The organism is Pedobacter sp. GR22-6 (assembly GCF_037402555.1).
Taxonomy (GTDB): Bacteria; Bacteroidota; Bacteroidia; order Sphingobacteriales; family Sphingobacteriaceae; genus Pedobacter.
Map to the genome: position 1 here is coordinate 57,672 of NZ_JBBEUC010000003.1, position 115,343 is coordinate 173,014.

Genomic DNA, 115,343 nt, shown 5'->3' on the forward strand with positions numbered 1-115,343 from the left:
ATTGAGGTTCCTGAGATTTTCGATGGACTGATCACGATTAAGAAAATTGTACGTGAACCGGGAGAAAGGGCTAAGGTGGCTGTAGAGTCTTATGACGACAGGATAGATCCGGTAGGCGCTTGCGTGGGTATGAAGGGTTCGAGGATCCACGGTATCGTGAGGGAATTGAAAAACGAAAATATCGACGTCATCAACTTTACCAATAACATTTCACTGTATATCACCAGGGCATTGAGCCCGGCGAAGATCACTTCCATTAAATTGGATGATGAGACCAAGCATGCTTCGGTATATCTTAAACCAGATCAGGTTTCTTTAGCAATCGGTAGAGGCGGACATAACATCAAACTGGCAGGTAAATTGACAGGTTATGAAATAGATGTGTACCGTGAGGCTGGAGAAGAAGATGAGGATGTGGATATTGAAGAATTCTCAGATGAAATCGATAGCTGGATCATCGATGAATTGAAATCGATCGGATGCGATACTGCGAAAAGCGTATTGTCCCTTTCTGTAGACGAATTGGTGAAACGTACCGACCTTGAGGAGGAAACCATCAAGGAAGTCATGAGTATTTTGAAATCAGAATTTGAATAATACAAAAACTGGCTTCTGCGCATGAAATAAACAAGAATAAACGTTACTTTTGTATAAGAATTAAGAAAAAAATAGGATATCAATGTCAGACGACAAACCAATAATTTTATTTAAAGCAGTTAAGGAACTTAACGTAGGGATCGCTACGGCCGTTGAGTTTCTGGAAAAGAAAGGCTTTTCTGTTGAGAATAAACCCACGACTAAACTCTCCCGCGACATGTACAATGCGCTGTTGAAAGAGTTTCAGGGCGATAAAATCGTAAAAGAAGAAGCCAATCAGATTGTTATTGGTAAAATTCGTCGTGATGAGCCTGAAGTAGCTGAGAAAGCTGTTGAGGCGCCTAGAAAAAATGTTGAGTTTGAGAACGAAGGCATTTTGATCAAAAATCTGAATACATATAGTCCTCCTGCTGAAAAAGCTAAGGAAGAAGTTCCTGCTAAACCGGCGGTGGAGCAAAAAGCGGAAGATAAAGCAGAAGAAGGTGCATTGCCTGGTGTGAAAATAGTTGGAAAAATAAATCTTGATGATTTAAATTCTAAAACACGCCCTGTGAAAAAAGAAGAAAGCCCTTTAGTGGAGCCTGTGGCTCCTGTAGTTCAGGAAGCGCCTAAAGAGGTTCAAAAGGAAGAAGCACCGGCTGAAAAGCCTGCTGCTGAACCTGTGAAGCCTGTTGCTGAAGAAAAACCAGTGGAAATATCAAAGCCAGCAGAAGAGCAGAAAGTGGCCGAGCCTGTTAAACCAGTCGAGGTTCCTGTAGCAAAGGCTCCTGAGCCTGTAGCGCCTAAAGAAACACCAGCTGCGACCAAACCTGAGGAAACTGAGGTGATCAAGGCGCGTTCGGTAAAACTTTCAGGTCCGAACATCATTGGTAAGATTACTTTGCCGGTGACACCAGAGCGCAAATCACAACCTATCGCCTCTTCAGGTGACAGCGCTGATGCCAAGCGTAAGCGCAAGCGTAAAAAAACTCCTGGGGGACATCCTGGACAATCAGGTACGCAGCCTCAAGCAGGTGGACAGCAGCAAGCTGGTCAGGCTGGAGGACAGCCAGGTCAGCAACGTACGCCTCCTACATTTGCGAACAGACCTGATTTTAGGAACAATACTAATAATACAGCCAACAGGCCGAACTTTAGGAACAATAAACCGGGAGCACCTGCTGGCGGACCTAAGGAAGAACCTACGGAAAAAGAAATACAAGACCAGATCAAAGCAACACTTGCCCGTTTGAGCGGTGCTGGTAAATCTGGTAAATTTGCCCAGCGTGCGAAGTTGCGTCGTCAAAAACGTGATGATGTGGCGATGTCTGCTGATGAAGCTGCAATGGAGCAGGAACTACAGTCTAAAGTGCTGAAAGTAACTGAGTTTGTTACAGCAAATGAACTTGCTGCCATGATGGATGAGCCGGTAACGAAGATCATCGCGACTTGTATGAGTCTGGGTATGTTCGTATCAATCAACCAGCGTCTGGATGCAGAAACATTGACTATTGTGGCCGATGAATTTGGTTATGAGATTCAATTTGTGAAACCTGATGATGAGAGTGATGTGCTGATCGAGGAAGAAGATTCTGAAGAGGATCTGCTGCCAAGAGCGCCTGTTGTAACGATCATGGGTCACGTCGATCACGGTAAGACTTCATTGCTGGATTATATCCGTAAGGCAAACGTAGTAGCCGGTGAGGCGGGTGGTATTACTCAGCACATTGGTGCATATATGGTAACTACACCGACGGGTAAAAAAGTAACCTTCCTGGATACACCGGGTCACGAGGCCTTTACGGCGATGCGTGCACGTGGTGCGAAAGTAGCAGATATTGCGATCATTGTCGTTGCTGCGGACGATGCGGTGATGCCTCAGACGAAAGAGGCAATCAACCATGCTCAGGCTGCAGGCGTACCATTGGTATTTGCCTTCACCAAGATCGATAAACCGGGTGCAAACTCAGATAAGATCCGTGAGCAATTGTCTATGATGAATATCCTGGTAGAGGATTGGGGTGGTAAATTCCAGTCTCAGGAGATTTCAGGTAAGAGTGGTCTGAATGTAGACTTGCTTTTGGAAAAAGTATTATTGGAAGCAGAGTTATTGGAACTGACTGCTAATCCTGATAAACGTGCTACTGGTAGCGTAATTGAAGCGACTCTGGATAAAGGACGTGGTATTGTAACTACGGTTCTTGTTCAGGCTGGTACGCTGAAAGTTGGAGATCCTATTCTGGCCGGTAGTTATAGTGGACGTGTTAAAGCATTGTTCAATGAGCGCGGTCAGAAAGTAGATAAAGCAGGCCCATCGGTACCGGTACAGGTATTGGGTATGCAAGGTGCACCGACTGCGGGTGACCGTTTCAATGCGCTTGAAAGTGAAGTGGAAGCTAGAGAGATTGCTAACAAGCGTTTGCAATTGATGCGTGAGCAAGGATTGCGTACACAGAAGCACATTACTTTGGATGAGATCGGTCGTCGTTTGGCTATCGGTAACTTTAAAGAACTTAACCTCATCATCAAAGGTGACGTGGATGGTTCGATCGAGGCATTGTCAGATTCATTGTTGAAACTGTCGACACCGGAGATCCAGATCAATGTGATCAGCAAAGCGGTTGGTCAGATTTCGGAATCCGATGTATTGCTGGCTTCGGCATCAGATGCGATCATTGTTGGTTTCCAGGTAAGGCCTTCGCCAGGTGCGCGTAAGCTGGCTGAAGCGGAGCAAATCGACATCCGTTTGTACTCTATCATTTACGACGCCATCAACGAGATCAAAGCAGCGATGGAAGGTATGTTGGCTCCAGAGTTTGAAGAGAAGATCACTGCCAATGTGGAGATCAGAGATACCTTTAAAATTACTAAAGTTGGTACGATCGCAGGATGTATGGTTCTTGATGGAACAATCACACGTAACAGTAAGATCCGTATCGTAAGAGATGGTGTGGTCATCTACACTGGTGAACTGGCTTCATTGAAACGTTATAAGGATGACGTGAAAGAAGTATCAAGAGGTTACGAGTGCGGATTGAACATCCATAACTTCAATAACATTGAGGTTGGGGATATCGTAGAGGCTTACGAACAAGTAGAAGTAAAACGTAAGTTGTAATAGCTTATATATAGAATTGCAAAGCGCCTTGAGAAAGGCGCTTTTTTTTTCATTTACGATATGATGATAAATTTTCTTTTAAGAGAGAAGAATTACATCTACTAAACAACAATTAGTAGCAATTTAATATCTTAGCGGGGATGATGAAGATGTATGGTTAAGTCTTTTATTTTGTTTTTTATATTAGTTTGGACAGGACTTCAGGGGTTTTCACAGCTGAACATGCCTGTCTGCGGACCTTATTCGAAGTTTTATAATAAAGATAGTGTGAATGTGGTCAGCTTCGGAGCGAGCACAGTAGAGGGGTTTGGGGAAGCGCGTAATTTTCAATCACCGCTGAAGGCATTTTTGGGAAATTGCTATATAGGTAGAACCATAACAGTCACTAATAATGGAGTAGCCGGTGAAACCACGAGTAAAGGGCTCTTGCGTTTTGATCAGGTAATAGCACAAAAAACAGGTTTTCTCTTGATATTGATGGGAGCTAATGATGCGATTCAAATAGCGGATGGAGCTGCACGCCTAAGTACTACATTGGCCAACATGCGACTAATGATAGAAAGGGCGAGGACAGCTAATTTAAACGTAATTTTGGGGACGCTCCAGTATTTTACTGAAATTCCAGGAAATTCTCCGGCAGCGAGGTTATATCAAAGAAGAAATCGTGCGATAGATCAAATTAATAATGGTTACCGTTCACTTGCGAAAGAACTTGGGATAAGGATTGCAGATATAAACAATGTCATTGGGAAAAACAGGCAACTTTATACAGATGACGTTCATCCGAATGCAAGAGGGTATAGGATCATTTCTTTGGTATGGTTTGATGCTTTGAATCAGGATATCATCGAGAACTACTTGTCTCCGGGTGTCGTTCAAAATTTTCCGAATCCTGCGAATTCATTTACAAACCTGGGCTTTAATTTACCTAGTGCTTCAAGGGTAAAAGTTAGCCTTTATAATTTGTTCGGGCAGAGGATAGCGGTTGTTTTTGACGACTATAGGAATGCGGGCTACCATCAGGAACCTATTTCGACGGAGTTGTACGCTGCCGGGATTTACATCCTTAGTTATGAGATGTTGGAGCTGCGTTTTTCCAGGAAGATAGTCATAGCTCACTGATAGGGTGACAGTGTTTGAAAGTCCTTTTTCATAGAAGATCGGGATTTATAAGAAAAGATATTGATGAATAACAGTAAGGAGCAACCAGGTAAGCAGAATTTTGATTTTGTAGATACAATCAGGTGTATCGCGATGATTGGTATCGTGTTTGAACATTCGACTACCTTGGGATGGTTTAAATACACCCTTTTTTCAGAACAATTGCTCCAGGCTTCCGTAATGGAGTTCTTTAAATTTGCAACGATTTCCTTTTTTCTCATTTCCGGCTTTCTGATTAATCATAAGTTTGCGGAATACACACCTTATCAGTACCTTAAAAATAGGTTTAAAAGCACAATAGGCCCATGGGCACTTTGGCTAAATATTTTTATCCTTATCAATATAGCAGGACTACTCGTAAAAGAATTCAAAGGGGCAGAGACACCCTTGTCAAACGGGAATTTTGGGGCTTATTTATCTGATCTTTATTTCACTGTAATTACTGCGACAAGCTTTTGGTTTATATTGAATTTTCTCATTTGCATTGCGATTTTGCTGTTGTTTAAGAAATACCTTTTTCATGTTTTTTTTGGGTGTATTCTGGCATTGAGTTCCGTCTTCTATAGTGTAAATATTTATTACGGTTGGGTAGCAGTAGGGCACACAACAGCACTATTTGGATTTGTATTCTACCTTTGGCTTGGTGCCTTTATGAATAAACACTATGCTGTTATCGATCAGTTCATTAAGAGGACTAAAATGATTTGGTTTGTCATTGCCGCGACATTAGCCTTTATGATCGCTAACCTGGAAATCATTCATTTGAAAAACATGGATATGGAGGGTGCGTACAATACCCTTACGATTTCCAACATCATCTATTCTTTGTGTTTCTTTGCCTTACTGCTGAAGATCGGTCCCATCGACTTCATAAATAAGAAATTTGAGCCACGAAAAACGACTTATGGAATCTATCTGATCCATCACATTGTGCTCACTTATCTCATCAGCGAATTGTTTAGACCTCTCCATATCCCTTTGGACAGCCTGACTGTTTATGAGGCGGTAGCTTATAGCATTCTTAGGTTTATGATAGCTTATCTGATCACGATGCTGATTGTTAAGGGCATATTGCGTACTTCCTTCAAATGGACGATAGGAAGTTGAGTTATTAACTATATTTGCGACATGGCTACTATAAAGGTTGGATTTCTAATTTCATATGATTACGAATTCATTAAAATTTCACTTCCCCGAGTTTACAGTGAAGTAGAGGAGATATATTTTGCTGTTGATGTAAATGGATTGACCTGGTCTGGTGAACCAATTGTAATTGCAGATGAATTTTGGGATTGGGTTAATGAATTTGATATAGAAAAAAAAATCAGGATCTATAGAGATCATTTTTATGTAGATGGATTAACTCCCATGGAATGTGATACAAGGGAAAGAAATCTCTTAGGAAAGCAAATGGGGGAAGCAGATTGGTATGTCCAAATTGATTCAGATGAGTATTTCGACGACTTTCCAGCATTCGCGCAGAAACTCAGGGAATTTAAGCCCTCTGGACCTGTTACAATAGGCTGTAAGATTATAACTCTGTTTAAGCATGTTGCCAAAGGTTATTTATTTGTTGCAGGTTCCAGAGAAGTACTTGATTTTGCTACAAATAATCCCATTTATGATATTGCCAGGAATAATACATCTGGTAATGAGCAGATTGAATGGGAGGACTTGGTCTTACATCAGAGTTGGGCGAGGACCCCGGAAGAAATTTACTTAAAGCTTCACAACTGGAGCCATAAAGATGATTTTAACGTAGAGAGCTTTTTCAAACTGTGGAATGCAATTGATGAACATAATTTTCACGTCGTTCAAAATTTTCATCCTTTGGCTCCGGGTATATGGCCTTCTCTTAAATATGTGGAAGGAGGTCTTGATGGATTGCTTAATTTTGAGGTTGAGGAGCCCGAGGTTTCGGTAAAACGAAAACCGCTGCTTTCTCGTTTATGGAAGGAGATTAAAGGAAGATGATTTCTATAGTAATCAGTTCAGGTGACCCTGAATTATTAAAGGATGTTTCAGAAAATATTTCTCAAACTATTGGTGTTCCTCATGAGGTACTGGGGATCAACAATACCAATGCCCAAATGGGAATTTGTGAAGCTTACAATGAAGGGATCAGGACAGCGAAATACGATCTGATATGCTTCATGCACGAAGACCTGATCATAAAGACTAATGATTGGGGTAAGTTGATCCATGGTTACTTTGATGCTGATCCAAAGCTTGGTCTGATCGGAATTGCGGGCAGTACTTATAAGGCGCTTTGTCCTTCATCATGGTTTACCTGGGTTGACAAGGGTAATATGCGTCAGCTGATTCAACGTTTCAAATACCATAGTGAGGAGCCAAGATTAATCTATGATAATCCTGAAAACTCAAAACTGTCAGAAGTCGTTGCCGTAGATGGTGTATGGTTTTGTACACGAAGAGATATCGCAAGGAAAATAGGTTTCGACAATCAAATGCTGATTGGCTTTCATGGATATGATGTGGATTTTTCTTTAGCTGTGGCACAGGACTGGAAAGTAGCCGTTTCTTTTGAGGTCTTGATAGAGCACTTTTCCGAAGGTGGCTATGATTCCAACTGGCTGAAAAGCACAATATTACTACATAAAAAATGGAGACATGTTCTTCCCAGACGAGCCGGTGCCGGCCTTGACAAGGCAGATGCCTTTCTTTGCGAAAAAAACGCCTTTTTATTTTTATTAGAAATCATGTCTGAGTGCGGTTATACCAAGAGAGAAATGTATCGGGTTCTTTGGGGAAGCCGACTTTATAAAGCGGTAGGTATAAAACAATTTTTTCGCTTTTATAAGTATATCCGCAGGCGATAGTATTTATTTTCGCCTATGCTTCCATAAAGTTCCGGCTAGTATTTTGTAATATGTTGATTTTGAAGTTAAGGGGTTCCTGAAGAGTTGTTCGATTTTAGATTTGAATTCAGACTCAAATGAGTTTCTAAGCGGATAATATTCTCTGTATTGCATTTTGAATGCTTTATAATAATCTTTATCTGAGATCATTTGTCTTTTAAAAAGCATGTTGATAATAGTTAGTGTTTCTATAAAGTTCAGACCGCTCTTCATTGCTTTGCCACTGACATCCTTTTCGTGTTTCCTAAAGTAGTTTAGTAATCGACCGCTGATGTGTACTTTTCCTAAGCGGGAAAGTTCTATCCAAAAAAGCCAATCGCCACATAATTTATAGTTTTTGTAATCATAGGAAATCTCTGAAAATTTCGATTTTTTCCATAAAACCATGCTCGCATTAAAGATGGGGTTATGTAATAACATCTGAGTTCGCATGAAATTTTCTCCTTCTGTGATTTCAGATAACTGCTTATGGCTTGAACTCCAATTGATTTTGTTGCTGTCTTGTATACAATAAGACTGACAATAGCTGATTACGCAATCCTGATCTTGTTCTATACCTTCTATAAGATGTTCTAAAAGAGTTGGTTCACACCAATCGTCACTTTCAGCGATCCAAATATACTCTCCCTTAGCTTGCTTGATTCCTTTTTCCCATTGGATAAATGTACTTCCGGAATTTTGCTCATTATAAATAATGGTCGATACTTTGGGATGTGTACGATATTTCTCTAAAATATCCCGGCTATTGTCAGTCGATTTATCGTCGAGCAGAATCACTTCGAAATCCTGAAATGTTTGATTGACAACGCTATTTATTCTCTGCTGAAGATAGTCAGCATGGTTATAATTTGGAATTATTACGGATATTTTAGGCATTTTTGCGATTTAATTTAGATTTCAACCACCGTTTGAAACGTCTTCTGACTAAGTTATGTTTTTCCCATTTTTCATCCAAACGATAGTCTCTTCTGAAAACTTCGTAGTCGGCTGCTTTCTCTGGCAGGACATATTTAGGATAAGTTAGTTCTCCTATATTTTCATGCGGTAAATTGGCATACGGACTTTGTAAATTAACAGTATGTGTGGCATCTGCTCGAAATCCGATATTAGTAATGAGGTTTACATTGGGATTTACAGACAAGCTGTTGTTGAAAAAATTAAGGATTGCAAGCTGGTAATCCCAGGTGTCTATTTTTCCTGCTTTGACTTCTTTAAAAATATTCGTCCAGGCTTCGATTACAAACCGGTCGCTGAAAATCTTGCGGAATTGATCCTCTACTTCACTTTCTTGATAATTTATCAGATCCTTATCGTAGTCCTTCCAGACCCTTCGCCAGCTGGCCCATCCCCAAACGTGGGTTTGATTGGCAAAATAGATACTGGCATCGCCCCATTTTCTACCCAGTTGATGATTTGCACCGGTTATGTGCCTGATTCTGGTATCGAAACGATATTTTTCCAGCAGAATATCACAATACCTGAAAAAAGAAGGGGCTGGCAGACAATCATCTTCGAGGATGATGCCTTCTTCTTCCTGTTCGAAAAACCAGGTGATGGCTGAAGATATCGCTTCCTTACAACCCAGATTCTGGTCACGAAAAAGGGTATGTACTTCACAATCCCAATCGATATGATCAAAAATCTCCCGGGTTTGCTTGCAAAGTCTAGTTTCGTCCGGGCGGTCCGTCCGTGGTCCGTCTGCTGCAATATAGAGTTTTTTTGGCTTTGCGTCCCGGATCGCCAGAAATACCTTTTGCGTGACATCCGGTCGGTTAAAGACCAAAAAGAGCAATGGGGACTGTGCAATGTATTGGCTCATGGCAAAATTAATGTTCGTGTGTATTTCTCAGTAATGTCTGGTAGGCGTCCAATGTCTGATTCAGGCAATTTTCAAAAGTAAACTTCTTTAGCTGAACATAGCCCAGATCGATATAGGTATTTCTCAGTTCTGAATCGCCGATCAGTTCCTTGACGGTACGCTGAATGGACTCAGAACTTTGGGGATTAAAATAAGCAACTGCGTTGCCACCCACTTCGGGTAAGCAAGACTGATCACTGCAAGCTACCGCACAACCATTTTTAAAGGCCTCCAATATGGGAAAGCCGAATCCTTCCTCCAGGGAGGGGTAAATGAAGACTAAAGCTTCCATATACAACTGTTTCACCAGGGGGTCAGGCGCATTGATCTGCATTAGCTGATCGTCAATGCCCAATTCCTTAAAAAGGTTGGCTTCAGCCTCTGTGAAAGTTCCTCCACCGGTGCAAATAAAACTTAACGCCTGATTCTGAACTAAAATCGGTGCGATGGCCGAAATCATCGTTTCGAAATTTTTATAACCTGCATTGCGGTCGCCTACATACATGAGAAACTGATCTGGAAGTTTTTCTGAAGCTGGCTTTAGCCCCGTTTCAGGTAATCCATGGTAAATCACACGCGTTTTCGTTTCGTACTGTGGATAATATCTAAGTAATTCCTGTTTAGTATATTCAGATATCGCAATAATCAGGTCAGCCGCATCAATCAACTGTTTCTTTTGAGCAATTACTTCTTCCGCATCATCGTAAAGATTTGAATAATTTTCGTGGATCATGTCGTGCACAGTGATCACGAGCGGTTTCCTTAGGTCCTTAAGAAAATAGGGATCATAATAGGTTGCATGAAGAAGGTCAAAATCAGACTTTCTAATCTGAATTGAAGAGAACAAACGATTAATTCCAATCTGTTTTCGCCTGCTTTTTAGCAATAGCCTGCCCAAGCGGTTATTGAAAAGTTGCGGAAAGTGCCTTACGTAATAGTTTTTTGATATGGCCAAAGGTAAACGGGCTGCTACTTTGTCCATTTTATTAAAACCGGTTACGAGATTCGCAAAATAACGCGTAATACCTCCATAATTTTGCAGATCAAACATTTGAGGTTCGTACAAGATGATGAGTTCCTTGGGCATATGGGGTGTGATCAGATAGGGTTATGCTGTCAAAGGTATCAATTTACTCATCAAATGTCTGCATGTCTACCAGCCTTCTATAAAGCCCATTGTTTTCCATCAATTGTGTATGCGATCCTTGTTCGACTACCATTGATCTGTCTAATACGATAATGAAATCGGCATTCTGGATGGTCGACAAGCGGTGAGCAATAATTAAAGAAGTCCGGTTTTCCATCAACTTATATAATGCATCCTGAACTAATTTTTCTGATTCAGTATCTAAGGCTGAAGTAGCTTCGTCCAGGAGCATCAATGGTGGGTTGCCGAGGATCGCTCTGGCGATACAAAGTCTCTGCCGCTGTCCACCTGAAAGGCGAATACCCCTATCTCCAATAGGAGTGTCATATCCCAGATCTGTATTCAGGATAAAGTCATGTGCATTGGCGATTTTTGCAGCAGCAATTACTTCATCGAACGTAGCATCCGGTTTAGCAAAAGCAATGTTATTGAAAATGGTATCATTGAAAAGTATGGATTCCTGATTTACAAAGCCCATCTGATCACGCAATGAAACTGTTTTGACATCACGGATATCCACCCCGTCGATCAGAATACTACCTTGCTTGGGTTCAATGAAGCGCGGTAATAAGTCCATCAGGGTAGATTTTCCTCCACCCGAAGGCCCAACTAATGCAACTGTTTTTCCTTTTGGAATCTCAATGTTAATGTCGTCGAGGATAACCCGATCGCCATAAGCGAAAGACACATTTTTAAACTTGATCCCTTCATGAAAAGGCTTTAGGTCCTGTGCATCAGGTTTGTCGACAACCTCAGGTTTTTCATCAATGAGGTCGAGTACACGTTTGCCCGCAGCAAGTCCAGTGTGAATGGCACTAAAAGCATCTGAAAGTGCTTTGGCAGGTCTGGTTACTTGTGAAAAAATGGCGATATAGGTGATAAACTCCGCAGGTCTGAGGGTAGATTCTCCTGCTAGAACCATAGATCCTCCAAAATAAACGATGCCTGCAACCATCAGTACACCTAGGAATTCAGATACTGGAGATGCCAGTTGCTGTCTCCGCACCATTTTTTGAGTGATCTTAGAGTAGACTACATTTTCGTTATGAAAACGGTCTTTTACATATTCTGTAGCATTAAATGCCTTCACGATTTTAATGCCGGATAGCGCTTCATCCAGATACCCCAACATATTGGCAAAGCTTTCATGCGCCGCTGTTGCCTGCTCACGCAGGCGCTTTACAATTTTAGCGATGATCAGTCCCGAGAGTGGTATGACCAGCAAAGAAAACAAGGTAAGCTTAACGGAGATGGCCAGAAGGAGAATGATATAAACAATTAGTGTTACCGGTTCTTTGAAAATAACCTGAAGCGTATTGGTCACTGTAAATTGTACTACCTGTACATCAGAAGATACTTTGGAAATGATATCGCCTTTACGTTGACTGTTAAAGTAACCCAGATGCAGATTCATTACATTGTTGAAAACCGTTCTCCTAAGGTTCAGCAATGTATGGACACGGAGATCTTCTATGGTACGGGCAGAAATGTATTTGAAGATATTTGACAAAAAGACTGAGGCCACGATGGTCATACACACATATTTAAGGGTAGTGGTGGGGCCATAAGTATCTCTCATGTAGTCGGTCATGGCGTTAAACTGAGCCATAATGTCCCATTTTGAAGGTTCTTCAACCGGTGCTGCAGACTGGATTGCTTTAGCACTGTCGATCAACTCATCTTTATGCTTAAAGAGCGTGTCGAGTAATGGAGCAAGTAAAGCTAAATTTAAGGTGTTGAAAAGGATATAAAGTAAAGTGGCAATTACATAAGGAATAGCAAACTTTTCAATCGGTTTGGCAAATGATAATAATCTGAAATAATCTTTCATTCTAAGTTATTAAAGAGGCAAAGGTAAGTATTTAAATTTGATCGGATTAGAAGAACCTGCTTCCTGGCCTCCGGGATTCTTTGAACTTTCTGAATCTGTATCTAAAATAGATGATATGTCCCAGGTATTTTCTTATGAAAAACGGCTTATCTCTTCTGAAATCAGGATCATTGGCAGTAGATGAGAAACCTTCCATGTTATAGTAGGCAATGTTGATGTTCAGGTACTTTTTAGTAAAGGCACTATCGCCCCAACATTGAATGTTCAGGAGGTAGTCAGCAAAGACAGGATACTTAAGGCTGAAGTTATATGCCTCAAAAACCTGCCTGGGGTAGAGTATGGCCTGGTGACATAGGTTCATTTTTGCCAGTTTATATGCTGAAAAGGTGCCGCCAAGAGCATGGTCTTCGTTGACACAGTTTCCATAATAAATGGTGCTGGCATCTTTAAGCTGGGGGAATATGGATGAAAATGAAGGTAATATCCTGTCATCTGCGCCTAAAAACAACACCCATTTTCCAGTCGCACATTTCAGCCCTTTATTCATCGCATCATATATACCTTTGTCCGGCTCTGAAATGACAAGCGGCGCTATACCTTTAAAATTGCGGATAATTTCAAGTGTGTCATCCTTACTTTGTCCATCAACGATAATCAGCTCATAAGGTTCAGCTACATTTTCGGCAATAGCGTGCAGGCAGTCATGGATATATCTGGAAGCATTGTATGTGGCAATGATGATAGTTAAAACCGGATTTTTGGTTTTTGCTTCTGGAGGGTATATCATATTCAAAGATAGAAAATAGGGGGATGATTTAAACTATGTATATTTGATCGCTATGTTTGAAGCCAATACGATTGATGTTGTGATCCCATCTTTTCGCCTGGAAGAGAGAATTTTGTTGAACATTTTTAATGTTGATATACCCGCGGGTTTTAAAATAAACTTTTATGTTGTTGCCGATAATCCCGAATTGAACATCCCCCTTTCAATTGGAGATTTAGCGCAGAAAGGCGTGATCAACCTCATTGTCAACGTAAGAAATTTGGGCTTCTCAAGGACAAGGAACAAGGGTATAGGTTTAGGAAATGGTAAATGGGTGCTTTTACTCGATGATGATATCGTTCCGGAAAAATCATTCCTGACGGCCTATGCCGATGCAATTTTCTCACAACCCAATGCTGTTGGCTTTGCGGGAGTTACTCGGTTTCCAAGGCCCTTTAATTCTGCTACCCAAGCGATGGAATTGCATGGAATGACGGGGCATTTTAAGGCTGCGGAAAAATATAGGGAGCTGATGTGGGTGCCAACTGCTAACGTGATGCTCAATAGAGAAAAAATGGACAAATCTCTCTTCAATGAAGATTTGCTAAAGGGTGGGGAGGATATAGAATTTTTAGTGCGGACTGCAAAGCGGTCTGGTGAAAAGTATGTAGGAGTGCCGGATGCGAGCGTAGAACACCCGTGGTGGAACAATGGGCGCATTCAGACTGAACGTACTTTTCGGTATGGAGCGGGAGCGGCACAAATAGCGAAATTACCGGCGATCAATGCCCATACCTACCATGATTTTACAAATACTTCAGAAACGCTGTTGCTGCTTGCACTTTCAGCACCTTTTATTTTATCCACTTATTCATGGGGCGTATTATCCAGTTTATTTGTAATTGTGCTTGGCGCTGAAATATTGACTAACGTGATCAAAAGTGTTTACCTGTCCGGAAGACTCTCTTTAAGCCTCGCTGCCTATTTGATTTGGTTAAAAGTCTGTTATGAGTTTGGGTATTTGTGGGAGAATATAAGGGCTGCCAGGCTTAATGGCTTCACTGAGCGTATAGACATGAGCTTTGGTAAAGAACATCCAAGTTGGTTCAGACTCAACAAATGGAAGATCATCAAAATGATTTTGATACTGATTGGACTCAGTCTGCTCAGATTTGTTTAATTCCATTTTTGCAAGTCGTGATTCCGCTTTCAACTACCCTCTGGTAGTTTTTGTAGTTGAGATCTTCATTGTTTCTTGCATTGATCTTGTGATACAGGTGGAAGCAAACCGCCTTCATTTTTAGTTGCCTTTGTTTGATGCCCAGATTGGTCAGCCTGGCCGCCAATTCGATATCTTCATGGCCCCAGCCTTCAAGGTCATTATTATAACCATTAACACGCATAAAGTCTTTTTTCCAAAATGAAAAATTGCAGCCACGAAGGTTGTTTGACCTAAGCTTGTCACCCCGAAATAAGAAAGATAGAAATGGAAAACGTGTTGCATTGATCTTGCTGCCCACACCTTCTGTCAGGGGGTGTATTTGTACATTTTTGGATTGGAGTATACTTCTCGTTCGGCTTTCTGAAAGCATAGAGCGGCTTCCCTTAATATAGAATCCTTTTTTTGCTTCATTCAAATGATCTTCTATGAATGAGGACTGAAGAATGATATCTCCATCTATTTGGATGATGTAATCTCCATTTGCGGATGCCAGAGCTTCATTCATGATGATCGTCTTTCTAAACCCGTGGTCCTCATGCCAAAAATGTTTCACAGGGATATCTGTACTTCTTCTAAAAGCGTCTATCAATGATCTCGTGCGATGGTCAGAGCCATCATCTGCGATTAGAATTTCATCGACAACCCTGGTCTGAGCCGCAATGCTCTTAAATACGAGCTCGAGAGCTTCCGCCCAGTTGTAGGTGGCGATTAGAAGAGATGTGGAATAGGTTGGCATGTTTTACAAATATTGATCAATCCCTTTTTCGCAAAAAACGATCTTTTTCTCTATGGTGTCTTTAAAAAGCTCGGTATTCTTTTGCAGTCGATTTCTGGAGTTCTCCTTGTGGAATAAATGAAAAGCGAGTGCGCCAAGTTTGATAAAACGTTTCTGAATTCCCAGATTCATCATTCTTGCGATAAGCTCTTTATCTTCCGGACCCCAGCCATTAAAAAGCTCGTTGTATCCATTTACTGCTATGAGGTCTTTTCTCCAGTAGGCCATATTACATCCGTGTATCTCGTAAACCTCCTCTCCTTTGTTTTTGTAATTCGTCTCAAACAAGGACCAGAGGAATGGAATTCTTAAGACACTTAATACATTTGTTATGCCTTTGCTAAACGCATGGATTTTATACCGTTTATGCTGAATAATGTCTTTAGTGGTTTTTTCATCGACATAGGCTCTGCTGGCCCTGACAAATGATCCTGGCTTTGAGAAACTAAGATGATCTTCTATAAATCGGTGGTGTATAATAATATCTCCGTCTATCTGGATGATGTATTCGCTTTTAGCTTTTGCAATCGCCATGTTCAATACGATCGTTTTTCGGAAGCCCTTATCTTCATGCCAAATGTGGATGAGCGGAATTGGGAACGCTGCCTGAAACTTGTTGATCAATTCTTTTGTAGCCGCTCCGGAGCCATCATCGGCAATGATCACTTCGGCAGGCAGGACGGATTGCGCCATGACGCTACGCAGGCTCAGCTCTAAGGCTTCAGGCCAGTTGTAGGTCGAGATAATTAACGAAGCTGCCGGTTTGCTGGACATATCAATCGCTACTTAATGATTTTGTAATTCTTGTATTCTCCAATTCTCCATCCGGTAATCTGCTCTATCCTATGAAGAAAAAGACGACGTGGGCTAAGTGCGATGTGTTTGGGATTGTGCTTAAATGTCCAGCTCTGTCCGGCAATAGTTTCATTCATGCTTGATGGATGGCTTTCGTTGAATGGCGCAAGGATGTCCGCGACGGTATTGAAGTCAAATTCTACAGGATCTTCATTGAATTCAACGCCAGATTGATAATAACTGGTGAACCGTTTCACTTTTCCGGTCAGTAAATATGGGTCACGGCAATAAGAATAATGAAAAATCCTGGCATTTAATAGTTTGACGTTCAGTTTTCTGCTATTGGTATTGTTTTCGTAATCTTGAATCGTGGGGTAACTTCTGAAGCCCTGTGAGTCTTTATAAGAGTAAAAGCTAGGGTCATTCCTAATGATCCTTATTTCTCTGCGGTGCCATTTCCTGGTAGTGCCGATATGTCGGTAATCGCCTATAAAATGCAGGAAGTTAAAAAGAAATCCCTCTACCTTTTTATTATTCAGATGATCTTTCATCGCCTGCTGAATTTCCGGCAGGTCGTCTTCATGGAATACCTCATCTGACTGAATGTGAAATGCCCAGTCGCCGGTAACCGCCTTTAATCCAATATTCGCCTGCTGTGCGAAGACCTTTCCTCCTTTAGTGAGCTGATCATCCCACTCTGTATCGATAATCCGGATTTTATCGGAACCAATCGCAGCAATGGCTTCTCTGGTGCCATCGTCAGATTTTCCAACGACAGCAATGAACTCATCGCATATCGGAAGAATAGATTTTATAGATTCAATGACCGGGTAGCCATATTTGAAGCTATTTCTCATGTAGGAAAATCCGCTTACTTTCATTTTGTGTAGATTAATTGTCGGCGCAAACGTTCGTCAGATCACTGTGCCAGCTGCAAATATAAAATTTAAAAAATCTTATTTATAAATTCTAATATTTGTAGAAAACAAGCTCAAAGATTTCATGCAGAACGCAGCAGCACTTGTCGAAGGAATGAAGAATGGAGATTTTATCTCCCTTGCCAGGGTATTGACCTTGGTGGAGAATGAAATAGAGCCTTATGCTGAGATTCTGCGTGAACTCGACATCAATTCTGCTGTTCCGGTAATTGGGATCACGGGGCCTCCGGGAGCAGGGAAGAGTACACTGGTAAATGCCATTACCAGTCAGTTGATTGATTTGGGGAAGAGAATTGCTATTCTAGCTGTAGATCCGACCTCACCCTTCAATTTCGGATCTTTATTGGGCGATCGCATCAGGATGTCCAGGCACTTTAATAATCCAAATGTTTTTATCCGTTCCCTTGCTACCAGGGGTGCTTTAGGAGGAATCTCAGGGAAGAGCATTGAAATGGTAGATGTGCTTAAGTCATCTGGGTTTGACCTGATTTTAGTAGAGACCGTGGGTGTAGGGCAATCGGAAGTAGAGATCGCGGGCCTCGCAGACCGGACCCTGGTGGTGCTCGTTCCAGAATCAGGTGATGAAATTCAGCATATTAAATCAGGACTGATGGAGATCGCACAGGCTTTTGTTGTGAACAAAGCAGATCGTGAAGGAGCCGATACATTTGCCAATAACCTAAAGCAGATGGTGCATCAGCAAGTGCAGGAGATACCGGTTTTTAAGACAGTTGCTGATAAAAACGAAGGTGTGACCGAACTCTGCCAGTGGCTGACAGGACCTCTTTTGGCAGGTCAGGAGCGCAAGGTCATGCTTCTGGCAGAAAAAGCATTTAAGATCATCCAGCACTATCGGATGAGGGATGTGGATAAAAAAAGGTTATCCACAGCGATAGCGCTGGCATTGAGTGAGGAAGAGTTCAATATCTATAGATTTATAGATCAGTGGAAGTGATTTTTGGTTTTTAGGAGGTGTCTTAAAAATAGGACTTGAATTGTACATTTGAATAGAAATATTGATTTTTAAAAGGCAATTCAACCGTTGAAATAAGTTTGGAACGGAGTTTGTACAATCGTTTTGAGAAATTAAAAATTTGTTTAATTTTGCTACACAAAAAAAACATACAATTAAAATTTGTTTAACCTTAAAAAAGAAAATTATGAATTATTCTACTTTAAAAAAGGGTCTAGCAGTTTCTTTTGTTGCGTTAATGGGAGCTACGTCTCTGGTTAATGCTCAGGAAACTGATGCGACTTCATCTTCTGCCAAGGTATTTGGTGGGAGAGGACAGTACAGAACTTGGTCTTTAGGTGTAAATGGTGGTGTTCTTTCTCCATTCGTTGCAGTTGGAGGATCAAACGACTTTACTAACTGGGAGCCAAACTTAGGTTACGGTATCTCTTTGAGAAAACAATTAGGTCATGCATTTGGCTTAGAAGGTAACATCTTCCGTGGAAAACTTTCTGGTACTAATAAAGACGCTGCTGGCGGTGTTGTTAATGGTGTTAGAGATTTCGAAACTGATCTTGCTTACTCAGCTGACATCAGAGGTGTTGTTAACGTAGCAACTGTTGACTTCTTACGTCGCGACAATTCAGTTAACTTCTTCGTTACTGCTGGTTACGGTGTGGTTGCTTACAATCCTAAAGTTAATGGTGTTGACAGAAAAGGTACTTTCGGTGATGACCAAGATAAAGATTACATCAAAGAAGCTTACATTCCTGTAGGTGCTGGTATCAAATTCAAAGTGTCTGACCGTGTTTCCTTCAACTTAGGTTACACTATGCACTTCTTAGACGGAGATAATCTGGATGGAGTTTATGCAAAAGCTACTTCTAAAGATAAATTCTCTTACGGATATGCTGGTTTAGAATTCTCATTAGGTTCTAAATCTAAACCAAACCTTGACTGGGTTAACCCACTTGCTTTGATGTATGATGAATTGAAAGATCCTTCATTGCGTCAAGAAGTTGAAGCTTTGAAAAACCGTGTATCTGCTGTTGAAAAATCTGTTGAAGATTTGAAAAAAGATAGCGATGGTGACGGTGTAGCTGATCAGTTCGACAAATGCCCAGGAACTCCTGCTGGTACTGCTGTTGACGGTTCAGGATGTCCACTTCCTGCTCCTGTAGCTGCTCCTACTACTAGCACTGCTACTGGTTTCGAAACTATCCAGTTTGAATTCAACTCATCAGTTTTGAAAACTGAAGCTTACCCTACTTTAGATAAATTATCTTCAGTATTGCGTGAAAACGGTGGTAAAGTAACCGTAAACGGTTACGCTTCTAGCGAAGGTACTGCTGCATACAACCTGAAATTGTCTAAAGACAGAGCAAATTCTGTTAAAACTTACTTAGTAAACTCTGGCGTTAATTCTAGCCAGGTAGCTACTAAAGGTTTAGGTGAAGCTAACCCAATTGCTTCTAACGATACTGAAGAAGGTCGTATCCAAAACCGTCGTGTTGAAACAGCTAGAAACTAATCGTTTCTAATTAAAATACGAAAAGAGGGTCTCAATTTTGAGACCCTCTTTTTTTTATGCTTATCTTTGGGCTATACCAATTTTCTATTCAGCGGATTTACTACAATGAACAAGATCATCAATACTACAAATGCTCCGGCGCCGATAGGCCCGTATAACCAGGCCGTAATTGCCGGCGGTTTTTTATTCATGTCAGGTCAGGTTGCCATCAATCCTGCAACAGGAGAAGTTATTCAATCGACATTAGCAGAAGAAACTCATCAGGTGATGAGGAATATCAAGGCAGTGCTGCTGGAGGCTGGATATGGCTTTGAAGATGTAGTGAAAACTACGATCTTCTTATCGGACATGAGTCTTTTTGCTGAAGTCAATGAATTGTACGGTTCTTATTTTGAAGGAAATTTCCCCGCTCGTGAAACAGTAGCTGTTAAAGGTTTACCTAAAGGCGTGAATGTAGAAATTTCCATGACCGCATACAAAGCTTAGATTTTGCCAAAGTCAACCTTAAGGTATTTCTTTGCCGGGATCTTATCTTTTGCAATCTGGGGCTTCTTTTCTATTCCCCTTAGAAATTTAAAAACATTTCCCTCGGAAGAGATTCTCTATTACCGGATATTTACCTCATTGGTATTTATCTGGATTGCTATTCTATTGTTTAGGAGAAAGCAGCTTAAAGCCGATTATGCTTACTTGGCTGCCTCTACTCCCAAAATAAGAAAAATGGTGGGCCTGCAGATATTGGCTTCTACCGTTTTTCTCACACTGAACTGGTATACTTACATCTATGCAGTAAATCATGTCAGTTTACAATCCGCAGCATTCGCTTATATGGTCTGTCCTTTGTTGACTGCCTTTGGAGGATTTGTGTTGCTGAAGGAGGAGTTGTCCCGGCTGAAGTTAATCTCTCTGGGAATTGCCCTGTTGAGCATTGTCCTGTTGGCTACGGGCTCAATGGTTGAAGTCGCCTGGTCTGGAGTGATTGCTTTGCTATATGCTTTCTATTTGATCATTCAAAGGAAGATGCAGCATCTCGACAAACTGAATGTGCTTGCTGTGCAAATTGGATTAGCGGTGGTACTGATGTTGCCATTTTACCTTTCCAGGCATGGTGCTGTTCCAGATAGTCTCTGGTTTTGGGGAAACATTAGTGTGGTCGCCCTGGTGTTTACCATCATCCCTCTTTTTCTGAGCCTATATGCCCTGATCGGAATCCCTTCATCTACCTTAGGGATCATCATTTACGTCAACCCAATTATCGCCTTTGCTGTGGCCATCCTTTATTTCAACGAACATATTGACTCCCATAAGCTGTCGGCTTATCTGCTCTTGCTGATTTCCGTTTTCGTGTTTAATTGGGGCATCATCAAAGATATCATTACCTTTAAGGGTAAAAAAGTTTAAAGCCTTGTTTGCTGTTACCTTAGATACCACGATAGAATTTCTCAAAGGCGTAGGGCCTAAACGTGCTGAGCTTTTCCAAAAAGAGCTGGGGGTTTTTACCTGCGAGCAGCTGTTGAACTACTATCCTTTCCGATATATCGACAGAACCCGATTTTACAAGATTAATGAGTTGAACCAGGATTTACCTTATGTGCAGATCCTGGGCAGGATCACCAGCAAAGAGGTGATTGGGGAAAAGCAAAAGAAGAGACTGGTTGCCCGTTTGACTGACGAAACAGGATCTATCGAACTGGTGTGGTTTCAGAGCTTAAAATGGGTAGAAGAAAATGTAAGTAAAGGAAAGGTGTATATCGTTTTTGGTAAGCCTGCATTATTCAATAATTCCTTTAGTATTTCACATCCGGATCTGGAAAATTATCCGAGGCCATCAACGATTACTGGTAACCTCAGGCTTCAGCCGGTTTACCATTCAACGGAGAAATTAAAGAAATTCTTCCTCGACAGTAAGGGGATACAGAAATTACAGACTCAGCTCATTGAGCAGAACATCAGAGAAGTAAGGGAGACCATTCCGCTGCAGGTGCTGGAGAAGTATCAGATGATCTCCCGGAGAGAGGCCTTATTGAACATCCATTTCCCTAAAGACCTTAAAGCTTTAAAAGCTGCAGAGCGCCGCTTGAAATTTGAAGAGCTATTCTTTATACAGCTCCAATTATTGCACAATAAGCAACAGCGGGAAATGCGTTTCAAGGGGCATTCATTTGCTGTAGTAGGCGAAAAAGTCAATACCTTTTATAATGAGATTTTGCCTTTTAAACTCACCAACGCACAAAAGCGGGTGATTAAGGAAATCCGGGTAGATACCCAGCGGGGAATTCAGATGAACAGGCTCGTGCAAGGCGATGTGGGAAGTGGTAAGACCGTTGTTGCTTTGATGAGCATGCTGTTGGCAAATGACAATGGATTTCAAGCCTGCATGATGGCCCCTACAGAAATTCTGGCGAGGCAGCACTATGCCTCTATCGCCTCCTTGGTCAATGATGATCTTGTGAAAGTGGCCATTCTGACAGGAAGCTCTAGTCGTAAAGAAAGGACAAAATTGCATAAAGAACTTGAAGCCGGAGAGATCCATATCCTGGTTGGTACTCATGCGCTGATAGAAGATAAGGTGATCTTTAAAAACCTCGGGCTGGTGGTGATTGATGAGCAGCACCGTTTCGGTGTGGAGCAGCGTGCGAAGCTCTGGAGGAAGAACACCATTCCCCCTCATATCCTGGTCATGACTGCCACGCCGATTCCGAGAACACTGGCCATGACGATGTATGGTGACCTTGATGTTTCTATTATCGACGAATTGCCTGCGGGAAGAAAGCCTATTGAAACCCGGCATTTGTATGAAGGACAGCGACTGCGGATGTTTGGTTTTATGAAGCAGGAAATTGCAAAGGGCAGACAGGTTTATATTGTATATCCGTTGATCAAGGAAAGCGAAAAATTGGACTTACTCCACCTTGAAGCCGGGATAGAGCAGATGAGGTATCAGTTTCCGCTGCCAGATTACCAGATCAGTATTGTACATGGGAAAATGAGCAATGCCGATAAGCAATATGAAATGCAGCGCTTCATAGATGGGCACAACCAGATTATGGTTGCTACCACAGTTATCGAAGTTGGTGTGAATGTCCCTAATGCTTCTGTAATGATCATCGAAAATGCAGAGCGTTTTGGTCTTTCGCAGTTGCACCAGTTGCGTGGACGTGTAGGGAGGGGTGCTGAACAGTCGTTTTGCATCCTGATGTCGGGAAACAAGCTGAGCAAAGACGGCAAGCTTAGGCTCGAAACAATGGTAAAGACCAATAATGGATTTGAGATCTCAGAGATCGACCTGCAGCTACGAGGTCCGGGAGATCTATCGGGGACACAGCAAAGCGGGGTATTGGATCTGAAGCTGGCAGATTTGGCCACAGATCAGCTGATCCTGCAAGAGGCCAGAAATACCATCATAGAAATTCTTAAGGAAGATCCCATGCTGGAAGATCCAAAAAATAGTCTGCTGAGGACTTACCTCATTAAAAGAAGCCGGGGCATTGCCTTCGATAAAATCTCTTAATCTTCGTCGCTTCCCGGAAGAGAACCTGAACCTGAGTAAGCCCCTTTGCGGATGATCGGCATTTTCAGGTACTTGAACAGCTCATCTAAATGTACAAGACTGCCATTCGTCAGGTTGCCCAAAAAGATGACTACAATGTCCTTATCCAGGTCGCGGATGTAGATGTGGCGGAAGCCGTGCCACCAGCCGGTATGGTAAACTACTTTGTCCATATCCTTACCATCGAACATACGCCATCCATAGCCATAGTTGAAATGGCCATTTACTGGTTTGTTGCGGCCTTTATAGGCTGAATCCAGGCTTTTCTGGGTAAGTAACCTGCCGTTTTTCAGGTATTTATCATACAATACTAAGTCATGCAGGGTACTGTAGATTCCCTTGTCGCCCACCGGGCCGTCCAGGAAATTCTGAGCTACAGAATAGCGCCAGGTTCGGTCGTGGCCCACCACATCGACAGGGATTTTCTCGTATTCAGTAGTGGAATATACATGTGTATTTTTCATTCCCGCCGGTTTAAATACGTGATCCATCATGTACTGAGAAAAGCGTTTTCCGGTAACTTTTTCTACGATTGCACCCAATACCATAAAGTTGGAATTGTTATAGTGAAATAATCGGTCAGGTTTGGTATATGGGTTAGGTTTCTTCTCGGCAATGATCTGCATGACCTCCTGATTAGATACCCCTTTTTTCATGTTTCTTTTTTCCTTGCGCCAGATGTCATCGATGAAATAAACATAGTTCATCATTCCACTTCGGTGAGAGAGGAGCAATTGTACCGTGATGCCGTCATAGGGGAAATTGGGATAGAATTTCTTTACATCATCCGTCAGTTTCAGTTTGCCTGCTTCTACCAATTGCATGATGGCAACACCGGTAAAGGTTTTGGTAATGGAGGCCAGCTCAAATTCAGAATTGATCTTAAGACTATCGCGGTGCAGGTAGTCGGCCCAGCCTATTGCCTTTTCATAAAGAATTTTTCCCTTTTTAGCGACCAGCATATTGCCATTGAAACCGTATTTTTTATGCAGATTGTATACAAAATCAGCAATCCATTTATCCCCCTTTGCCGGATCATAAGCCAATAAGAGGCTGTCGGATTTATCGTCTTCTTTGATTCTGACCTTCTTGTCGGCTTCTGCCTGTTTTGCTTTTTCCTCGGGATTGGAACAAGCTGAAATAGAGAAAATGGCGAGCGAAAGGGTTAAGGTCAATAGACGATACTTCATGGACTAGGTGATACGGGTTAAAAAGTCGAAAATTAAGGATTTTTAACACGTTAAACGCAAAAGAATTGAAGATTGTTTGTTTTTATCGGTTCAACAGCTTTTTTACCCGTTCACGGTTTGGCTTGGTACAGGAATTTTAAAGCCATCTGTCAGCAAGAGTGTCCCACCATCTTCTTTGAGCCAACTCTTAATGAAGGTCGGATTCACAAGGTGTGACTGGTGACTGCGAATGAAGCCATGTGGCAGGAGCATGTCTGAATATTCTTTTAGCGAACGCGAGACCATAATTCTTTCTTCGGAATGCAAGTAAAAATAGGTGTAGGTGTTGTCTGCTTCACAACGCACGATGTCACTCACTTGCACATACCTGATTTCCTGAAGCTGGGGTAGCGCTATTTTTGGCGGACTTTGTTCACCCCTTTTGATTAGACTCAAAAGAAAATCCAATTGTTTGTTGTGATTTTTTTCCTTGATTTTTTGATATGCTTTATCAACAGCCTTGACGAGTTCGTCAATATCTACTGGCTTCAACAGATAGTCGAGGGCTGCAAATTTTACAGCTTGAATTCCGTAGTGGTCATAGGCGGTGACAAATATGATCTCAAAGGATTTGTCGGTTAGCAAATTGAGAAGGTCGAAGCCCGACTGTCTGCCCATCTGGATGTCAAGGAAAAGCAATTCCGGGCGGTGTTTGCTGATGGCCAGAGCTGCTTCTGGTACTTCAGATTCCATCCCAAGAATTTGTACTTGGGGGCAGTATTTGCCCAACAAGGACTGGAGGTTTTCCAGGTTTGCAGGCTCATCATCGATCAAAATTGCCTTTATCATCAGAGCCAGTTTGTTAACATTATGGTAATCAGCGTTCCCTGATTACCGCTTTGGATGTTCATCATCATCTTTGTTTGTTTACTGATGGAATTGTAAAGATTGATTCGGTTTTTCATGAGCTGAATGCCATGTCCCTCACTTTTTAGGTTGCTGCTGAAGCCAGGTCCATTATCCGCAATGCTCAGGATGAGGTCATTTCCCCTGCTGGTGAAGTTGATGTTGACGCTTCCATTATCTTTTAGTTCATTTATACCATGTTTAACTGCATTTTCGGCAAAAGGTTGAAGTAACATAGAGGGTATTTCCAGATTTTCGATGTCCAAATGGTCTTCGGTATTTATTTGGTAATGGAACTTAAATCTAAGTTGCTCCATTTGCAAGTAATCATTCAGGAGGCCAATCTCCTCAGAGATGCTGATCTGTTCTTTGGCTTCCAGGACGTTACGAGTTAGTCTTGCAAATTTTCCCAGATACCTATTTGCATTTTCGATGTCGTTTTTGTTCATCAGGTTTTGAATTCCAGCAAGAGCATTGAACATAAAATGTGGGTTTAGCTGTGATCTTACTGCATCGAGTTTCATTTTCGCAACTTCTTTTTGCTGACCCTCATTTTTCGCGAATACATTTTTCCTGATCAGAGATTTAATGAGGAGCACTACGGCGATGAACAATCCGATAAATAGGAATGTAACTATTAAAATGGCGATTTCTGGGCCTCCAAGCATGGATGCAATAATGTGTTTTGGTATCATTTTTTAAATTATTTAGTATTCAAAAGTAGATCATAACCAATATTGAAAAAATGCACAAACAGTGAAATCCGGAAACCAGACAGAATTGGGCATTATCGAGATGGTATTTCGACTACTGAACATTAAATCACCGGCCAAAATAAACAGAATTTATCCAATGTGTATTGAACATCTGACAATAAACACATCGTTTAAAAACTATAAAAATCTTAAGTTTGTGCAGATATAAACTTTAGAACAAATGAATTTTAGAATCGAACACGACACGATGGGAGAAGTTCAGGTACCTGCAGACAAATACTGGGGTGCTCAAACTGAACGTTCAAGAAATAACTTTAAAATCGGACCTGAGGCCTCCATGCCAAAAGAGATCATTCATGCTTTCGGTTACCTGAAAAAGGCGGCGGCACTGGCCAATGCAGAACTGGGCGTGTTGTCGCAGGATAAGGCAGATCTGATTGCTAAAGCATGTGATGAAGTGATCAATGGAAGCCTGGATGATCAGTTTCCATTGGTGATCTGGCAGACCGGCTCAGGTACGCAGAGCAATATGAATGGCAATGAAGTAATTGCCAATCGTGCCCATGTAATCAATGGCGGACAGCTCAGCGATGATAAAAAAATCCTGCACCCAAATGACGATGTGAATAAATCTCAGTCTTCGAATGATACTTATCCTACGGCAATGCACATTGCGGCCTATAAACAAGCCGTAGAAGTGACCCTTCCAGGTCTGGATAAACTGCGCAATACACTGCATGCAAAGGCAGTTGAATTTGCTGATATTGTGAAAACTGGCCGTACGCATTTTATGGATGCTACACCACTGACTTTGGGTCAGGAGTTTTCCGGTTATGTGCAGCAGATCGACAATAGTGTCCGTGCGATCAAAAATGCGCTGGTTATGATCAGCGAACTGGCTTTGGGTGGTACAGCCGTAGGAACGGGTTTAAATACGCCCAAAGGATATGACGTGCTTGTAGCGCAAAAAATTGCTGAACTGACCGGACTTCCTTTCGTAACTGCACCAAATAAATTTGAAGCATTGGCAGCGCACGATGCCATGGTGGAACTTTCAGGCGCTTATAAACGTACTGCAGTTTCCCTGATGAAAATTGCCAACGACGTCAGGATGCTGAGCTCTGGTCCACGCTGCGGAATCGGCGAGATCATCATCCCTGATAATGAACCCGGATCTTCTATCATGCCTGGTAAGGTAAACCCAACGCAACCGGAAGCAATGACGATGGTCTGCGCACAGGTAATGGGCAATGATGTTACGGTGAGTATTGGTGGCAGCAACGGTCATTTCGAACTGAATGTCTTTAAACCGGTGATGGCAGCAAATGTATTGCAGTCGGGCCGACTGATCGGTGATGCCTGTGTTTCATTCAATGACAAATGTGCCGAAGGCATTTTGCCAAACCTGCCTGAGATCCAGAAGCACCTGCAAAACTCGCTCATGCTGGTTACTGCACTCAATCCACACGTTGGCTATGAAAATGCAGCGAAGATTGCCAAGAAAGCACATAAAGAAAACAAGACCCTGAAGGAAGCCGCAGTAGAACTGGGACTGCTTACAGCAGAACAGTTTGACGAGTGGGTTCGTCCTGAAGACATGGTCGGTAGCTTAAAATAGATTTAGCCTATATGTTCAGATTGTTCTTTGCCCTTTTTTTTGTTTCTATTTTAGCCATTTCCTGCCGGAGATTGCCGAATGTACAAGGGGAGGGCTCAGCATCTTTACAAGGTATCTGGAATCAGGATAGTGTGCCGGGATCGGATAAACTGCTGAGTTATACCAAGCACCGGTTTAAGTTTACCTGCGACTCTTTTTATGTGGATCTCGTGACGTATTCCAAGGCCAATTACTATGCTGATTCCTGTTTCAACAATGGCATCTGGAAAGAATATGCCAAAGGTGTTTACGAGCTGAGAGCCGATACCTTGTTTCTGCTCGGCACCTGGACGAAAGCCAATTACAAACAGAAGGTTTCAGGGTGTTACCGTATCGGACAGTACATCAGAAGTTTTAAAATGAAGACAGCAGAACCTGGCTTTTTAAATTTTGAGAGCATCGATGACCAAAGGGACATCAGCCTGGTGCTCAAACAGCCAATAAAATGCATACCACAGGAATTATAAATCATACCTTTTTATCATGAAAAAATCTGCTCATCAGAGATTTAAAATCGCAGTTGTCGCTGCACTTATTTATCTGCCCATACAGGCCAGCGCCTGGGGCATGCTTGGTCACCGGATTGTCGGTCAGGTTGCAGAAAATTACCTGACTAGTAAAGCCCGTAAAGGAGTGCTTGCTGTACTCGGAAATGAAAGCCTGGCTATGGCAGCCAACTGGGGTGATTTCATTAAGTCTGATCCTGCTTATAACTATTTGTACAACTGGCATTTTGTAAACTTGCCGGCCGGACTGGATCAACAAGGGGTCTTCCAGTTCCTGGAGAAAGATACTGCAGCCAACGTATACAATAAAACGCTGGAAATGGCCGAGGTTCTGAAGAGTAAAAGCAGTACTGCAGAGCAAAAGAAGTTGGCGATGCGACTCCTGGTCCATATGATAGGCGACCTGAACCAACCGATGCACACCGCACGTAAAGAAGATCTGGGCGGAAACAAGGTGTATGTCACCTGGTTTGGTGAAAAATCAAACTTGCACCGCGTCTGGGATGAGTCCCTAATCGAATACCAGCAACTGAGTTATACGGAATATGCTAAGGCCATCAATTACCCAACTAAAGCGCAATTGAACCTATGGAAGGGAAATGCACTCAAAGACTTCGTTTATGGATCTTACCAGGCCTGCAACCGGATTTATGCTTACAGCAAGCCGGAAGATAAACTGAGTTACAAATACAATTTTGACTTTGTAGACCTGCTCAACGAGCAATTGCTCAAAGGCGGGGTATGCCTGGCCAATGTCCTCAACGAAATCTATCAATAATGAAGATACTGATGGTTTGCCTGGGAAATATCTGCCGGTCCCCGCTGGCAGAGGGCATCATGCGGCATCTCACAGAGGAGCAGGGACTCAACTGGCATATTGCCTCTGCAGGAACGGGCAATTGGCATGTCAATCAACCGGCCGATAGGAGAAGTATCGCCGCGGCGAGGGATTTCGGTTATGACATATCAAAGCAGCGGGCCAGACATTTCAATGAAAGTATGTTTGAAGAGTATGATGTCATTCTAGTCATGGACCGGAATAACCTCAGAGACGTCCTGAAGCAGACCGATCAACATCAGCACCGCAGTAAGGTGAGGTTGTTTCTAACGGATGAAAAGGAAGTCACAGATCCTTACTTTGACGACCGGCTTTTCGAACCGGTATTACTTGAAATAGAGGAACGCTGTAAACAGCTGATTGAAGAATTAAAGCCATTGTCCCGATAGACAATGGCTTTAATATTTTAAGGAAAGTTATACCCCGAACTCTTTGTCGAGATATTCAGATACTTTACCAATTGCATTGTCAATGGTATCACTCAGAATGGTGATGAATGAGCCCGATTTGGCGGTTGCCATAATGTATTTCAGGCAGTCATCACCGTTGTTATTGATGATGATCTCCATATCCGGTTTTACTTCCTGGATACCTTTGATCAGGAGGTCAATCAGCTCTTGTTGCTGACGACCGCGCAGGTATTTTTCCTGGCAGATGATGATCTTATCGAACATTTGGGCGGCAATGCGTGCCGTTTCCATGATGTCGCCATCCCTTCTGTCGCCCGTAGCCGAGATCACGCCCACATGTTCGGTTGCTTCTATGCTTTGTAAATAGTTCTTAATGCCATTGAAGCCTGCAGGATTGTGTGCAAAATCGACCAGTACCTTGAATTCTTTGAACTTAAAGGTGTTCATTCTGCCTGGCGTTTGTGCTGCGGAAGGGATGAAAGTCTCCAGTGAGCTGCGGATGTCTTCAATTTTATAGCCCCAAAGGAAGGTAGCCAAAGTGGCTGCCAGCACATTCTGGATCATGAAATCTACACTGCCGCCAAAGGTTAGCGGTATATGCGTCACTTTCTCCACCCTGATCTTCCAATCGCCCTTCTTGATGGTGATGTATCCATTTTCATAGATTGCCGCAATGCCACCTTTTTTGCAATGCTCCACGATCACTGGATTCTTCTCGTCCATACTGAAATAGGCTACATTACAATCTGCATTGTTGGCTATCTTAATGCAATATTTATTATCTGCATTCAGTACGCCCCAACCTGTACGTTTTACGGCGCCAATGATCACCGCTTTCACTTTGGTGAGGTCGTCAAGTGTATTGATATCGGAGATACCCAAATGGTCTTCCTGGATATTGGTGACCACACCAATATCGCATTTATTGAAGCCCAGTCCGGCACGGAGAATTCCGCCCCTGGCGGTTTCCAGGACTGCAAATTCTACAGTTGGGTCACGCAGGATAAACTCAGCACTGACCGGGCCCGTGGTATCCCCTTTCATCAGTTTGGTATTCTGTACATAGATTCCATCTGAAGTGGTGAATCCCACACGTGTGCCATTGCTTTTTACGATATGGGCAATGAGCCTGGTGGTAGTCGTTTTTCCATTCGTTCCGGTCACGGAGATGATGGGAATCCTGGCATCCTTACCGAGGGGATACAGCATGTCAATTACCGGAGCAGCCACGTTTCTTGGCAGGCCTTCACTAGGCGCCAGGTGCATCCTGAATCCAGGCGCAGCATTTACTTCCAGCACTACACCTCCATTCTCTGTGAGGGGTTGGGTCAGGTTCTCTGCCATGATGTCGATGCCGCAGATGTCCAGTCCGATCACTCTTGAAATCCTTTCGCAGATGAATACATTTTGAGGGTGCACAAGGTCAGTTACATCTATGGATGTACCACCTGTACTCAGGTTAGCGGTCGACTTCAGGTATACGATTTCACCTCCTGCGGGAATGCTCTCCAACGTATAGTTCTTCTTTTCGAGCAAATCTAAGGTGTCACGGTCCACAGTGATCTCAGTCAATACATTCTCGTGTCCGTAACCCCTGCGTGGATCTTCATTCTCCTTGTCGATCAGTTGTTGTATCGTGAGCTGGCCATTTCCGGTCACATGAGCCGGTACCCGCAATGCTGCGGCAACCATTTGGTGGTCAATCACCAATACCCTGAAATCGTAGCCGGTGATGAACTTCTCGATGATCACCTTGCGGGAATAGTTTTTTGCATATTCAAAAGCAGCGGTTGCGGCTTCATCCGTTTTTACATTGATGGAAGCACCCCGGCCATGGTTTCCGTCCAGTGGCTTGAACACCAGCGGATAGCCCACACGTCTGATCGCGTCAGGAAGATCAGCAATATCTGAAATGGTTACACCCTTAGCCACAGGAATAGCGGCATCCTGAAGCAGGCGTTTGGTTTCATCCTTGTTGCCAGCAATATCTACGGCAATGGAATTGGTTTTCTCCGTCATGGTTGCGCGGAAGCGAACCTGATTTTTTCCGTAACCCAATTGGACCAGGGAGCTTTTGTTGAGCCTGATCCAGGGGATGTCCCTGGCAATGGCCTCATCTACAATAGAACCTGTGCTCGGTCCAAGGCGTTCCATTTCACGGAGTTCGCGCATTTTCTGAATGTCACTGTCCAGGTCATACTCCTGATTGTCTATCAGGGCCTGGGCGATCTTCACTGAAGCCTCTGCGGCATACACACCTGCCTTTTCCTCCAGGTAGCTGAATACTACATTATATATACCTTCGGTTTTGGTCTGACGCGTGCGGCCAAAACCAGTATCCATTCCAGCGATGGTCTGGATTTCCAGTGCGATGTGTTCAATAACATGCCCCATCCAGGTACCTTCTTCTACCCTAGCCAGGAAACCTCCCGGTGCACCTTTAGAGCAGCGGTGGGTATGGAGGGAAGGGATCAGTTTTTCAATCCTTTCCCTGAAACCATCAATTACGTTTGTCGGTCGTTGCTCCAGTTCTTCAAGATCCAGCCTCATTTGGATCAGTTTTTTCCTGTTGATCGACCAAATGTTCGGTCCACGCAGCACCTGTATGCCTAAAATCTTCATATTTTTTTATGTAATGTTTGTTCGTTGTTAATTTTTTCCGGTCGCCGACAAAGCCGTCATGATACTCATGCCCACGATGTTGTGAGTTTGCTTAACTCCAATGACCATCGATTTGTTTTTAATATGTTACGCTCGGATAAAATGTTGGGTTGGGGATATTAAAGTATAAAAAATAATTGAGATGCGGTGAATATATTTCAGCAAGGTGATTTAATGTTAAATTTTGCATGATGAAATTGTTAAGGCCCGGATGGGACATGAAGTTTTTTCAAAAATGTTCAGGATTGCTAGTCAATTTCTCCTAAGTTTGAAATTATTGGAAATGTAAAGACTTAAAATGGCTCCGAAGGGTAAATTAATTATTATAGGGGGCGCAATCAATACCGGTAGTTTTACGGAAACACAATTTGGATTGCCCCAGAATATGAACTTTTTTGAAAGGGGTATTTTAAAGAAAATCACGGTAGAATCTGCGAAGGACACGAAGTCCCGTTTTGAAATCATCACGACGGCTTCACTGATCCCGGAAAAGGTGGGAGAGGAATACATCAAGGCCTTTGCGCAATTGGATGTACATGATGTTGGTGTGCTGAGCATCAGCAACAGGGAACAGGCCAATGCGGAAGAAAACTGTGCCCGCCTGCGCTCTGCCGATGTGCTCATCTTTACCGGAGGTGATCAGTTGAGGTTATCCTCTATCTTTGGTGGCACGGCCTTTCACCAGATCCTTCTGGAAAAATATGAAAATGAAGAGATCGTCATAGCCGGTACTTCTGCAGGTGCTGCGGCCAGTTCAAAAAATATGATCTATCAGGGCAGCAGTAAGGATGCCTTGCTGAAAGGCGAGGTGAAGATCACAGGCGGTCTAGGTTTTATAGATGGGGTAATCGTAGATACGCATTTTGTACAAAGAGGTCGGATCGGGCGCTTGCTGTATGCCGTAGCGAGTAACCCGGGTATCCTGGGTATCGGCTTGGGCGAAGATACCGGATTGTATATTTCCAATGGCAACGTGATGGAAGCGATCGGGAGTGGGATGGTAATCCTGGTAGATGGCAGGCATATGGCCGATACCAACCTGACAGATGTAGAGATGGGACAACCTGTATCCATCAAAAATATGGTGGTGCATGTGATGTGCGACGGCGATACCTATGACCTTACTCAGCATACACTCAACATCCACCATCCAAAAGTAGCCTCATTCGATTAATTATGAAGTTGATCATTCACGGTGGTTTCTTTAGCGAATCCGCAACCAATCAGGAAACCAAAAAAGCCAAGCAAGATGCTTTGGCGCACATAGCCGGCGAAGCCTATACCTACCTGCAGACACACAGCGCTGTAGAAACCGTAGTTTATGCAGTAAGCCTGCTGGAAGACCATGAACTCTTCAATGCCGGGCTTGGCTCACAAATCCAAAGTGATGGGAAAGTGCGCTTGAGTGCTTCCCTGATGGACGGCAGGACCCAACGTTTTAGTGGGGTGATCAACATAGAAAATGTACAGCATCCCATACAGGTGGCAGAACTCTTGCTCAGTTATGATGATCGTGTACTGAGTGGCGAAGGAGCATCCGATTTTGCCCTCAAACAAGGCTTTCATTATTTCAATCCAATTACAGCACAGCGCCAGGCAGAATATGAAGCCAAGCTGAACCAGCAGGAGCGAAAAGGAACTGTAGGCTGCGTGGCACTTGATGCAGAAGGACATCTTGCTGCGGCCACCTCAACCGGAGGGAAAGGCTTTGAAATCCCCTGCCGCGTAAGTGACTCCGCAACCGTGGCGGGCAACTTTGCCAATGGCTCTGCGGGGATTTCCTGTACCGGTGTAGGGGAGGACATTGTGAATGTTGCCCTGGCAGCGAAGATCGTGACGCGTGTGACAGACGGCTTCACGCTAAAAGAGGCCTGCGATAAATCTTTCTCAGAGTTGAAGTCTTTCGACGGTTTTGCCGGAGTGATTGGGATTTCTGCACAAGGTGAACTTTACCATACCGACTCTCACCCTTATATGGTTTGGGCGTCGTACGATGGTTCAGTTAGCGTGTTTGAGTAAAGCTTATTGAATCTTTGACAGACAGCCCACTCATTCCCTCGGCAACGTAACGAACAGTATACTTTCCAATTTTATCGAGCTTATAGATTTTACTGATATCTACGTTCACGCTCAGGCTGTCACCGGCTTTAAGGCTAATGTAACTATCTGCGGGAGGCGGCATGATGCGTTTCGCCATTGCTCCGCTATAAAGCACTTCGGAGCCTTGCTCATGGGTGATGTCCAGATATTTGCTTAGTGGTGGTTCAAACGGCGTATGCCATTTGCAAAACTGAAGACTTTTATTTGACCTGTTGTAAACTGTAAAGCGCATTTCTACAGGGCTTCCGGTTTTTACTTCCGGTTGGATGTACATTTTAGCGACCAACTCTCCGGATTTCACATTTTGTGGAGTGGTATTTTCTTTAAGCGTTCCGCAAGCTGCTAAAAGCAAGGCGCCCATAGTCAGAGCGGTAAGTGTGTTTTTCATGGTCTCTTTTTTACTATAAACGTTTGCTGAAAGGAATACGCTACAAACTTGTCGTAAAAAAAGACCAAAGTTCGGCCTCCGACGCAGATGCTTCGCACCTCCATATTACCCGGGCCATAAAACAGGTACCTTTTACGAGCAAGCTACGACCGAGGTATTGAGGAGCTGATAAAGAGCTGGGTCTGTAATTTGTTTGAGATAGTTATTGTTTTGTTAATTTATCATATCTTTATCACATGAATAAGAGTTGGTTAGCCTTAGTTTTATTGCTGGTGTCGAATCGTATGATTGCACAGACCAGTCATATGCTGAGCTTGCAGGAGCCACCCCTGGGTGGGGCCATCACCATTTCCAGTTCCAGCCTTGAAGAAAATGAGGGCAACACTTATTTTGCTGAGGCTGAGAAGAACGAGAAAAAAGGCGATTATGACGAAGCTGTCACCTTGTTTGGCAAGGCTGCATTTGAATACAACAGTGCCAAGCAATTTAGTCGTTATGGAACTGCCCTGATGAGGCTGAGCAATGTCCACTACCTGCAATCGCATTATACCGAAGCAGAGCAGGTGGTGCTGAATGTAGCCTTAAAGACTTATTCTAAAATAGGGAGTAAGACAGGGCAGATGGAGTCTTACAGTCAGCTGGGCAAGATTTACCTGGCTTCCAATAAATTGACACAATCCATGTGGTTTTATACACAACAGGGCATTTTGGCCAAGCAAATCGGAAATAACAATGCGTTTATTGAATCGGTAATCGGGCTTGCAAGTGTGAAGATTAAAAAGAAAGAATATATAATGGCCTCCCGGGACATCAACAGGGCAGAACTGCTGGCCAGAGCTGCGAATACCAATCAGTTTAATGGTAAAATCAAGGAAGTGAGGTCTTTGATCCCTACAAAGACTGCGGCTAAAAAGAAAGCATAAAGAATTTGAAAACAAATCTAATGTTTCATTAAGTTTACAGAAAAGAGACAGTAATAATCCTGTCTCTTTTCTGTTTATTTGTGAAATTGGTATCATATTAGTGTGGATTATAAAAATGGATTTTAAAATAGTAAAAGAGATGTTGAAGAGAATATTACTGGTAACCTTTACCGCCGCTGTACTGGCCTGTCATGCCGCTCCAAAACCGATGCAACTGGTTCCTGGCGTGAGCAACATCCTGCCTGATGAGAAGCAATCGCTTGTAGTGAAAGAAATCGTGAAGCTGATTGAAAGTTATAACTACAAAAAACTCCAGGTAAATGATTCCATTTCATCTGCTGTGCTGGACAAATACATCAAGGATCTGGATCCTTACCGCTACTATTTTCAGGCAGCGGATATTAAAGAATTTGAGAAATTCAGGTATTCCCTGGATGATGATTTCAGAGCCGGTAACCTGAATGCACCCTTTTACATTTTCAATGTATACCTGAAAAGATATAATGAATACATCAGCTACGCATTGGGACACGTTAAAACGAAGTTTGATTTCAACGGAAATGAGACTTATACTTTTGACAGGGAAAAAATGCCATGGGCAGAATCCACTACTGCACTGAATGACATCTGGAAAAAAAGGGTAAAATATGAACTGGTGAATTTGAAAATCTCCGGAACAGCCGAAACCAAGAATGTAGAAGGACTGACCAAGCGTTACGAAGGTCTGAAATCACAGTCTGCGAAAATCAATAACCAGGATGTTTTCCAGACCATTATGGATGCATTTACTGAAACTATAGATCCACATACCAACTATTTTAATCCAACTAACGCTCAGGCATTCAATGAAGATATGGCCCGTTCATTTGAAGGAATTGGCGCGAGACTGCAATTGGAAAATGAAGTCTTGAAGATCAGTGAAGTGATTCCTGGCGGACCTGCATTTAAAAGCAAATTGCTAAGCGCCGGTGACAGGATCATTGGCGTAGCTCAGGGGAGTGGCGAGTTTGAAGACATCACCGGATGGAGAATAGAAAACTCAGTAGCTAAGATTAAAGGACCTAAAGGGACTAAGGTGAGGTTGAAGATCATTCCGGTAGGAAAAGAGCTTTCTGCTAAACCGGTGATTGTAGAACTGCTGCGTGAGCGCATCGTTATGGAAGACCAGAGTGCCAAGAAAAAGGTCAAAACCATACAGTCCAATGGTAAGCCTTATAAGATCGGGATCATTACTGTACCTGGTTTCTATGCCGACTTTAAAGCCGCAAGAGCTGGAGACCCTAATTATAAGAGCACTACCCGGGATGTCAGGTACCTGATCGACACTTTGAAAAACAAAGATAAAGTGGATGCGATCGTAATGGACCTGCGTGCCAATGGCGGTGGTTCACTGGTAGAAGCAATAGACCTGACCGGATTATTTATTGATAAAGGCCCGGTAGTACAGGTGAAAGACTTAAGAGGAGATGTTGACGTGCAAGAAGATAAAACTGGAGGCGCTGCATGGACTGGTCCGTTTGGCGTAATGGTAGACCGTTTGAGCGCTTCGGCCTCAGAGATCTTTGCCGGTGCCATTCAGGATTATGGTCGCGGTATTATCATGGGTACGCAGACTTATGGAAAAGGAACAGTGCAGTCTTCAATCAATATGAATGAATTGGTAAGCCCTTCTATCATGCAAAAACTGGCTTCGCTGGTGATGAAGGATGCTAAGCTAATGAATTCAGGTAAAGACCAGGCTCCTCAACTGGGTCAGATCAACCTGACGATGGCGAAATTCTACCGCGTAAACGGAAGCAGTACCCAGCATAAAGGGGTAATGCCCGATATTCAGTTCCCTTCACTATATCCATTGGACAAAATTGGTGAAGACACAGAGAAATCTGCCCTGCCATGGGATGAGATCACCAGATCTAATTATCAGACTGTAGCAGACCTGAACCCGATCAAACCATCTTTAGTGAAATTGCACAACGAAAGAATGGCAAAATCATTGGATTATAAAATGCTGCAGGAAGATCTTGCGGAGCTGAAAAAACGTGATGGCGAGGTTTCTGTTACCTTAAATGAAACAAAACTGAAAGCAGAGCGGGACAGCCTTGAGGCCAAATCTCTGGCACGAACCAACCAACTAAGAGCCTCAAGGGGTTTGAAGCCGGTTAAGAAAGGGGATAAGATAACTAAGGAAGAGAGCTTCGATTTTGTAGAAGATGAGAGTCTGAAGGTGATGGCCGATTTCATGCAAATGATGAATCCCAATAGTAAAGCAGTAGTTAAAACTGCACAGAGCTTGAATTAAGATTACACTATAAAAAAAAAGGCTTCCAATCGGAAGCCTTTTTTATGCCTTATTATTTGCCCGATTTTTCGGCTGCATCTTTTTGGATTTGCATGGCCATCATCTCCTTCATGGTCCTGTTCATCCCCTCAGTGGAACCGTCCAGGAAGATCACATTACCTTCGCTGTTTTCCGCAAATTGCTTGATAGATTCTGTCCACATGGTGAAGAGGATGACAGAAATGTCCAGATTTGCCTGTTCCATTTCCTGTGCTGCTTTCGTCATACCATGTGCTACTTCGGCGCGGAACAAAGCAATACCTTGTCCCCGCAGTTGTGCGGCTTCCCGCTCTGCCGCTGCTGCGATTTTGATGGCATTGCCATCTGCTTCGGCACCTTTTGTCTTAGTAATGAGTAAGGCCTGCCCTTCGTTTTCGGCGGCTGCTTTCAGGTTGTTGGAAGCCACCACCCGGCTCATGGAACGCATGATCTCTTCGTCGAATGTGATGTCATTCAACTGCAAATCCTGAAGGTGATAACCCCAGCTTTCCAGCACCTGGTCAATCTGGTGTTTTACATGCTCTACGATCTCGTTGCGCTGTGCCAATACATTGGCTTGCTTTTGCGTAGCCACATAAGCCCGGATAGAACCTTCGATGGTGCGGATCAGTGCCTGCATCAGGTTGGTGGAATCCACGAATTTAAAAGCTACATTTTTAATGGTTTCTTCATCGTGATTGATGACGGAGTACAAGAGCATGGCTTTAAAATATACATTGGCCTGGTCTTGTGTCACGGCCTGAAAGGAAAGTTCCACTGAGCGGTTTTGAATGGAAATCCTGGAATGGATGTTTTCGATCAATGGGATTTTTAAGCTGAGACCTGGTCTGAGTAACCTGCGGTATTTTCCAAAAATGGTGATGACTGCAATTGTGCCCTGTTTTACAGTCACGAATGAACTGAAAAGCACAACGACAGCAAGGAATAAAAAGATGTAAAGTGTGTAACCCATAGCGTTGTTTTTATAGTTTGATGAACGAATTATGCTTAAGTTACAAAGAATCCTGCGGTTTGACAGGATTTATCTGGGATATGGGGCACAGATATTGCGTAACCCGCATACATCTATTAGGAAAACAACATGAACGTTAAACGAACTTTTGGAACGGTGCTGACTATTTTAGGAATCATCGGATTGATCTATGCCGGTTACGGCTTTACAAAACAAACTGTGCAATTTAGAGAACTGGCGGTTATCGGAGTGATCAGCATTATTTTCTTTGTATCGGGGATAGGATTGGTCAAAAATACCAAAGACGAAGCTTAGTTATTTTTCAGGCTGATCCGGCCCTTCACGCTGAAGTCGAGCTGATGCCCCGGGAAGTCTGTATTGCTCAGGGACCTGATTTTGTAGAAGGCGGTGTGGTTTGTGTCTAAAGTCAGCCGCCTCACTTTGTCCTGCTTTACAGAAACCACATCTGCGGAAAGGAAATCGCCCTTACCATTGATCTTTAACTGTAGCAGTGGCGCAGATCCATTTGGCCCTTTCAGGCTGAACATGCCATAAGTATTGAAATTGCCCAGACTGTAGGCAATGAATTTGTTTTTGTATACTTCTACGGCCCGGGTCACATGGGGCCCATGTCCCAATACTACATCTGCGCCGGCATCAATGACGCCATGTGCAAAAGCGTAGACATTTCCCCTGTTTTCCTGGTAGAAGATTTCATTTTTACGTGGTACATGTTCAAACCTGGCCCCTTCCGCTCCACCATGAAAGGAAACAATGACAATGTCAGCCTGAGCTTTCAATGCTGCGACAAGGGCTTTAGCACTATCCAGTTTATTGATAGAGACGGTATTTTCATTCGGTGCAAAGGCACAAAATGCATAGCGTACACTGTCTTTACTAAAGAGACTGAAAGGATGGGACTGTAAGCCCGCATAGTGAATGTTCAATGAATCCAGGATCTGTACTGTTTTTTCACGGCCCTTCAATCCAAAATCTCCAACATGGTTATTGGCGATGCTCATTAAATTGAAACCTGCATTTTTTATAATCCCCGCATAACGTTCAGGCATACGGAAAGCAAAACAACTGTTGCCGCTGGTGTCTTTGCATTTCGTCGATTTGCCGCTGTTCAAAAAACAGCCCTCAAGGTTGCCGAAGACAATGTCGCCCTTTAAAAAAGTATCGACTTCCTTAAAACTATTGATGCCGTCGTCTTTGGGCAGGTTGGATTTGCTGGGATAGGCAGAGCCGATCATGATGTCGCCTACTGCTGTTATGGAAATGGTATCTCTCTTAAAAAGGGGGGTGTCGGGTAAGGTTGCCTGAGGCAGGCTTGCTGTATTTCCCGCTGTAGTGCAGCTGAGGATAGCCAGGCCAAATGCAAGGCTGAACAGACTAAGGTATAGGGATTTCAATGGTTTATTCTTCGATCAGGTCTTCTTTAATGCCTTCCAGGATTCTTCCGCCTTTGTAAAAATAGCGGGAGTAATAAGGTTCATTGAGGTTGCTGATGACGACTCCACGGGTAGAAGATGCATGCGCAAACCTGCTATCGCCCAGATAGATTCCGATATGGGTGATGCTACGGCTTTTGATCTTGAAAAAAACAAGGTCTCCCTCTTTCAATTCATCTTTCGGCAAGGGGTTTACCATACTGAAAATATCCCTTGAGTTTCTTAAGATGGTGGTGTTGAAAACTTTATCGTAAATGGCCTTGGTAAAGGCCGAACAATCGATTCCTTTTTTTGTATTTCCTCCGAAGCGGTAAGGTGTTCCGATCCATTCGTAAATGAATTTATATAACTTAACATTGGAGGTTGCATCTACTGCGACACCCATTACCTGGGAAAAATATTGGGAGGCTAAATTATCCGGATCTTCTACTTTGCTTGATTCTTTTGTTTTTGTTTGTGCAATTAAAGCCGGGAGGCTGCACAATACAATCAGTGAGGACAACAAAAACTTTTTTATCATGTTATACTGTTAAGTTTGGGTAAAAGGCACTTACACTTAAACGTACACCACCAGGGGCTTATTGTTTGGAAGGCAAACATATGTATTTTACCAATGTTATCCAAATGTCATGAAGTTTCACTGAAAAGTTATCCACATTTTGAAGAAAAATGATTTATTTTTTCAGCTGTATAACTTTCTGTAAGGTATCCATTGGGTGCAACATTAGAAGGCCGTATGAAGGTTTTGTTTGCCTTTAATTTGTCGATATTCCGATCTCTGCCAATTTGGTTTTGAGTACTTTTTTGAAGCGTGCCAAATTTTATACAAGCTTAGTGTGCATTTTACAATCATTTTTCGATATGTTGCAATAAAAAAGTAGATTTGCTCTCGTAAATAAAAATCAACACCCAACAATGAGTGCAATAGAAATAAATAAAGATACCTATCTGAAGTGGTTTGAGTCGATGTTGCTGATGCGCAAATTCGAAGAGAAAACCGGACAGTTGTACGGACAACAAAAAATCCGTGGATTCTGTCATTTATATATTGGCCAGGAGGCTGTTGTAGCAGGAGCAATTTCTGCAATGCAACAGGGAGACTCGATGATCACTACTTACCGTGATCACGCTCATGCACTGGCTTTGGGTGTAAGTGCAGACAGCATTATGGCCGAAATGTATGGTAAAGCTACTGGCTGTTCCAAAGGAAAAGGTGGTTCAATGCACTTATTCAGCAAAGAACATCATTTTTATGGCGGTCACGGTATCGTTGGTGGACAAATTCCGCTGGGTGCTGGTATTGCATTTGCTGAAAAATACAAAGGCACTAATAACGTGAACATTTGCTACATGGGTGATGGTGCAGTTCGTCAGGGTGCTTTAAATGAGGCATTTAACATGGCGATGCTCTGGAAATTACCTGTGATCTTTGTTTGTGAGAACAATTTTTACGCAATGGGAACTTCTGTGGAGCGTACGACCAACATGACTGATATTTACAAGATAGGTTTAGGCTTTGACATGCCATGTGCTCCGGTAGATGGAATGGATCCTGTTGCGGTTCACAATGCAATGGACGAAGCCATTCAGCGTGCGAGAGCCGGTGAAGGGCCAACTTTCTTAGAGATGAGAACTTACCGTTACCGTGGTCACTCCATGTCTGACCCTGCAAAATACAGGACTAAAGACGAATTGGAAGAGTACAAAGCTAAAGATCCGATCGAGCAGGTAAGAGAGGTGATCCTAAATGAAAAATATGCAGATCAGACCTGGATTGAGGAGATTGAAGCAAAAGTAAAACAGATCGTTGACGATTCTGTGAAATTTGCTGAAGAGTCACCTTGGCCTGAGGCTTCTGAGCTGTACACGGATATTTATGTACAACAGGATTATCCTTACGTAAAAGATTAATTTAGAACGCATTTCAATAGATATATAGAATGGCTGAAATAGTTAGAATGCCCAAGATGAGCGATACCATGACCGAAGGGGTGATGGCTAAGTGGCATAAAAAAGTTGGTGATAAAATAAAAAGCGGCGATGTTATGGCCGAAGTGGAAACCGATAAGGCGACCATGGATTTAGAATCATACTGGGATGGTACCATTTTGTACATTGGTGTAGAAGAAGGTAAAGCTGTTCCTGTTGATGCAGTGATCGCTGTGGTCGGTAAAGAAGGCGAGGACTATAAAGCAGCTCTTGAGGCTGAAAGTGGTGCTGCTGCTCCAGCTCCGGCAGCTGAAGAGAAACCGGCTGAAAAGAAAGAGGAAGCACCTGCTGCAGCTGCGTCTGGACTTTCTGAGGCAGAATTAGAGAAAAAAGGGGTAACGGTAATCCGGATGCCGCTATTGAGTGATACCATGACTGAAGGCGTAATTGCTGAATGGCATAAAAAAGTAGGCGATAAGGTAAAAGATGATGATATCCTTGCTGACGTGGAAACCGATAAGGCGACCATGGAAGTGATGGGTTATGCAACCGGAACCTTACTGCATATCGGTGTTGAAAAAGGTGCTGCTGCAAAAGTGAATGGCATCATTGCTATTGTAGGTCCCGAGGGAACTGACATTAGTGGTATCCTTGCCGCTGGCGATGCACCTGCAAAACCTGCTGCAGATGCAAAAACTTCTGATGCACCTGTAGCTGAAAAAGCTGCGGAGGCTAAAGAAGAAGAGGCTCCTGCTGCAACTGGTACAGGCGATCGCGTAAAAGCATCTCCATTGGCCAAACGTATCGCAAAAGATAAAGGAATTGACCTGGCACAAGTTGCAGGTAGTGCTGATGGCGGACGAATCATTAAAAAAGATATTGAAAACTTCAAGCCTGCTGCTGCACCTGCTCAATCAGAAACTTCTTCAGCTCCTGCTGCTGAGAAAGCCGCACCGGTAATCCCTCAGTATGTTGGTGAAGAGAAGTTTACAGAGAAGCCAGTATCGCAAATGCGTAAGGTGATCGCTAAACGCTTAGGCGAAAGCTTGTTCACGGCTCCGCATTTCTACCTGACCATTAGCATTGACATGGATAATGCCATGACTGCACGTACTGCAATCAACGCAGTAGCTCCGGTGAAGGTTTCATTCAATGATATAGTGATCAAAGCAGTTGCCGTGGCCTTGAAAAAACACCCTGCGGTTAACTCTTCATGGGGTGGTGATAAGATCCGCTTCAATGAGCATACCAATATCGGTGTAGCTATGGCTGTAGAAGATGGCTTGTTGGTTCCTGTTGTTCGTTTTGCAGATGGCAAGTCATTGTCTCACATCTCTGCAGAAGTGAAAGAATACGGTCAAAAAGCAAAAGCTAAAAAATTACAGCCAGCTGATTGGGAAGGTTCTACCTTCACCGTTTCTAACCTGGGTATGTTTGGTATCGATGAGTTTACTTCGATCATCAACTCTCCTGACGGTGCAATTTTATCGGTAGGTGCCATTCAGGCAGTTCCGGTAGTGAAAAATGGTGCAGTAGTACCAGGTAACGTGATGAAACTCACCTTAGGTTGTGATCACCGTGTGGTGGATGGCGCTACAGGTGCAGCCTTCCTGCAAACCTTAAAAGGATTACTGGAAGAGCCAATCAGGTTATTGGCTTAATCAGATTAATAAATAATTATAAAGGTTGTCTGCCCATAAAGCAGACAACCTTTTTTTATGCCTGTTAGTTTTTGTACTTTTGCGGCATGTCGACTATCAAACCCTCTTTAGCTAAAGGAACAAGAGATTTTTCTCCTCTGGAAATGGTGAAACGTAATTATATTTTTGATACCGTTAAAAAGGTGTTCAGGAAGTATGGCTACGCAGAGATACAAACCCCTTCAATGGAAAACCTTTCTACCCTGACCGGCAAATACGGGGATGAGGGAGACAAGTTGATCTTCAAGATCCTGAACAGTGGGGATTTTCTGTCCAAAGTAAAACCGGAGCTGTTGACGCAGGCACAGTCGAACGCCATTACCTCTTCCATCAGTGAGAAGGCATTGCGCTATGACCTGACAGTGCCATTCGCCCGTTACGTAGTCATGCACCAGAACGAAATCACTTTGCCGTTTAAGCGTTTTCAGGTACAGCCGGTATGGCGGGCAGACCGGCCGCAGAAAGGTCGGTATAGGGAATTTTACCAGTGTGACGTGGACGTAGTGGGTTCCGATAGCCTGTTGAATGAGGCCGAGTTCATCCTGATCTATCAGGAGGCTCTGAGCAATCTGGGTTTGAAGGATTTTACCATTAAGATCAACAACCGCAAAATCCTTTCGGGTATAGCGGAAGTTATTGGCAAGCCGGAGCTGATTATAGACATGACAGTCGCGATCGACAAGCTGGACAAAATTGGACTGGATGGTGTGATCAAAGAACTGATGGAGCGAGGATTCACAGAGGGGGACATTGAACAGCTGAGGCCGGTCATTTTATTGCAAGGGGACAACCTGGAGAAACTGGAAAGTTTGAAGCAGGTTCTGGCCAGCTCCTCAACGGGAATTGCTGGTATAGCAGAAATAGAAAAGGTATTTGCGTATGTAGCTGCGCTGCTCAAGGCTGATCCAGCTTTGGTGCCAAATGTAGAGTTAGACATAACGCTGGCTCGCGGACTGAATTACTATACTGGCTGTATATTCGAAGTAAAAACGAATGAGGTTGCTATGGGAAGTATCGGTGGTGGGGGTAGGTACGACGACCTTACCGGCATGTTCGGACTGAAAGGTCTGACTGGTGTAGGTGTTTCATTCGGTGCAGACCGGATCTATGATGTATTACAGGAACTGAACCTTTTCCCGGAGTCGGCTGCAGCGGGCACTACTGTATTGATCAGTAATTTTGATCAGGAAGCTGAAAGCTATGCCCTACCTTTGTTGCAGCAGTTTCGCAGGTCTGGTATTGCTGCGGAACTTTATCCTTCGGCAGCGAAGCTTAAAAAGCAAATGAGCTATGCTGATGACAAACGAATCCCTTATGTGATCCTGATCGGAAGCGAAGAGATGCAAAGTGGAAGTCTGACGCTAAAGGAGATGCAAAGTGGAGACCAGCAGAAACTATCCGCTGAAGAAATCATTGCGCTATTGAATAAATAATTTTATTTGCCGGCTTGCATATATTTATCGAGATTTTGTTGAGCGCGGGCGCTGATCTTATGTCTTAAGAAACTTGTCCAGCCCAAGACCAGGCCAGTAAATCCCATGGCCTGTCTGGCCCATTTGTAGAAACTGAATACGTCAGTGTGCTGTACAATCTTGCCATTTTCGATGATGAAGTTTGCCTTGATCTTGTTGACTACTTTGTTGCCGGTAACTGAAAAAGTATAATAGGCATCCCATTCTGCAGTTGCACCCAGGGCATTTGCTTTGATGTTTTTAAATTCAATGCGCATATCTTTTCCGCTTTTGATGAGCATAGCCCACATCGCCCGGACCTGTTCTGCATTCAAACCTTTAAAAACAGGGTCGCTAAATTTCGCATCTTCAGCGTAACATTCCTGCATTGCCTTTACGTCTTTTTGCTGAAAGCTGGTATAGAAATGTCTGATGAGTTCCTCGTTTGTTTTCATGTGATTTCTTTCTAACTAAGTTAGTCAAAAACAAAGGATAAACTCTCTTGTTGTAGTTTAAATACCCACAGATATGAGAGCGATTTGGAAAGGATCTATAGGCTTCGGATTGGTAAATATCCCCGTCAGGCTTTTTTCGGCGGTTCAAAACAGCAACCTGGATTTTGACATGCTGGACGAGAAGGACCACTCAAAGATCCGGTTTAAGCGGATCAACGAAAACACAAAAAAAGAAGTATCGTATGACCACATTGTGAAAGGATACATGCTGAAGGACAAGTATGTGATCCTTGAAGATGCCGACTTTCAGGATGCCAGTCCGGAAAAAACCAAGATGATTGAACTGGAAAATTTCGTGGAACTGAAAGAGATCAATCCGATTTATTACGAAACCTCTTACTATGTGGAACCCGAAGCACAGGGAAGGAAAGCTTATGCATTGTTGCTAAAGGCATTACTGAAGTCTAAAAAGGCTGGTCTGGCACGCTTCGTATTGCGGAGTACAGAAAACCTTTGCGTGATTCATCCGATGGAGAATGTATTGGTGGTTACTAAAATCCGCTTTCCTGAGGAGGTAAGGTCGGCAGCAGATATTGATAGCCCTTCTCTGACCTCCATTGGGAAAAAAGAACTCGACGTTGGACTTGCCCTGATCAAGCAATATAGTTCAGCATTTGATATTGAAGGCTTTCATGATGAATACAGCAAGGAGTTACTGAAGATTATCAAGGCAAAAGCTAAAGGTAAACGTGCAACGATCAAAAAATTGAAGCCTCGCGAGGAACTGAGCGATGATCTGTACGGACAGCTCATGCGGAGTTTAGGTGGAAAGAAAGGTGCCTAGTAAGTTTTGCCGGCCAGAATTCCTTCAATCCTGTCCAACAGATCATCGATATCAAAAGGCTTGGCCAGAAATCCATTGGGCTTATATTCTCCGTGCTCTACATTTTCCTCCGTATAGCGGGCAGATATCAGCAATACAGGAATGTGCGCTGTCGTTTCGTCACTGCGCAATTGTTTTAACAACTCCCTGCCATCTGCATCGGGTAACATGATGTCCAGAATGACCAGATCGGGTTCCGATTCGCGAATGTTGGCCAGCATGTCCGCACTCTTGTTGAGACCGGTTACTTTGTATGCTTCGCTTTGTAAAATCAGCGTGATGACGTCAAGTATTGCATGGTTATCTTCGATAACCAGGATGTTTTTATAAACTGTTGTGCCTTTTGCCAAACCCAGAATTCTTTAATTGTATGCAAATATATTCAAGTAGATTGATTTGTTCATTGTTTATTTCTAATTTATAAACAAGTTGTTACAAATAATCTTAAAATACGCATTTAATCCCGATTTGGCGCGATTTTAAAATAATTGATTTTTCGATGAAACCTTTTACACTTTCCGCAGTCCAATGTGTAGTTTTTAGTTTTAGGTTAGGTAAAGACATAGTTGTGGCGACTGTGTCTTTCCTATTTTAAGTGAGGCTGGTAGGTTGTCGTATCAACTACCGCTTTGAGTTCCTGAAGGATGCTGTACAGGCCGAAATTAGTCCTGTTGACATAAATGAAATGCTTTACTCCCCTTGCCTGTTTAAATTCAGGCATTTTGGCAATCTTATCTCCATAACTGTATAATTCTTTGAAGAAGTCCGGATTGTCGAAGTCGAAAGTCCGGCTAGTATATGGCCGGGCGAAAAGGCTGATCATTTCCAGGTAGATCTTATAGTAAAAGGCCACTTGTTTTTCATTGTCGCCAGGCAAGATCATTTCCAACTTGCGGAAAGCCTCGATGGTCTTTGCTTTATCTTTAATGACATCCGTGGAAATCAGGGAAAAGAAGGGTTCATAAAAATCATCCGGCATTTCTTTAATGCAGCCAAAATCAATTACCCCTAGTTTTTCCTCTGGTGTGATTAGGAAATTACCGGGATGGGGGTCGGCGTGTACGGCCTTTAGCTCATGCTGCTGAAAGTTGTAGAAGTCCCAGAGTGCCTGCCCGATTTTGTTGCGCAGTTCCTGGGATGGATTCGTTTTCAGGAATTCTTTGAGGTGTAAACCATCGATCCAGTCCATCGATATGATCCGCTTTCCGGAGAGCTCAGGATAATACTTGGGGAATACTACGTTCCTGAGGTTTTTACAAGCTTCTGAAAATTCAATCGAACGCCTGACCTCAAGCTCGTAATCTGTTTCTTCCAAAAGGCGCTCCTCTACTTCTTTGATATAGATATTGAGCTCTTTCTCGCTCATGTTCAACAAGCGGAAAGCAAAAGGCTTGACCAGTTTAAGATCGGAGGAAATACTGTCGCCCACACCCGGATATTGGATCTTTACAGCCAGTTTTTGACCATTCAGTTCGGCACTGTGTACTTGTCCGATGGAGGCCGCATTGGTAGACTTCAGGTTGAACTGATCATAGATCTTTTCCGGAGGTTTGCCGAAGTTCTTCGTGAAAGTTCTCACGATCAGCGGTCCTGAAAGGGGAGGTGCATTGTATTGGGATTGCGTGAATTTGTCGACATAGGACTGCGGCAGAATATTTTTATCCATGCTGAGCATCTGTGCAATCTTTAGCGCACTTCCTTTTAGCTCGCTCAGGGATTTATAGATGTCAGTCGCATTGTCTTCATTCAGCTGATCCCTGTTGAGGTCAGGATTGAAGAGCTTTTTCGAATAGTGTTTAATGTAATTGCCACCGATTTGAATGCCTGTCTTGACAAATTTAGCCGAACGTTCGGTTTTACTTACTGGAATGCTTTTTTGTTCTTTCATGAATTCTTATAGCCCCATCTTTTCTCTGAACTTGCCATTCCTGGAAAGAAACTTACCGTAATCCAGTAAGTTGTCGATCGGGGAAGGTTGGAACAGGTCGAAAGTAACATTAATACCTTTCTCTATGGCTTCGTCAGTTTTTTCAAAACCAGCACTGTCGTCATTGATCCAGAATTTAAGGATAAAGGCAAACTGGATCCAGAGGGCATCTTTATATCTTCTGCTGAAAAACTTCCGGTCCGCAAGCTCAGTGCTTTCTATACCTTCGTTGATGATTTCCTCAGCGAAATGCTCAAAAATAGGCTTCACACCAGACAATACCTGAGGTGTATTGAATCCACGGTTTTGCTTGCTCAGGCTATAAATCACGAAGCTCCTTTGCTTTTTGAGCACTTCTACATAGCTGTAAAAAAAGGCGAGGACCTTATCTCTTGAGGAATAAGCGTTCCAGACCTCCTGCTGCTGCAGTGTATCTATGGTTTCTACGGTAAACTCTACCCAGATGTTCTTTTCGATACTGTCGAATGATGCATAAAATTCGTAGAAATCCGATTCGGAGATCTTCAGTTTTTTAACGAAGCTGTAGACTGATTTAGGTTGTTCATCATGTGTCAGCACATAATCGATATACCCGTTTTTGATTTGAAGAGCAGTGGCCATATTGTTTTTATTGATATAACGTGAATGCCGGAACTATAGTTTTTCAAGCACTTAAAGTTAGGGCTTTATTCTATCATTATTTTGTAATAAAAGCTGCTCCGGCTGATTTGCCGGTTTCAATTTCAGTGCTTACTCATTTAATTGAATGGAATTGATTAGTTTTGAACCCGAATTGAAAAAGCGTCTTTTACATATTCACCGTGCAATTGCGGTTTTGTTGCTCATGGTTTTTGCCATGGCGCTCACGCCCTTTGCGGCATTTCACGATCACCATCACGAGGCACCTGTCTGCGTCAAAAATCACCAGGATTGCGGGCACAAGTTTCACATTCATGAGAGGGGCGACAACTGCCTGATCTGTAAAGCACACTTTGAAAAAAACTACGCCGTACAACAGGTTCAATGCCATTATTTTTCTATCACACGTACTTTCATGCCGGCTATGCCCCCGGTAAAAGGAAGCTATACTGAACTGATCAGCCTGTCCTTAAGGGGACCTCCTTTGGCTTAATTCAGCACGAGCGGATTTCCGCAATTCAATTGATCCATTTACCAGAATTATCCAAACCATGGCCCGGGTGATGCTTTGCGTTGCCTGCTGACCATTTGGTTCATTTACGATTTTACAACACATGAAGAAAATACAATTATTATTGGCGATGCTGATGGCTATTGCCACCTATAGCTTTGCCAATGAACGCGCCGAATTTAAGGGCAAGGTCATTGATGCATCAACACAGGAGCCACTTGCCGGTGCGACAATTTACATCACCGATCTCAAGGCCATTACCACAACCAATCAGACAGGTGAATTTACACTTAAAAATATCCCTGCAAAAGGCCGTTTCTTGCTTGAAGTACGTTATATTGGCTATAAAACGCATGCTGAAACCATAGACCTCGCTAGTGCGGGCACACTCAGCGTCGCATTGGAACCTTCCATTGTCGAAAGCGCCGAAGTGGTGATTACAGGTTCCCCTTTTAGTTCAAACAACAAAACAAATAGTCTTTCGGTAGTTACCGTAGGAAAAGATAAGCTGATCCAGGCAGCAGGTACCAATCTGATTGATGCGGTAGCAAAAATACCGGGAGTAGCCCAGGTGAGCACCGGAGGGGCCATTTCGAAACCGGTCATCCGGGGACTCGGCTATAACAGGGTGCTGACTATGGTTGACGGAGCAAGGGAAGAAGCCCAGCAATGGGGAGATGAGCATGGCATTCAGGTAGACCAGTTTTCGGCTGCCCGCGTTGAGATCCTCAAAGGGCCGGCAAGTTTGCTGTATGGCTCTGATGCCTTAGGCGGCGTGATCAACATCATTGACGACCTGGTTCCTGCGCCTGGCATACACAAGGGCGAATTCACCACGACTTACGCTACCAATAATGGCTTAAGCGCTTCCTCAGTAATGATGCAGGGCAACGACAATGGATTTGTCTATCGCGGCCGTGTCTCCTATAAAAATGCCTATGGTTTTGGTTATAAAGATGCAGTAGTGCCCAATTCAGGATTCAACGAATTTAACCTGAACGGAATGATCGGACTGAACAAAAGCTGGGGTTATTCACACCTGACTTTTTCCCGTTTCAACACCAATGTGGGACTGGTGGAAGAAGGACCGGACGACAATGGCAATTACCTGGATGAAGAGGGGGCGGTTATCAGTCCTGCAGATGGACGCAAAAGAGGCCTGGGCTTACCCTTTCAAAACATCAACCATTATCGCGCAGCACTGAACAGCAATTTCATTTTGGGTAAAGGTCAGCTGAAAACAACCTTTGCCTTTCAGCGCAACCTCCGTAAAGAATTTGAAGAAAGTATGGATGAGCCAGGCTTGGATATCAATCTGAATTCTTATACCTATGACCTGAAGTATTATTTTCCGAATGCCGGGAAATGGGAACCTGCAATTGGCGTGCAGGGCATGTACCAGAAGAATGTAAATGAAGGAGATGAATTTCTGATCCCGGATTACAACAGCAATAACATTGGGGCTTTTGCTTATCTGAAGCGTAATTTTTCTAATGGGGCCATCAACATAGGGGCACGCTATGATTACAAAGAAGTGAAGGGGCAGGACCTGATGTTTGAAGGTGAGCAGGTATTCAATGGCTTTAACAACAAATTCTCTAATGTTTCAGGCTCCTTAGGCTTTGCATTTGAAGTGGCAAAGGACCTGGTGATTAAGGGAAATGCAGGTTCAGGGTTCAGGGCGCCAAACATCGCCGAACTGGGAGCGAATGGCCGCCATGAAGGAACCTTCAGATACGAAATTGGAAATAGCAGCCTGAAACAGGAAACCAGCCTGCAGTTTGATCTTGGTCTGGAGTATACTGCGCATCATATCACCTTTGGCTTGAACGGCTTCGCCAACCGTATCTTTAATTACATTTATCCAGGCAATTTCAGCAATGAGACGATCGATCTGGAAAATGAAGCTGGAGAAGTAGAAACACTACCCGTTTATCGTTTTGTCCAGACTAAAGCTGATCTGCTCGGCGCGGAAGCCTCTGTGGATTTCCACCTAATCAAATCGCTGCATTTCGAAAACTCTTTTGCCTATGTAAAAGGGATCAATAAGGCAGATGATAGTCCATTGCCCTTCATTCCTGCGGCCAGCCTCAACAATGAACTGAGATTTGAGCCCAGCATGAAAGGTCTGGACGGTGCTTACATTAAGGTTGGCCTTACCAACGTGTTTAAGCAAGGCAGGTTTGACAGCTTTGAAACCCAGACCAATGGTTACACCTTGCTGGATGCAGGAGTAGGTACAAGCATCAACACCGCTAAAGGGAAGTTTAACCTATGGATCACTGGTCAGAACTTGTTGAACAAGGAATATTATAATCACTTGAGCAGGTATAAACTGGCAAATATTTACAATCCCGGAAGGAATGTGACTTTTGGCATTAGTGTGCCATTCTTGTAAGGGTGAATGAAAAGGGATGCCGCAGCGCATCCCTTTTTTAATACAACAATTTTACATTGCTTTACTGTCATTTCGGAAGCCCTGTTTCAGGATAGCAGGAAATAATGCTTATGTTTAGAACTTTCAGTTCCTATTTTTTATTGTTTTTCCGTAAATCTATACCTAATGATCAACAAAAACATAATTCTTGCCTTATTTCTCAGCCTTACTTGTTTGACACTCCAGGCGCAAAAAGCCGATACCTTATCCGTTACCCTGGAGAATGTGAAATATGCCTATCCGGTAAAATTTCTGCCCCTGAATGTAGAAGGACAGGATGTAAGGATGGCCTATATGGATGTGGCCCCTGCAAAAATGCCAAATGGGCGTACTGTGCTTTTGTTTCATGGTAAGAATTTCGGTGGTTATTATTGGACGAATGTGATCCAGGCCCTGAGTAACCGTGGATTTAGGGTAATTGTTCCCGATCAGATCGGCTTTGGAAAATCATCCAAACCTTTCATTCATTATAGCTTCCATCAAATGGCGAGTTGGAATAAGGCTTTACTGGATCATTTGGGAATTCCGAAAGCGAGTGTTTTGGGCCATTCAATGGGTGGTATGCTCGCTACGCGATTTGCGCTGATGTATCCGGAGCAAACAGAAAAACTCCTGCTGGAAAATCCGATCGGACTTGAAGATTACCGCCGTTTTGTTCCTTATGTAACCACTGAGCAGCAATACCAGACCGAACTGAAGTCTACCGCTGAAAGTGTCCGAAAATATTACCAGAGCTCTTATTTTACCGTATGGAAACCGGAATATGAAGAACTGGTACGTATTGCTGGCGGTGTTACAAATAGTGCCGATTTCCCGCGCTGGGCTAAGGTGGCTGCATTGACCTTTACCATGATCTACGAACAGCCAGTAGTTTACGAATTTTATAATATCAAGGTGCCAACGGTACTCTTTATCGGCAAAGAAGATAAGACAATCGTGGGTAAAGGTTTATTGAGTCCGGATCAGCAGGCCATCTATGGTCAGTACAAGCTGTTGGGAAAACAAACTGCAGCAAAAATTCCGGGTGCAAAGATCGTAGAGTTTGAAGCTTGCGGACACATTCCGCACATTGAAATCCCAACGGAATTCAATGTCGCACTACTGGGTGCTTTATAGTTAAATCTCCCGGGAGGCCGGGTCCTGTAGGAATATGGCAGATAATGCTTCATACAACTCCGGATGCTTATGGCTGAACTGATCTGGCTTTTCAAAGAAATATTCAGCTGCTACCGCAAAGAATTCGGCTTCATTGGTGATGGCGTAGGGGTTGATGTCTGATTTTCCTTTTTCGATCCGTTGCATCTCCTCATGGATCATCTTCAGCCAGGGGATGGTATACTCGTGTTTCATCAGGTTTTCCGGTACGCCGTCTGTAGCGCCATCTGATTTGTCGAGCAGGTGTACAAACTCATGGATTGCTGTGTTCTCCTTGTCTGATTTATTGGAAAAACCGTGGAGCAATGCCGAGCGGGATAAAATCATCTGCCCGTTCATATAACCCGAGCCCACCATGCCCAAGATGCTCCTGTCTCCGCCTTCGTATTGAAAATCGGTATTGAAGGTATCTGGGTACAACAATACATTGCTTAGATTTTTATATTTCCAGTCCGGAAAGCCAAAGACAGGAATAATGGCGCTGGACGCCACTAATAATTTATCCAGAGGTTCTACAGTTGTACCTACACCTTCAATGCGGACGTAACTCAGAAAGGACGAAACTTTCTCTTCAAACCTGATCCTTTCCTCCACATCAAGGTGTTGGTAGTAATGTACATGCTGGAACAACAGCTCCTTGTCGGTTTCGCCCAATTGTACATAATTTTTTCGGCTATCTTTTCTAAAAATGAAATAGCAAACCAATAAGAGGATCGGGATCAGGATAAAGAAGCTTTCCATCAATTAGGCTTCAAGGATTTCTAACTGTGTCAGTACTTGCTCCCTTGTTACGTAATATGCTGCGTCATTGACGATGCTTTCATAGACCGCATCAAATAACGACAGGTAGTTTCCTTCCAATGAAGGTACAGCAGTAACGGTTTTGTTTCCGGATGCGTCTATCAATGTAAGTTTTCCTTCAGCACCTTCGGCTTCTATACCATAGCCCGGCTCATCCAGCTTCATACCTTTTAGCAATTGTTCTTCCTGACTATCTGACCGCTGTTTATGGAAAGATCCATTGGCTCCATGCAATACAAAGGCAGGAAGGGGATCCAGTAGCAGGAGGTTGGAGTGAACAAATACATTCACACTGTTTGGATAGGCCAGGTGAATAGAGAAGTAGTCATCTACCTTAGTATCCGGCCTGTTTCTGCCGATGATCTTATGGAATGATTCAGGCTTACCAAAAATGCTGATGGCCTGATCCAATAAATGTGGTCCCAGATCATACATCAGTCCACTCGCAGCAATTGGCTCTTCTTTAAAAGTTTTGGCACCTATAGCGACACGGTAGCGGTCGTAACGGAAATGTACTTCATTGAGCTTGCCCAATTGTCCGCTTTCGATGACATTGCGTACCGAAGTAAAATCGCTGTCCCAACGGCGGTTCTGGTAAAAGAAAATCTTGCGGCCCAACTCGTCAGCCAATGCAAACAGTTCTTTGGCTTCCACTGAAGTCGCGGTGAAAGGTTTTTCTACCAGAATATCTTTACCCGCCCTGAGCGAACGGCTGGCATAATCATAATGCGTGTAATTGGGTGTGTTGATGATGATCAGTTCAATAGCCGGATCATCGATAATTTCATCTATCGTGTTGTAGCTTAGTATACCAGGGTAGTCTTTTTCTGCTTCTTTTTTAGAACGTTCCGTAATCGCATACAGTTTAAAACCGGGATGTGCATTTATGAAAGGTGCATGGAATACTTTTCCAGACATACCGTAGGACATAATGCCCGTTACAATTTCTTTCTTCATAGGCTAAAAATAGCAAATTATCTTTATGAAGCTGCGATGAGTTTTATCAATGTTACGAATTGTATCTTTGCCACATGAAGCCTGCGGAAATACATGCAAAATGGAAAGATTTGCAACACAAAATAGCTGAGGAATTTGATTCTGATATCCCAGATCTCAAAGTGATCCTCTTTTTAATTGGTGTTCAGGAATTAGGGAAAGGTCCGGGGAAATATAGTAAGCGCCAAAAAGAGGAGCTGATGCACATTGCTACCTGTCGCCTGTTGAGTGAAATGGGTTTCTACGAACTGGAGGGACTGGATCAGGATGGCTGGCCACATTGGAATCTGGTGAAACCCGTGCCTTCGTATGCCATGATGGAGCAGGAACTGCTGCTGAAATCTCTGGCCATCCAGTATTTCGCCGACATCTACGAAGCCTAAAAGTACCTGAGCATAAAGCAAAAAAAATCCGAAGTACATTAGTACGACGGATTTTTATGTTTTACATAGGTAGATGTAAAATGTTTTTATTTGCCTTGTTGCTGTGCTTCTTTTTTCAAGCTTTCGTTGGCTACGATCACTACTTCAACCCTACGGTTAGCAGCTCTTCCATCCTCAGTTGCGTTATCAGCAATAGGTTCAGAAAATCCTTTACCCAATGTGATTAAACGTGACGATGGTACGCCTTGTGACACTGCATAAGCTTTAACAGCTGCAGCTCTTCTTTCAGAAAGGCCCATGTTATAAGTTTCTGTACCTTTATTGTCAGTATGACCAATGATCTTAATGTCTGTTCCAGGATACTGGTTCAATGAACCTGCCAATGATTTCACATTTGATTTGGCCTGTGCTGTCAGATCTGATTTGTCAAATCCAAACAGGATGCCGCTATCAAATTTCACAATGATACCTTCACCTTCACGAATTACCTCAGCATTAGGAATCGCATTTTGAATCTCTGCAGCTTGTTTATCCATCCTTTTTCCGATAAAACCACCGGCAGTACCACCTACTGCAGCGCCGATGATGGCTCCCACAGCTGTATTACCCGCTTTTTTACCGATAATAGCGCCAATCACACCACCAGTTGCTGCACCGATACCTGCTCCTTTTTGTGTTTTAGTTAAACTATCGCAACCTTGAAATGCCATGGCACCAAGAGATAAGGCGATACTAAATGTTGCTATTTTAAATTTTGAAGTAATCATAACGTAATTATTTTATTTGTGTTCAGCTTAAATCAAACCTAATGCCAGTTTTGGTGTTTACGACCGGATAGGGTTGATTTTGCTGCTTACGAAGCTTATTGCACTGAAAATCATCAGGCTAATTTTGGTAACAAAAGCGTTGCTGACTATAATTTAGTACAAGTTTAGTCAGAGAAATAGGCCTCTAATTCCATTAATGTATTTTCGTCAGTGTGGAAGTCTTTTATAATCAGGCCTTTTTCTACCAGGATGATCCTGTCACAAACGTCAGTGACATGATTGAGGTCGTGACTGGAAATCAGGGTAGTCATTTTTGTTTCGGCCTTCAGAGATTTCAATAAAGTTTTGAGCCTGATCTGTGTCGTAGGATCCAGATTTGCGAAAGGTTCATCAAGGATCAGGAGTTCCGGGTTTTGCATCAGTGCTGCGGCAATACCAATTTTATTTTGATTTCCTTTGGAAAAATCCCGGATGTACTTCTTCTTGCGCAGGATTTCATCGTTAAAAAACTCCTGGTAGCTGTTCAGGTAGTCCAGTACATGCGCTTCACTGAAATTATGGAGACTTCCTATGAAGAAGAAATATTCTTCCGCTGTGAGGTAGTCAATGAGGTAACCTTCGTCGAGGTAGGAGGCGGTGTAGTTTTTCCACTGACCCGAATGGGCTACGTTTTCTGCCTTCGAAAGTACTGCGCCTTCATCGGGCCTGATGAGGTCGAGCAACATCCGGAATAGCGTGGTTTTACCTGCACCATTATTGCCCACTACGCCAATGGTCTCCCCGGCATTGATCTGTAATTCGGGAATGTCGACTACCGTACGCTGCCCGTATTTCTTTTTTAGTTGTGAGATTTCTAAAATCATGATTTTTGTCTGAAGCCTTCGGCGATGGTATATTTTCTTTTATTGAATGCTCTCAGGATAAACGACACCCAGTAGCTCCTGCTGATCAGCGCTGTAAATCCGGCAAAAGCAAGGAAGGCCAGTCCCCAATACGGTTTTCCTGAAATGGAGAAAGGCAGGTAAAAGAGATAAGGAAGGAGGAAGTAAGGGATCATGAGCACAAACTGGCTGGCACTCAGTCCCTGGTAGTTGAATGTAGAGCCCTTACTCATGTCTATGGACTTGTAGTTTCTGGTTGCGAAATAGAGCACGACTACTGTTCCGATTCCAACATTGTAGAGATAGGCTGCAAATTGTACAGCCAGGATCTTCCAGCTGATGAAGCCATAAAAGCTAATCAGTATGGTAGTTAGCGTCGACATCAATGTGAAGAGCAGAAACTTCGCTTTGATGAAATTGCGCAAATTGGTTTTGTTGACCAGCAGACCATCAAAATGCGCGCCCTGCCAGCCGAACATAAACTGTCCGTAAATTGTGACCGCGCTTCCTGTCATAAAGACAGCAGCAAATAACACCATGCCCAATTGATCCTTTGCCAGTACTTCTTTTTTGTAAAAAAGGAATCCGTAGAAAATAAAAAATGCGCTCATGGAAAGCGCAGTCCTGGTGCGCTTATGTCTCAACATCAGTTTCAGTTCCAGGGCAGCCAATGTGCCCACTTCTCCGAATCTGCTAAAGAAGGGATAGTTCGTGCTTGCTTTTTTCTCTTCTGCAGCACCAAGTTCTTCTGCATATAAATTACTTCGCAAGTATTTGGCATTCCATAAAAACATCAATGCTGCTGCGGCACTGAAGCCCAATGCCAATAATGGTTGCTCGGTGATGGATTCAAATATTCGATTGGAGATTGCCGATATAGAAAAGATCCGGTAGTGTTCCAATGCAGCAATCAGGGCGATGACCAGCAGTGTAATCAGGGTATACCTGCTGCTGTTGACACTAAGTCTCTTGATGTACAATGCGGTATAATTATTGAAAATGACCAGGGAGAGGATCGACACCACATACATAAGGGAAACAAAAGAACCATGAATGTCTGAGATGTAAGTATAGGAAAAAGGCAGCAGGAGGATCAGTGACAGGATATTGAAGGCGCTAAACAAAGACCGGGCATTCAGGAAGCGTACAATCTTTCTTTTGGGAATCCTAAGGTGCAGGTAGGGAACAATGCTGAGGGTGGGCAGTTCCTGCAGTTGTATGCGCATTAAAAAATCCAGTGCAAAGTAATAGATGATGTAGCTGTTGAATACCGTTTCTACATCTTTACCTGGAAAAAATTTACCTGCCCAATATTCCAGCATAAAGCCCAGAACAAAAGCAACCAATAGCAGATAAAGGATCATTAGCCCCATCAGGATGTTGGCAGCTATAGTGCCTCCCTTACTTTTCGATCGCCAGAAGGCTTTCCATTGATGACTTAAAAATGTGCTGAGCATCTAGTAATTGTATTTATTTTTCCAGTTCTGCCTTAACTTTTCTCTCAATTTCTCTTCTGCCGGATTTTTCCCCGGATCATAGAGTTTAGTGCCGCTCAGCTCATCAGGGAAATATTCCTGTGCAGAGAAGTTTCCTTCATAACCATGGGAATATTGGTAGTCTTTACCATAACCAATGTTTTTCATCAATTTTGTCGGCGCATTGCGGATATGTAATGGGACTGGCAAATTGCCAGTTTGTTTCACCAGGGACTGTGCTTTATTTATGGCTTCATAAGAAGCATTGCTTTTTGCTGAGGATGCCAGATAGGTCACGGCTTGCGAAAGGATGATTCTGGATTCGGGAAAGCCAATCACATTGACTGCCTGAAAACAATTGTTGGCCAGTAGCAAGGCATTTGGGTTGGCATTGCCGATGTCTTCGGAAGCCAGGATGAGCAACCTGCGGGCAATGAATAAGGGGTCTTCTCCGCCCTCAATCATCCGTGCCAGCCAGTAGACCGCAGCATTAGGATCGCTGCCCCTGATGGATTTGATAAATGCAGAAATGATATCATAATGTTGTTCCCCTGCCTTGTCATACAGCGCCAGGTTTTGCTGGGCATGCTGGAGCACATTCTCATTGGTCAATACAATCTTATTTCCGCCGATGCCATTAACCGCAATCTCCAAAACGTTGAGCAATTTCCTGGCGTCACCTCCCGACAAGCGGATCAGTGCTTCGTGTTCTTTGATGGTGATGTTCTTTTCTTTGAGAATGACATCTTCCTTAATGGCTGTTTGCAGGAGCCCGGCGAGTTCATTTTCATCAAGTGCTTTCAGGATATAGACCTGACTTCTCGACAGCAGTGCGGAGATGACTTCAAAAGAAGGGTTCTCTGTGGTCGCGCCGATGAGGGTAACCAGTCCGCGTTCGACTGCACCCAGCAAGCTGTCCTGCTGAGATTTGCTGAAACGGTGAATCTCATCGATAAACAGGATCGGCAGTCCAAGCAGGCTATCCTTCAAAGCTGCCGCCTTATCAATCACTTCCCGGATGTCCTTCACACCCGAATTGATGGCGCTGAGATTGAAAAAAGGTCTGTCGAGTGTATTTGAAATGATGGAGGCAAGCGTAGTTTTACCCACACCTGGAGGCCCCCAAAAGATCATAGAAGGCAGTTGCCCGCTTTGTATGGCTTTTCTGAGCACAGCGTCCGGGCCTACAATATGTTTTTGACCAACATATTCGTCCAGGCTTTGCGGCCGCATGCGTTCAGCTAAGGGAGGTAGGTTTTGCATACTAGTAAAGATACAAAACCCACGGTATTATGCCTTCTTTTTGAAGAATTTGCGTTTAGGTTTTCCTGATGATGCTCCTGCTGGTCTATTACCTGATGAACGGCCATGTGCTGGTTTCGTTTCGGTAGAAACCGGGATGTTAGCCAAATGCTCTGGAACGGAAATCCTTGGGATCTCCTTCTCTATCAGTTTCTCAATGCTGGCCAGCTTGCGTTTATCTCTGGCATTTACCAAAGTAATCGCTGTACCCTTTGTTGCTGCCCTTGCGGTCCGTCCGATCCGGTGTACATAGTCTTCTGCATCATGAGGTACATCGAAGTTGATCACCAGGTCTATACCTTCCACATCAATACCCCGGCTCAGTACGTCTGTGCCAATGATGATCGGAAGCTGCCTGTTCTTGAACTTCAATAAAATCTCTTCTCTTTCCTTTTGTCCAAGGTCGGAGTGGAAAGCTTCTGCTTTCAGTCCAAGCCCCCTGAATACCTTACCCAGGTTTTTCACCTTCTCCTTTGTAGAAGCAAATACAATGATGCTTTTATAATCTCCGGATTTGAGTATCTCGGTCAGCAGAGGGACTTTTTGCTCATCGTAAGCCATATAGACTTGTTGAGAGATGCCCTCCGCAGGTTTGGAAATGGCCAGACTGATCTGTTCCGGATGTTCCAGCAGGTTGCCTGCCAATTTCCTGATCTTAGGTGGCATGGTTGCCGAAAACATGACCGTCTGTCTTTTCTTGGGCAGGTAACTCACAATGCGCATGATGTCATCGTAAAAGCCCATATCCAGCATCCGGTCGGCTTCATCCAGTACCAGGTGTTCCAGTTTGTCGAGTTTCAGTACACCTGAAGACAAATGTGAAATCAAGCGGCCCGGAGTGGCAATGATGATGTCTACGCCTTCACGCATCGATCGTTTCTGTTGCTCATAGGCAATCCCATCGCCACCACCATATACCGTTAGTGAACTGATATTGGTGAAATAGGACAGGGCCTCTACCTGAAGGTCAATCTGCTGTGCCAGTTCTCTGGTTGGAGCCAGGATCAGGGTATTGTTATGCCGTTCTTCCGTCCCGGCGATCATGTTCATGATCGGGAGCAGGTAAGCACCTGTTTTTCCTGTTCCTGTCTGTGCGCAGGCGATCAAATCCTTTTTGCTTAATATGAGCGGGATAGCTTCTTGCTGAACCGGCGTGGCATTGCGAAAACCCATCGCCGATAAACCCTCGTATAAATCAGGGTTGAAGTTAAAATCTTTAAAATCCAATCTACTTTTGTATTATTAGTATTTACCGTATAAAAGTAACCTTTTTATTTGGTTTTATTCTTATCGGCATAACCAAACACCTTTTGCAGCAATGCAGTAGACCTCGATCCGATGTTTTCCCGGATCTTTAATTCCTCCTGGGCTACCTGGACGAACATTCCGTCTATCGCTTTCTGGGCCACGTAAGTGGAAAGATCTGTATTTACCGGTTTTACCAAAGGGATTTTATTGTATTGACTGGCTGCGTCACCCCAGTATTTAGTCGCGCCAACCTTGCTTAGACTTGCCGTAATAACAGGCCTGAATTTTTCCATCAATTGCGCAGTGGTTACTCTTTTAAAATACGAGGTGGCTGCATCTTTATTACCCAGCAGGATATTGGTGGCATCTGCTATCGTCATCTGCTTGATGGCGGAGATGAAGATCGGCTTCGCTTCCTTAGCTGCATCTTCAGCAGCACGGTTCAGACTGGTGATCACATTGTCTGCCAGAGAATTCAGTCCGATACTGCGCAAAGTCTTTTCTACCTTTTGGGCTTCTGGTGGGAAAAGGATCTTTACCGCCATATTTCCCAGAAAGCCGTCCTTTGCAGAAAGCAGGTCTGCACCTCTCGTGGTCCCAATTTCCAGCGCCTGTTTCAGGCCCAGGCCAATTTCTGTGCTGGTCGGGTTTCCTCCCGTAGGGATTTGTTTGATGATGTTGCCAAGCTGCGACTGGCTTTGCACGTCGCAGCTATTGAATAGAAGCCCGCTCAGAAAAGCGAGGGAAAGAAGTTTCAGGTATTTCATCGTCTTTATTTATCAGACGAAGATAACAATTCCCCTGCCACGTTTGAATCCAGTCCGGTATATTTCCTGATCAGCCTGTTCATTAGGGCATTCAGCTGCTCTACCTGAAAGCTGCCGGTTGTCGGTTTAAGGTGTGAGTTTCCGATCCCGCTGTCGTCTGTGAGGAATACATAGGTGCCGTTGGTACTCATCGCCATGAATCGCATCAGGAATTCTGTGTTTTTGTCGATACCACTCGCAACGACCGGGATCAGGGTAATGCCCTTGGCTGCGGCTTCTTTTACACTGCGTTGCAGGCTGCCGATTCGTTTTTGGTCGTGATGCGGGGGGGCGTCCAGGATCATGAACATCAGTTTTGCTGATGGACGCTCAGTTGTCCATTGCTGTTGATAGATTGCGCTTTCCATGGCTTCTTCTACAGCTTCCTCAAAATCGCCGCCACCAGAGGCATATTGTTTGGACAGGTTGGCTTTTACTGCCATCAGGTTACCATCAAAACCAAAATCCCTCACCACATATTCATCCCCCTGATCCCGGTAAAATACAAGACCTGTGCGGGTATTCAACTGATTTCCCCTGTTCAGTCGGCCAATGATGTCTTCGAGTTCTGATTTCAGATAAGCGATTTCATCCCCCATCGAACCGGTAGCATCTACCATGAATAGGACATCGAGATTTTTAATTTTTTCTGCTGTACGATTCAGGGTAATCTCCACATTCACGACATCGGCAGCAAAGTCTTTGTTGTACAGTAACGTTCCATCTGCCGAATTAACTGTGAGGGTAAAGCGTTCTCTATCATTGCTGTATACAGCCGGCCATAATTCGGCTTTCCCTTCAAAATTGCTCTGGGCTTTCCAGACTGCTGTACCTTTCTTCAGGACAGTCACCGTATAGCCGGTCAGCGCTTGTTGTTGTTTATTTTTAAGGCGGACTCCAACACGGTTGGCGGTGTAGAACTGCCAGTACGATTGTTTGTCAGACCATTCCTGATTGCGCATCAGATCTTTCCAAAAGTCCCAATGGCTTACGTCATTCCATTCCCCTGCTGTGAGGAGGTTAGACTGTGGTCTGGGTTCTGTTCTTCCCGGTCTGATTTCTTCGTCCAGCATCGGTCTGGGTGCTTTTTTAAATGGCTTTTCCTTACTCATTGCAATGCCGGCCACTCTTCCTGCAAGCGACTCGCTTACAGGCGCTACACCGCGAATTTTAACTTTTTCTGAGGAACTGAGGACTGTCCTCGAAGAACTTGTGCTCAGGGCCTTGGGTTCCGCGAAACTCAGAACAACGTCTTCTCTCAGTGATTCTTCCGCTGCTAGTGATACGTTGATCACCTTATGCTCCCTTACTTCTATAGTTGCTTTTACAAAGCCAATATAACTGAACACTAATGCACTTTCTTTATCATCAATATTGATGGCGTATTTGCCATCGTCATTGGTTTTGGCTTTGGACTTACCGCTGAGTCCTGATACCATTACATTTGGAAGTGGTTTCCCGCTGTTTTTTTCTTTGACAATTCCTGTTATGGTTCTTATCCGGCTCGGTCCTGATTTGAAGGCTGCAAATAACAAGACAATTAGCATAGGCAATAATATCTTCTTCATGGCTTTTGTTTTTTTAATGATGTGGACTTTAAAGAAATTCCATAGCTTCTCGAAAAATATTTTTATACTTGAGAAATTTATGCCCTAGTCAGCCTTGAAATTCATTAAAAACAATAACCGGATCCGGGAGCAGGATGATGCTGCTCTGATTGCCAGCTACAAAGCGACGGGCGATCTGGAGGTATTGGGTGTATTGTACAATAAGTACATGCACCTGGTTTTCGGGGTTTGCCTCAATTATTTGAAGGATGAAGAACAGAGTAAGGATGCGGTGATGCAGATCTTCGAGGAGTTGGTTTTGAAATTGAAGCTCCATGAAGTGCAGAATTTCAAAAGCTGGCTGCATGTGCTCACCCGAAACCATTGTCTGATGGCACTCCGTAAAAATTCTAAGCAGACAACCGTTTCATTAGAAGATACTTTTGTGGAAAATACAGAAATTGTGCATCTTGATATCGATGATACAAAGGAGCGTCAGTTGACCGTTATGGAAAAGTGCATGGAGACATTACCTGAAGAGCAGCGTGTGAGTGTGGATTTGTTTTATTTGCAAGAGAAATGCTATAAAGAAGTGGCAGATATTACCGGCTTTGAGATGACTAAAGTGAAGAGCTACATTCAGAATGGTAAGCGTAACCTGAAAATTTGTATAGAAAGGAACAGTAGTGAATAAGGATTGGATAGATATAGCGGTTTTAGAGGATTACCTGGAGGGTAAGCTTGATGCGAAAGCCATGAACAGGGTAGAGCGGGAAGCTCTGGAAGACCCCTTTGTTGCTGAAGCATTGGCTGGTCTTAGTGAGTCGCCCCGACGTTCCCTTGATGCAATGTCGCTACTTCAAAAGCAATTGAGGGAGCGAGTGTCTGAACAGCAGGTTTACAAAAAACGCAGCCTGATCACCTGGCAACGACTGAGCATTGCAGCTACAGCAGCAGTGATGTTTATCTCCGTGAGTGTGATCTTTTGGATGAGGGAAGATAACAGGCGTAAGGAGCTGGCAGCATTGCCTAAGAAAGTAGATGTCAACCTCGCACCGAGAAAAGAAAATAATGCACCAGTTGTCGCTTCTGCAGTACCTGCTGTTGAAAATAAAGATTCATTGGCTGCCGACCGTACAGCTGTCGTAATCGACCGGGCAATCCAAGCCAGTAAAAAGGAGACCTACGCCAGTTTGAAAAAGAAACCTAATGTGCCGTCTCCTTCAGCCCCTCAGGATGTGAGTTTGAATGAAGTCGCTATAGTAGGTTATAAAGCAGAAGGAAAGCGCGCTGTAGCGTATTCTTCATCACGATTGGTCATGCCGGATAGTAGTAAGCACCTGAACGAAGTTGCGGTGACAAGCTTTGGTCGAAGTCCGGATACCAACATTTCCAAGGCGCTTGCGGGAAAAGTCGCGGGTGTGCAGACCGAAAAGAAAAATATCATGATCAGGGGAATGGCTTCAGCTTCATCAGTTTCAGGAGCTTTTAGTCCAGTCGGGGGCTGGGATAAATTCCGGGAATACCTGAAAAAGAAAAACCGGTTCAGCAATGAAGCCAAAACCGGTAAATCTGTTGTTCTTTCCTTTAATCTGGATAAGAAAGGCAAGCCTGAAAACATCAAAGTGTTGATGGGCATTGCCGAAAAATATGATCTGGAGGCTGTACGTTTACTGCAAAAAGGTCCAAAATGGAACGCTTCTGAAGCGCAGGACAAACAACTCTTTGTTAATATAGACTTCTAAAAGAACAAGTGAACAATGCTGTAAACAATTGCGGCTAAAGTAGCGGATACGGGTATCGTCAGTACCCATGCCCATAATAAGCTTACGGTAACGCCCCAACGTACCGCAGATACCCTTTTCAACAAACCAACACCGACAATAGATCCTGTGATGGTATGCGTAGTGGAAACAGGAATACCGAAGTGTTCTGTAATACCCAGGGTTACAGCACCTGCAGTTTCTGCAGCTACACCTTCAAAGGCATTCACTTTAGTGATCTTTGAACCCATTGTTTTCACAATTTTCCAGCCACCACTCATTGTACCCAGTGCGATCGCAGCATAACAGGAGATAGGAATCCATTCCGGCATGGCATCCCCAGTTTTAAGGACGTTGGAAGCTACCATGGCGACATAGATGATACCCATTACTTTCTGTGCATCGTTACCACCATGGGTGAAGCTGAGTGCAGCGGAGGAGATCAACTGTAGCCTTTTAAACCATTTTTCCGCGACAGAAGGCCTGGCATTTTTAGAAATATGAAGGATGATGATCGAAATGATCACGGAGATGACCATACCGATTACCGGTGCCAGTACTATAAAGGCAACTACTTTTAAAATAGGTGCAAGGTTGATGGCCGACATGGCATTGGCGCCAAGCGTGACAGCCTTGGCCATACCAGCACCTGCAAATCCACCGATCAGGGTATGCGAAGAACTGGAGGGGATACCGAACCACCAGGTAAATAAGTTCCAGGTGATCGCGGCAAGCAAGCCCGCAAGAATCACTTCCAGTGTAATGAAATTTTCTACTACCGTTTTTGCGATAGTGTTGGCCACTTTGTGGTCCGTGAAATAAAAATAAGCGGCAAAGTTGAACAATGCTGCCCACAATACAGCCTGAAAAGGCGAAAGCACTTTCGTAGATACGATTGTTGCAATCGAGTTGGCCGCATCATGAAAGCCGTTTATATAGTCAAAGGCAATAGCCAGTACAATTACAACGACCAATAAGGTAGTTACCATTTTTTGAAGGTTTAAGCGTTCTTTACCAAAATAGATTCCAACACGTTTGCTGCATCTTCACATTTATCTGTAGCCATTTCTAATGTCTGCAGTACTTCTTTCTGTTTGATCAGTTCGATTGCGTTAGTCTCAAATTCGAATAAACGGGCAATGGCCAGGTTACATACGTAATCTGCCTGGTTTTCACCGCTGTTGATCCTTACGCAGGCATCAGCAATTACACGGATGTTTTTAAAGCTTCTCAATTCTTTGATCGCTTTTTCCAGATCCGTACACATTTCCACCAGTAATTCAGCCAGTTTGATCATGGCATCACCGATGTTTTTCACATTATATAATTCGATGTTGCTTGCCGAGGCATGAATGTAATCTGCGATATCATCTACAGCGCTGGCCAGTGCATGGATATCTTCCCTGTCAAAAGGCGTGATGAAGTTTTTACTAAGTTCAAGGAAAATGGAGTGAGTAATGTCATCTCCTACGTGTTCCAGACGTTCTACCTCTTTGATGTATTCCTTGCGCTTTTCTACATCTGTTGCGCTTAGAGCAAGAAGCAAAGCCTCAGAAATCTTCAATACATTGCTTCCTGCCTGTTCGAACAGGGGCTGAAATTTTTTGTCTTTTGGGGTAAAAAACTTAAAAATACTATTCATCTTGTCTATAAAATATGATACAAAAGTATGAGTGTAATGTTAAGTTAGTGTTAACTGTTAAGTTTTTTTAACACGCTTAACGCTGCTAACCAATTTTTTCCAGTGTAAATGCAAAAGTAGTCCCGATCTGCAAAGTGCTCCTGACGGAAATGATCTGTTCATGCGCTTCCAGAATGTGTTTTACGATCGCAAGTCCCAGTCCGGTTCCTCCTTCTTCTCTTGAACGGTGTGTGTCTATACGATAGAATCGCTCAAAAAGACGGGGCAAATGTTTTTCATCAATGCCGATGCCATCGTCCGTAACCTCTATAAGGTATTGATCGTGGAGTTCAAAGATCTTGATCGCCGTAGAACCTTCCTTCTTTCCATACTTGATGGAATTTTCGATCAGGTTGACCATCACCTGTCTCAGTTTTTCCCGGTCGGCCCTCACAAAGGCAGGATGCGTATATTTTTCCTTGAAAGAGAGGGTGATTCCCTTGCCTTTTGCTTTGTCTTCCAACAGCTCCATTACTTCCCGGGCCAGGTGAACAAAATCAAACTTCTCATAATTGATCGGGATCTCTCCTGTTTCCAGTTTAGAGATGGAATCCAGATCATTGATCAGGTAGCTTAAACGCTCTACATTATTTTCTGCCTTTTTCAGGAATTTAACCGCCATGTCCGGATCATCTACGATACAATCCTGTAAGGTTTCGATATAGCCCTGTATGGCAAAAAGAGGTGTTTTAAATTCATGGGAAACGTTAGATAGAAATTCCTTCCTGAACTGCTCCTGTTTTTTCAGTAGTTCAATTTCCCTTTTTTTCTGACCTGCCCATTCTTTTACTTCCTGTTCTACATCATTGATTGGATCTGAACTCACATATTCGCCCAGGGCATCTTTCAGATCTTTGCCCAATTTCAGGTTATGGATCAATTTGTAGATCAGGACAATTTTAGAATAAATGTATTTCTCCAGGAGGTAATAAAAAACGACAAAACAGGTAATAAAAGAGACGCCGAAAGAAATCAGCATGAAATACCAGCTGTGCTGGAAGTAATAATTGACCAAGCCTATAGAAAGCGCTACGGCAAATGCGGTGATAAAGACCAATAAGCTTAATTTCATCCCAATAATGTATTACCTGTAAGAATAAGCGCCTACATTGCCAGCAATTTACAAGTAAAATCTTTATTTGTCCTGCTTTTCCGTAAGATATTTCCAATATCTTTTGGGTACATGCTGCACATGGAGTTTGGTATTCTTTCTTGCCACAATATTCGTACTTTTAAAATAATCTTTCCAAAGCGTGGCATACAGTGCTTCCTTTTCTGAAAGCAGGTCTTTTGCAGGTTTACTCAATGTCTTTTGGGCCGCAGCATCCATTCGGATCTCTTCTACTTTTTCCAGGTCGTAAAAAAGTCCATAATGCCGCTTCAGGTCATAAATGATCCATTGCTGGTCGGCATACCGGTTTTTAAAATGCTGCATAATCAGCGGAAGTACATTATAATCGGGGTCTATACCGCAATAGAACATACCGTCTGCAGTGTGCTGGAAACGGATAAAAGCTTCCATCCGGTGTTTTTCCCGCTCTACCTTTCTTGCCGTTTGAGCCACATGGAGCACATGCGGATTGCCATAGTTATCCTCCGCACCTTCCGGATTCAAAAAAAGATAACAGGCAAATTCAAAGAGGCTGGAATACGCTTCAGGACTTTCTGAAAGAAAGGTACAATAAAACTTACGCATCCAGCCTTTGTCGAGCTTAGCCTGCAGCCCCTTCCATACCCGGTCGGCCTTCTTTTCATCGGGCTGTACCGCGAAAACAGTTGTAAATGCATCAGGCTGATGGTGTTGCTCCAATTGCAGGAGGACTTTGCCTGGCGTTCGCTCAAACCATTCGAATACTGCACAGAGTAAACTTTCCAGGCTGCCATCTATCAGGTAGATCGTCATCTTTTTGCGTTAAAACAGAATCATCTGCTGACTGCCGGCTTTTTGGTACTTGCTTTGGCTTTCTGCCAGGATGAAAGCCTTGATCTGTGTACCCTGGTAATCCTTCAACTGAAATGGCGTATCTGCACAGGTGATGAAATGTTTTGCGCGATTATACGCCACACCAATCTTTTTCAACTGGTCTGAGCGCAGACGGCCGAACTTTCTGGCCTGCACAATCTTTTGCGCAGAGCTCACACCAATTCCTGGTATCCGCAGGATCATTTTGTAGGCGGCCACATTGATGTCGACAGGAAAAAACTGCAGGTTACGCAAGGCCCAACTCAATTTGGGGTCAATGTCGACATCCAGATGCGGATTGCTGTCGTTCAGCAATTCATTGACATGAAAGCCATAGAACCGCATCAGCCAATCGGTTTGGTACAGCCGGTTTTCCCGGATCAATGGTGGCTGGGAACCCAGAACAGGCATTCTGCTGTCATTGCTGATCGGGATATAACCCGAATAATAGACTCTTTTCAGAGAGAAATCCTTGTAGAAGGCAGCAGCCGTATGCATGATGTCTTTGTCGGTTTCCGGTGTGGCGCCAATGACCATCTGGGTACTTTGTCCGGCCGGAACGAACTTAGGAACACTTTTGATCAGTTTCTTTTCGTCTTTCAGTTGTATGATCTGACTTTGCACAAAACCCAGCGGCTTTCTCACATCTTCATGACTTTTCTCAGGTGCCAAAAGCTTCAATCCGCTTTCCGTAGGCATCTCCAGGTTAATGCTCATCCTGTCGGCATACAGGCCGGCTTCCCGTATCAGTTCTTCGCTGGCCCCCGGGATGGTTTTCAGGTGTATGTAGCCATTGAAACGTTCTTCCAGGCGTAATTTTTTAACCACCTTTAACAGACGTTCCATGGTAAAATCAGCATTCTTAAAAATACCTGAACTGAGGAAAAGTCCCTCAATATAATTGCGGCGATAAAAATTGATGGTCAGGGATACCACTTCTTCCACGGTAAAGGCGGCACGCTCGATGTCATTGCTCTTGCGCGAGACACAAAATGCACAATCGTAAATGCAATGATTGGTCAGCAATATTTTAAGGAGGGAAACACAGCGCCCATCTTCTGTATAAGTATGGCAAATGCCTGAACTGTGACTGTCGCCCAGGCCCTTATTGTCATTTTTTCTCGTTCCCCCACTGGATGAACAGGAAACATCATACTTCGCCGCATCGGCCAATATATTCAGCTTTTCTCTAATCCGTTCAGACATATTGCTATATTTTACTAACAAATATAGCAACAAAAACTAATTTAATTAGTTTTTGTTCTTTTCCTTATATCAAACTTCGGAATAGAATTGTTCAAGATAGCTCAGCATGAACTCATGCCTTTGCTCCGCGATCCGTTTTCCTTCCTCTGTTTTCATCAAATCTTTCAACAACAGTAACTTCTCATAAAAATGATTGATCGTAGGTGCTGTAGAATTTTTGTATTCCTCCTTGCTCATGTTCAGATTGGGCTTGATCTCCGGATCATAAAGCACCCTGTTTTTATAGCCACCATATGTGAAGGCGCGTGCAATCCCAATAGCGCCAATTGCATCCAGACGGTCGGCATCCTGCACAATATCCAATTCGCTTGATTGGAAGTTCACTACACCCAGGCTTGCTTTATAGCTGAGGTTGCGGATGATCTGCTGCACGTGTACGATGAGTTGCTCATCCAGGGCCAGGCTGCTCAGAAAATCTCCCGCCATACGCGGGCCGATTTCTTCATCACCATTATTGAACTTCGGATCTGCAATGTCATGGAGTAACGCTGCCAGGGCCACAACTAAGGCGTCGCCCTTTTCAATGGCATTGATCTTTTGCGCATTGTGGAATACCCTTTCTATATGGAACCAGTCGTGCCCGGCTTCAGCATCGGCCAATGTGGCTTTTACAAATGAAATGGTTTTGTCGATGATCTCTTGCATTAGTCATTTGCTTTTACAGGTCTTTCCTCTTCCGGTCTTCTGCTGCCATCATACAGTTCATATTCCAGCATACGACAATCCAGTTTTCCATTATAAAACTCAATCTTACGTGCGGCTTTCAAGCCGATTTTTTTAGCCAGATCCGGATTTCCTGTGAAAATATAACCGAAATATCCTTTGCAATGCTGTTTCATGAAATCGCCCATGCGTTTGTAAGTCAGTTCCAGTTTGGAGTGTACACCCAGACGTTCACCGTATTCAGGATTAAACATCACAACGCCTGTCCCTGTATCAGGAACCTGTGTTTCAGCAAAGTCGCAAACTTCAAAAGTAATCAGGGTATCTACTCCCGCGGTTTTTGCATTCTTCCGGCTCACATCTACCGCATCTTCAGAGATATCTGTAGCGATGATCTGCAGGTCGACGTTCTTGATCACCTGGTCCTTCAGGATCCGGCGTTCAGCAAAGAACTCCTGTTCGTCATAGCCCATAATGTGCATAAATCCATAATTCATGCGGAATAAGCCGGGTCTGCGGTTGGTAGCCAGCAAAGCCGCCTCAATGGCCAGCGTGCCGGAACCACACATCGGATTCACAAAGGGCGATTTTCTGTCCCATTTGCTGCTCATGACTACGCTTGCGGCAAGGGCTTCCAGCATTGGGGCTTTTCCCGGGATTTTGCGGTAGCTATGCTTGGCCAGGGTTTCGCCGGAGGTATCTATAAATATGTCGGCTTCACTGTCTTTCCAGTACAAATGTACTACCGCTTTGTTGGCATCTGAGCCCGAATTCGGACGGATGCCTTTTTTATCTTTGATCCGGTCTACGATGGCATCCTTTACCTTTAGATTCGCAAACAAGGGAGTGGTGATCGTCGGGTTATCCACATTGGAAGTTACAGAAAAGTAACCTGAAAAATCAATCAGCTCTTCCCATGCGATATCTACGAGTTCCCGGTAGAGTTCTTCCGGATTGTTGGCTTTAAAGCTACTCAGGCAGTATAAAATCTGACTGGCACACCTGAGGTTCAGGTTGAGTTTGATACATTCCGTAAGCGTAATGTTCAGCTCTACGCCCGTAGGGAAATCCCTGACGATGTCGTGGCCCAGTTCTTTCACTTCTTCAACCAGATAGGGCGAAAGGCGTTTGTTGCAGGTGATGATCACCTTACTTTTTGTGTGGAAAACTTGCATAATTAATTCTACGAAGTTATCAATAAAAATATAGAGATTTGAACTTCGGATAAGAATAAAAAAGTATTTGATATGGAAATTAAAGGAAAAGTGCACGAAATTGGTGCATTACAGCAGGTGAGTGAAACTTTTAAGAAACGTGACCTGATTATAGAATATGCAGAGAACCCGACTTATCCTGAATACATCAGGTTTGAGGCATTACAAGATAAAACAGCTTTGTTTGATACTTTGAAACAAGGCGATGATGTTGAAGTATCCTTTAATCTACGCGGTCGTCCATGGACAGACAAAGCCGGAAAAACTTCTTATTTCAACAGCTTAGTAGTATGGCGTATCAATGCATTGTCTGCTACCGCAGCCGCTGCAGCTCCTACTCCAGCTTACGCACCTCCTGCAGACCTAAACAGTTCAGCAGCAGAGGATGATGATCTTCCTTTCTAAAAAGACCTTTTTTAAATAAACAAATTGACCATCGTGCCGCCCTTCAACAGGGGCGGCATTTTTTTTGGTTTTAATTAAGCAATGATGGATTCCAGTTTGCCCCGGATGTCGGCCGGTGAGTAATTCACCGATTTCAGCGTTTTGTGGTCGTTGGACCGGTAGATCAGGAACAATTCCTGTTCTTCTTTGTGATAAGCATCACACTGATGGTTTTTGCGGTAATGCTGAATGGTCTGCTCGGCTTCTTCCAGCGATTTGCAGGCCTTGCTCATATTGGAGCGGTGCACTTCATCGAACAGTTCCTTGAAGCGGTGGCCAAGGCCGAACTCCAGGATCGCTCCGCTCAGTACATATTGCAGGTCGCACAAAGCATCAGCCACTTCAATAAAGTCATTTTTCTCTATGGCCTGTTTGAGCTCCTGTAGTTCTTCTGCCAGTAACGATACCCGAAGGTTTGCCCTGTCGCGGTGAGGGATGCCTGGTGTCTCCTTAATGGGGTGTTTAAAGGTGTTATGAAATTCTGCTACCTGGTTGAGTGGGTTCGGTTCCTGCATGGTTTTCTGGTTTTTAATAAAGTTTAAAAATACGTTTATTTTTTATTTTTCAGAGTTCTGTATCTTGCAGGCAGATTCTGTACCTCTTCAAAAACAAAAGCACATGTTCCATTTGCCCGAAGTGCCCATCATCTTTCTTTTCCTCCTGCTGGTGCTGCTGATGGCCTTTTGCTTTAAAATGAGGAAGCTGACTTTGGCCGCGACTTTCGCTGCCGGACTAATCGGTGTGCTGGTTTACCTGGCAGACCGCGAGCGGGGGGTACTGATGCTGTTGTCCTTCTTTCTCTTGAGTGTAATGGCTACAGCACATCAAAAAAAGTTTAAAGCCAGCTTGAGTCCGGAAGGGCATCATCCCCAGGCGAGGAATGCCGGGCAGGTTTTTGCAAACGGAGGTGCTGCGGGAATGCTGGCTTTACTGACTATAATTGATCCTCCGCATGCTGAAGTGTACCGGACCATGATTGCTGCAAGTCTGGCATCGGCACTGTCCGATACCCTGTCTTCGGAACTGGGGACAGTCTACGGAAACCGCTTCTTCAACATCCTCAGCTTTCGCAAAGACCAGCGGGGACTTGATGGTGTGATCAGCCTGGAAGGAAGTCTGATCGGTGCTCTCGGTGCTGCTTTTGCGGGTTTACTGTTCGCAGGAGCAAGTCATTTGGCAATAATTGTTGCCATTTCCGGTATCGCGGGCAACCTGGCTGATTCTCTATTGGGTGCCTTGGTGGAGCGAAAGGGCTGGATCGGAAATGATTCCGTCAACTTTCTCAATACAGCCATCGCTGCCTTGCTGAGCTTTTTGCTCATTTACTTTCTTTAATTCCTTTATTTTTCTCCATAATCTGCTGTTCCTGGTATTTCTGATGGCCAGTTCGTCGATGATGAAAAATATTACATCCCGTTGGTCGAATAATTTCAGGCGTTGGTCGTGGCGCTCCCGAAGCTGGTATAAAGGCGCGAAATCCGTTGAAACGTTTGCCCTTTAAGGTCGTCTTAATAACAAACAATAAGAAAAACCTTAAATAAAAATATTATGAAATCTTTAATCAAAACCACATTCGCCACTTTATTAACCGCAGTAGTTATGACATCATCAGCATTTAGCAATGCAGTGGCTAAGCCGGTAAATTCCGTAAAAATGTTGAGTATCAATAAGAGCTTCAACAAGATTTGGGTAGGAGGTAATGTAAAGATCATCCTTACACAAAGTGAAAATGAAGGTGTATTTGTAGATGAGAACTTCAATGCAGATCAAACTTCAGTAACCAGTGCTGGCAGTACACTATACATCAATTCTATGGAATCAGGACAAGTAACTATCAAAGTGTCGGTAAAAGACCTGCAAAGGATAGAAGCTGCCGGAAGTGCAGTAGTGGTAACCAGCAATAATTTTGACGTTAAATATCTTCAGTTGTTCCTGAGTCAAAATGCAAAGGCTAAAGTAAGCGCAATCACAGGAAGTTTATATACCGTGATTAAAGATGATGCAACTTTAAAGATGAGCGGTATGGCGCATGAGCATACGCTGGTAGCCAGCAACATGAAGAATGTAAAGTTGACAGATTTTGTATGCAAGAGAAATAACAATAACGTTCCGGTGGCAGAGGCAGCCAGACTGGCTGGATTAGCAAAATAGATAGATAAGCGGGTTAGGGTAAAGCGGCAGGTGCAAACCGGTCGCTTTTTTTGTTTTAAAAAGCTGCTAAAAAGAAAAACGGGAATAACCACGAATGGTTACTCCCGTTCTAAATTAACGCTCTCGGGTACAAATATACGACCATCTCCCACTTTGGCAAATAATTTCTGTTATTTTTTCTAGGTCTAATTAAGGTCGGCCTTATTGCGGATGATAATGGCGTTAGGTCGCATTTTGGATATAGATGAAATATAAACGGTTATCTTAAAGAATGAAATGCGAATTATTGTATAGTTACTGTATCCTTGCTCTATGGTTACTTTATCTAAAAGATATAGCGAGGATACAGCAAGGATAGAGCAAGGATACAGCAACCATAGACCAATCCTGTCTAATAATCGATTGATTATGCATTTTATAGTATTTGTAACAGAAGGGTGTTATATAGACAAACCACTAGAATCTGATCCCCATTCGCCAATTTTAAATTGAGCCGTTTTCTATTAATAGTCAATTTGTTATCTTGAATTTTTAAAATTGCGGAGAGAGGTCAATCAAATTGGTTTATCCAGGACCGGCATCTTTTCAGGCTTTAACTTAAATGCGGTGTTAAAATTTGTTAAATGAAAATGATTGTAGCTTTCCTTCATTAATTTTGTATATTATAGCTAATGAAGAAAAGGAGCCTTTGGATAATCACCGCGTTAATGACCCTGGCTTTGCTGGGTGTTTTTGTAATGCAGTTGTATTACATCAGGCAGGCCTATAGCTTAAATTCCCAGCTTTTTGAACAAAATGTAAACCAGGCCCTCAATGGGGTGGTCAACAAAATCCAGAAACGAACGGCCGCACTGCATATCAATAAAAAGGACCGCCAGCTCGAGCGGGAGAGGGAAGTTGAGATCAGAAATCAGGCGCAGCAGCTTGTTGATTACAAAGAACGTTACAAAACGGAAGAAGAGCAACGCTTGCTTAAACAGGAAAAACAGGTGGTTGCTGACCTCAACAAAACGGTACGTGACATCGCAAGGGCCTACGTCAATCCGGTACGCATTACGGAAAATGAATTTCTTGCCGCTTCAGATATGAGCAATCCGATGAACTCTCCCGTTCATGTAGATGTAAATGTGGGGCTGGATGAATTTGGGAATGTAGTGGGCGGACAGATCAAATCGACATTTGTACCACAGCGTTTGAAATCCTTCAATATTGTATCTAATGAAATGCCGGATAGCATCCGCTATCACGCCATAGACCCTGTAACGGGTAAACTCGTTCTCATCAGCGTCAAAACCATAGATCCGGAACTGGAACGTAAATTTAAACTGGAGAATGACCTTGCGAAAAGGAAGTACGAAGAGGGCTTAAAGCGGATCATGCTGGATACGCTACCTTTGGGGCCTGATGCCAATTTGGTGCTTCAGGATGTAGCCAAGGAGATGCGCGAAGCCAATATCCCACTGAGCAAAATGGTATCAAAAGGCCTGCTGGATACTTTACTGAAGAAAGAACTTGTCAACAGGAACATCAGCTTGAAATATGATTTTTGGGTGAGCCTGGCCCAAAAGGATTCTCTCGTGTACATGAAGGCATCCAATGGGCATGAAGATATCGTTCCTAAAAATACGTACAAGGTGACGCTGACCAATATGGTGACGCGCGATCCGGGAATGCTGTATGTACATTTTCCAAATAAGAACTCCATGATTTTTGCCAGCCTGGGCGTTACTTTGGCTTCGTCTGCAGGACTTCTGCTGGTGCTGGTGTTTATTTTTGCCTATACGCTCTTTGCAATTTTGAGACAAAAGAAAATCTCCGAGATGAAAACAGATTTCATCAATAACATGACCCACGAATTTAAGACTCCGGTGGCGACCATTATGATCGCCAGTGAAGCACTTAAGGATCCGGATATGGAGGTGGATAAGAGCCGGATCAACCGGTTGGCAGGTATCATCTACGATGAGAATGTACGTTTGGGCAACCATATAGAGCGGGTGCTTAGCATTGCGCGCCTGGAAAAAAAGGAACTGAAACTGGAACAGGCAGAGGTGAATATCCATGACCTTGTTGCTGCAGTGGTAGACAGTATGGGTTTGCAGCTCCAAAAGAAAAATGCCAGTTTGAATATGGCGCTTGATGCGGAATTCCCTTTGGTCTATGGAGATGAACTGCATCTTTCGAATGTGATCTATAACCTGATCGACAATGCGAACAAATACAGCCGGGACGAGCCCGAGATCAGCATCAGGACCAGAAATATAGGTAAAAAGCTGGTCGTGGAGATTTCCGATAAGGGAATAGGTATGACCAAAGAACAGACCAAACGTATCTTTGACCAGTTCTACCGTGTGCCTACGGGCAATCTGCACGATGTAAAGGGATTTGGGCTTGGTCTGAACTATGTACAGGATATCATTGTACAGATGGGTGGTACCATCAAAGTACACAGCGAGAAGGAGAAGGGAACAACATTTGAAATCTATTTACCGGTAAACCAAAATTAACGACACATGAAGAAGATCTTATTAGTAGAAGATGACCCTAACCTGGGATTGCTGTTGCAGGAACACCTGCAACTGAAAGGGAAATTTGATGTGACGCTATGTGTGGATGGAGAGGAAGGTTTACGCGCCTTCACCAGGCAGACTTTCGATTTGTGCATCCTGGATGTGATGATGCCGAAAAAGGATGGTTTTACATTAGGCAAAGAGATTAGAAAAATCAATCAGGACATTCCCATCATCTTCGCGACCGCTAAGGCAATGATGGAAGATAAGGCCTTAGGTTACGATCTGGGGGGCGACGACTACATTACCAAACCCTTCCGAATTGAAGAACTGCTGCTCCGGATCAATGCGCTGCTGAAGCGCGTGGCCGTGCGGGAGCCCCAGGAAAGCGGAGCACCGCAGACCAGCTTCCAGATCGGTGAATATACTTTTGATTATACCACGCAGTTGATCCATCACAACGGACAGCAGCAAAAATTGTCTACCAAGGAAGCGGAACTCCTTCAGTTACTTTGCCTGAAAAAGAACAGTGTGCTGACCAGGGAAGAAGCGTTGCTGAGCATTTGGCACGACGATAATTACTTCAATGGTCGGAGTATGGATGTGTTCCTGAGCAAGTTGAGAAAGTACCTGCGGGAAGATCCAAAAGTAGAAATATTGAATGTTCACGGAAAGGGTTATAAATTGCTCGTCAACAATTAAAGCAACAGCATTTTTAATGCTGAACCTGCAAACTCGCCCCATTGTTTCAGTACCTTATTGATGGTGTCTGCAAAGCCCTTGTTGTCCATAGGCTTTCCTTTGGCCGGCGCTTTGAAATCTGCCGCAAGGATGCTTTTGTCGGATACCGACTTGGCAAACCAGGTGATGTGCTCATGGGGGAGTGCGACGCCCAGGATCATTCCGGGCAGACCCTGAAAGGACTCCGGCCCGGCAGAAACGGGAATCTGATCGGTATAAAAAGCAACGACATAAATGGAATCTAAAATAATCGCATTTGCACGCCGGCATTCGTAGCCTGCAATCTCGCGCAGCTCACTGGTGATTTTCCAATTGATCTTTCGTACACTGTCCTTCACCAGAAAAGTTTCATTAAATGCGACTTTCTGGGTAATGAATCTGCCCGTTGCCAGTTCGGTATAAACCGTATTGGACTGATCAGCACTGGAGAACTCAAAGAACCCGGATTCTGCATTTGCTTCCACTTTATCGGGTGTAAATAAAGTTTGTTTTTCAGAAAATAGTAGGGTGCTCTGACTGACACGGAACTGTGGATTGCTTTTCTTGTATTCGTCAAGCATGTTGCCCATATAAGCCGAGTTTTTTCCATTGCTCATATTGCGGATTAAAGCATACATGTTGACTGATTTTTCGAAACGAATGGCCCCGCTCATAGGAAAACGTTTGTACTGTGCTTTTCCACTGAAGGTAAAGGCAAAAAATAGTATAGCGAGTGTGATTTGAATTTTCATCTTATTGTGTTTTTGTGGCTGCACCCATTTTGTTGAAATCCCAGATGATGCTGCCCAGGAAATACCGGTTGATGTTGCTGAACCTGTTTTGTACGATCATGTTGCCATTGATACTTTGGTTGAAGCCCTTGTTCTGATTGAGAAGGTCGTTGCCCCGCAGGCTAAGCCTCAGGTTTTCCGCTTTCAGGAATTTCTTGCTGATGCTGGCATTCCAGTTGAATCGGTTGAGGTTGCGGTCGAAGGCTTCTGTCTTGGTCTTGTAGGCATACACTGCATCCGAGCCAATTTCGATTTTTCCGGGCAGGTTTACAGAGAAGTTTCCGGAGGCATCTACGCCCCAGTTTTGACTTCTCGTACCTTGCAGGGAATTCGACAATACGGTACAGGCCGGTCCTGCGCCAAAGCGGAAGGAATAGGCGCCGCTTTTGTATTTTGCCAGAGATAGGTTTCCATAGATATCGAGGAATTTACTCTCGTTGAGTGTATTGTTGATCATTCCATAACTGTTGGAACTCATGAATGTAAATTCGATTCCCCCGTGTGCATCCAGGCTTTTGATTTTCCTGCTAAGCATGGCTTGTACCGTTAATCCATCTGGATTTTTGTTGGAGATGTTGACGGCCTGATTGCTGCTTTTGCCTGTTGTCGGATCCGTTACCGTGTTGTTGGTGATCTGATTGAAAGTGTTGTTATAGCTTGCCTGCACATAGAAATATTGTTCGCTCAGCATCTTAAATGAGGAATAGCTTAGGTTGAGGTTATTGGAAAAAGAGGGGCGCAGGTCCGGGTTTCCGAGAATAACGTTTAGTGGATCAGTATTTTCCCGGATGGGTTGAATTTGTTCCAGGCTAGGTTGGGAAGTGCTGCCGTTATAGCCCAGTGACAAGCCTTGCTGCTGGGAAATCTTGAGTCGGTAATTGGCCTGAGGGAACCAATTGATGAAATTGCGTCTGTAGGATTTATTGGCATTAACGTCGACCTGGTTGAATCTGACCGCCTGGATCTGGGTGCCTGCCGTCAGGCCAGTTTTTCCTTTATTGAAATTGATGGATGCCCCGGCCTGGTTGCTGATCTCATCCAGTTTGAAATGATTGCTGAAGTTCTCATCCAGATCATCGTATTTTCCTGTAGGCGATTGGTTAAATGACCTTCGGTTCGAATTGCTGTTGTTTAGGTTCAGCCCATAGTTAGCAGTGAGTGCCAGCGTTTTGGAAAGCGGTTCTGTATAGGTAGCATTACTGCTGAATGAATTGCGGATGGTGCTATTGACCTTATACTGATCTACCAGGTCTTGATTTTCCTTTTGACTGCTGACGTCGTAGAATTCATTGAGTGCATACAGGTAGCCATCTGATCGACTGTCGCCCAGGCTTTGCCTGACATTGATAGAGATTGTTCTGCCTTTCTTCTTCAGCTTTTTGGCCCAAAATGCACTGGCATTTAATGTTTTTTCATCTCCCTCATTATTGATGTTGCGTATCCCGGTATTCATCAGGCTATTGTCGCCCCGCGTGTTCGTCGACTTAAAGTCACTGCGTGTTTTAGAATTTGCCAGTCCGCCAGAAACCGTAAGGGTAATGGTTGAAGTAGAATCAAACTCGTGCTTATACCGTGCATCTACATTCTTTTGCAACATGATGTTGTCAAAATCCTCGTCAGATTCACTATTGATCACTCCGGTTGGCAGGGTGTTTCTGCTTAGGGTATTATTGTTGCCCTTTACGCCGGAGGAACCTAGTTTAAGGTTGGTGTTGATGGCTCTTTTATTGGCATTCCAGGCATCTTCAAAATGGAAGCCCCCGGTATGGCTGCTGGGAATTCCCCGGCCATTGTATCCGCCATTGAAATTTTCCAGCCCTTCCCCCGAAGCCATGTCATCGCCACCGATCTGTATGCGCTGTCCGGAACCAAAGCCAGATTGGCCGGTATTGCCCGAGCCCCCGACGAAGGCCATTTTTTGCTTATTCTTGAAAATATTGGCGGTTGCCCTTGCTTCATAAAACTTGTCGGTTCCGGCGCCAGCTGCCAGTGTGCCAAAATAGCCTTGTTTCTTGTCCTCCTTCAGTTTGAGGTTGATCGTTTTCTCCTTCTGTCCATCATCGATCCCGGTAAAGGTGGCCTGATCGCTTTTCTTATCATACAACTGTACTTTATCGATCATATCAGACCTTAGGTTTCTGGTCACGAGCGTTGGGTCGTCCCCAAAAAACTCTTCTCCGTCGACGAGTACTTTATTGATGGTCTGGCCCTGGGCAGTAATTTTTCCATTTTTGTCTACCTGTATTCCCGGGAGCTGTTTGAGGAGGTCTTCTACCTTATCGTTGGGGCGTATGTCGTAACTCCCGGCATTGTACTCTGTGGTGTCGCCTTTGATCCTGATGGCAACAGCCTTGCCTTTGATGATGACATCATTGAGTAATGCTGCTTTTAGAAAGAGGTTAATGTTGCCGAAATCCTTAGCAGGATGAAGACTGTCGAGCTCAAAATTCTCCGCATAGTCTGCATAGCCAGGATAAGTGACCAGTAGAATAAACTTGCCTGCTCTGAGTTTGGTTATAGAAAAGTTGCTTTCTGCATCTGCGCGGGTATGACCAACTAATGTAGAGTCTTTTTCATTGAGCAGGGCGATGGTTGTGTTCAGCATCTGATGTGTCCCGGCGGTATCGGTGATCTTACCTTTTATGGTGTAGCCATTTTGTGCAAATGCGCCTGAGATGATGCCACAAAGTGAAAGCGTTAACAGTAAATACTTCATGATTTTAGTTTACGCTCGCAAGTTAGGTTAAACAATTTAGCGCTTCAATGATTAAAATGTTAATGTTTGTTAATATTGAAATCTTAATGATTACATTCATGGAATCGATCTGCTATGAAAATTAAATTGCCATCTCTCCAGTCCCTATGGTCCAGCTTTGCTGCTGTACTGAAGCGTTTTCCTTTACAAGTCCTTTTAGCACTACTGGCTACGGCCGCGTGGTGGTATGCAGTAGATCCGCCTGGGGAAGATGACAATATAGGTCCTGCTATTCGTTTCATCTGTGTTTCCAATCTGGCGCTGACGCTCCTGCTTTCAGTGGATCTTTATGCGGAAGTGAATAAATTGGGTAAGAGAAGGCAATGGTTTTTGCGGCTGCTTGCTGTGCTCGTCTGCGCAGGACTTTATTTCCTTTTGCACCCTGAACTGTACAAGGCCGATATTTATCGGATCGCCCTGCTGGCTTTTTCTTTTCACTTGCTGGTGGCTTTCGCACCATTTATCGGTAAAAGCAGTTTAAATGGCTTTTGGCAATATAACAAAACCTTATTTCTGAGGTTCCTGATCTCAGCATTGTATGCCGGGGTATTGTTTGCCGGACTGGCCATTGCCCTTTCAGCGATCAATGCGCTTTTCAACGCAGACATCAGTTCGAATGTCTACGTGAGGTTGTTTGCTTTGGTAACTGCGGGATTTGCTACAGTATTCTTCCTGGCAGGTTTGCCTCTGGATCTCAAAGCCCTGGAAGAGGATCATTCTTATCCTAGGGGACTGCAGGTGTTCACGCAATATGTTTTAATCCCATTGATGAGCATTTACCTGCTGATCTTACTCGTTTATGAAGTAAAGATTGCCCTGGAATGGCAGTTGCCCAAAGGGATGGTGTCATTGCTGATCCTCGGATATTCCGTATTTGGGATCCTGTCACTTTTGCTCATCTACCCGATCAAAGACAAAGAAGGTTATGGTTGGATCAGGCTGTTCTCTAAATTCTTTTATGTGATGATGATCCCATTGGTGGCGTTGCTTTTGCTGGCCGTATGGAAAAGGGTGGGGATATATGGGATTACTGAATCCAGATACATCCTGACTGTGCTTGCGGTTTGGCTGACCTTACTTACTGCCTACTTTTTGCTGAGCAGAAAGCAGAACATCATGATGATCCCGATAAGTTTGTCCTTGTTGTCTTTACTGGCCGTATACGGCCCTCAGAGTGCATTTTCTGTCTCGCGTTACTCGCAGCGTCTGCGTCTAAAAAAGATCATCCATTCGAAAGCACCAAAAGATGTAGCGGAGCAGCGTGAAGTGATCTACTATCTGGTGCGCAATCACGGATTGAAGTCCCTTCAGGACTTTACGAAAAGAGATCTGGAGGCGCTGGAAGATAAAATGGAGACGAAAATGATCAAATCGTCCAGGTATGGTATAGAAAACGACAAAATAGACTCCGCTTATGCGATTCTGAAAATAGCGAAAGAAAAGAATTCTTACTCTGATAATGTGGAGCTGATACTTGCAGGAGGGGCAATGGTAAATGTCCAGGGTTTTGATCTGGCAATTCCGATAGAAGGATATGCTCCGGAGACGGAAGTGAAAGTCAATGGCCTGCCTTTAAAGTTACAGAAAGTGGGAGAAGGGGGCCGCGTGAAATTGACTGCCGGTGTAGAGCCTGCGCAGGAAATTGATGTCTTAAAGATTGCAAGAAAAGCCTCTTTGCTCATTAAAGCCGGGCAGCTGAAAGTCAAGCCCAAAAGTTACCGTACCTATGAGTTGAGTCAGGCTCAGCTGAGCTCGGATGCAGCCGTATTTAGCGGTTTTACTGCAGTTATGGTTTTTTCGAGCATAGACACGAAAATCGATGAGGTCGATGACCAGGTGATGGCCCGCTGGTTAAATTACAAGGGAATGCTGCTGATTAGGTTTAAGTAGTCAATTCTTGCTAACTTTGCAGAATGTCGAATTCAGAAACAGCTAATCCGGCCGGACTAGCGGCCAGATTTGTTAATTATACTTCCAGACACATCTTCCTGACAGGAAAGGCCGGTACCGGTAAGACCACTTTTTTGAGGAACTTAATCGAGCTTACCCATAAGAAAGCTGTGATTGCTGCGCCGACAGGTATTGCTGCGATCAATGCTTCGGGGGTAACGATTCATTCCCTGTTTCAATTGCCTTTTGGTACTTATCTGCCTAAAGCACCGGCTGCGGATGGCGACCATTACGACCAGCAGTACAATACACCGAGGTCTGTGATCCGGAATATGAGCATGACTGCCGCCAAGCGGAAGGTGCTCATGGACATGGAGCTGCTGATCGTAGATGAAGTGAGTATGCTCCGCGCAGACCTGCTGGATGCGATCGATATGGTACTGCGCTATGTTCGGAAAAACAATGCCGGTTTTGGTGGAGTACAAGTGTTGTTTATTGGCGATCTGCACCAGTTGCCACCCGTAGTAAAATCCAATGAATGGAATCTGCTAGGTCAGTATTATAAAAGCATCTATTTCTTTGATGCCCTGGCCTTGCAAAATGATCCTCCGGTGTACATCGAACTGGAGAAGATCTACAGGCAGGCGGACGGTGTATTTATTGATCTGCTGAATAACCTGCGGAACAATCAGGTAACTGCGGCAGACATGGAATTGCTCCGCAAATATTATAAGGCAGATTTTAAGCCTTCTCTGGAAGATAAATACATCACCTTAACGACCCATAACAGTAAGGCGGACACGATCAATAAAGAAAGACTGGAAGCCTTAAAAGCAGGTTCGCAGAACTACAGGGCTAAAATAGAGGATGAGTTCAGTGAATTTTCGTATCCGGCTGAATACCAATTGGAGTTGAAGGTCGGTGCGCAGGTGATGTTCATTAAGAATGATGCTACAGGAGAGCAGCGCTACTTTAATGGAAAGATCGCAACGGTGACCGAGTTAAAACCCGATGCGATTGAAGTATTGACTGAAGGAAACAATGAAAAAATCACGGTAGAGAAATACAAGTGGGAGAATATCCGCTACAGCACGGATAAAGTGACAGGTGAGATCAAAGAAGAACTGATCGGAACTTTTACCCAATATCCGCTGAAACTGGCCTGGGCCATTACGGTACACAAAAGTCAGGGGCTTACCTTTGATAAGGCAATTATCGATATTGGCAATGCCTTTGCGCCCGGACAAATCTATGTTGCTTTATCGAGGCTCCGCTCCCTCGACGGTCTGATCCTCACTTCGCAGATTTCGGGGACAGGCATCAGGCAGGACCAGAATGTATCCTTCTTTTCTAAGAATAAACAGGAGGTCGCGGAACTGGAAGCCAGGATCCAGGCAGAGAGTGAAACGTTTTTAAGGAGTTATCTCCTACAATGTTTTGATCTTACGCCATTGGACAATTATGTGTATGAGCATGTACATTCCTATACCAAAGACATCAACAAATCGGCGAAGCAGAAACACGTAAAATGGGCAGGGCAATTATTGAAAGATTTGTCGGAATTAAAAGCACATGCCAGTAAATTTCTGGGGCAGATCCAGCGTTTGTACCAGGACCGTAGTGCCGAGGGGCAGAAGGTCTTATTGGATCGTGCTACGGCTGCCGAACAGTACTTTAAGCCACTGCTCCATGGTTTCTCCAAAAGCATTTTTGAACGGATGGAATTGGTAAAACAGGATAAGCAGGTGCTGGCTTACCTAACGGAACTCCTGGAGATGGAGGCGCTTTTTTACGAGCAGGTGAAGAAGATCAGCAAGGCAACGGCATTGCTGAGGGCGATCATTAATGGTGAAGAATTTACGAAGAAAGATGTCAGTGGCCTGCTCAATCAGGCACAGCGCGCGGCACAGATGGAGCAAGTATATGCGATGTCTGGTAAACTGGATTTCACGGACAAGAAAGGAAAAGGAAGCAAAGCGAAGGCACCAAAAGATAAAGATGCGAAACCTGATACCAAGGAACTGTCGCTAGAATTGTTTCAGGATGGAAAGTCCATATCGGAAATTGCTGCTGAACGTAAGATGGCGGTAGGTACGATCGAGGGGCACCTGGCGCATTATGTTGCTTTGCAGGAGATTGATGCCGCCGATATACTCGGGGCGAAAAAACTGGAGAAAATTTTACAGGCCATAAAGGTTTTGCAGACGATGAATATGACACCGATCCGGTCTCACCTGGGAAATAAGTTCAGCTTTGGTGAAATCAAAATTGGTGTGGCAGCCCACCTGGCGGACAGAGAATAAGCGATTTAGAAATTTATCTCGCCCTCGAATACCTGCTCGGCTGGTCCGCAAAGGAATACGTTAGTAAATCTTTGTCCGTCGTAATCGAAAATGATTTTGAGATCGCCGCCAAGTACTTTAACGGGTGTCTGAATGTGTCCGGTTTGGTTATGGTGTTTGGCCATAGACAACGCAACCGCAGTAACTCCAGTTCCGCAGGCATAGGTTTCATCTTCCACACCCCGTTCAAAAGTGCGTACAAAAAGATGATCAGCTTGCTCTTCCACAAAATTGACATTGATGCCTTTCTCCTGATACGTGCTGTTGTTCCTTATGGCTTTGCCCTCCTGGTAGACGTCGAAATCTTTCAGGTCAGCTTGCTGAGCTACGTAATGAGGTGAGCCTGTATTCAGCACATAAGCCTCGCCGTCCCTGCTGATGCTATCAATGTCGATCATTTGGAGCTCTACCCAATTGCCTTCTGCTGAAATTTTGGCATAGTGCGGTCCGTCGACTGCCAGAAAGTTAGTTTCTTTGTCGATGATACCGAGGTGTTTGGCAAAAGCTACGATACAGCGACCACCGTTGCCGCACATGCTACCTGGTCGACCGTCTGCATTGAAGTACAGCATTTCAAAATCGTAATCCGCATGGCTGGTTAAAAACATCAATCCATCCGCACCGATGCCAAAACGCCTGTCACAAAGCTGTTTTACCCTATCGTAATCAATATTTGCGATTGGGCTCCTTCTGTGATCAATCAGGATAAAGTCGTTTCCTGCACCCTGGTATTTATAGAAATGTGTACGTAACTGGCTCATTTAACATTTTTTAACAGTATTCATGACTTAATACAGATGCAAATATCGTTGATATGGTATTAAATTTGACTAAGTCATTGAAAAGAAAATAACTGTAGTTGTAAAAATGAGACTCGCATGAGTTTCTAAATGTTAACGAATTAAAACAATATATAAATGAAAAGAATAGGATTAATGGTGGCGGCAGCATTTATAGGGGGTGCAGCTGCAATTGGTGGCTACAAATTATTAGAGCCAAAAAATGACAGTTTATCGTTCCAGGAGCAACAAAACGTATTGTTTGCAAGCAATCCGAAAATTGCCTCTACAGGAGCAGTTGATTTTGTAGAGGCTGCGGCGGCTGTTTCGCCTGCGGTAGTTCACATTAAAACTTCGTATACCGGAGGCGGTGGCTCAGCAGATAAAAGTGGTTCTCCTTTCGATATGTTCGAGGATTTCTTTGGTGGCGGTGGCAGAAGGATGCAGCGTGCTCCGAGGGCAGCTTCAGGTTCAGGAGTAATCCTGACACCGGATGGATACATTGTAACCAATAATCACGTGGTGGACAATGCGGATAAAATTGAAGTCGTTTTATCAGACAGGCGTAAAGTGAGCGCTAAGGTGATCGGTAAAGATCCAAATACGGATCTGGCCCTGATCAAAGTAGAAGCCACTAACCTTCCGATCGTGAAAATGGGTAACTCTGATAATGTGCAGATTGGTGAGTGGGTACTGGCAGTCGGTTTCCCTTTAGATTTGCAGACTACTGTAACGGCTGGTATCGTGAGTGCTAAGGCCCGTAACATCGGAATCCTGGCAAGGAATTCACAGCCTACTGAAGAGGAGTATGAAGAATACCAGAGAACAGGGAAAATGCCGACTAACAATAGTATCGAGTCTTATATCCAGACTGATGCGGCCATCAATCCTGGAAACAGTGGCGGTGCATTGGTAAATGCCAATGGTGAATTGGTGGGCATCAATGCTGCAATTGCTTCACAGACCGGTACCAATGTAGGTTATGGTTTTGCGATCCCGGTGAACCTGGCTAAAAAAATCCTGGATGATTTCAGGAAATACGGAGCGGTGAAACGTGGATATATTGGTGTTACTTTCGCGGCCTTAGATGCTGATCAGGCAGAGAAACTAAATGTTAAAGACATCACCGGTCTGTATGTGACCGATGTGATCCCTGGAAGTGGAGCTGCTGCTGCTGGTCTGCAAAAAGGCGACATCATCAAAAAAGTAGAAGGAGCAACCATTTATGATTCACCTGATCTTCAGGAGAAAATCGGACGTTTGAGTCCTGGCGACAGGGTGCAGTTGACTTACCTGAGAGATGGTCAGTTGAAAAACACCAGTGTAACCTTGAAAGGTGAAAACAGTGTTTCAGGCAATAAACCAGAACTTGCCAGTGCCGGCGGTACCAAAGTAGAAAAACTAGGCGCTTCATTTGCACCAGCACCAGCAGCTTTGAAAAGCAGATATGGTGTGAGCGGAGGGGTAATTGTAACCAATGTGGAGCCTGGTAAAGCTTTTGAGTCCTTCCCGAATGCTAAAGGTTTGCTGATTACCTCAGTAAACGGCAAAGCGGTGAACAGTGCTAAAGATGTAGAGGCAGCACTTGCCAATTCAAGAGCTGGGATCAGTACGATTACTGGCGTGACCTCCAGAGGTAAGTTTACTTATAGCATCGACTAAATTAAGAGAGATTCTAATTCTTGCAGGGCAGTGATGATTTTATCACTGCCCTGTCTGTTTATGGAGTTCGGCTATCCCATTGGAGAAGTGTCTTAGAACGTTTCTAAATAGCTTATTTGTTGGTTTTTTATGCAAAGGGTTCAGGAATTAATTCTTTTATTAAATACTTTTGCATGACAAAACTAAAATAGATATAAATGGCTAGTTTCGGAAACGCGTTTTCCTCTTCAATAGGAAAAAAATTGATCATGGGCATTACAGGCCTTTTTTTGATTTCATTTTTGGTAGTACACTGCTTTCTCAACTCGTTGATCTTTGTAAATGATGGCGGTTTGACTTTTAATATGGGCGCGCATTTTATGGCGACCAACTGGATCATCAGGGCAATGGAGGTTGTTTTGTTTGCAGGACTTTTGCTACACATCGTTCAGGGCTTCAGGTTGGTGTTTCAAAACCAGGCAGCGAGACCGGTTAAATATGCGGTGACTGCAGGATCGGCAAACAGCAAATGGTATTCCCGTTCCATGGGCTTACTGGGAACTTTGCTGCTGATCTTCCTGATCGTACACATTTCTAAATTCTGGGTAATCTCCAGGTTTACAGGAATCCCTACGCTGGATGCAAATGGTCACGACGATATGTTCATCATCATGGTGGAAACTTTTAAGAACCCATTGATTGTTGTACTGTATGTACTGGCAATGGTATCCCTGGCTTATCACTTGCTTCACGGATTTGCTTCTGCTTTTCAGACATTAGGCTGGAACCATAAGAAATATACACCGATCATCAAAGCCGTGGGCGTATGGTATTCCATTCTCATTTCTTTGATCTTTGCTGCAATGCCTGTAGCCATGTACCTGGGTCTAATTCAATAATTTTAGCACAAAAGATATGTCAGATTTTAATTCAAATATACCAGAAGGCGAATTAACCGGTAAATGGACGAAGTTTAAGTCTTCTGTGCCTTTGGTGAACCCATCTAACAAAAGAACCATAGAGGTGATCATTGTAGGCTCTGGTCTGGCGGGTGCTTCGGCAGCTGCTACTTTAGCTGAAATGGGTTATAAAGTGAAATGTTTCTGCTTCCAGGATTCTCCAAGAAGGGCGCACTCGATTGCAGCCCAGGGTGGTATCAATGCAGCTAAGAACTATCAGAATGACGGTGACAGTGTTTACCGTTTGTTCTACGACACAATAAAAGGAGGTGACTACCGTGCACGTGAAGCCAACGTTCACCGTTTGGCAGAGGTCAGCGCCAACATTATAGACCAGTGTGTGGCACAAGGTGTGCCATTGGCCCGGGAATACGGCGGTCTGCTGGACAACCGTTCTTTTGGTGGTACACAGGTACAAAGAACATTTTATGCTGCCGGACAAACTGGTCAGCAATTGCTTTTAGGTGCTTATTCAGCACTGGAGCGCCAGATCGGTATGGGTAAGGTAGAGATGTTTACCCGTCACGAGATGCTTGAAGTGGTAAAGATCGACGGTAAGGCACGCGGGATCATTGCCCGTAACCTGATCACCGGAGAGATCGAACGCCATTTTGGTCATGCTGTAGTGCTGGGAACAGGTGGTTACGGAAACGTATTCTACTTGTCGACGAATGCTATGGGCAGTAACGTTACTGCTGCATGGAAAGCACATAAACAAGGTGCTTATTTTGCAAACCCTTGCTATACGCAAATTCACCCGACCTGTATCCCGGTTTCCGGTGACCACCAGAGTAAGTTGACTTTGATGTCGGAATCACTGCGTAATGACGGAAGAATCTGGGTGCCTAAGAAAAAAGACGATACCCGTAAGGCTTCTGATATCCCTGAAGAGGAAAGAGATTATTACCTGGAACGCCGTTACCCTGCTTTCGGTAACCTGGTGCCACGCGATGTGGCTTCAAGGGCAGCGAAAGAGCGTTGTGATGCGGGTTATGGTGTAGGTGCCTCCAAATTGGCGGTGTACCTGGATTTTAAAGCCAATACAGAGCGTTATGGTAAGATCGAAGCAGCAAAAGCCGGTAACCACCACGCAGACAAAGAAACCTGTATGCGTTTGGGTACAGAGGTAATTAAAGCAAAATACGGTAACTTATTTGACATGTATGCGCAGATCACCGGTGAAAACCCGTATGAGACACCAATGCGGATTTATCCTGCGGTACATTATACCATGGGTGGCCTTTGGGTAGACTATAACCTGATGACCAGTGTACCTGGTTTGTATTGTACAGGAGAGGCCAACTTCTCTGATCACGGAGCCAACCGTTTGGGTGCCTCTGCCTTGATGCAGGGATTGGCAGATGGTTATTTCGTATTGCCATATACCATCGGACAATACTTATCGAAAGAGATTTCAGTAAAAGCAATTCCGACAGATCATCCGGCCTTCGTAGAAGCGGAAGCCAGGGCAAAAGGAATTCTGGATACCCTTATCAATATTAAGGGAACAAAATCGGTAGATCATTTCCACAAGAGACTGGGACATATCATGTGGGAAAAATGTGGTATGGCACGTAATGAGAAAGGCTTGAAAGAGGCGATCGAAGAGATCCGCGCACTTCGTGCTGAATTCTGGAGCAATGTACGTGTACCGGGTGCAGTAGATGAACTCAATACAGAACTGGAGAAAGCTGGCCGTGTAGCCGATTTCATCGAGTTGGGTGAGTTGATGTGTATCGATGCATTAAACCGCAACGAAAGTTGTGGAGGTCACTTCAGGGAAGAATACCAGACAGAAGAGGGAGAAGCACTGCGTGACGATGAGAACTACGCTTACGTAGCGGCCTGGGAATTCAAAGAAGGCGTAAACTTTGAGCTGCATAAAGAGGAGCTGAAGTTTGAAAATATTAAAGTAGCACAAAGAAGTTATAAATAGGACATAATCATGAGTACAGGAAATATGAACTTGACGCTTAAAGTTTGGCGTCAGAAAAATAACAAAGACAAAGGTGCTTTGGTAGATTATAAGTTGTCTGATATTTCGCCTGATATGTCATTTCTGGAGATGTTCGATGTGCTGAACGAGCAATTGATCAACAAAGGTGATGAACCGATCGTATTTGATCACGATTGTCGTGAAGGTATCTGCGGAATGTGTTCGATGTTCATCAACGGACGTCCGCACGGACCTAAAGACCTGGTGACTACTTGTCAGCTGCACATGCGTTCTTTCAAGGATGGTGATACCATCGTGGTAGAGCCATGGAGGGCAAAAGCCTTTCCGGTAATTAAAGATTTAACAGTAGACCGTACTGCGTTTGACCGTGTTATTGCAGCAGGTGGTTTCATCTCTGTGAATACGGGTAATGCGCAGGATGCGAATAACCTGCCGATCCCTAAGATTCAGGCTGATGCGGCATTTGAGGCAGCAGCTTGTATCGGTTGCGGTGCTTGTGTAGCAACCTGTAAGAATGCTTCTGCGATGTTATTTGTATCTGCGAAGATCTCTCAGTTGGCCTTATTGCCACAGGGACAGCCTGAGCGCTACAGAAGGGTTCAGAGCATGGTTGCCCAGATGGATGCGGAAGGTTTTGGAAACTGTACGAATACCGGAGCCTGTGAGGCTGAATGTCCTAAAGGAATTTCTTTAGAGAATATTGCCCGCATGAACCGCGACTTTTATTCTGCAAAATTTGTATCTGAGGAAGATATTTAATAGATTTATACCAACGAGACAAGGGTATTACATGCAAAACGCCGGCTAATTTTAGCCGGCGTTTTGTGTTTGTGCGTTATTTAAGGGCATTAGTTTTGCCAGGTAGCCATCCGAACAATTTACTTAGACAGCGAGAAGCCGATCGGGATATTGTATTTGACACGTACAATCTTCCCATTCTGAACACCAGGTATCCATTTCGGGCTGAGCTCAAGAACTCTTATGGCCTCCTCATCTGTGCCCCCTCCAAGTTTTCTGTCCACTTTAATGTTGGAAAGACTTCCGTCGACTTCTACGATAAATGATAAAAATACCTTTCCTTGTATCTTATGCTCCAGGGCATATGCAGGATAGCGGACATTTTCACCGAGAAATTTATAGAATTTATCCATTCCGCCCTGGAAAGTCGGATGCTGCTCTAAAGTAGTGAAATCATATACTTTTTCATCATTGTTCTGCGGGGCTGTGCCGGTACGGATATTGACCTCATTTAGGGGGATAGGCTTTGCATTTCCTTTATCATCCGGTGCATATCCCATGATCACTACCTTGTCGAGTAAAGTATAGCCGTCCAGTGTGAGGGTAGCTCCCTGATCCCTGGGAAGTTTTGAAGGCTCCAGGCGGAATGATACGACAAACATGTAATTACCATCTGGTTTTGTATTGTAGTCTTTATACGCGAGCAATTTAGACATTACTTCAGCGTCACAGCCGGTACCAATTGGTTTTCCAATGATTCCCAGACCCTCAATTTCACCGTTCCGGATACTGAATTTTACCTGACTATTGCCTTCTACGCTATTCTGCATTGCTTGTAGGGGATATCTGACATATTTTCCAATGAAGCGATAGAAGTCGCTCCAGTCTGCACTGCTTGTATGTGCTGCGGCAATTTTTTTCGCTTTTGCAGCATTTGGAACGGAAACCCCGACTGCTTTAGTTACGGGAGCAATGATGGTTTTTTCTACGGTTTCTTTGACCATATCCAAAGGTATTTCATCTGCGACCTGCTGGATTTTTTCATTATTTCTAATGGTTGCAGAAGACATCAGGAGGGTAACTGCAAAAAGGGGTACAAAGAGGCCATATTTGAGTATGGCCGTTTTTGCGGAGCGTTGTTTGTGTAGCATATAAATTCTTTTTTTGATTAGTGATTTTGCATAAAAGTTATTGGTTAGTGTGCTGGGCGCAACACCAAAAGCGGTGCTCAGGAGCAGCATAGCGTACTCCTCTTTGTCGCCCTGAAATTTGGCTGCTTCTTCATCAGCGAGAAATTCATGGATGTTCTTCACCGTTTTTTTGTACAGGTAGGTTACAGGATTGAACCAGGTTATGATGCCAAGAATTTCAAAAAAGACCACGTCTAATGAATGCAGTTGACGGATGTGTATCTCCTCATGCTTGTGTATGGTCTCAAAACCGGGAAGTTGTTCGTCTACCATTTTTTTGCTAAAGAAAGAGAATGCGGTCCCTTTGCCGGCTTGTCTAAATAAGTTCCGGACGGAGAATAGCTGCAGGATAAACCGGATGCTGAAAACTGCGATCCCGATCAGGTAAATGATCACGATGAGGTTGCCCAGGCTTAATTTTTCAGTTGCGGGTTCCGCCACGGCGACCACGAGCATGTTCAACTGGTCTACACCGGTATAAACCGTCTGTGCAGCAGGTTGCGTGGTAAACCATTCAAATCGTAGAAAAGGTATGGCAAGCGACAGTGCGCCCGCTGCTACCAGGTAAATCCTGTTCAGGATGAAATAAGTTTCTTTGTCTAACAATAACTTATAGAAGCCATAAAATACAACGAGGTATATATTGACTTGAAGGATGTAATGTGCCCAACTCATTTTGGTTTAGTTTTAAGTTTGTTAATCATTTTAAGGATTTCATCAACATCACCAAGGTCCAGTTTCTCTTCTTTGACAAAGAAAGAGAACATGCTTTCTACAGAATTTTCGAAATATCCGTCGAGCAATTTTTCGGTAGCATGACGTTTATAATCTTCTTTACTGATCAGAGGATAATACTGATGTGCTTTACCAAAAGCGGTATGTCCAATGAATCCTTTAACTTCCAGAATCCGGATGATGGTGGAGACGGTGTTGTAGGCGGGTTTAGGTTCAGGTAGTAAGTCGATAACCTCCTTAACGAATCCTTTCTCTATCTGCCATACGATTTGCATGATCTGTTCCTCTGCTTTTGTCAAGTCTTTTATTTCCATGTTGTTGTTATTTTCTAATCCTCTGCCTATCAAAATACTGCGCAATATTTTTCTATAACTAAAGATTTAGTACAAACTTAAAACTAATATTTTAGTTTTCAAAATAATTGTGTCGATTTCTTTTTTTGGTAAAAAGCAAATGGCGGTTCAGACATGACCGCCACTGCTTACTATAACTAAAAACTAAACTTTATTTGCTACAGAGATTATAAAGATTTGGACAGGGGATTGCTTACCTGTATAAGCGTACCTTTTGTTGTCGAAGCTTTAGCCATTTCGTCTCGCTGAGTTCCATTGCTTTTAGTTAGCGTAAGCAATACCATGATAAATACAGGTACCAGTAACAATAAAAATGGAGATACGTTTGTTAGCTTTTTCATAATCGTTTTTTTTAAGGTATTTCTTGCTTTTAAATCTTTAGCAGCATATTGTGCTCCCTTTGATGAAACAAAGAGAATCATAATTGGAAAACTGCTAAAATCTTTTAGACCAAGGGCATGTTATTCTAGATCAACGGGCAGAAAGCGTAGTTTTGTGATTCATTGCCCAATCGGGGAATTTGGTAGAAAAAAAATGCCTGTTCGTCGAAAGTGAAGCCTCAAAAACTTTATAAACCGTTATTTTGGACTATAATTAAAAAGCATAAATGAAGAACAAAAGATCCTTTATCGTTCACCTCATCTTTTGGATGCTGACAGCGATTGTTCCGATAGTAGGATTGTTTAGCCATGACCTCTCTGCTTACGACCTCAGCATCAAGTACGGATATTTTGCGGTAATAAACCTGTCGATCTTTTACATCAACTATACCTTGCTGATCCCGCTGCTGGTTCAGGATAAAAAGAAGTACGGACTGTATATCCTTTCCATCGTCCTGGTGATCGTGATCATGGCCATCATTAAAACCTTTTTGGCTGCGGTAAACAGCGACATCATTCTGGCCCATCATATAGGCTCCTCTCAGGTGCCTTTATATGAAGAGCTGGGAAGTTTTGCCCTTCAGTCCGTTTTCACCTCCGGCTTTTTCATCGTGGTCTCTGCCTTGTTGAAATTTGCGATCGACTGGGTGGGCAACGAGAAAGTGCAAAAAGACCTGGTCAGCGAAAAAAGGGAAATGGAATTGCAGTTCCTCAAATCTCAGTTGAATCCCCATTTTTTGTTCAACTCACTGAACAACATCTATTCACTGGCTTATCAGAAGTCGGACAAGACCGCTGATGCGGTTTTAAAGCTTTCGGAGATCATGCGGTACATGATCTATGAAAGTAACGACAGCTGGGTTTCTCTAAACAAGGAGATTGACTACGTACAAAGTTTCATAGAGCTGCAAAAGCTTCGCTTTAAGGACGGCGCGGCGGTAGAGTTTACTGTTCAGGGTGAGATCGATAACCAAAGGATCGTACCGCTGATCCTGATTTCATTTGTAGAGAATGCTTTTAAGCATGGAATAGCGAATGATCCTGAAAATCCGATCAAGATCAACATCATCGCGAATCAAAAAATCCTGCATTTTAGCATTACGAATAAAAAGAACCAATACAATAAAGACGAAATGGGCGGAGTGGGCCTGAACAATGTCGAACGCAGGTTACAATTACTTTATCCCGACAGGTATAAATTAAATATTGTAAATTCGGCAACCCATTACACCAGTGAGTTAATGCTTGATATATGATAAAGTTAAAATGTATTGCGGTTGATGATGAGCCGCTAGCCCTGGATATCATCGAAGACTATGTTTCCAAAGTTCCTTTTCTGGAGTTGGTGAAGCGTACGGAAAATGCAATAGAAGCATTGCAACTGGTGCAGGCCGGGGGAATAGATATTGTCTTTCTGGACATCCAGATGCCCGAACTTACCGGCATCCAGTTCCTGAAGATTGCGAACGCTAAAGCCAATTATATCCTCACGACGGCTTACTCACAATATGCCCTGGAGAGCTACGACCTCAATGTTTCGGATTACCTGCTGAAGCCCATTGCCTTCGACCGTTTTTATAAGGCAGTAGAAAAAGTGCACAACCAGACCAAGCCGGCTGAGCCACAGCCTGCTGCACAACCCATTCCGGTTTCTGCACCTTTTTCAGCAACAGCTAATCCGATTCAGGATTTTATTTTCGTAAAAACAGAACATAAGATCCAGAAAATTGAGCTGGATGACATCTTGTATATTGAAGGGCTGAAAGATTACATTTCCATTTACACCAAGGCAGAACGCGTGATTACACTTCAGAACATGAAGAAAATGGAAGAGACTTTACCTCAGGGGCAATTTATCAGGGTTCATAAATCCTATATCATCTCCCTGGACAAGATCGAAAGTATTGAAAGAAGCCGGATTTCTATCTGTGGCAAAGTGATTCCGATAGGGGATACCTACCGGGATGAATTCTTTAAGCACATTGACAACAAAAATATTTAAGCTGTAACAGGCTGATTCAATCTAGCCCTGATGGCATGTTCTGCTTCTGCAACAACATCCTCCGGGTTTTTGCCTTTCGGTTCTATGGGTTTCAATACCGTCCAGCTCAGTTTTTCCGCTGCACTGAGCGGATAGGATCCATATTGTACCAATTTCCAGGAATTGTCTATCGCAATGGGGACGATCAGTGCATCGGGAACTACTTTGAGCAAGGTCGCGATTCCTCCCACATGGAAGGTTTTTAACTTACCGTCCTTTGACCGCGTACCTTCAGGAAAGATCATCGTAGACCAGGTGTTTTCTTTCATCCGGCGACCGAGTTTGATGATTTCAGAGATGGCTTGTTTGCTGTCTTTTCTGTCGATATTGGCACCTCCGCCATATTTCAGGTTAAACGAAATAGAGGGGATGCCTTTGGTCAGCTCTATTTTGGAGATGAACTTCACGTGATGTTTGCGTAAGAACCAGATCAGTGCAGGAATGTCATACATGCTCTGGTGATTGGCCACAAAGATGATGGGCCGATCAATGGGCAAATGCTGATCGTTATTGAAGCTGATTGAAGAAAGCAAAAAGAGGTCACAGTAGGAGAGGAAGAAGTTGAGGAGGTCTACAGATACCTTATGCGCTTTGTAGCCAAAGAACTTATAGCAGATCCATTGGATCGGCTGAAAGATTACAAGCGTCAGGAAAAAGAAAAAGTAGAATATGGGGCTAAGGATATAGCCTAAAAATTTGTGCATAACTGTTCTGAAAAGCCGCTGTAAAATTAAGCTATTTTGCTCATAAAAGTTCCTGAAGCAGGATGATTTTGGTTTTGAGGATGGCCGCAACACTCATGCTGTCTGTGATGGTACCATCAATGACCATTTGATAAGCTTCTTCAAAAGGAAGTTTCCTTACGATGAGCTGTTCTGTTTCCTCGGGTTCTGAAATTCCTTCGCTGAGTCCTCTTGCGAGATAGATAATGGCAAGTTCATTGCTCACGGAATTGGAAAGGTGCATGCGCTGAATTTCCGTCCAGTCGGTAGCCCTTAATCCGGTTTCCTCCATGAGTTCGCGTTGGGCACTCTCCAATGGTTCATCTGCCAATGGCCCGCCACCTTCAGGGATTTCCCAACTGTAAGCCTTTATGGGGTAACGGTATTGCCCGACCAACCAGGTATTGAGCTCGTCGTCAAGGGGTAATATCCCGATGGCGTAATTCTTAAAATGCACTTCACCATAGATTCCTCTGCCTCCTGAAGGATTGAGTACCTGGTGTTCGGTAAGGCCTATCCAATTATTTTCGTAGATCTTGTGACTTTCTATTGTGGTCCAGGGATTGATGTCTTCCATAAGGGCAATATACAAATTTCTATTTTTTCCGGGTATTAAGGTTTTGTTGGCGGAGGGGAGATAGGTTTGCTCTTGCTGATTCGGGTGAAGCGGTAATTTAAGCTGAGGGTTACGTTGCTGGTATTGCTGGTAAAATAATTCTCTGAGCGGAAATTGATACCTTCATTGCTTGCATAATTGTTGCTCCTCCCAAAGGGGTCGCTGATGCTGATCCTCGCGTTGAGTTTGTTTTTCAGGAAGACCTTCCTTGCGCCCATCCAGGTAGTTATAGAGCCTTTGTTTCTTCCCTGTGCAGAAATGTTGTTGTAGTAATTCAGGTTTCCTTCAAATGCAGTTTTGAAAGGAAGTTCCATCGTAAGCCCTATTCTTCCGCCAATGTTTTTACCCTTCCTGTTGAGCCCGCTGTTTTTATCGGAGCGGTAGCTGGCCTGACTAAAGCTCAGGTTGGCATTTGTAGAAATGGTTTTATGGGGGCGGTAGGTCCCATTCACAAATAAGCTATATTGGGTATTGGCACCTACATTGTCGAAGGTAGTTTCGGATACACCGGTTTGGTCTACGGAACGGTACCTTTCTATCACCGCCCTTCGCTTGGAATAGGCAATTTTAGGCATGATGGACCAACGCTTGCCATAGGCATTGAAGCTGATGTCCATCTGGTGGGTCAGTTCAGGCAGCAGGTCCGGATTGCCGAAATTGATATTTAATGGATCATTGTTATTGATCTGGGGGTTGAGCGAATTTTCCCTTGGCCGGTTTACCCTCACACTGTAGGAGGCACCAATATTATAGCGTTTTCTGAAATTTCTGTTCACAGAAAAGCTGGGGAATAAACTGAGATAGGGATTGATGTCGTAGTTTTCACCTGAAGAAAGCTCAAATTCAACCTGGGTCAGTTCGGCACGCAGCCCCCCTTTTAGGCCCCAGTTCTTGCCCCTGAAATTGTAGCTGGCGTATCCCGCCAGGATATCCTCTTTATACAGGAACTGGTTGCTCAGGTTTTCATTGACTACATATTGCCCGGTATTGAAATCGAAATTCTGGATGAGCTGATCGTTGTTGTTGTTCCTGAAATTATAGCTCGCGCCCAGTTCGATGTGGTCCCGCTTTTTAAAAACGGGTCGCTCATAATCGAGTTTAAGGTTCAGTCCGTCATTAGTAATGGCATTTTGGTTGTCCTGTAAGCGTGCACTGCGGTTTGCGGGCAGGTAAGTGGTATTCTGAAGCCTCCCGTTCGTGTTGTCATTGTCATTGTAAGTGAAGCCTGCGGACAGTTTACCCCCTGTCGTATCGGTCTTGATTTCGTAGTCAACATCAAAAACAAAAGTATGTCCTGTCCTTCTTCCTGTGGTACTCTGGTTCCTCAGGCTGCTTTCTATCCGGTCTTCATCCAGATAATGATTGTAAGCCCCGGAATTGCTTTTATTCACGTTGTTGTTGAAATTGCTGGAGACATGCAGATTTTGCTTTTTACTAATGTCCCAGTCCAGGTTTACACGGTAGTTACCACCGTCGCTACCTTCCCTGCTGTCGTTCAGGTTATTGTAGTAGAAGGTGGTATCGGCAAAGAAATTTTCCCGGTAATTGGTATTGGTGTTTTTCCTGAGATTGTACCTGTAAGCGGCACCTCCATTGATCGAATAGGATTTGCTTTTATAGGAAGCATTGGTGTTGAGGTTGGTATTGCCCGTCAGACTGGAAGAGATTCCGGCATTGCCGCCCAAGCCGATCTTGAAATTCTTTTTCATCACGATGTTGATGATGCCTTCTCCATCTCCTGAATATTTTGCGGGAGGGTTGGTCATGACTTCTATTTTCTCGATCGCATCGGAGGGCAATACACTGAGCAGGTCTGCAATATTGGAGGTCATGTAATCAGAAGGTTTTCCATCGATAAAGATCCTGGTATTGCGCTTTCCGGAAATGGAGGCATTGCCGTCCAGGTCGACTTCTACCATGGGTACGTTTTTGAGGATATCTGCGGCCGTGCTTCCTTCCGATAAGATGGAAGATTCTACATTATAGGTCATCATATCTGCCGCATACTGGATCAGGGGTTTTTCTGCGGCTATGGTTACTTCATTAAGGTTGTTCTGGTCTGCAATGAGTTTTAAAGTCCCCAGGCCTTTCTCATAGTTTTTCTCGGTAAGGACAATGTCGTTAACGACGAGCGGACTAAAGCCGACGTAGCTGATCTTCAGGGAGTAGCTGCCATATTTTAGCATACTGATTTTAAAAGAGCCATCTTCTTCGGTTGGCATGGTCACCAATGCCTGCTGCGATCCGCTGGGGTAGACCGCCACAACCGCAGAAGGTATGGGAAGTGCTCCGGCCTGTTCCACTACTTTGCCTGAGATCACACCCTTATCCGCCGCATAGCTATGTATCGAAAGCAATGTGATGGATAAGGAGATGATCAAGCGTTTCATAGAGATGGGTTATTTTAAAATGATTCTTCGTCGGAGCGCATCTCCTGATCTGGTCTTTTCTTTTTGAAGCTAAAATCGTTTTTACCGAAGCGGTAAGAATAGGTCAGGTTGGCCATGGTGCCTTGCATCCTGCGGCTGAAATCGACAATCGTATTCCCGTCTGTGGTAGTCATAGACCAGCGCCGCGTATTGAAAATGTCCCTGACGTTGAGGCTTAAGGAAGATTTTTTGTCTTTAAAGTCATATTTCGCACCAGCATCTGCTGCATACATTGCGTTTCTCCTGCCCTGGGCCATTATTTCCCTGGCACGGTAGTCGCCTTTGATCTGTAAAGTGATGTTGTAAGGCAACACGATGTTATTGGTCAGGTTTGCATTCCAGCTGAAACCTGAGTTTTCCACTACACCAAGTTCCGGTTGTCCTTTAACATCAACCTGGTAGAGGTTTACATTTCCCGTAAAATTCCAGGCCTTAGACACATCCACCTTACTGATCAATTCAAATCCGGTATTGACACTTCTGGCAAGATTCAGGGGAGTAGTCAATGTGATTCCAAGGTCTATATATTCTTCCGGAGTAGTCCTTACACGCTGTATCACATCATTGGTTCTGCGCATATATACACTCGAAGTCAGGGTCACTTTTTTCCAGTATTTACTGTAGCCCAATTCAAATGCGTGTACGTCTTCCGGCTGCAGGTTGGGATTTCCCTGACGATAGTTGAGTGGATCGGAAACATCCAGGAATGGATTGGTATCCCAACCCCTCGGCCGATTTACCCTTCTGCTGTAATTGAGTTGGATCTGTTGCTCACCATTAAATTTTTGACTGAGAAATACGCTGGGGTATATCCTGGTATAAGCTACCTTTCCTGGTGTATACTGTAGTCCCGAAGAAGTATACATACCCATACGTGTATCCAGGGTAGCATCTTCGCCCCGCAGACCGATCTGATAGCCGAAATTGGCGATTTGATTTTGGTAGTTCAGGTAGATGGCATGCACCTGGTCCTTGTTATTGAACTCATTGCTCAATGCATAATCCATATCAAAATTTCCTGTAAGGTTGTTAAAGGCATCTGCATACGTGCTGCTTTCTGCAAATCTGATCTGGCTTCTGTAGCCAGCTTCAATTTTTCCCATTTTCCCCACGGGGAGGGTATAGTCGGTCTGGAAGTTGTAGTTCCGGTTGATGCCCGATCTGTTGTTGTTTTGAATATCAGGGAGGGTATTTACCGGGATGCCATCGATGTTGTAGGTATTGGTATTGTAAAGTTGCAGGTTGTCGTTGTCTCCTTCAGAGAAACTGAAATTGAAGGTAATCTCCTCTTTAGGTTTTTTGAATTTATGGCTGAAATCTAATGCCAGATCATAACTGCCGCCTGTTCCATCGTTGTTGTTGTTTCTGTTACTCAACATCAGGGGATTTCTGTTTTGTCCAAGCCTGTCGATATTTAACAATTCTTTTTGCGCATTATCGCGGGTATTGAAGCCGGCGGTGAAGCTGAGCACACTTTGATCAGATACGTAGTAATCAATTCCGGCCTTGAGGTTGTGTCCATTTTCCTTTGACCTGGAATCGGTGATCTGATCGGCATATCCGGATACATTCTTAAGGCCGTCGAGATAGGTAATATTGCTAAAACCACCGCCTATACGATTGCCATATCGATAACTATAGTTACCATAGATATTGATCTTCTTATTTTGGAAACTCAAGTTGGTGCTCGCATTGTAGTTATCCCTGTTCCCGGCAGTGAGTGCTACCGAGCCGTTGAAACCTAATTTTTTATTCTTTTTCAATACGATATTGATGATTCCAGACTGACCTTCCGCGTCATATTTAGCAGAAGGGTTGGTGATCAGCTCTACACTTTCGATAGAGCTGGCTGGCAGCGACTGAAGGATTTGGGCTACATTTCCGCCAGCGATCAAAGACGGTTTGCCATCTATCAGTACCCTCACGCCACTAGAGCCTCTCAGGCTTACATTTCCGTCGATATCCGTTTGTACAGAAGGTACATTTTGTAAAAGATCTGAAGCAGATCCTCCTTCGCTGACCAGACTCTGGTCTACAGAAAATACCTTTTTATCTATGCCCATTTGCATGGTGCTTTTTTGGGCAGTAATGGCTACCTCATTAAGCACCGTACCTTTGGATGCTTTCATTTTTATCGTTCCCAGGTTAATGGAAGGGGCGGCGTCAGAAATGGATACAGAATCTCTGACCATGGTCTGGTAGCCTACATAGCTGACTTTAAAAGTATACACGCCATTCGGGATGCCGGCGATCAGCAGATTGCCATCCGCATCTGTTTGTGCGCCTTTCACCACAGCTTTGGTTTTTCTGTTGATGACCATTGCGGAAGCAAAAGGGACGGTTTCGTTATTGGAGGCGTCAACTACTTTTCCGGTAATTTTACCCTCAGCTGGGCTTTGGGCATTCAATTTTACAGTTACACTACAAAAGGCAAGGGCTAAAAACAGTACTTTGCACAGATAATTCTTCATCTCGGATCTTTCTTTTTTCATCATATATGTTAGGAAGGACAAAGAAACGGCCGGGAAGTTTAAAAAAGCGGGAGTAACTATTTTATTACAGCAGGTTATGATTGACTATAATTCCATTTACAATAACGAAGGGATGACTTATGTGGCTTATCGACAACTAATTGATGAGCTTTTATTGGCAGGACAAACTACAGGGCCAGATGATTCGGAAGCGATGCTTCATTATACAAAGATGAATGTGCAAAGGATGAACAGGGTAGATAAAACTGTTCAGATTGATGAAGCACTGCAATCTGCCATCGGAAAGATCGGCTCCGGCTACCGCTTACTCGTAATTTCAGAAGGCTGGTGCGGGGATGCCGCGCAAATTGTTCCGGTTTTCGACAAACTCGTACAGGTTTCGGATGGAAAACTGAGTCTGAAACTGGTTCTGAGGGATAAGAACCTGCCTTTAATCGATGCGCACCTGACCAATGGCGGACGTGCGATCCCGGTGCTGCTTGTTTTGGACGAACAAGGTGAAGTACGCGCTCAGTGGGGGCCCAGACCACAGGTCTTACAGCAATTGCTTGTCGAATGGAAGAAGGAAAATACAGATATGATGGCTATTGCCGAGAAATTACACAGTTGGTACGCGAAGGATAAAACCAGGAGTACCCAGGATGAGCTTAGTCGTTTATTTTCAGAATTGAGCGAGGCTTAGTCTACAGATACCGTAAGTCCTTCTTGCTGAAGGATTTTTCGGTAGACTTCCATTTCAGTAAAAGAACCTTCAAGCACAGCGCATTTACCTTTATTGTGTACTTCCCAGGCAATTTTCTCTGCCTGGTTTTCAGAATAGTCCAGGTATTTCATCATGCAGTGGATCACATGGTCAAAAGTGTTTACATCATCATTCCAAAGTATCAGTCGATGAACGGTTTTTAACGAGGTCAGTATTTCTTCTAATGTAAACGTTTCTTCTTTTGTTTCTGTAGACATAGTACAAAAATAAGCTTATTTCAAAATAATGTTGCAGCTAAAGTTATTTTTGCCTAAAATTTGTATAAACTCCAAATATGATGCAGCGTTCAAAAATAGCAGGTATAGGTTACTATGTGCCTAAAAATGTGTATACAAATACCGACCTCTCCCGTTTTATGGATACCAATGACGAATGGATACAGGAGCGTACCGGCATAAAAGAACGCCGCTTTGCAGACAGGCTGGAAGAGACGACTACTACCATGGGGATTGAGGCAGCTAAAATTGCCATCGAGCGGGCTGGAATCACTGCACAGGATGTAGATTTCATCATATTTGCGACCCTGAGTCCGGATTACTATTTTCCTGGCTGCGGCGTGCTGCTGCAACGTGAAATGAAAATGAGGGAAATCGGTGCACTGGACATCAGGAACCAGTGTTCTGGTTTTGTATATGCGTTATCTGTTGCCGATCAGTTCATCAAGACGGGTATGTACAAAAACATCCTGGTCGTTGGGAGTGAGAAACATTCCTTTGCCATGGATTTTGAAACCCGGAGCCGTAACGTATCCGTCATCTTCGGAGATGGAGCGGGAGCGGTAATTTTACAGCCCACGCAGCAGGAAAACCAGGGGATCTTGAGTACACACCTGCACAGCGACGGCGCAGATGCGGAGATTTTAGCCATGTTTTACCCAGGTTCCAATGCAAACAAATGGCTGAAAGATAAGCCGGGATACCCTGAGCAGGAACTTGGCGGACTTTTTATGACCAGCGAGCAACTGGAAAGTGGCGCAGCGCTGCCCTATATGGATGGGCCGGCAGTTTTTAAGAAGGCAGTAGTCAAATTTCCTGAGGTTATTAAAGAAGCCCTGCAGGCAAATGGCATGAAGGCTTCAGATATCGATCTGCTCGTACCCCATCAGGCGAATCTAAGGATCAGTCAGTATGTGCAGCAATTGTTGGGGCTACCGGACGATAAAGTATTCAACAACATCCAGAAGTATGGAAATACCACCGCTGCTTCTGTTCCCATTGCACTGTGCGAAGCCTGGGAAGCAGGAAAAATTAAAGAAGGCGACCTCGTTTGTCTTGCCGCATTTGGTTCCGGTTTTACCTGGGCCAGCGCATTGATCCGCTGGTAGGTTTCTAGCTGCCTTTGGCAGAACGGGTCATCTGTTCGAAGGCATCCCACATTTCGTTCGGGATCGCTTCCAGGCCGTTAAACTGTCCTGCCCCCTGCAACCATTCACCTCCATCGATGCTGATCACTTCGCCATTGATATAGCCCGCAAAATCACTGATGAGGAAGGCGGCGAGATTGGCCAGCTCCTGATGGTCGCCCACACGCTTTAAGGGCACACGGTTTTTGAAATCGAATTTCTCTGCCAGATCACCGGGAAGCAATCTTTCCCATGCACCCTTGGTAGGGAAAGGCCCCGGGGCAATTGCGTTCGTGCGGATCCCATATTTCCCCCATTCTACTGCAAGGGATCTGGTCATGGCCAGTACTCCGCCTTTAGCGCAGGCAGAAGGTACCACATAGGCAGATCCGGTAAAGGCATAGGTAGTGACAATATTAAGAATACTAGCCGGTTGCTTTTCTTTGATCCAATGCTTACCGAAAGCGAGCGTACAGTTGACCGAACCTTTCAGTACAATGTCTATAATGGTGGAAAAAGCATTGGCAGATAACCTTTCAGTAGGAGATATAAAATTGCCGGCCGCATTGTTCAGCAGGCCATCTACCTTTCCAAAGGTTGCGATGCTTTCAGCCAATACGTGTTCTACCTGTTCATATTCCCGCACATCACAGGCCACAGCAAGTACTTTTCCTCCAGTCGCCTTTTCCATTTCCTCGGCAGTTTTTTGCAATACTTCTGCTTTCCTGCTGGTGATCACCAGGTTTGCACCCAATTGTAAGAAATACATCCCCATGGCTTTCCCCAGGCCGGTACCCCCGCCTGTGATTACAAATGTTTTTCCCTTTAAGGCATCGTCTCTGAGCATTGGTTGATTGAACATGCTTATTTCTTTTGAAGGTTATCGATGATTGTTTTGAGGATGCTGCGTGTGGCCGGCGACCACCATTGTTTGAGCATTACTTCCAGCATCTCACTCTGGTCGGCATTGGTACTTGCAATCAGGTCTTTCCGGATGCTGAGCTTGCTCTGTTCCCAGGTATTCCGCTCCATGGCCATGTACTTTCTGGCCTTGCGTTCCGCGGCGGTAAGGATCCCGGCAGGGTTTACCACTTCATCTACCAGGCCGATCTGTAGTGCTTCTTCCGGACTGAACAATTTACCCTCGAGGAGGCTCCGGTGTGCATGGGCCTGACCGATCCAGAAGGCGTAGAGGTTAAAAATACTGTTTGGTACCGTAATGCCTACAGGTACTTCATTTAAACCGATAATATATTGTCCTTCGGCCATGATCCGGTAATCACAGGCGAGTGCAATGACGCAGCCCCCTGCCGGACTGTGACCGTTGACCGCAGCGATCATGGGTTTCTTGAATGCGGTAAGTGTCGCTACGAAATCCAGGAACAGGTTCCAGAAGTCCGCAACTTCAGTTTCATTATAATTATACAGCTCAATCAGGTCCAGGCCTGCGGAAAAGAAATTTTCTTTCCCGGTGATGAGGACCCCGGCGATGTTTTGATCTGAAGCGATATTCTTCAACATGTCGTTGAGTTCCGTGATCATCGGGGCGTTGAGGGCATTGGATCTGCCCCTGTCCAGTGTGATGATTGCTAAATGATCTTTTATGCTGACTTTGATGGTATTCATTTCCTGATGTTTATTTTACTTCATAGGTATAGGTCGATCTGCCCAGATTGCCCAGCATATCTATGCCTTCCACTACAACACGGTAGCTGCCTGTTTCGTTTGAATTGTAGAAACTAAACTGACCTGCGCCTGCTTCGTTAGTTACGATGTGCGGAGCCCAGAAAATGGTTGTTCTGGCATCTGTTACATTGCTGGGACTCTCGTATTTTGGAGAATAAAACTGGCGAGGCATATAATAACCTTTTGGGGAATAAGTGGTGATCCCGGGTACAAACCTGGAGGCACCTGACATTCCACCACCTCTTTTTGTGGTGATGACCAACACGCCACCTCCGCCGTTCATGCCATAGATGGCCGTATTTCCTATCGATTTCAGGACCTCTATACTTTCTACGTCCATAGGGTTAATGTTATCCAGCATATCGCCCTCCATGGTCATGCCATCCAATACAATTCTCATTGGCGTATCGCCATTTCGTAACAGATAAGGCACACCGTTTTTAATGATCAATCCGGCTACCCTGCCCTGCAGGCACATGGAAAGCGTAGGACAAGTTTGCAGTTGTTCGGCCGTGATTACGGCATCGGCCCGGCCGGCGCCGTTTAAGTTTGCTGAATTTGGCGCTGGATTCTTTTTTTCTACGATCTTCACTTCCTTCAGGGTAAAGGTCTTTTCCAGCATCCCTCTCCTGGTCAGCTCATCGAAATAATTATTGCTTTTTTGAAGATAAGCAGATAAAGCTTCATTCACATTGATCTCAATATCGCCGTTATTCTTGTTTTTGGTGATGATCTGGCCATCGAAAACATCCAGTTTGATCTCCACACTTGCTTTGTTTTTGGCATTCCTGGCTTGCACAATGAACTTCGTGCTGTCGTTGAAACTCATTGGTTCAAAGTTAAAATGCCCTTTTTCATCCGTCAGGGTATCTATGGCAAAAAAGCCCCCGGAGGAAGAAAATACGGAAACCTTACTGTTGGCCACCGGTTTTCCGCCATAAGTGGTAATGGTCCCACTGATCTTCAAGCCTTTTTCCGCTTGATATCGGATGATGGGCGCCAGTCCGGCAATGACATTTTTCCAGATGAACCTTCTCCAGCCCTGAGTCAGCAGAAGGTTGTCCAGTGCCCGCTGTGTATCCGGATCATCCTTCAGGAAATAATAATTGGGTTTTTCAACATAACCCACCAGGTCTGAGGTGAGGAGCAGGCTGCTGAAGATGTTGCTTTCATTTTCTTCATCCGGCTTTACGGCCGACATATTGGTTACCGACACGGAGAAGCTCCCGTTAACGGGTTTGTCTGCAGCTTTGGCCTGAAGGTTGAGTTCTACTTTTTCCTGGCGTGCGTAGCTTTGCTTAGCTGAGGAAATGAGCAGTTCCATATGTTCTGAAGGGTTTTTGACAAAGGCGAGGCGTTCGCAGATCGGCACATCTGTTGCGGAGAACAAGGTCAGCTGGACGATTCCTGAGGGAAGGTCTTTTTTGGGGATACTGGTCGTAAAGATCTGCTTGGATGAAGTTGCTTTGGCTACGAAATATACATTTCCATTGTGTTGTGCTACCAGTTTCAGGGTTCCCGCGCCGACCAGTTTTTCAGACATCAGCACCTTTACGGAGAGGTTCTCCCCGGTATGATTTACCGTCAGGATATAACCGTTGGGCTGAGCCTTTGGCAGGGGAATGCTGCTTTCAGAACCGTCTGCAAATTTAACCTTTGCCGTATAGGTTTTTCCCGACTGCGGATTGATGATGAAATTTCCCATGCCAAGGTGCAGGGTGCTGAACTTATTGACCTCTGTTCCATCATTGTCTATAATCGTTCCTGAGACATCCTGGCCCAGTCCCGCGGCATTCAGTGCCTTTACTGCAATCTTGTTGGGCAGGGCTTCTATGAAGTTGCCGCTTTCTGGAAAGAACTGCACATCTACTGCATTTGAAGTGGCGGTTACCGGAATATTTTTAGTTACTTTTTTATTTTCCGGCAGGTTGATTGTGGTTACGATTTTCCCCGACTTATACAGGTTCGGCTGTGAGTTCAGGAAACTAATATTTACTTCACCTTGCTCATTGGTCGTTGCTTTTCCTTTGGCCAGGCTCCGGAAGCTCAATTGGATATCGTAACTGACATCCTTTGAGGCATAAGGTTCGCCTTTTTTATTGCTGAACCGGATCTTTGCGGCTACTTTTTCTAAATTGTTTTCCTTAACGAAGTTATAGGTCGTACTGGTAAAGACCTCATTGGCCCAGGAATTTCCTATCTTGATGGTTTTATCAAAGAAAAACTCAGTACCGGCGTTTCGCATCCATTGTGTGTAAGCCCTGATCCGGTAGTTTCCTTCGCTCAGCGAATCGGGCAGCTTGAAGTCCCCCCAGGTGAGTCCGGATACCAGGGGCAGTTTGATCTGTTTCTTGAGGGAGTCTTTTTCATTGATGAGCTCTACATAGAGCGAGCCGCTGATTTCTGAAGGTTTTGCAGTCTGTGTATTGATCACATAGGCTTTAAACCAGATGTCGTCGCCTATGGCGTAATAAGGTTTGTCAAGGTGCAGGTATACCTTTTCCTGGGCATACTTTTCATTGTATGCTTCCATTTTTTTTAGCAGTGCTGTAAAAGGGTCATCGTCAACCTTATAAGCAAGGGTGATGAAGAGTCCGGTCAGCAGAAAGAGGGGCAGTGCCAGTCTAAGTTTCATAGGTAGGAGCATTACAAAATAATGCCTCAATATACAAAAAATGAGGCAGATGAATCTAAAAACTTAGTTACACAGCTTTAGAATTTATTCTTCCACATCATGCTTTCCACCGGCTTGGTGGTCTTGTTGTTGTACTTGGCATTGTTCTTCGTATTGTACATCGTTTGTATGTCGCCCTCTACGGTGAAGTAGATCAGCTGACCGATGGGCATACCGGCGTATATGCGTACAGGTTGTGCACAGGAGATTTCCAGGGTCCAGGTATTACAAAAACCGACATCGCCTTTGCCTGCAGTCGCATGAATGTCTATACCGAGCCGCCCGGTGCTCGATTTTCCTTCCAGAAAAGGGATATGGGCATGTGTTTCTGTATATTCCAATGTGACACCGAGATATAGCGTTCCGGGATGCAGTACATAACCATCTTTAGGGATTTCAAAATGATCGATTTGGTTGTGTGCTTTGGCATCCAGAATCCTGTCTTTATAGGTCGCGAGGTATTTGCCTAAGTGCACATCGTAGGAGTTGGTGCCCAGGCATTCCGGTTTAAAAGGCTCTATGATGATGGTTCCTTTCTCTATTTCTTCCAGGATTCTCTTGTCTGACAGTATCATTTTTCGGTAATGTATATATGGTTTGGATACCCTGAAGCCTGCAAATCGCATTGATTGTGGAGCTTGAGCAATAAATTTGCGGCGATCCGGTATTTGGACGAAATTATGATTAATTTAAGATACTTTTGCATAGTTTTTCTAAATAGAGATGCCTGTAGTTTTTAATAAAAACATTGATGACGATGCCATACTTGCCGTGTGGAAGATCGAAGAGACGGAAGCGGAGCTGATCTCCGGTTTGCAGCTTAAGCAGCATGAACTGGATTTCATTTCTTCCCTGAACAATGGGAAGCGCTTGTTGCACTGGCTCAGTACCAGGGTATTGCTGCGCACAATGCTGAATACCGAGGAATACATAGACTGCAGGATGGATGAGCATGGAAAGCCTTATCTGCCAAGCCTCAACTATGAAATCTCCCTGAGCCATTCTTATGACTACGCTTCTGTCATGATCAGCAAAAGCCGTAAAGTCGGGGTGGACATCGAACTGATCAAGCACAAGATCAAAAGTATCCAGCAAAAATTTCTTTCGGACGCAGAACTGGCCCAGGAGCAGATCGGGGACAACATTGAAGGGCTCTACGTCTGCTGGTGTGCCAAGGAGGCAATTTATAAATGGAATGGACGTAAGGGACTCGAATTTAAGAAGGACATCCACATCAAACCTTTTACATTGGGAAATGAGGGCAGTCTGGCAGCCTCAGTAGATTTGCCCGAGGGCACTATCGAACTCAACGTCCATTATTTTAAAACCAATGACGGTTACATGCTGGGTTATGTAGCCGGTTAGTCTGTAAGATACATGAATAAAAAAGTTAAATTTATAGATTGGGGACTGGTCGATTATCAGGAAGCCTGGGATCGTCAGGAACAGATTTTTCAGCAGACGGTAGCTGTTAAGACACAGAACAGGACCAATCAGACGACGCTGGAAACGCCTAACTTCCTGGTGTTTTGTGAACACCCACATGTATATACCCTTGGAAAGAGCGGTCATCCGGAAAATCTTCTACTGGATGAACAAGGATTGAAAGACAAACAAGCTACCTATCATAAGATCAACCGGGGCGGCGATATCACTTATCACGGGCCCGGACAGATTGTAGGCTACCCAATCCTGGACCTGGATAATTTTTTTACAGACATTCACCTTTACCTCAGGACACTGGAAGAAGCCGTAATCCTGACCTTAAAGGATTACGGAATTGAAGCGGGACGTTATCCCGGCTTTACGGGTGTATGGCTTGATGCAGACAATGAAAAGGCCAGAAAAATCTGTGCGATGGGAGTGAGGTGCAGCAGATGGGTGACCATGCATGGCTTTGCATTCAATGTAAATGCAGACCTGGACTATTTTAAGAACATCGTGCCCTGCGGCATCGACGATAAAGCTGTAACTTCTATGCAACAGGAACTGGGTGAAAGATTGGATATGGAGACGGTTAAAATGCGTTTGAAGGCGCATATTGCTCATTTATTCCAGATGGAAATTGAAGAATAATTGCTGAGCTAAAAAAAATGGCCTGGGTTTTGATTTGTAGGCAAATACATTATCTTTACGTAAATTAAAACTCAAAAACCCTATGGAAAACTCTGATTACTCTGCTGTTGGCGCCGGATTTGGTGCTGGAATGTTTGTCGTTTGGCTGATCATTATTGTCCTGATCTATGGATCGCTCTGGAAAATATTTGAAAAAGCGGGAAAACCCGGATGGGCAGCAATTATTCCCATTTACAACCTAATTATCTTGTTGGAGATCGTTGGAAAGCCAATGATCTGGATCCTTTGGCTGCTGATCCCTTGTGTAAACATCGTGTTTGCGATCTGGCTGATGAATTTGCTGAGCAAAAGTTTCGGTAAGTCTGAAGGCTATACCGTGGGTATGATCATCCTGCCTATTGTTTTCTATCCGATGCTCGGATTTGGCAGTGCAAGATACCTGGGCCCATCTGCCGCGGAAGCCAATAATGGTTTCAAAAACTTTAACAATCCCAACAATCCATTTGGCAACAACCCTTTTGGTGCCAATGATCCCTTCAACAAACCACCGACCACGCCAGACGCTTAGTTAAACCGTGTTCGTTTGTGTCACATATTTATTGTCCGTATGGTCTTCCTTTTTAGACCGTACGGACAATTTTTTAATTCCCTGCCCTTTCAAATACCTTACAGGCCTGGATTGTCCCGGCTGCGGCTTCCAGCGTTCGTTTATCTTGCTGATTAAAGGCGAATGGCTGGAGAGTTTCCATATGTATCCCCCCACAATTTTTATTTTGCTAACCGTGTTCACAGTTCTTTTCGTCAGGTATGGTCTAAAGAAAAAAAATGACAGGTTAATCAAAGTGCTTTACCTCATCACCGGCTCGGTGATCGTATCGAGTTATTTGCTAAAAATGTTTCTGCCGCACATTCATTAAGGATTTTGTGTTTTTTCAATCCATTATGATTAATATTGGCCTGAGAAAAACGTATCGTTCATGGGACAAAAATTGACTTATCTCGCACTTGGCGATTCCTATACCATAGGGGAGGCCGTACCGCAAGCAGAAAGCTTTCCATTTCAACTGGCAGATCAATTAAAGGAACAGGGTATTGATGTAGAACAGCCGGTTGTAATTGCAAAGACGGGCTGGACCACAAGTGAGTTGGAGGCTGCCATCCAATCTGCAGCTTTAGATCAGGAGTTTGATTTTGTTACTTTACTGATCGGTGTAAATAACCAATACCGAAAGGAATCTCTGGAAGTCTATCGTGAAGAATTCCGCACATTGTTGAACACCGCAGTGCAGTTCGCTGCTCAGGATACATCCCGCGTGTTTGTAATTGCGATTCCTGACTGGGGCGTTACCCCATTTGGTGTACAAAGTGGAAGGGGAATGGAACTCATAGCGGAAGAAATTGATGCTTTTAATGCTGTAAATAAAGCCGAAACCTTATTGTCCGGGATCAGCTATACCGATATTTCTGCAGGTTCGCGGCTGGCATTTTCAGACCCGGATCTAATCGCTTCAGACGGATTGCATCCCTCAGGTAAAATGTATCAGGACTGGGCACAAAAGGTAAGTGAAAGCGTATACTCGGTGCTAAGATAAGCTATGCCATCGAAGTGGTGTAATTGTAATCCTTCACTATGGTCCTTAGGAAGTCCAGTTCATTCATGCCTTCCGGCAGGCTGATCCCAAGGTGAGCAGAGATTCTCGCTGCCATCGTATAGATCAGGTCGGGGTTATGTGTCTTATTGAAGGTAATCAGTACCTCATGTATCAGCTCCATGTCCCTGTCAGATAGTTCGTTTGCATTATTAAATACCGGGACATAATCTTCTTCAACGGGGCGGAAGGCAATCTGCTCGAAAGCAGTGCGCGGCACCGTCCTGATCACGGTAGTTCCCGCTACAATATCTCCGATCCGCTGTTTTTTCTCTGATACGGCAATGCAGATCAGGCCACCTACCTGTCCGGTCATTCCAAAATCAATGATCCTGAACACCCAGCGGATAAAGTACTGGCCAATACTAGGCTGTCCGCCATCCAGGCTGATCACTTTGATCTTCATGAGTTTTTTGCCGATGCTCTGCCCATTCATGAAGATCTCACAAATGAGATTGTAGAAAACATAGGCAGCAAAATAAAGCCCAATGACCACATAAAAGATATAGGGTGAGGCATCGCTCAGTCCCGATAGACCGGTCATGAGCACCAGCACGATAAACAGGATATAAAGGCCAATGAAGCAGGCCAGGTCAATCAACCTCGCAGCGATTCTTTCTCCCAGACCCGATACAGGATAGTCTATTTCTACATGCTGACTGGTGTTTACTTTGACGCTTTCCATAGATCTCAAATATAATATTGTTTATTTTATTCTTGTAAAATTGTTTTTTATAGTATTTTAACGAAAAATTATACGCCCGTCAATCTATGAGAGAATCGCTATTTGTAAAGCAGAATTCCGCTAAATGGAAAACTTACGAACAAATGCAGTCAGCCAGCCCTGATGAACTTGCCGAACGCTTCATAGACATCACCAATGACCTCGCTTACGCAAAGACCTTCTATCCCAAATCAAAGACCACTGCTTACCTCAATGGTATCGCCGCGGTGCTGCATCAGTCCATTTATAAGAATAAAAAGGTAGAAAGCAATGTCTTCATTAACTTTTGGAAGCTGGAGTTGCCGGGGCTGTTCTATACCTACCGCATGCCACTGCTGTATGCGTTTCTCTTCTTCCTCATCTCCTCACTGATCGGTGCGCTTTCGGCCAGGTACGACGATTCCTTTGTCAGGCTCATCATGGGCGACAGCTATGTGAACATGACCAATGAAAATATAGCGAAAGGTGATCCCTTTGGGGTTTACAAACAGCAGGGCGAGGTGATGATGTTCCTCATGATCGCTGGTAATAACATTTATGTGTCCCTGGTGATGTTTGTCAGCGGTGTCTTTCTCTCCATAGGCCCCGTCTTCTATATCCTCAAAAATGGGGTGATGCTGGGTTCCTTTGAATATTATTTCTTCAGCAAAGGCCTGGGTCTGGAATCCATCCTGGTCATTTGGATCCATGGAACATTGGAGATTTCGGCCATCATCATTGCCGGCGGGGCCGGACTGGTACTGGGGCATGGCCTCCTTTTTCCTAAAACATTCACACGCCTGCAGGCTTTTCAGCGCAGTGCAAAAGACGGCAGCAAGATTGCCCTGGGTATCTTGCCGATCATCGTCCTTGCCGCCATATTTGAGAGTTTCATCACCCGCCATACCGAAATGCCGATCTGGCTCAGCGTTTCGATATTGGCAAGCTCTGCCTATTTCATGATCTGGTACGTGATCATTTATCCTTTACAACTCAAACGCAAGCAAATTATAGCATGATACAAAAAGTAGAATTCAGAAAGGTCCGCGACTTTGGAGAGGTCATCAGTGATACTTTTCTATTCATGAAACAGAACTTCAAGCCCTTGTTCAAGGCCTTTTGTTACCTTTGCGGCTTCTTCCTGCTGGCCGCAATGATTTCCACCATCCTGCAGCAGCTCGGCATGCAAAAGGTGGTCAATGATGGTTTTGTCTTCCGTTCTGATACGAATGTTTGGAACACCATACTCTCACGGATTTTTACTTTTCAATATTTCCTGGCTATCCTGTTCAACTTTATCGGCTATACCTCTATCTATGTCGCCATCAATAGCTTCATCGCTTTGTATGTAGAAAAAGGTGGAGTTGCGCCTACAGTAGAGCAGGTATGGGCTTATTTCAAATTTTACTTCCTGCGGGTCATGGGCAGCACCTTGCTGCTTTCCCTGTGTATGATCCTTTGTTTCGCGGCTTGCATTGTGCCATTCATATACATATTTCCGGCCATGTGCCTGTTCTACCCGATTATGATCATCGAAAATGCCGACTTCTCTTATTCTTTCAGCAGGTGCTTTAAGCTCCTGAAGGATCAGTGGTGGGTTACTGCAGGTACCATATTTGTACTTTGGATCATCACCTATGCGACAATGGCTTTCGCATCTATGCCAGCCATTATCATTGGCCTGATCAGTGGTTTCAGTCAGGGTGCAAAGACCATGTCCACGGTTATGACGGTGGTCACTACGGTCATCCAGTACCTCTGTTATGTGTTCCTGGTCATTCCTATGATCGGTACTTCGCTATGCTATTTCAACCTCGTAGAACGCCAGGAGAATACCGGGCTCCTCGACCGCATC

Annotated in this window: 106 protein-coding genes (2 of these 106 cut by a window edge); 53 read left to right on the forward strand and 53 right to left on the reverse strand. The window is 44.0% G+C overall.

Features of this window, described 5'->3' with window-relative positions; all coding sequences use genetic code 11:
• From nusA to WAE59_RS14040, 6 genes are all read left to right on the forward strand, one after another.
• A protein-coding gene (gene nusA / locus WAE59_RS14015; protein WP_337856603.1) for a transcription termination factor NusA crosses the window boundary here: on the forward strand, positions 1-597 show its 3' portion. The gene continues 639 nt to the left of window position 1, outside the view; the window shows 597 of its 1,236 coding nt (coding positions 640-1,236); its start codon lies off the left edge, out of view; its stop codon occupies positions 595-597.
• Positions 598-679: 82 nt separating this feature from the next.
• A complete protein-coding gene (gene infB, locus WAE59_RS14020; RefSeq protein WP_337856604.1) occupies positions 680-3,694 on the forward strand; it encodes a translation initiation factor IF-2 in 3,015 nt (1,004 codons plus the stop codon).
• Between the two features lie 171 nt (positions 3,695-3,865).
• Positions 3,866-4,816, forward strand: coding sequence for a GDSL-type esterase/lipase family protein (locus tag WAE59_RS14025; RefSeq protein ID WP_337856605.1), 951 nt, complete (start codon positions 3,866-3,868; stop codon positions 4,814-4,816).
• Between the two features lie 63 nt (positions 4,817-4,879).
• Positions 4,880-5,962 carry an acyltransferase gene (locus WAE59_RS14030; protein WP_337856606.1) on the forward strand — a complete coding sequence of 361 codons (1,083 nt, stop codon included), beginning with the start codon at positions 4,880-4,882 and terminating at the stop codon, positions 5,960-5,962.
• 21 nt (positions 5,963-5,983) lie between these two features.
• Complete coding sequence (locus WAE59_RS14035; protein ID WP_337856607.1) at positions 5,984-6,829, forward strand: hypothetical protein; 846 nt, start codon at positions 5,984-5,986, stop codon at positions 6,827-6,829.
• On the forward strand, positions 6,826-7,695 hold the full coding sequence (locus WAE59_RS14040) for a glycosyltransferase (protein WP_337856608.1): 870 nt from the start codon (positions 6,826-6,828) through the stop codon (positions 7,693-7,695). Before WAE59_RS14035 ends, WAE59_RS14040 begins: the two co-directional genes overlap by 4 nt.
• A 3-nt stretch (positions 7,696-7,698) precedes the next feature.
• On the opposite strand, the gene WAE59_RS14045 is transcribed toward WAE59_RS14040, so the two are convergent.
• Genes WAE59_RS14045 through WAE59_RS14065 form a run of 5 tightly spaced genes read right to left on the reverse strand, consistent with a single transcriptional unit; the run spans position 7,699 to position 13,357 of the window.
• On the reverse strand, positions 7,699-8,610 hold the full coding sequence (locus WAE59_RS14045) for a glycosyltransferase family 2 protein (RefSeq protein WP_337856609.1): 912 nt from the start codon (positions 8,608-8,610) through the stop codon (positions 7,699-7,701).
• Positions 8,603-9,553, reverse strand: a complete 951-nt coding sequence (locus WAE59_RS14050) for a nucleotide-diphospho-sugar transferase (RefSeq protein ID WP_337856610.1) — start codon at positions 9,551-9,553, stop codon at positions 8,603-8,605. The genes WAE59_RS14045 and WAE59_RS14050 overlap by 8 nt, the downstream gene beginning before the upstream one ends.
• Positions 9,554-9,560: 7 nt before the next feature.
• Positions 9,561-10,679: a glycosyltransferase family 4 protein gene (locus WAE59_RS14055; RefSeq protein ID WP_337856611.1), complete on the reverse strand. Its 1,119-nt coding sequence runs from the start codon at positions 10,677-10,679 to the stop codon at positions 9,561-9,563.
• Positions 10,680-10,722: 43 nt separating this feature from the next.
• Positions 10,723-12,570 (reverse strand): ABC transporter ATP-binding protein, encoded by a 1,848-nt coding sequence (locus tag WAE59_RS14060; protein ID WP_337856612.1) that lies wholly within the window; start codon positions 12,568-12,570, stop codon positions 10,723-10,725.
• A 46-nt stretch (positions 12,571-12,616) separates the two neighbouring features.
• Positions 12,617-13,357 carry a glycosyltransferase family 2 protein gene (locus tag WAE59_RS14065; protein ID WP_337856613.1) on the reverse strand — a complete coding sequence of 247 codons (741 nt, stop codon included), beginning with the start codon at positions 13,355-13,357 and terminating at the stop codon, positions 12,617-12,619.
• Positions 13,358-13,409: 52 nt separating this feature from the next.
• Between WAE59_RS14065 and WAE59_RS14070 the strand changes: the two genes are divergently transcribed.
• The gene (locus WAE59_RS14070; protein WP_337857421.1) at positions 13,410-14,516 is read left to right on the forward strand and encodes a glycosyltransferase family 2 protein; all 1,107 of its coding nucleotides are present in this window, start codon (positions 13,410-13,412) and stop codon (positions 14,514-14,516) included.
• Here WAE59_RS14070 and WAE59_RS14075 read toward each other — a convergent pair.
• From WAE59_RS14075 to WAE59_RS14085, 3 genes are read right to left on the reverse strand one after another with little or no spacing between them, the layout of a single operon-like run.
• Positions 14,503-15,294, reverse strand: a complete 792-nt coding sequence (locus WAE59_RS14075; protein ID WP_337856614.1) for a glycosyltransferase family 2 protein — start codon at positions 15,292-15,294, stop codon at positions 14,503-14,505. The genes WAE59_RS14070 and WAE59_RS14075 overlap by 14 nt on opposite strands.
• Before the next feature lie 3 nt (positions 15,295-15,297).
• Complete coding sequence (locus WAE59_RS14080) at positions 15,298-16,107, reverse strand: glycosyltransferase family 2 protein (RefSeq protein WP_337856615.1); 810 nt, start codon at positions 16,105-16,107, stop codon at positions 15,298-15,300.
• Positions 16,108-16,115: 8 nt separating this feature from the next.
• Positions 16,116-17,009: a glycosyltransferase gene (locus tag WAE59_RS14085; protein WP_337856616.1), complete on the reverse strand. Its 894-nt coding sequence runs from the start codon at positions 17,007-17,009 to the stop codon at positions 16,116-16,118.
• Between the two features lie 121 nt (positions 17,010-17,130).
• On the opposite strand from WAE59_RS14085, the gene meaB reads away from it, so the two are divergent.
• From meaB to recG, 5 genes are all read left to right on the forward strand, one after another.
• The gene (meaB, locus tag WAE59_RS14090) at positions 17,131-18,021 is read left to right on the forward strand and encodes a methylmalonyl Co-A mutase-associated GTPase MeaB (protein WP_337856617.1); all 891 of its coding nucleotides are present in this window, start codon (positions 17,131-17,133) and stop codon (positions 18,019-18,021) included.
• 205 nt (positions 18,022-18,226) lie between these two features.
• Positions 18,227-19,549, forward strand: a complete 1,323-nt coding sequence (locus WAE59_RS14095) for an OmpA family protein (RefSeq protein WP_337857422.1) — start codon at positions 18,227-18,229, stop codon at positions 19,547-19,549.
• Positions 19,550-19,654: 105 nt separating this feature from the next.
• Positions 19,655-20,035, forward strand: a complete 381-nt coding sequence (locus WAE59_RS14100) for a RidA family protein (protein WP_337856618.1) — start codon at positions 19,655-19,657, stop codon at positions 20,033-20,035.
• Positions 20,036-20,038: 3 nt separating this feature from the next.
• Positions 20,039-20,950 (forward strand): EamA family transporter, encoded by a 912-nt coding sequence (locus tag WAE59_RS14105; RefSeq protein ID WP_337856619.1) that lies wholly within the window; start codon positions 20,039-20,041, stop codon positions 20,948-20,950.
• Between the two features lie 4 nt (positions 20,951-20,954).
• The gene (gene recG, locus WAE59_RS14110) at positions 20,955-23,060 is read left to right on the forward strand and encodes an ATP-dependent DNA helicase RecG (RefSeq protein ID WP_337856620.1); all 2,106 of its coding nucleotides are present in this window, start codon (positions 20,955-20,957) and stop codon (positions 23,058-23,060) included.
• Here the strand turns inward: recG and WAE59_RS14115 are convergent.
• The 3 genes from WAE59_RS14115 to WAE59_RS14125 all read right to left on the reverse strand — a co-directional run bounded on the left by WAE59_RS14115 (position 23,057) and on the right by WAE59_RS14125 (position 25,869).
• Complete coding sequence (locus WAE59_RS14115) at positions 23,057-24,289, reverse strand: serine hydrolase domain-containing protein (RefSeq protein WP_337856621.1); 1,233 nt, start codon at positions 24,287-24,289, stop codon at positions 23,057-23,059. The genes recG and WAE59_RS14115 overlap by 4 nt on opposite strands.
• 102 nt (positions 24,290-24,391) lie before the next feature.
• Entirely contained in the window at positions 24,392-25,117 is a 726-nt protein-coding gene (locus tag WAE59_RS14120; RefSeq protein WP_337856622.1) for a LytR/AlgR family response regulator transcription factor, read from the reverse strand.
• Complete coding sequence (locus WAE59_RS14125) at positions 25,117-25,869, reverse strand: sensor histidine kinase (protein ID WP_337856623.1); 753 nt, start codon at positions 25,867-25,869, stop codon at positions 25,117-25,119. Before WAE59_RS14125 ends, WAE59_RS14120 begins: the two co-directional genes overlap by 1 nt.
• A 241-nt stretch (positions 25,870-26,110) precedes the next feature.
• On the opposite strand from WAE59_RS14125, the gene fumC reads away from it, so the two are divergent.
• From fumC to WAE59_RS14145, 4 genes are read left to right on the forward strand one after another with little or no spacing between them, the layout of a single operon-like run.
• A complete protein-coding gene (gene fumC / locus WAE59_RS14130) occupies positions 26,111-27,508 on the forward strand; it encodes a class II fumarate hydratase (RefSeq protein ID WP_337856624.1) in 1,398 nt (465 codons plus the stop codon).
• Positions 27,509-27,519: 11 nt separating this feature from the next.
• Positions 27,520-28,014 carry a fumarate hydratase gene (locus WAE59_RS14135; RefSeq protein ID WP_337856625.1) on the forward strand — a complete coding sequence of 165 codons (495 nt, stop codon included), beginning with the start codon at positions 27,520-27,522 and terminating at the stop codon, positions 28,012-28,014.
• A 16-nt stretch (positions 28,015-28,030) separates the two neighbouring features.
• Positions 28,031-28,831: a S1/P1 nuclease gene (locus tag WAE59_RS14140; RefSeq protein WP_337856626.1), complete on the forward strand. Its 801-nt coding sequence runs from the start codon at positions 28,031-28,033 to the stop codon at positions 28,829-28,831.
• Positions 28,831-29,280 carry a low molecular weight protein-tyrosine-phosphatase gene (locus WAE59_RS14145; protein ID WP_337856627.1) on the forward strand — a complete coding sequence of 150 codons (450 nt, stop codon included), beginning with the start codon at positions 28,831-28,833 and terminating at the stop codon, positions 29,278-29,280. Before WAE59_RS14140 ends, WAE59_RS14145 begins: the two co-directional genes overlap by 1 nt.
• A gap of 27 nt (positions 29,281-29,307) precedes the next feature.
• On the opposite strand, the gene cphA is transcribed toward WAE59_RS14145, so the two are convergent.
• Positions 29,308-31,923 carry a cyanophycin synthetase gene (cphA, locus tag WAE59_RS14150; RefSeq protein ID WP_337856628.1) on the reverse strand — a complete coding sequence of 872 codons (2,616 nt, stop codon included), beginning with the start codon at positions 31,921-31,923 and terminating at the stop codon, positions 29,308-29,310.
• 337 nt (positions 31,924-32,260) lie between these two features.
• On the opposite strand from cphA, the gene WAE59_RS14155 reads away from it, so the two are divergent.
• On the forward strand, positions 32,261-33,136 hold the full coding sequence (locus tag WAE59_RS14155) for a cyanophycinase (RefSeq protein ID WP_337856629.1): 876 nt from the start codon (positions 32,261-32,263) through the stop codon (positions 33,134-33,136).
• Between the two features lie 2 nt (positions 33,137-33,138).
• The gene (locus WAE59_RS14160) at positions 33,139-33,981 is read left to right on the forward strand and encodes an isoaspartyl peptidase/L-asparaginase (protein ID WP_337856630.1); all 843 of its coding nucleotides are present in this window, start codon (positions 33,139-33,141) and stop codon (positions 33,979-33,981) included.
• On the opposite strand, the gene WAE59_RS14165 is transcribed toward WAE59_RS14160, so the two are convergent.
• Entirely contained in the window at positions 33,965-34,450 is a 486-nt protein-coding gene (locus WAE59_RS14165; protein ID WP_337856631.1) for a protease, read from the reverse strand. The two genes, WAE59_RS14160 and WAE59_RS14165, sit on opposite strands and share 17 nt — an antisense overlap.
• Positions 34,451-34,686: 236 nt before the next feature.
• Between WAE59_RS14165 and WAE59_RS14170 the strand changes: the two genes are divergently transcribed.
• Together WAE59_RS14170 and WAE59_RS14175 are read left to right on the forward strand one after the other, a co-directional pair.
• Positions 34,687-35,373, forward strand: coding sequence for a hypothetical protein (locus tag WAE59_RS14170; RefSeq protein WP_337856632.1), 687 nt, complete (start codon positions 34,687-34,689; stop codon positions 35,371-35,373).
• 139 nt (positions 35,374-35,512) lie between these two features.
• Positions 35,513-37,672, forward strand: a complete 2,160-nt coding sequence (locus WAE59_RS14175) for a carboxy terminal-processing peptidase (protein WP_337856633.1) — start codon at positions 35,513-35,515, stop codon at positions 37,670-37,672.
• Between the two features lie 52 nt (positions 37,673-37,724).
• On the opposite strand, the gene WAE59_RS14180 is transcribed toward WAE59_RS14175, so the two are convergent.
• Positions 37,725-38,663 (reverse strand): SPFH domain-containing protein, encoded by a 939-nt coding sequence (locus WAE59_RS14180; protein ID WP_337856634.1) that lies wholly within the window; start codon positions 38,661-38,663, stop codon positions 37,725-37,727.
• Between the two features lie 129 nt (positions 38,664-38,792).
• Here WAE59_RS14180 and WAE59_RS14185 point away from each other — a divergent pair, with 129 nt between their 5' ends.
• Complete coding sequence (locus WAE59_RS14185) at positions 38,793-38,978, forward strand: hypothetical protein (RefSeq protein WP_337856635.1); 186 nt, start codon at positions 38,793-38,795, stop codon at positions 38,976-38,978.
• On the opposite strand, the gene WAE59_RS14190 is transcribed toward WAE59_RS14185, so the two are convergent.
• Both WAE59_RS14190 and WAE59_RS14195 read right to left on the reverse strand, forming a co-directional pair.
• Positions 38,975-40,078: a CapA family protein gene (locus WAE59_RS14190; RefSeq protein WP_337856636.1), complete on the reverse strand. Its 1,104-nt coding sequence runs from the start codon at positions 40,076-40,078 to the stop codon at positions 38,975-38,977. The genes WAE59_RS14185 and WAE59_RS14190 overlap by 4 nt on opposite strands.
• Before the next feature lie 4 nt (positions 40,079-40,082).
• Complete coding sequence (locus WAE59_RS14195) at positions 40,083-40,637, reverse strand: C40 family peptidase (RefSeq protein WP_337856637.1); 555 nt, start codon at positions 40,635-40,637, stop codon at positions 40,083-40,085.
• A gap of 395 nt (positions 40,638-41,032) precedes the next feature.
• On the opposite strand from WAE59_RS14195, the gene pdhA reads away from it, so the two are divergent.
• The 3 genes from pdhA (at position 41,033) to hisS (ending at position 45,179) form a co-directional block, all read left to right on the forward strand.
• A complete protein-coding gene (pdhA, locus tag WAE59_RS14200; protein WP_337856638.1) occupies positions 41,033-42,028 on the forward strand; it encodes a pyruvate dehydrogenase (acetyl-transferring) E1 component subunit alpha in 996 nt (331 codons plus the stop codon).
• A 29-nt stretch (positions 42,029-42,057) separates the two neighbouring features.
• Positions 42,058-43,707: a 2-oxo acid dehydrogenase subunit E2 gene (locus WAE59_RS14205; protein ID WP_337856639.1), complete on the forward strand. Its 1,650-nt coding sequence runs from the start codon at positions 42,058-42,060 to the stop codon at positions 43,705-43,707.
• 86 nt (positions 43,708-43,793) lie between these two features.
• Positions 43,794-45,179 (forward strand): histidine--tRNA ligase, encoded by a 1,386-nt coding sequence (hisS, locus tag WAE59_RS14210; protein WP_337856640.1) that lies wholly within the window; start codon positions 43,794-43,796, stop codon positions 45,177-45,179.
• Between the two features lie 2 nt (positions 45,180-45,181).
• On the opposite strand, the gene WAE59_RS14215 is transcribed toward hisS, so the two are convergent.
• A complete protein-coding gene (locus WAE59_RS14215) occupies positions 45,182-45,652 on the reverse strand; it encodes a nuclear transport factor 2 family protein (protein WP_337856641.1) in 471 nt (156 codons plus the stop codon).
• Positions 45,653-45,725: 73 nt separating this feature from the next.
• Here WAE59_RS14215 and ku point away from each other — a divergent pair, with 73 nt between their 5' ends.
• A complete protein-coding gene (gene ku, locus WAE59_RS14220) occupies positions 45,726-46,496 on the forward strand; it encodes a non-homologous end joining protein Ku (RefSeq protein WP_337856642.1) in 771 nt (256 codons plus the stop codon).
• Here the strand turns inward: ku and WAE59_RS14225 are convergent.
• From WAE59_RS14225 to WAE59_RS14235, 3 genes are all read right to left on the reverse strand, one after another.
• Positions 46,493-46,885 (reverse strand): response regulator transcription factor, encoded by a 393-nt coding sequence (locus WAE59_RS14225; protein ID WP_337856643.1) that lies wholly within the window; start codon positions 46,883-46,885, stop codon positions 46,493-46,495. The two genes, ku and WAE59_RS14225, sit on opposite strands and share 4 nt — an antisense overlap.
• A 236-nt stretch (positions 46,886-47,121) precedes the next feature.
• Entirely contained in the window at positions 47,122-48,423 is a 1,302-nt protein-coding gene (locus tag WAE59_RS14230) for an ABC1 kinase family protein (RefSeq protein ID WP_337856644.1), read from the reverse strand.
• A gap of 6 nt (positions 48,424-48,429) precedes the next feature.
• Positions 48,430-49,083: a TetR family transcriptional regulator C-terminal domain-containing protein gene (locus WAE59_RS14235; RefSeq protein WP_337856645.1), complete on the reverse strand. Its 654-nt coding sequence runs from the start codon at positions 49,081-49,083 to the stop codon at positions 48,430-48,432.
• A gap of 145 nt (positions 49,084-49,228) precedes the next feature.
• On the opposite strand from WAE59_RS14235, the gene WAE59_RS14240 reads away from it, so the two are divergent.
• The 3 genes from WAE59_RS14240 (at position 49,229) to WAE59_RS14250 (ending at position 53,165) form a co-directional block, all read left to right on the forward strand.
• Positions 49,229-49,594: a hypothetical protein gene (locus WAE59_RS14240; protein WP_337856646.1), complete on the forward strand. Its 366-nt coding sequence runs from the start codon at positions 49,229-49,231 to the stop codon at positions 49,592-49,594.
• 121 nt (positions 49,595-49,715) lie between these two features.
• Positions 49,716-52,010 (forward strand): TonB-dependent receptor, encoded by a 2,295-nt coding sequence (locus WAE59_RS14245; protein ID WP_337856647.1) that lies wholly within the window; start codon positions 49,716-49,718, stop codon positions 52,008-52,010.
• A 165-nt stretch (positions 52,011-52,175) separates the two neighbouring features.
• A complete protein-coding gene (locus WAE59_RS14250; protein WP_337856648.1) occupies positions 52,176-53,165 on the forward strand; it encodes an alpha/beta fold hydrolase in 990 nt (329 codons plus the stop codon).
• Here the strand turns inward: WAE59_RS14250 and WAE59_RS14255 are convergent, their stop codons facing one another.
• Together WAE59_RS14255 and WAE59_RS14260 are read right to left on the reverse strand one after the other, a co-directional pair.
• Positions 53,166-53,945, reverse strand: a complete 780-nt coding sequence (locus tag WAE59_RS14255) for a zinc-dependent peptidase (RefSeq protein ID WP_337856649.1) — start codon at positions 53,943-53,945, stop codon at positions 53,166-53,168.
• Between the two features lie 3 nt (positions 53,946-53,948).
• Positions 53,949-54,962, reverse strand: a complete 1,014-nt coding sequence (locus WAE59_RS14260) for a Gfo/Idh/MocA family oxidoreductase (protein WP_337856650.1) — start codon at positions 54,960-54,962, stop codon at positions 53,949-53,951.
• 74 nt (positions 54,963-55,036) lie between these two features.
• Between WAE59_RS14260 and WAE59_RS14265 the strand changes: the two genes are divergently transcribed.
• Positions 55,037-55,384: a hypothetical protein gene (locus WAE59_RS14265; protein ID WP_337856651.1), complete on the forward strand. Its 348-nt coding sequence runs from the start codon at positions 55,037-55,039 to the stop codon at positions 55,382-55,384.
• 86 nt (positions 55,385-55,470) lie between these two features.
• Here WAE59_RS14265 and WAE59_RS14270 read toward each other — a convergent pair whose 3' ends face one another.
• The 7 genes from WAE59_RS14270 to WAE59_RS14300 all read right to left on the reverse strand — a co-directional run bounded on the left by WAE59_RS14270 (position 55,471) and on the right by WAE59_RS14300 (position 63,431).
• Positions 55,471-56,151, reverse strand: coding sequence for an OmpA family protein (locus tag WAE59_RS14270; protein WP_337856652.1), 681 nt, complete (start codon positions 56,149-56,151; stop codon positions 55,471-55,473).
• Positions 56,152-56,315: 164 nt separating this feature from the next.
• Positions 56,316-57,014, reverse strand: a complete 699-nt coding sequence (locus WAE59_RS14275; protein WP_337856653.1) for an ABC transporter ATP-binding protein — start codon at positions 57,012-57,014, stop codon at positions 56,316-56,318.
• Entirely contained in the window at positions 57,011-58,489 is a 1,479-nt protein-coding gene (locus tag WAE59_RS14280) for a DUF5687 family protein (RefSeq protein WP_337856654.1), read from the reverse strand. The genes WAE59_RS14275 and WAE59_RS14280 overlap by 4 nt, the downstream gene beginning before the upstream one ends.
• A complete protein-coding gene (locus tag WAE59_RS14285; protein ID WP_337856655.1) occupies positions 58,490-59,770 on the reverse strand; it encodes a replication-associated recombination protein A in 1,281 nt (426 codons plus the stop codon). It lies immediately after the preceding gene.
• Between the two features lie 27 nt (positions 59,771-59,797).
• Positions 59,798-61,036 (reverse strand): DEAD/DEAH box helicase, encoded by a 1,239-nt coding sequence (locus WAE59_RS14290; RefSeq protein WP_337856656.1) that lies wholly within the window; start codon positions 61,034-61,036, stop codon positions 59,798-59,800.
• A 44-nt stretch (positions 61,037-61,080) separates the two neighbouring features.
• Entirely contained in the window at positions 61,081-61,824 is a 744-nt protein-coding gene (locus WAE59_RS14295; RefSeq protein ID WP_337856657.1) for a DUF4197 domain-containing protein, read from the reverse strand.
• A 5-nt stretch (positions 61,825-61,829) separates the two neighbouring features.
• Positions 61,830-63,431 carry a vWA domain-containing protein gene (locus tag WAE59_RS14300; protein WP_337856658.1) on the reverse strand — a complete coding sequence of 534 codons (1,602 nt, stop codon included), beginning with the start codon at positions 63,429-63,431 and terminating at the stop codon, positions 61,830-61,832.
• A gap of 94 nt (positions 63,432-63,525) precedes the next feature.
• Here WAE59_RS14300 and WAE59_RS14305 point away from each other — a divergent pair, with 94 nt between their 5' ends.
• Positions 63,526-64,104: an RNA polymerase sigma factor gene (locus WAE59_RS14305; RefSeq protein WP_337856659.1), complete on the forward strand. Its 579-nt coding sequence runs from the start codon at positions 63,526-63,528 to the stop codon at positions 64,102-64,104.
• Positions 64,097-65,155, forward strand: coding sequence for a hypothetical protein (locus WAE59_RS14310; protein ID WP_337856660.1), 1,059 nt, complete (start codon positions 64,097-64,099; stop codon positions 65,153-65,155). The genes WAE59_RS14305 and WAE59_RS14310 overlap by 8 nt, the downstream gene beginning before the upstream one ends.
• Here the strand turns inward: WAE59_RS14310 and WAE59_RS14315 are convergent.
• The 7 genes from WAE59_RS14315 to WAE59_RS14345 form a co-directional block, all read right to left on the reverse strand.
• The gene (locus WAE59_RS14315) at positions 65,152-66,162 is read right to left on the reverse strand and encodes an inorganic phosphate transporter (protein ID WP_337856661.1); all 1,011 of its coding nucleotides are present in this window, start codon (positions 66,160-66,162) and stop codon (positions 65,152-65,154) included. The two genes, WAE59_RS14310 and WAE59_RS14315, sit on opposite strands and share 4 nt — an antisense overlap.
• 11 nt (positions 66,163-66,173) lie before the next feature.
• Positions 66,174-66,815 carry a DUF47 domain-containing protein gene (locus WAE59_RS14320; protein ID WP_337856662.1) on the reverse strand — a complete coding sequence of 214 codons (642 nt, stop codon included), beginning with the start codon at positions 66,813-66,815 and terminating at the stop codon, positions 66,174-66,176.
• An 85-nt stretch (positions 66,816-66,900) separates the two neighbouring features.
• Positions 66,901-67,926: a sensor histidine kinase gene (locus WAE59_RS14325; protein WP_337856663.1), complete on the reverse strand. Its 1,026-nt coding sequence runs from the start codon at positions 67,924-67,926 to the stop codon at positions 66,901-66,903.
• A 63-nt stretch (positions 67,927-67,989) separates the two neighbouring features.
• A complete protein-coding gene (locus WAE59_RS14330; protein WP_337856664.1) occupies positions 67,990-68,757 on the reverse strand; it encodes a TIGR03915 family putative DNA repair protein in 768 nt (255 codons plus the stop codon).
• 9 nt (positions 68,758-68,766) lie between these two features.
• Positions 68,767-70,023 (reverse strand): putative DNA modification/repair radical SAM protein, encoded by a 1,257-nt coding sequence (locus WAE59_RS14335; protein WP_337856665.1) that lies wholly within the window; start codon positions 70,021-70,023, stop codon positions 68,767-68,769.
• A gap of 69 nt (positions 70,024-70,092) precedes the next feature.
• Positions 70,093-70,728: an HD domain-containing protein gene (locus WAE59_RS14340; RefSeq protein ID WP_337856666.1), complete on the reverse strand. Its 636-nt coding sequence runs from the start codon at positions 70,726-70,728 to the stop codon at positions 70,093-70,095.
• Positions 70,728-71,921, reverse strand: a complete 1,194-nt coding sequence (locus tag WAE59_RS14345; RefSeq protein ID WP_337856667.1) for a THUMP domain-containing class I SAM-dependent RNA methyltransferase — start codon at positions 71,919-71,921, stop codon at positions 70,728-70,730. The genes WAE59_RS14340 and WAE59_RS14345 overlap by 1 nt, the downstream gene beginning before the upstream one ends.
• 72 nt (positions 71,922-71,993) lie before the next feature.
• On the opposite strand from WAE59_RS14345, the gene WAE59_RS14350 reads away from it, so the two are divergent.
• A complete protein-coding gene (locus tag WAE59_RS14350; protein WP_337856668.1) occupies positions 71,994-72,365 on the forward strand; it encodes a DUF3127 domain-containing protein in 372 nt (123 codons plus the stop codon).
• 74 nt (positions 72,366-72,439) lie between these two features.
• On the opposite strand, the gene WAE59_RS14355 is transcribed toward WAE59_RS14350, so the two are convergent.
• The gene (locus WAE59_RS14355) at positions 72,440-72,919 is read right to left on the reverse strand and encodes a nucleoside triphosphate pyrophosphohydrolase family protein (RefSeq protein ID WP_337856669.1); all 480 of its coding nucleotides are present in this window, start codon (positions 72,917-72,919) and stop codon (positions 72,440-72,442) included.
• Between the two features lie 103 nt (positions 72,920-73,022).
• Between WAE59_RS14355 and WAE59_RS14360 the strand changes: the two genes are divergently transcribed.
• From WAE59_RS14360 to WAE59_RS14375, 4 genes are all read left to right on the forward strand, one after another.
• Entirely contained in the window at positions 73,023-73,739 is a 717-nt protein-coding gene (locus WAE59_RS14360) for a DUF92 domain-containing protein (protein ID WP_337856670.1), read from the forward strand.
• A gap of 213 nt (positions 73,740-73,952) precedes the next feature.
• Positions 73,953-74,555: a GIN domain-containing protein gene (locus WAE59_RS14365; protein WP_337856671.1), complete on the forward strand. Its 603-nt coding sequence runs from the start codon at positions 73,953-73,955 to the stop codon at positions 74,553-74,555.
• A gap of 671 nt (positions 74,556-75,226) precedes the next feature.
• Entirely contained in the window at positions 75,227-77,062 is a 1,836-nt protein-coding gene (locus WAE59_RS14370) for a sensor histidine kinase (RefSeq protein WP_337856672.1), read from the forward strand.
• Positions 77,063-77,068: 6 nt separating this feature from the next.
• On the forward strand, positions 77,069-77,767 hold the full coding sequence (locus WAE59_RS14375) for a response regulator transcription factor (RefSeq protein ID WP_337856673.1): 699 nt from the start codon (positions 77,069-77,071) through the stop codon (positions 77,765-77,767).
• On the opposite strand, the gene WAE59_RS14380 is transcribed toward WAE59_RS14375, so the two are convergent.
• Positions 77,764-78,537 (reverse strand): GLPGLI family protein, encoded by a 774-nt coding sequence (locus tag WAE59_RS14380; protein ID WP_337856674.1) that lies wholly within the window; start codon positions 78,535-78,537, stop codon positions 77,764-77,766. The genes WAE59_RS14375 and WAE59_RS14380 overlap by 4 nt on opposite strands.
• Position 78,538: 1 nt before the next feature.
• Positions 78,539-81,292, reverse strand: a complete 2,754-nt coding sequence (locus WAE59_RS14385) for a TonB dependent receptor (protein ID WP_337856675.1) — start codon at positions 81,290-81,292, stop codon at positions 78,539-78,541.
• A 114-nt stretch (positions 81,293-81,406) separates the two neighbouring features.
• Here WAE59_RS14385 and WAE59_RS14390 point away from each other — a divergent pair, with 114 nt between their 5' ends.
• A complete protein-coding gene (locus WAE59_RS14390; RefSeq protein ID WP_337856676.1) occupies positions 81,407-83,221 on the forward strand; it encodes a DUF4153 domain-containing protein in 1,815 nt (604 codons plus the stop codon).
• Between the two features lie 23 nt (positions 83,222-83,244).
• Entirely contained in the window at positions 83,245-85,524 is a 2,280-nt protein-coding gene (locus WAE59_RS14395) for a helix-turn-helix domain-containing protein (RefSeq protein ID WP_337856677.1), read from the forward strand.
• 5 nt (positions 85,525-85,529) lie between these two features.
• Here WAE59_RS14395 and dapF read toward each other — a convergent pair whose 3' ends face one another.
• On the reverse strand, positions 85,530-86,324 hold the full coding sequence (dapF, locus tag WAE59_RS14400; protein WP_337856678.1) for a diaminopimelate epimerase: 795 nt from the start codon (positions 86,322-86,324) through the stop codon (positions 85,530-85,532).
• 156 nt (positions 86,325-86,480) lie between these two features.
• Between dapF and WAE59_RS14405 the strand changes: the two genes are divergently transcribed.
• The 4 genes from WAE59_RS14405 to WAE59_RS14420 all read left to right on the forward strand — a co-directional run bounded on the left by WAE59_RS14405 (position 86,481) and on the right by WAE59_RS14420 (position 91,658).
• A complete protein-coding gene (locus tag WAE59_RS14405; protein WP_337856679.1) occupies positions 86,481-88,004 on the forward strand; it encodes a trypsin-like peptidase domain-containing protein in 1,524 nt (507 codons plus the stop codon).
• A gap of 197 nt (positions 88,005-88,201) precedes the next feature.
• Positions 88,202-88,882, forward strand: coding sequence for a succinate dehydrogenase cytochrome b subunit (locus WAE59_RS14410; protein WP_337856680.1), 681 nt, complete (start codon positions 88,202-88,204; stop codon positions 88,880-88,882).
• A 16-nt stretch (positions 88,883-88,898) separates the two neighbouring features.
• On the forward strand, positions 88,899-90,878 hold the full coding sequence (locus tag WAE59_RS14415) for a fumarate reductase/succinate dehydrogenase flavoprotein subunit (RefSeq protein WP_337856681.1): 1,980 nt from the start codon (positions 88,899-88,901) through the stop codon (positions 90,876-90,878).
• 9 nt (positions 90,879-90,887) lie between these two features.
• Positions 90,888-91,658 carry a succinate dehydrogenase/fumarate reductase iron-sulfur subunit gene (locus WAE59_RS14420; protein ID WP_337856682.1) on the forward strand — a complete coding sequence of 257 codons (771 nt, stop codon included), beginning with the start codon at positions 90,888-90,890 and terminating at the stop codon, positions 91,656-91,658.
• Between the two features lie 119 nt (positions 91,659-91,777).
• Here WAE59_RS14420 and WAE59_RS14425 read toward each other — a convergent pair whose 3' ends face one another.
• The 3 genes from WAE59_RS14425 to WAE59_RS14435 form a co-directional block, all read right to left on the reverse strand.
• Complete coding sequence (locus WAE59_RS14425) at positions 91,778-93,502, reverse strand: M56 family metallopeptidase (RefSeq protein ID WP_337856683.1); 1,725 nt, start codon at positions 93,500-93,502, stop codon at positions 91,778-91,780.
• On the reverse strand, positions 93,499-93,876 hold the full coding sequence (locus WAE59_RS14430) for a BlaI/MecI/CopY family transcriptional regulator (RefSeq protein ID WP_337856684.1): 378 nt from the start codon (positions 93,874-93,876) through the stop codon (positions 93,499-93,501). Before WAE59_RS14430 ends, WAE59_RS14425 begins: the two co-directional genes overlap by 4 nt.
• A gap of 206 nt (positions 93,877-94,082) precedes the next feature.
• A complete protein-coding gene (locus WAE59_RS14435) occupies positions 94,083-94,256 on the reverse strand; it encodes a hypothetical protein (protein ID WP_337856685.1) in 174 nt (57 codons plus the stop codon).
• Positions 94,257-94,522: 266 nt separating this feature from the next.
• Between WAE59_RS14435 and WAE59_RS14440 the strand changes: the two genes are divergently transcribed.
• Entirely contained in the window at positions 94,523-95,551 is a 1,029-nt protein-coding gene (locus tag WAE59_RS14440; RefSeq protein WP_337856686.1) for a sensor histidine kinase, read from the forward strand.
• Complete coding sequence (locus tag WAE59_RS14445) at positions 95,548-96,297, forward strand: LytR/AlgR family response regulator transcription factor (protein WP_337856687.1); 750 nt, start codon at positions 95,548-95,550, stop codon at positions 96,295-96,297. Before WAE59_RS14440 ends, WAE59_RS14445 begins: the two co-directional genes overlap by 4 nt.
• Here WAE59_RS14445 and WAE59_RS14450 read toward each other — a convergent pair.
• The 4 genes from WAE59_RS14450 to WAE59_RS14465 are packed head-to-tail and all read right to left on the reverse strand — an operon-like array spanning position 96,294 to position 102,574.
• On the reverse strand, positions 96,294-97,040 hold the full coding sequence (locus WAE59_RS14450) for a lysophospholipid acyltransferase family protein (protein WP_337856688.1): 747 nt from the start codon (positions 97,038-97,040) through the stop codon (positions 96,294-96,296). The two genes, WAE59_RS14445 and WAE59_RS14450, sit on opposite strands and share 4 nt — an antisense overlap.
• Before the next feature lie 40 nt (positions 97,041-97,080).
• The gene (locus WAE59_RS14455; RefSeq protein WP_337856689.1) at positions 97,081-97,635 is read right to left on the reverse strand and encodes an NUDIX hydrolase; all 555 of its coding nucleotides are present in this window, start codon (positions 97,633-97,635) and stop codon (positions 97,081-97,083) included.
• A 35-nt stretch (positions 97,636-97,670) separates the two neighbouring features.
• On the reverse strand, positions 97,671-100,064 hold the full coding sequence (locus WAE59_RS14460) for an outer membrane beta-barrel protein (RefSeq protein WP_337856690.1): 2,394 nt from the start codon (positions 100,062-100,064) through the stop codon (positions 97,671-97,673).
• Between the two features lie 14 nt (positions 100,065-100,078).
• Complete coding sequence (locus WAE59_RS14465; RefSeq protein WP_337856691.1) at positions 100,079-102,574, reverse strand: TonB-dependent receptor domain-containing protein; 2,496 nt, start codon at positions 102,572-102,574, stop codon at positions 100,079-100,081.
• Positions 102,575-102,671: 97 nt separating this feature from the next.
• Between WAE59_RS14465 and WAE59_RS14470 the strand changes: the two genes are divergently transcribed.
• The gene (locus tag WAE59_RS14470) at positions 102,672-103,277 is read left to right on the forward strand and encodes a thioredoxin family protein (RefSeq protein WP_337856692.1); all 606 of its coding nucleotides are present in this window, start codon (positions 102,672-102,674) and stop codon (positions 103,275-103,277) included.
• Here the strand turns inward: WAE59_RS14470 and WAE59_RS14475 are convergent.
• Positions 103,274-103,555: an ATP-dependent Clp protease adaptor ClpS gene (locus WAE59_RS14475; protein ID WP_133575372.1), complete on the reverse strand. Its 282-nt coding sequence runs from the start codon at positions 103,553-103,555 to the stop codon at positions 103,274-103,276. The two genes, WAE59_RS14470 and WAE59_RS14475, sit on opposite strands and share 4 nt — an antisense overlap.
• Before the next feature lie 77 nt (positions 103,556-103,632).
• Between WAE59_RS14475 and WAE59_RS14480 the strand changes: the two genes are divergently transcribed.
• Entirely contained in the window at positions 103,633-104,682 is a 1,050-nt protein-coding gene (locus tag WAE59_RS14480) for a 3-oxoacyl-ACP synthase III family protein (protein WP_337856693.1), read from the forward strand.
• 4 nt (positions 104,683-104,686) lie between these two features.
• On the opposite strand, the gene WAE59_RS14485 is transcribed toward WAE59_RS14480, so the two are convergent.
• The 4 genes from WAE59_RS14485 to dcd form a co-directional block, all read right to left on the reverse strand.
• Complete coding sequence (locus tag WAE59_RS14485) at positions 104,687-105,562, reverse strand: SDR family oxidoreductase (protein WP_337856694.1); 876 nt, start codon at positions 105,560-105,562, stop codon at positions 104,687-104,689.
• 2 nt (positions 105,563-105,564) lie between these two features.
• Positions 105,565-106,326, reverse strand: a complete 762-nt coding sequence (locus tag WAE59_RS14490; protein ID WP_337856695.1) for an enoyl-CoA hydratase/isomerase family protein — start codon at positions 106,324-106,326, stop codon at positions 105,565-105,567.
• Positions 106,327-106,336: 10 nt separating this feature from the next.
• A complete protein-coding gene (locus WAE59_RS14495; protein ID WP_337856696.1) occupies positions 106,337-109,021 on the reverse strand; it encodes a carboxypeptidase-like regulatory domain-containing protein in 2,685 nt (894 codons plus the stop codon).
• Positions 109,022-109,098: 77 nt separating this feature from the next.
• The gene (dcd, locus tag WAE59_RS14500; RefSeq protein ID WP_337856697.1) at positions 109,099-109,635 is read right to left on the reverse strand and encodes a dCTP deaminase; all 537 of its coding nucleotides are present in this window, start codon (positions 109,633-109,635) and stop codon (positions 109,099-109,101) included.
• A gap of 148 nt (positions 109,636-109,783) precedes the next feature.
• Between dcd and WAE59_RS14505 the strand changes: the two genes are divergently transcribed.
• The 5 genes from WAE59_RS14505 (at position 109,784) to WAE59_RS14525 (ending at position 112,728) form a co-directional block, all read left to right on the forward strand.
• Positions 109,784-110,425: a 4'-phosphopantetheinyl transferase family protein gene (locus tag WAE59_RS14505; RefSeq protein ID WP_337856698.1), complete on the forward strand. Its 642-nt coding sequence runs from the start codon at positions 109,784-109,786 to the stop codon at positions 110,423-110,425.
• A 12-nt stretch (positions 110,426-110,437) separates the two neighbouring features.
• Complete coding sequence (gene lipB / locus WAE59_RS14510; protein ID WP_337856699.1) at positions 110,438-111,136, forward strand: lipoyl(octanoyl) transferase LipB; 699 nt, start codon at positions 110,438-110,440, stop codon at positions 111,134-111,136.
• A gap of 82 nt (positions 111,137-111,218) precedes the next feature.
• On the forward strand, positions 111,219-111,704 hold the full coding sequence (locus WAE59_RS14515; RefSeq protein ID WP_337856700.1) for a DUF5684 domain-containing protein: 486 nt from the start codon (positions 111,219-111,221) through the stop codon (positions 111,702-111,704).
• A 7-nt stretch (positions 111,705-111,711) separates the two neighbouring features.
• Positions 111,712-112,053 (forward strand): DUF2752 domain-containing protein, encoded by a 342-nt coding sequence (locus WAE59_RS14520; RefSeq protein ID WP_337856701.1) that lies wholly within the window; start codon positions 111,712-111,714, stop codon positions 112,051-112,053.
• Positions 112,054-112,113: 60 nt separating this feature from the next.
• Positions 112,114-112,728 (forward strand): SGNH/GDSL hydrolase family protein, encoded by a 615-nt coding sequence (locus WAE59_RS14525; protein ID WP_337856702.1) that lies wholly within the window; start codon positions 112,114-112,116, stop codon positions 112,726-112,728.
• Position 112,729: 1 nt separating this feature from the next.
• Here the strand turns inward: WAE59_RS14525 and WAE59_RS14530 are convergent, their stop codons facing one another.
• Entirely contained in the window at positions 112,730-113,470 is a 741-nt protein-coding gene (locus WAE59_RS14530; RefSeq protein WP_337856703.1) for an RDD family protein, read from the reverse strand.
• Between the two features lie 86 nt (positions 113,471-113,556).
• Here WAE59_RS14530 and WAE59_RS14535 point away from each other — a divergent pair, with 86 nt between their 5' ends.
• Together WAE59_RS14535 and WAE59_RS14540 are read left to right on the forward strand one after the other, a co-directional pair.
• The gene (locus tag WAE59_RS14535; protein WP_337856704.1) at positions 113,557-114,507 is read left to right on the forward strand and encodes a stage II sporulation protein M; all 951 of its coding nucleotides are present in this window, start codon (positions 113,557-113,559) and stop codon (positions 114,505-114,507) included.
• A protein-coding gene (locus WAE59_RS14540) for a hypothetical protein (RefSeq protein WP_337856705.1) crosses the window boundary here: on the forward strand, positions 114,504-115,343 show its 5' portion. 54 nt of this gene lie beyond the right edge of the window; the window shows 840 of its 894 coding nt (coding positions 1-840); it begins with the start codon at positions 114,504-114,506; its stop codon lies off the right edge, out of view. Before WAE59_RS14535 ends, WAE59_RS14540 begins: the two co-directional genes overlap by 4 nt.

What these genes read in the sequence shown, in the direction of transcription:
- WAE59_RS14320 (WP_337856662.1), bottom strand. Translation starts at nt 66,815, where the DNA reads ATGAATAGTATTTTTAAGTTTTTTACCCCAAAAGACAAAAAATTTCAG.
- WAE59_RS14325 (WP_337856663.1), bottom strand. Translation starts at nt 67,926, where the DNA reads ATGAAATTAAGCTTATTGGTCTTTATCACCGCATTTGCCGTAGCGCTT.
- WAE59_RS14100 (WP_337856618.1), top strand. Translation starts at nt 19,655, where the DNA reads ATGAACAAGATCATCAATACTACAAATGCTCCGGCGCCGATAGGCCCG.
- WAE59_RS14435 (WP_337856685.1), bottom strand. Translation starts at nt 94,256, where the DNA reads ATGAAAAAGCTAACAAACGTATCTCCATTTTTATTGTTACTGGTACCT.
- WAE59_RS14080 (WP_337856615.1), bottom strand. Translation starts at nt 16,107, where the DNA reads ATGTCCAGCAAACCGGCAGCTTCGTTAATTATCTCGACCTACAACTGG.
- WAE59_RS14415 (WP_337856681.1), top strand. Translation starts at nt 88,899, where the DNA reads ATGTCAGATTTTAATTCAAATATACCAGAAGGCGAATTAACCGGTAAA.
- WAE59_RS14285 (WP_337856655.1), bottom strand. Translation starts at nt 59,770, where the DNA reads ATGCAAAACCTACCTCCCTTAGCTGAACGCATGCGGCCGCAAAGCCTG.
- WAE59_RS14195 (WP_337856637.1), bottom strand. Translation starts at nt 40,637, where the DNA reads ATGATAAAAAAGTTTTTGTTGTCCTCACTGATTGTATTGTGCAGCCTC.
- WAE59_RS14055 (WP_337856611.1), bottom strand. Translation starts at nt 10,679, where the DNA reads ATGCCCAAGGAACTCATCATCTTGTACGAACCTCAAATGTTTGATCTG.
- pdhA (WP_337856638.1), top strand. Translation starts at nt 41,033, where the DNA reads ATGAGTGCAATAGAAATAAATAAAGATACCTATCTGAAGTGGTTTGAG.
- dcd (WP_337856697.1), bottom strand. Translation starts at nt 109,635, where the DNA reads ATGATACTGTCAGACAAGAGAATCCTGGAAGAAATAGAGAAAGGAACC.
- WAE59_RS14535 (WP_337856704.1), top strand. Translation starts at nt 113,557, where the DNA reads ATGAGAGAATCGCTATTTGTAAAGCAGAATTCCGCTAAATGGAAAACT.
- WAE59_RS14260 (WP_337856650.1), bottom strand. Translation starts at nt 54,962, where the DNA reads ATGAAGAAAGAAATTGTAACGGGCATTATGTCCTACGGTATGTCTGGA.
- WAE59_RS14445 (WP_337856687.1), top strand. Translation starts at nt 95,548, where the DNA reads ATGATAAAGTTAAAATGTATTGCGGTTGATGATGAGCCGCTAGCCCTG.
- WAE59_RS14145 (WP_337856627.1), top strand. Translation starts at nt 28,831, where the DNA reads ATGAAGATACTGATGGTTTGCCTGGGAAATATCTGCCGGTCCCCGCTG.
- WAE59_RS14495 (WP_337856696.1), bottom strand. Translation starts at nt 109,021, where the DNA reads ATGAAACTTAGACTGGCACTGCCCCTCTTTCTGCTGACCGGACTCTTC.
- WAE59_RS14170 (WP_337856632.1), top strand. Translation starts at nt 34,687, where the DNA reads ATGAATAAGAGTTGGTTAGCCTTAGTTTTATTGCTGGTGTCGAATCGT.
- WAE59_RS14440 (WP_337856686.1), top strand. Translation starts at nt 94,523, where the DNA reads ATGAAGAACAAAAGATCCTTTATCGTTCACCTCATCTTTTGGATGCTG.
- WAE59_RS14180 (WP_337856634.1), bottom strand. Translation starts at nt 38,663, where the DNA reads ATGGGTTACACACTTTACATCTTTTTATTCCTTGCTGTCGTTGTGCTT.
- WAE59_RS14270 (WP_337856652.1), bottom strand. Translation starts at nt 56,151, where the DNA reads ATGATTACTTCAAAATTTAAAATAGCAACATTTAGTATCGCCTTATCT.
- WAE59_RS14525 (WP_337856702.1), top strand. Translation starts at nt 112,114, where the DNA reads ATGGGACAAAAATTGACTTATCTCGCACTTGGCGATTCCTATACCATA.
- WAE59_RS14370 (WP_337856672.1), top strand. Translation starts at nt 75,227, where the DNA reads ATGAAGAAAAGGAGCCTTTGGATAATCACCGCGTTAATGACCCTGGCT.
- WAE59_RS14375 (WP_337856673.1), top strand. Translation starts at nt 77,069, where the DNA reads ATGAAGAAGATCTTATTAGTAGAAGATGACCCTAACCTGGGATTGCTG.
- WAE59_RS14035 (WP_337856607.1), top strand. Translation starts at nt 5,984, where the DNA reads ATGGCTACTATAAAGGTTGGATTTCTAATTTCATATGATTACGAATTC.
- fumC (WP_337856624.1), top strand. Translation starts at nt 26,111, where the DNA reads ATGAATTTTAGAATCGAACACGACACGATGGGAGAAGTTCAGGTACCT.
- WAE59_RS14075 (WP_337856614.1), bottom strand. Translation starts at nt 15,294, where the DNA reads ATGCCAACCTATTCCACATCTCTTCTAATCGCCACCTACAACTGGGCG.
- WAE59_RS14450 (WP_337856688.1), bottom strand. Translation starts at nt 97,040, where the DNA reads ATGCACAAATTTTTAGGCTATATCCTTAGCCCCATATTCTACTTTTTC.
- WAE59_RS14420 (WP_337856682.1), top strand. Translation starts at nt 90,888, where the DNA reads ATGAGTACAGGAAATATGAACTTGACGCTTAAAGTTTGGCGTCAGAAA.
- WAE59_RS14340 (WP_337856666.1), bottom strand. Translation starts at nt 70,728, where the DNA reads ATGCAAGAGATCATCGACAAAACCATTTCATTTGTAAAAGCCACATTG.
- WAE59_RS14505 (WP_337856698.1), top strand. Translation starts at nt 109,784, where the DNA reads ATGCCTGTAGTTTTTAATAAAAACATTGATGACGATGCCATACTTGCC.
- WAE59_RS14455 (WP_337856689.1), bottom strand. Translation starts at nt 97,635, where the DNA reads ATGGAAGACATCAATCCCTGGACCACAATAGAAAGTCACAAGATCTAC.
- WAE59_RS14410 (WP_337856680.1), top strand. Translation starts at nt 88,202, where the DNA reads ATGGCTAGTTTCGGAAACGCGTTTTCCTCTTCAATAGGAAAAAAATTG.
- WAE59_RS14030 (WP_337856606.1), top strand. Translation starts at nt 4,880, where the DNA reads ATGAATAACAGTAAGGAGCAACCAGGTAAGCAGAATTTTGATTTTGTA.
- WAE59_RS14530 (WP_337856703.1), bottom strand. Translation starts at nt 113,470, where the DNA reads ATGGAAAGCGTCAAAGTAAACACCAGTCAGCATGTAGAAATAGACTAT.
- WAE59_RS14485 (WP_337856694.1), bottom strand. Translation starts at nt 105,562, where the DNA reads ATGTTCAATCAACCAATGCTCAGAGACGATGCCTTAAAGGGAAAAACA.
- WAE59_RS14425 (WP_337856683.1), bottom strand. Translation starts at nt 93,502, where the DNA reads ATGAGTTGGGCACATTACATCCTTCAAGTCAATATATACCTCGTTGTA.
- WAE59_RS14125 (WP_337856623.1), bottom strand. Translation starts at nt 25,869, where the DNA reads ATGATACCAAAACACATTATTGCATCCATGCTTGGAGGCCCAGAAATC.
- WAE59_RS14205 (WP_337856639.1), top strand. Translation starts at nt 42,058, where the DNA reads ATGGCTGAAATAGTTAGAATGCCCAAGATGAGCGATACCATGACCGAA.
- WAE59_RS14300 (WP_337856658.1), bottom strand. Translation starts at nt 63,431, where the DNA reads ATGAAGAAGATATTATTGCCTATGCTAATTGTCTTGTTATTTGCAGCC.
- WAE59_RS14115 (WP_337856621.1), bottom strand. Translation starts at nt 24,289, where the DNA reads ATGAAGTATCGTCTATTGACCTTAACCCTTTCGCTCGCCATTTTCTCT.
- hisS (WP_337856640.1), top strand. Translation starts at nt 43,794, where the DNA reads ATGTCGACTATCAAACCCTCTTTAGCTAAAGGAACAAGAGATTTTTCT.
- WAE59_RS14215 (WP_337856641.1), bottom strand. Translation starts at nt 45,652, where the DNA reads ATGAAAACAAACGAGGAACTCATCAGACATTTCTATACCAGCTTTCAG.
- WAE59_RS14295 (WP_337856657.1), bottom strand. Translation starts at nt 61,824, where the DNA reads ATGAAATACCTGAAACTTCTTTCCCTCGCTTTTCTGAGCGGGCTTCTA.
- WAE59_RS14335 (WP_337856665.1), bottom strand. Translation starts at nt 70,023, where the DNA reads ATGTCTGAACGGATTAGAGAAAAGCTGAATATATTGGCCGATGCGGCG.
- WAE59_RS14255 (WP_337856649.1), bottom strand. Translation starts at nt 53,945, where the DNA reads ATGGAAAGCTTCTTTATCCTGATCCCGATCCTCTTATTGGTTTGCTAT.
- WAE59_RS14040 (WP_337856608.1), top strand. Translation starts at nt 6,826, where the DNA reads ATGATTTCTATAGTAATCAGTTCAGGTGACCCTGAATTATTAAAGGAT.
- WAE59_RS14380 (WP_337856674.1), bottom strand. Translation starts at nt 78,537, where the DNA reads ATGAAAATTCAAATCACACTCGCTATACTATTTTTTGCCTTTACCTTC.
- WAE59_RS14230 (WP_337856644.1), bottom strand. Translation starts at nt 48,423, where the DNA reads ATGAAAGAACAAAAAAGCATTCCAGTAAGTAAAACCGAACGTTCGGCT.
- WAE59_RS14250 (WP_337856648.1), top strand. Translation starts at nt 52,176, where the DNA reads ATGATCAACAAAAACATAATTCTTGCCTTATTTCTCAGCCTTACTTGT.
- WAE59_RS14385 (WP_337856675.1), bottom strand. Translation starts at nt 81,292, where the DNA reads ATGAAGTATTTACTGTTAACGCTTTCACTTTGTGGCATCATCTCAGGC.
- WAE59_RS14085 (WP_337856616.1), bottom strand. Translation starts at nt 17,009, where the DNA reads ATGAAAGTAAGCGGATTTTCCTACATGAGAAATAGCTTCAAATATGGC.
- WAE59_RS14140 (WP_337856626.1), top strand. Translation starts at nt 28,031, where the DNA reads ATGAAAAAATCTGCTCATCAGAGATTTAAAATCGCAGTTGTCGCTGCA.
- WAE59_RS14045 (WP_337856609.1), bottom strand. Translation starts at nt 8,610, where the DNA reads ATGCCTAAAATATCCGTAATAATTCCAAATTATAACCATGCTGACTAT.
- WAE59_RS14245 (WP_337856647.1), top strand. Translation starts at nt 49,716, where the DNA reads ATGAAGAAAATACAATTATTATTGGCGATGCTGATGGCTATTGCCACC.
- WAE59_RS14365 (WP_337856671.1), top strand. Translation starts at nt 73,953, where the DNA reads ATGAAATCTTTAATCAAAACCACATTCGCCACTTTATTAACCGCAGTA.
- WAE59_RS14470 (WP_337856692.1), top strand. Translation starts at nt 102,672, where the DNA reads ATGATTGACTATAATTCCATTTACAATAACGAAGGGATGACTTATGTG.
- WAE59_RS14235 (WP_337856645.1), bottom strand. Translation starts at nt 49,083, where the DNA reads ATGGCCACTGCTCTTCAAATCAAAAACGGGTATATCGATTATGTGCTG.
- WAE59_RS14065 (WP_337856613.1), bottom strand. Translation starts at nt 13,357, where the DNA reads ATGATATACCCTCCAGAAGCAAAAACCAAAAATCCGGTTTTAACTATC.
- WAE59_RS14120 (WP_337856622.1), bottom strand. Translation starts at nt 25,117, where the DNA reads ATGATAAAGGCAATTTTGATCGATGATGAGCCTGCAAACCTGGAAAAC.
- cphA (WP_337856628.1), bottom strand. Translation starts at nt 31,923, where the DNA reads ATGAAGATTTTAGGCATACAGGTGCTGCGTGGACCGAACATTTGGTCG.
- WAE59_RS14275 (WP_337856653.1), bottom strand. Translation starts at nt 57,014, where the DNA reads ATGATTTTAGAAATCTCACAACTAAAAAAGAAATACGGGCAGCGTACG.
- WAE59_RS14280 (WP_337856654.1), bottom strand. Translation starts at nt 58,489, where the DNA reads ATGCTCAGCACATTTTTAAGTCATCAATGGAAAGCCTTCTGGCGATCG.
- meaB (WP_337856617.1), top strand. Translation starts at nt 17,131, where the DNA reads ATGCAGAACGCAGCAGCACTTGTCGAAGGAATGAAGAATGGAGATTTT.
- WAE59_RS14430 (WP_337856684.1), bottom strand. Translation starts at nt 93,876, where the DNA reads ATGGAAATAAAAGACTTGACAAAAGCAGAGGAACAGATCATGCAAATC.
- dapF (WP_337856678.1), bottom strand. Translation starts at nt 86,324, where the DNA reads ATGAGCCAGTTACGTACACATTTCTATAAATACCAGGGTGCAGGAAAC.
- WAE59_RS14330 (WP_337856664.1), bottom strand. Translation starts at nt 68,757, where the DNA reads ATGACGATCTACCTGATAGATGGCAGCCTGGAAAGTTTACTCTGTGCA.
- WAE59_RS14095 (WP_337857422.1), top strand. Translation starts at nt 18,227, where the DNA reads ATGAATTATTCTACTTTAAAAAAGGGTCTAGCAGTTTCTTTTGTTGCG.
- WAE59_RS14390 (WP_337856676.1), top strand. Translation starts at nt 81,407, where the DNA reads ATGAAAATTAAATTGCCATCTCTCCAGTCCCTATGGTCCAGCTTTGCT.
- lipB (WP_337856699.1), top strand. Translation starts at nt 110,438, where the DNA reads ATGAATAAAAAAGTTAAATTTATAGATTGGGGACTGGTCGATTATCAG.
- WAE59_RS14405 (WP_337856679.1), top strand. Translation starts at nt 86,481, where the DNA reads ATGAAAAGAATAGGATTAATGGTGGCGGCAGCATTTATAGGGGGTGCA.
- WAE59_RS14460 (WP_337856690.1), bottom strand. Translation starts at nt 100,064, where the DNA reads ATGAAACGCTTGATCATCTCCTTATCCATCACATTGCTTTCGATACAT.
- WAE59_RS14240 (WP_337856646.1), top strand. Translation starts at nt 49,229, where the DNA reads ATGGAATTGATTAGTTTTGAACCCGAATTGAAAAAGCGTCTTTTACAT.
- WAE59_RS14265 (WP_337856651.1), top strand. Translation starts at nt 55,037, where the DNA reads ATGAAGCCTGCGGAAATACATGCAAAATGGAAAGATTTGCAACACAAA.
- WAE59_RS14315 (WP_337856661.1), bottom strand. Translation starts at nt 66,162, where the DNA reads ATGGTAACTACCTTATTGGTCGTTGTAATTGTACTGGCTATTGCCTTT.
- WAE59_RS14395 (WP_337856677.1), top strand. Translation starts at nt 83,245, where the DNA reads ATGTCGAATTCAGAAACAGCTAATCCGGCCGGACTAGCGGCCAGATTT.
- WAE59_RS14155 (WP_337856629.1), top strand. Translation starts at nt 32,261, where the DNA reads ATGGCTCCGAAGGGTAAATTAATTATTATAGGGGGCGCAATCAATACC.
- WAE59_RS14475 (WP_133575372.1), bottom strand. Translation starts at nt 103,555, where the DNA reads ATGTCTACAGAAACAAAAGAAGAAACGTTTACATTAGAAGAAATACTG.
- WAE59_RS14350 (WP_337856668.1), top strand. Translation starts at nt 71,994, where the DNA reads ATGGAAATTAAAGGAAAAGTGCACGAAATTGGTGCATTACAGCAGGTG.
- WAE59_RS14165 (WP_337856631.1), bottom strand. Translation starts at nt 34,450, where the DNA reads ATGAAAAACACACTTACCGCTCTGACTATGGGCGCCTTGCTTTTAGCA.
- WAE59_RS14345 (WP_337856667.1), bottom strand. Translation starts at nt 71,921, where the DNA reads ATGCAAGTTTTCCACACAAAAAGTAAGGTGATCATCACCTGCAACAAA.
- WAE59_RS14480 (WP_337856693.1), top strand. Translation starts at nt 103,633, where the DNA reads ATGATGCAGCGTTCAAAAATAGCAGGTATAGGTTACTATGTGCCTAAA.
- WAE59_RS14160 (WP_337856630.1), top strand. Translation starts at nt 33,139, where the DNA reads ATGAAGTTGATCATTCACGGTGGTTTCTTTAGCGAATCCGCAACCAAT.
- WAE59_RS14360 (WP_337856670.1), top strand. Translation starts at nt 73,023, where the DNA reads ATGTTCCATTTGCCCGAAGTGCCCATCATCTTTCTTTTCCTCCTGCTG.
- WAE59_RS14050 (WP_337856610.1), bottom strand. Translation starts at nt 9,553, where the DNA reads ATGAGCCAATACATTGCACAGTCCCCATTGCTCTTTTTGGTCTTTAAC.
- WAE59_RS14465 (WP_337856691.1), bottom strand. Translation starts at nt 102,574, where the DNA reads ATGAAGAATTATCTGTGCAAAGTACTGTTTTTAGCCCTTGCCTTTTGT.
- WAE59_RS14490 (WP_337856695.1), bottom strand. Translation starts at nt 106,326, where the DNA reads ATGAATACCATCAAAGTCAGCATAAAAGATCATTTAGCAATCATCACA.
- WAE59_RS14060 (WP_337856612.1), bottom strand. Translation starts at nt 12,570, where the DNA reads ATGAAAGATTATTTCAGATTATTATCATTTGCCAAACCGATTGAAAAG.
- WAE59_RS14135 (WP_337856625.1), top strand. Translation starts at nt 27,520, where the DNA reads ATGTTCAGATTGTTCTTTGCCCTTTTTTTTGTTTCTATTTTAGCCATT.
- WAE59_RS14175 (WP_337856633.1), top strand. Translation starts at nt 35,513, where the DNA reads ATGTTGAAGAGAATATTACTGGTAACCTTTACCGCCGCTGTACTGGCC.
- WAE59_RS14070 (WP_337857421.1), top strand. Translation starts at nt 13,410, where the DNA reads ATGTTTGAAGCCAATACGATTGATGTTGTGATCCCATCTTTTCGCCTG.
- WAE59_RS14515 (WP_337856700.1), top strand. Translation starts at nt 111,219, where the DNA reads ATGGAAAACTCTGATTACTCTGCTGTTGGCGCCGGATTTGGTGCTGGA.
- infB (WP_337856604.1), top strand. Translation starts at nt 680, where the DNA reads ATGTCAGACGACAAACCAATAATTTTATTTAAAGCAGTTAAGGAACTT.
- ku (WP_337856642.1), top strand. Translation starts at nt 45,726, where the DNA reads ATGAGAGCGATTTGGAAAGGATCTATAGGCTTCGGATTGGTAAATATC.
- WAE59_RS14185 (WP_337856635.1), top strand. Translation starts at nt 38,793, where the DNA reads ATGAACGTTAAACGAACTTTTGGAACGGTGCTGACTATTTTAGGAATC.
- WAE59_RS14355 (WP_337856669.1), bottom strand. Translation starts at nt 72,919, where the DNA reads ATGCAGGAACCGAACCCACTCAACCAGGTAGCAGAATTTCATAACACC.